The sequence below is a fragment of the Chryseobacterium oranimense genome (assembly GCF_900129755.1).
Classification (GTDB): Bacteria; Bacteroidota; Bacteroidia; order Flavobacteriales; family Weeksellaceae; genus Chryseobacterium; species Chryseobacterium oranimense.
In genome coordinates, this window is the sequence record NZ_FQWT01000001.1 from 115,343 (window position 1) to 230,685 (window position 115,343).

Below are 115,343 nucleotides of genomic sequence, written 5' to 3' on the forward strand. Positions count from 1 at the left end.
CTGAAACTGTTGTAAAAGCATCAGAGCACTTGATCATACTTGCCAATGGATTTATATACCCGTTCCAATCCATGAGTCCCCATTTATAGGAATCAAAAGAAGGCATATACTTCGCCATATTCCAGCTCATCATGCCCTGGTACTCTCCATTGTGGATGGTACCTATTGTTTTTACTCCTTTTAAAAATTGAAATTCAGGACAATTCTGAATCATAAAAGGAACCAGTCCTGTATGATAATCATGACAGTGCAGTACATCGGGACGGATCTCCATGGCACTCAGCCAGTGAAGCACACCATGCTGAAATGCCAGAAACTGGAAGCTTTCATCCTGGTATCCATAAGGATTATCCCTGTCTAAAAGCCCGGGAACTTTAACCATGTAAAGTTCAAATCCCAAAGCGTTTGTTTTCTCCTTCATCACCTGCACCTGAAGCATATTCTCTGCCTGATGAATAAACCCATCAAAAACTATGTCAAACTCATGATCATGAACAAAAGATTTGTTGTACCAGGGCATCACAACCTTTGCATCTATACCTTTTATTTTATTCTGATATTTGGGCAGTGCTCCCACAACATCTGCAAGGCCCCCTACTTTAGCTACCGGATAACATTCTGTACTTAAGTGATATATTACCATAATTTCAGTGTCATTTGTGTTTCATATCCATTTTTAATCTTCTTCATGATAATGATTATTTCTTATGTTGTTTTATTCTCTGTAATTTATACTTTTTATCTTTTTTCTGTCTTAAAATAATTCCCGCGAGCGGAGGAAGTTTTATGGTGATAGATTGCGGGTACCTTCTCCATTCTCCATGCTTTTCATTCAAAATATCAGCATTGGCATCGCTTCCGTTATATTTCTGATCATCCGAATTGAATATGACTTCCCAGTGCGTCCCAGCATTCACTCCAATAGTATATTCCAAAACCTGCGGAATTAAATTCAGAACCACCATTAAAACATCATCCCTTCTTTTGCCTTTTCTAAGATATGCATAGACGGAATTTTCCAGATCGTCGGCTTCTACCCATTCAAATCCATGCTTATCAAACTGATTTTCATAAAAAGCAGATTCATTCCGGTATAAATGGTTCAGGTCTTTTACAAGGGTCTGCATTCCTTTATGAACCGGATATTGAAGTAAGTGCCAGTCGAGACTTCGGGTAAAATTCCATTCACCGGTCTGTGCAAATTCATCACCCATAAAGAGAAGCTTGGCTCCAGGGTGAGTATACATATATACATAGAGGGTTCGGAGATTGGCAAACTTCTGCCATTCGTCACCGGGCATTTTATAGATCAGGCTGGCTTTTCCATGCACTACTTCATCGTGTGACAGCGGCATCATATAATTTTCATTATACATATACACGGATGCAAAAGTAATTTTGTGATGGTGGTATTTCCTGTTGACAGGATCTTCTTTAAAGTAATCCAATGTGTCGTGCATCCATCCCATCATCCATTTCATTCCGAAACCTACTCCACCGTCATGAACAGGTTTTGTAAGCATCGGGAAATCTGAACTTTCTTCCGCTATTGTCATAATACTGTTCCCGAATTCCTTGTAAACCGCTGTATTGAATTCCTGCAGGAAAGCTTTGGCTTCAAGATTCACATTTCCCCCTTCAATATTGGGTTCCCACTCCCCTTCATTCCTTGAATAATCCAGGTGAAGCATTGATGTGACCGCATCTACACGAAGCCCGTCCGCATGGTAACGTTCCAGCCAGAACATGGCATTGGAAATAAGGAAAGATTTCACTTCATTTCTGCCATAATTGAAAATATAGGACTTCCAGTCGGGATGAAATCCTTTTCTGGGATCTTCATGCTCGTAAAGATAGGAGCCGTCAAAGCGGTGAAGTCCGTTGGCATCTCCCGGAAAATGTGACGGTACCCAATCCAGGATAACGCCGATATTATTTTTATGAAGCTCATCAATCAGAAACATAAGATCCTGAGGTGAGCCGAAACGTGAAGTGGCTGCATAAAACCCGGTAATCTGGTACCCCCAGCTTGGATCATAAGGATATTCCATAACCGGCATGAATTCCACATGAGTGAAACCCATCTCCTTTATATAGGGAACGAGTCTTTCAGCAATATCACGGTAATTTAAATATCGATCAGGAGCATTGCCGTCTCTCACCCAGGAGCCCAAATGAAGCTCATAAACGGATAACGGAGCATTCAGGGTATTACTTTTCCAGCGGTTCTCCATCCATTCCTTATCATTCCATTCGTACCAGGTTGTGGAAACCAGTGAAGCAGCCTGCAGGTTTTGTTCCCAACTCAGCGCATAAGGATCGCTTTTTTCCAGAATTTCACCTCTTGCAGTTTCTACAGCATATTTATACAGGGTTCCCCATGTGAGTCCTTCAATAAACCCTTCCCAGATCCCCGACTCATCCCAGCGTGGAAAGAGAATATGGTCTTTATGATTCCAGTTATTGAAATTTCCTATAACGGACACTTTCTTCGCGTTGGGGGCCCACACTGAAAAATAGACGCCTTTTACCCCGTCTTTTTCAGCAGAGTGCGCTCCAAACTTCCCATACAGCTTGTAGTGCCTGCCTTCTTTGAAAAGGTAGACATCATGGTCAGTAAACAGTGTATAGGTTTTAACAGAATTCATCAAGATATCGTTGTACTTTATTTTTCTTTGAAACTACGAAAATTCCCTGCAATAACGATTAATTATTGAACAAATAATTATTATGTTAATTTGGTTCTTTATAGCACATTTATCAAATATATTATTTTTTATATTCACTTTTTTATGATTTTAAAACAATCTTTTTTATAAATTTAGCTTTCAATTTATATTAAACACACATGATGAGGTTTGAACTTTATACTGAAGAAAGCGATGACAGACCGGTATACATCACCGGAAATTTCAATAACTGGAATCCCAGAGACTCCAATTATCAGCTTAAACAGCTGTATCCAAACAATTATTTTATAGAGATTGACGATCAGATTCTTCCCGATACTGTGGAATACAAATTCACAAAAGGAGGCTGGGAAAATGTGGAGCTCGATAAGTACGGAAACATCACTCCAAACCGCAAGGCAGAAAAATCTGCAGGAAAAACTTCTGATATAATAGAGAAATGGAGGCTCAACTGGGGACCTTTCAAAAAGGAGTTTTTTCCAATTGCAGAAGTTATTTCGGATGAGTTCTACATTCCTCAGCTTGACCGTTACCGGAAAGTATGGGCCGTACTTCCCTACGATTATTATGTTTCTGAAAAAAGCTATCCCGTACTTTATCTTCAGGATGCCCAAAATCTTTTCAACGAAGGAAGCGGCTACGGAAACTGGGAAATAGATAAAAAACTGTCCATCCTTGCTGAATACGGCCGTGGAGACATCATTATTATAGCCATAGAACACGGCAGTGAAGAACGGATCAAGGAATATATTTTTGACAATGATAATGTAGCCAACGGCTCCGAGGGAAAAAAATACATCCGCTTTATCACAGACACTCTGAAACCTTTTGTGGATGAGCACTACAGGACCAAAAAAGACCGTGACAACACCGGAATCGGAGGCAGCTCTTTAGGAGCACTCATCAGCATTTACAGCGGATTTCTTTATCCCGAAGTTTATTCCAAACTGCTGATCTTTTCCCCTTCGCTTTGGGTGGAACCTAACAATAATTTTCCGATGATGAATTTCCGGATTCCTTTCAAGACAAAAATATACCTGTACGGAGGAAGCCAGGAAGGATCTAAAATGGTAAAAAGGATCTATGTATTTGAAGAATATCTCAGACGTTGGGAAAAGAAAAACCTTTTTGACTTTGAATTCAAAACAAGCATCAATCCGGAAGGAACCCACAGTGAATTTTACTGGTCGCAGGAATTTCCAAGAGCTATCGAATGGCTGTTCTATGACAACACTGAAAATCCGGTAGAGGTAACACCCCAGCAGCAAAGCATTAAAAATTAAGTTTATGAAATTAATCAATAAAAAAAATAAAAAATATATCCAGGTCTTTCAGCTTTTCACAGAAGAGGAATGGACAAAATCTGCTAAAAATTATAATAAAAATATCTCTTCCTTTTTCTCCGGAAAGAAATATGAAATTTTCATCCATACCAATGAAGAAACTGTTACTTACCTGATTGGTTTGGGGAAATCAACAATGCAGAATTTCGAAATACAGCAGGTTGCCGTTAAATTTTCACAAATCCAGAAAGAAAAAATTCAGGCAGTCCCTACACTTGTGCTGGCAGATTTCCTGAAAGAAAAACAGTTTGAAGAATTTGTAAAAGGCCTGTTATTAGGAACCTACAGCTACCCTTTTGATAAGAAACATGCGATCTGGAATCCTAAATTTGAAATTCACTTTGAAAATTTGAGTCAGAAAAAACTTGATGCAATCGGTACAAAATCTGAAGCACTGGCAAACGGGCAAACTGCCTGCCAGGAATGGCTGAACAAGCCTGCCAACCTTAAGAAACCTGACATTCTCAATTCATATTTAAAAAACCTTGCTAAAAAATATGACTTAAAATATACAGTATTTACCAGAAAAAAATGTGAAGAACTTGGGCTCGGTGCTTATCTGTCCGTTAATCAGGGAAGTGCTTATGATGCTGCTTTTACCATTATAGAATATAAAACCACGGCTAAAAATGCAAAAACATTTGGCCTTGTAGGAAAATGTGTTCTTTTTGATACGGGAGGTATTTCGCTCAAGAATCCGGACAATATGCACTATATGAAATCTGATATGGGAGGCGCCACGGCTGTTATAGGAACCCTGATTTACGCAGCAGAAATGCAGATTCCCGTTAATATTGTAGCCATACTTCCTATCACCGACAATGCTATTTCCGAAAGGGCTTTTCTTCCCAGTGATGTCATTACGGCTTACAATGGCAAAACCATTGAAGTCCTGAATACCGATGCGGAAGGCAGGATGATCCTTGCCGACGGACTTTCCTATCTGGCTAAAAATTATAAAACGGACTTCCTCATTGATCTTGCCACGCTTACAGGAAGTGCTGTCAGAATGTTTGGCGATACCTGTGGAGCTATGTTTTCCAATAATGATGAGCTGAAAAACCTTATGATAAAAACAGGAGACCTAACCAACCAGAGGCTGTGGAATCTTCCTTTATGGGAGGTATGGAAAGACGACATCCAATCTGATGTGGCAGACCTTAAAAATATCTCCATGAAGCCTATCGGAGACTGTATCATAGCAGCTAAATTTCTGGAACAGTTTATAGAGAACCACCCTAAATGGGCCCATCTTGACATTGCAGGAGTAGCTTTCGGAAGCACAGGATATTCAAAAGAAAAAGCAGCAACCGGCTTTGGAGTGCAGTTATTGGCCGATTTAATTGAAAATTATCATTAAAAATTAGTTTTTTTCAAAATTTCTCTGTATACTTGATTAGGTATTTTCAAAAACGCAGTTTATTATAGTTTTTAACATTAATTAATCAATAAAAAATTGCTTTTATTTTTGATAATCTACTAAAAACTAAAAAACATTATATGGAGGAGAAAACTATAGTATGTATTTCGTGCTATTACAAGGGCTATGATTTCATGGATGAAATGAAAAAGCTCGGTAATAAAATTATCTTGGTGACATCAGAGGGCCTTAAAGAAAAAAACTGGCCATGGCATGCTATTGATGAGGTATTTTATATGGCTGAAATAAAGCCGTCCGTCTGGAACCTGGATCATCTTGTTCAGGGATTTTCACATCTCATGAAAACCAGAAAAGTAGATGCTGTGGTTGCATTGGACGATTATGATGTAGAAAAGGCAGCACTGATCAGGGAAACATTCCGTATTCCCGGCATGGGACAGACTACTCACCGCTATTTCAGGGATAAGCTGGCTATGCGCCAGAAAGCAAAAGATTCGGGAATTAGTGTTCCGGAATTTACAGCTGTTTTTAATAATGACGAAGTGAACAGCTTTATAGAGAAAGTTCCGGCTCCTTGGGTATTAAAACCCCGCTCAGAAGCATCCGCATCAGGAATTAAAAAGTTTTCGTCCAAAGATGAGCTCTGGAACGAACTGAATGCCCTCGGTGAAGAGCGGCACCTGTTTCTGCTGGAAAGTTTTAAACCCGGAGATGTTTATCATGTGGACAGTCTGACTTTTAATAAAGAGATTGTGTTTACTTCTGCATCAAAATATCTAGCCCCGCCCATGCAGGTTTCGCATGAAGGCGGTGTATTCAGATCCAAAACCTTGGGAAGATATTCTGATGAATTTAAAGCCCTTGAAGAAGTCAATGCCAAAGTTCTTTCCAGCTTCGGGTTAATGAACGGAGCTACCCATACTGAATTCATCCGTGGAAAAGCAGACGGAAAATGGTATTTCCTTGAGACATCCTCCAGAGTTGGCGGTGCACACATTCCAGATCTTGTTGAAGCTTCCAGTAATATAAATATCTGGAGGGAATGGGCCAAGATTGAAGATGCCCTTCTGCGTGGAAAAAACTATGAGGCTTCAAAACCTACAGGGTATTATTCAGGTCTCATCATTGCCCTGATTAAAGATAAAGAGCCGGATTACAGTGCTTTCAGCAGCCAGGAAGCTGTAAAGTTCCTTCCGATCGATCATCATGTAGGAATTGTTTACAAATCCAGCGACCCCGATATTATACAGCAAAGATTAGACAGTGCCGCCGAGAAGATTCAGGCGGAAATGCTGAATATTCTACCGCCCAAAAGTAAACTGACAAGCTAAACACAAAATATAATAAAAGAAATTGATCAATGCCGCATATCGAACATACAGATTATTATTCAAACATATTGGGAACAAGTCTTAAAGTAGAGGTTACAGGACATTACGGATATCCCATCGTCATGTTTCCCACTTCCCAAGGACAGTACACCCAAAATCATGACTTTCATCTCAACGGAAGCATCAACTGGTTTATAGAACAGGGAAAAGTAAAACTCTACAATATACAGACGATTGACAGCTGGAGCTTTTATGATGAAAAAATTTCGCCCCAGCAAAGAATTAAAAATTATGAACTTTATGTACAGTTCCTGATTCAGGAATTCATCCCATACATTCAGAAGATCCATCAAACCCACCGGGTCGCAGTGGCGGGAGCAAGTTTCGGGGGCTATCATGCTGCTAATTTTGCTTTCAGGTTTCCGGATGTGGTTTCGCATCTGTTCTGCCTTTCGGGAGCATTCAGCATCAGGAATTTTATGGACGGTTATTCGGACGACCTGGTTTATTTTAACTGCCCGAGGGAATTTGTAAAGAATGACGAAGCCTGGAAATACAAACACATGCACATTGTACTGAGTACTTCAGACCAGGATATCTGCAGGGATAAAAACCTTGAAATGGCAGATATCTTAAGCTCCAAAGGAATAGATTTCTGGTATGATGAAAGAAAATGGATTAATCACGACTGGCCGCTATGGAGAATGGTCTTTCCGACATTTATAAGTGCATTTTTTTAACAAAAGCATATTTAAGAAGATTAAAATTATAATACACACCAATTAAAAACAGAAATTATGGCAAAAAAAGTGGGAATTCTATTCGGTATGGAAGATACATTTCCTTGGGCTTTTATCGACAAAGTAAATGAACTGGGCGGCGGTGAGATTATTGCCGAGGCAGTTAATATCGATAAACTTGAGCAGGGTGCTGATTACGGCTATGCAGTCATTATCGACAGAATTTCGCAGGATGTTCCTTTCTACAGGGCTTATTTGAAAAATGCAGCACTGAACGGTACTTATGTAATCAATAACCCATTCTGGTGGAGCGCGGATGAAAAATTCTTCAACAATGCGCTGATGACGAAGCTGGGAATTCCACTTCCTAAAACAGTTCTGCTTCCTTCACACGAAAGACCGACAGACACTTCCGAAACATCATTCAGAAACCTGAAATTTCCTCACGACTGGGAATACATTTTCAATTATGTAGGATTTCCGGCTTATATGAAGCCTCACGACGGAGGCGGATGGAAAAGCGTATACAGAGTAGAAAACCCTGAAGATCTGTGGGATAAATTAAGTGAAACCGAACAGCTGGTAATGATGGTACAGGAAGAAATTGTCTTCGACGATTATTACAGGGTTTACTGCCTGGGTAAAAAATATGTTCACATCATGCCTTACGAGCCGCGTAACCCGCACCATCTAAGGTATGCTACTACCCACCAGACCCAGGGTGAAGATCTTGAAAAATTGTTAAAAACCATCCACGATTATACCATTAAAATGAATGAAGCTCTCGGCTACGATTTCAATACCGTGGAATTTGCCATCAGAGACGGAATTCCATATGCTATCGATTTCTGTAATCCGGCTCCTGATGCCGACAGAAACTCTGTAGGTGAAGAAAACTTTGCGTGGATCGTGGAACATGCTGCCAAACTTGCCATTGAAAAAGCAAAAGAATATGTTCCCGGAAAACCTAATATTTCCTGGGGAACTTTTGTAAAAGACTCCGTAAAATAAAACATTAAGAATAAAAAAACACGAAAAAAAAAATGCATCAATTTACTATAGGAATAGAGGAAGAATATCAGATCATTGATGTTGAGAGCAGAGACTTAATATCTCATGTTTCGAAGATTATTGAAGGAGGAAAAGCTGTTTTAAGTGAGAATTTAAAACACGAGATGCACGAATCCATGATTGAAATGGAAACCGGCATCTGTCAGAATATTAAAGAAGCAAGAACGGAATTAACGAACCTGAGAAGGCATTTAATTAATACTGCTCATGAACAGGGACTTCGGGTTTCCGGAGGAGGAACCCATCCGTTTTCAAACTGGGAACACAATACCATTACCAACGGTGAGCGTTACAACAAAATTGTAGATGATATGGGTGATGTTGCCCGCGGAAATTTAATTTTCGGGCTTCATGTTCATATCGGAATTCCCAATCGTGAAGAAGGCGTAAGAATCCAGAATGTGATGCGTTATTTTCTTCCTCACGTATATGCTCTTTCTACAAATTCTCCTTTCTGGATCGGAAGAAGTACAGGTTTTAAATCCTACAGACAGGAAATTTTTGTGAAATTTCCGAGAACAGGTATTCCAAGCTATTTTAATTCTTTGGCTGAGTTCGACAGCTATGTTGACCTTCTTGTAAAAACAGGAACCATCGACAATGCCAAGAAGATCTGGTGGGATCTGAGGGTGCATCCATTCTACCCTACCATTGAGTTCAGGATTTGTGATATGCCTCTAAGACTTGAAGAAACAGTTTGCCTGGCAGCCATTATGCAGAGTTTAGTGGCAAAAATCTATAAGCTTCACCAACAAAACCTCAGTTTCAGGAGCTATAGAAGATTATTGCTGAACGAAAATAAATGGAGAGCCTCCAAAAGTGGTATTGAAGCCCATCTGATTGATTTCGGAAAAGAAGAATCCGTTCCTTACCCTCATCTTTTGAAAGAACTTCTGGAATTTATTGATGATGTTGTAGATGAACTCGACTGCAGAAAAGAGGTTGAATATGCCTGGACTATTTTAGAAAACGGAACAGGAGCCGACAGACAGCTTAAAGTGTTTAATGAAACAGGTGATCTTACTAAAGTAGTGGATTATATGATCTCGGAAACAGAGTATGGCATAACACATGGCGAAACCGCTTCATAATATTTTTGGTAACTTTGCAAAAAATATGAAGTAGTATGAAAGATATTCGAATTGCATTGATAGATATGAACAACAATCATGTAAATCAAGGCTTTAGAAATATTAAAGAAATTTCAGAAGCATTCCAGCAGAGTTCTGAAGAAAATGTGACCATCCAGACATTTGATGTGAGGTTCAAGAATGAAATGCCGGATATTAATGATTTTGATATCTTTATTTCTTCGGGAGGTCCTGGAAATCCGCATAGAGAAGGCTTTGAGTGGGAAGACAGATATGCTGCTTTCCTTGATGCCGTTCTAGATCATAATCAGTACAATGAAGATAAAAAATATTTGTTCCTGATCTGCCATTCATTCCAACTGGCAAGCATCCACTGGAAACTCGGTAATATCTGCAAAAGAAAATCTTATTCTTTCGGAGTTATGCCGGTTCACAAAACAGAAGAGGGTGAGCAGGAATTTTTGTTTAAAAACCTTCAGGATCCTTTCTATGCTGTGGATTCCAGAGCTTATCAGTTCATTGAGCCGGATATGGACCGTTTTGATGAATTGGGAATGAAAATCATGGCTATCGAAAAGTTCAGACCGCATATTAACCTCGAAAGAGCAGTAATGGCCGTACGTTTTTCAGATGAAATTTTCGGGACTCAATTCCATCCGGAAGCTGATCCGAAAGGCATGATCGAAAACCTGAAAGATGAAAAAAATAAAGAGGCTATGATCGAGAATTTCGGAATGGAAAAATATCTCGAAACGATAGACAGAATAGATGATGAAGACAAGATCATTCTTACCAGAAGCCAGATCCTGCCGAGATTCCTTCAGTCAGCAAAAAAAAACATTTTGAAGGGAAATGAAGCTCTGGTATAACTCATGATGAAAGTTGCTGTCAGATAGAAATTTACAGAATAACATGCTTCGACTCCGCTCAGCATTACAGTGCTTTGAAAAAGCCACAATTTGAACTGTTATGCTGAGCGAAAACGAAGTATTATAAAAAAAGATATTGTATTAACTACATTAAAACGAAAAATCGGGCACACAGCTCGATTTTTTAAATCAAAACCACAAAGAAAAAATATGATCCCAAAATACAGAAAACAGTTCAACCAGGAGTTTTCACAGGAAAAATACGATCAGCTTAAAGAAAAGCTTACTCAAAAAGGAGGCATTGCTCCTGCTTTCAGAATTTCAGAAAGCCCGTTATTTCTTTCCAACGGATTCAGGAATAAGCTTCTTGATGCCAGTGAAAGCATTATTGATCAGATTAAAGAACTTCCTGATGAAATACTCTATAAAGCTGTTCCGGACAATTGCAGGGTTCCCAATGATACACTCCAACCCCACTTTTTCACCATCGATTTCGGGATCTGCCGAAGTGAAAACGGAGAAATAGAACCACAGCTTATAGAACTGCAGGCTTTTCCTTCTTTATATGCCTTTCAAAAAGTATTTGAAGATACATTTTGTGAAGTCTATCCCTTCCTTTCTGAAATTAAAAATAAAATGCCTCATTCAGAATTCAAAAATCATTTAAAGAAACTGATTATTGGCGATGAAAACCCTGAAAACGTCATTCTGCTTGAAATTTTTCCTGAAAAACAGAAAACAGCGATTGATTTTGCTTTAACAGAACAATTATTGGGAATAAAAACAGTCTGCCTGACGAAAGTAAAAAAAGAAGGCAAGAAATTGTTTTATGAAAATAATGGAAAACAGGCTGAAATTAAAAGGATCTACAACCGTGTTATCTTTGATGAGTTAGACAGAATTCCGGATTTGAAAGCCGGCTTTGATTTCCGTGACGACATTGATGTAAAATGGATCACCCATCCGAACTGGTTCTTTAAAATATCTAAATTTCTTCTTCCCATTCTGAAACATCAGTTTGTTCCGAAAAGTTATTTCTTACATGAATTTCCAGAGCATGAAAATCTTGAAAATTTTGTATTGAAACCTTTGTTTTCATTCGCAGGAAGCGGAGTGAATTTAAATCCGACAAAAGAAATCACAGAAGCTATTGAGGATAAAGAAAATTATATTTTACAGAGAAAAGTAACTTATGAACCTATTTTTGAAGACATCAACGGAGAATTCTCAAAAGCAGAAATCCGGTTACTATATGTTTGGCATGAAGATGAAGAACTCCCTATCCTGCTCGAAAACCTGGGAAGAATGACAAAAGCGGCCATGGTAAATGTAGATTTTAACAAGAAAGATGCGATCTGGATCGGAAGTTCAAATGCGTTTTTTGCAGAAGAATAAACTTCAAACCATAAAAAACCTCAGAAATTTCTGAGGTTTTTGTTTTATGATGTCCAGTATTTGCATAAGCTATAAAAACTATTTTCATATTCTATTACAAAACAATCATAATAGAAGGTTTTAATTCTTTGAACAGATGTTATATCCCTTAAGAAGATTGCTTTAATCAATCCCGCTAACATATCGGCATAATAGTTCTGTTTTTCTTGTTCATTTAAAAGTTTTTCTATAAATTCTTTAAGTTCGCTTTCGTAGTAAATTACTGGTAAATTATATGGCTCTTCCGTCTTTTTTTCGAGCAAATAATCTAACGAATTACCTTTAAAAAATTCAAAACCTTCTGAGTAACTAGCTCTTCCGAAATTTACTAAAAGATATCTGTTTGCAAACATTAAAAATCCTTCGATACGATCTAATTTTGCTTGCTCATTTAATATTCTTCGCTCATATTCTTCTGAAATTGGATAACCTTTATTTTCAAAATATTTAAAATTCTTATACGGATTATTTATATGATCATAATAAGGATTATTTATATAATCATAATCGATGAGATCTTTTCGCAAATCATTTATATTCTTCTGAAATTGGATAACCTTTATTTTCAAAATATTTAAAATTCTTATACGGATTATTTATATGATCATAATAAGGATTATTTATATAATCATAATCGATGAGATCTTTTCGCAAATCATTTATGGCATTTTCTAAATAAAACTCTCTTCCTCCATTTAAATTATCACGCCTTATGTAATCTGCAAGGCTATCATCAATAATGCTATCTTCCAAAGCAAACATCCGATGAATATAGAAGTTATCATCAGCAATAAAATAAAATGGCGAATTGTTCTCATCAAAACCAAACCCTATGACCAAATAGTCCTCTAGGTTTTTAAAATTTTGACGATCTTTAAATCTTACTTTCATAAAATATTTTTATAAATTTTCGGCGGCACCTTTGGTGCCGCCGAAAATTTTAGCTTAGTTAAATAAATTATTTAAATCTTATCATCCTCAAGCAATTCCCTTGCCTGATATTCCTGAACGAGGTCTATCGCATTAGAAATCACATCACTTAAAGCGGTGATGAAAGTACCTTCTTCAGCCATTCCCATGGCATGCTTCAACGCTTCGATCTCTTTAGGAATGATCTCATAGCTTACATCTCTTCCGGCTTCGTTGATCCCGTCAATGATAAGCCCGTTGATCTCATCTTCCGTTCTGCCTCTCAGATGCTTTTCATTTCTGATGATAATATAATCAAACATTCTTCCTGCAATTTTTCCGCATTCCCGGATATCATTGTCGCGTCTGTCACCTACCCCTGAAATAATTCCGATTTTCTTGGTAGACTCTACATTTTTAAGATAATCCTCGATTGCTTCATATCCTGAAGGGTTGTGAGCAAAATCAATCAGTACTTTAAAGTTTTTGAATTTAAAAATATTCAGTCTTCCCGGTGTAAGCTGGGCACTTGGGATGAAAGTTCTTAGGGAATTGGAGATATCTTCGATCCCAAAACCATACAGGTAACTGGCCAAACTTGCTGCCAATACATTTTCAATCATAAATCTGGCCTTCCCTTCCATAGTAATCGGGAAATCTTTGGCTTTTCCTATTCTGATTTTCCAGTCGCCTTTCTTAATGGTTACAAAACCTTCTTCGTAAATGCAGGTGATTCTTCCTTCTTTGGCAAATTTTACAATATGAGGATTGTTTTCGTTCATACTGAAAATGGCAACATTGCTGTCAAGATCATTAATAATCTTCATAGAATACTCATTATCAGCATTCAGAACACTCCATCCGTTTTTCTTTACACTGTCCAGAACTACTCTTTTTACCTTAGTAAGATCTTTCAGGTTGTGAATGTCATTCATTCCCAAATGATCTTCTTCAATATTCGTTAAAACACCAATGTCGCACTGGGAAAATCCTAAACCTGAACGCAGAATTCCACCTCTGGCAGTTTCCAGAACAGCGAATTCCACAGTAGGATCTTTTAAAACAAATTCAGCAGAAAGAGGTCCCGTAGTATCTCCCTTTGAAAGCATGGTATTCTGTATATAGATACCGTCGGAGGTCGTAAAACCTACACGGTAACCGTTACTTTTTACGATATGGGAGATCAGTCTTGTTGTTGTTGTTTTTCCATTCGTTCCTGTGACTGCAATAATTGGAATTGTGAATGGTTTTCCAGGAGGATAAAGCATATCAACCACCGGTGCAGCAACGTTTCTTGGAAGGCCTTCGCTTGGAGCCAGGTGCATCCTGAATCCGGGCGCGGCATTCACCTCTATGATAGCTGCTCCGCTTTCTTTAAGTGGTTGGGTCAGGTTTTCCGCCATGATATCAATTCCGCAGACATCCAGACCTATAATTTTAGAAACTCTTTCAGCCATAGTGATATTTTCAGGATGAACCATATCGGTAACATCTATGGAAGTACCCCCGGTAGAAAGATTTGCAGTAGATTTTAAATAAACCACTTCTCCTTTCTGAGGAACGGTTTCAAGGGTATATTGAAGTTTTTCGAGAAGCTCCAGTGTATCCTTATCCACTTCTATTTCAGTCAGTACATTTTCATGACCATAGCCTCTTCTCGGATCTTTGTTTTCTTTGTCTATCAGCTGCTGAATAGTGAGCTCACCATCACCCACAACATGGGCAGGAACTCTCCTTGCAGCAGCAACCATTTTATTATTTATAACCAAAACCCTGAAATCGTATCCGGTAATATATTTTTCTACGATAACTTTCCTTGAATATTTCTGGGCATGTTGCAGCCCTATTTTAGCTGCTTCCCAATCATTCACATTGATGGATGAACCTTTTCCGTGATTTCCGTCGAGAGGTTTCAGCACGATCGGATAACCTATTTTTTTAATGACAGCTCCTAAACCGTCCTCATCCATTACCAAATCCCCTATAGGAACCGGTATAGCAGCATCGTGAAGCATTTTTTTTGTCAGTTCCTTATTACAGGCAATATCTACTGCGATAGAACTTGTATTTCCTGTAATGGTAGCCTGAAACCTCTGCTGGTTCACTCCATAACCAAGCTGTACCAAAGAGTTTGTCCCCAATCTGATCCAGGGAATCTTTCTGGAAACCGCTTCTTCTACAATACTTCCCGTGGAAGGCCCCAGACGGACACGCTCCCTGATCTCCTTCAACTTCTGTATACAGGCATTAATATCGTATTCCGTATTGTCCACCAAGGACCGGGCTATATTAACAGCTTCTTCAGCTGCATAGATTCCGGCATTTTCTTCAATATAATTAAATACAACATTGTATACTCCCGGAGATTTTGTTTCGCGGGTTCTTCCGAAACCTACATCCATACCTGCCAAAGTCTGTATTTCCAATGCTATATGCTCTATGACATGCCCCATCCAGGTCCCTGTTTCTATTCTGTGGAAAAAACCTCCTTCTACTCCTTCCGAGCATCGGTGAGTATACAGAGATGGGAGGAGTTTTTCAATCCTTTCCCGGAAACCGTCGATTTTATTGGTAGGATAGTTTTCCATCTCTTCCAGATCCAATCTCATCTGTATCAGCTTCTTTCGTCTGATACTCCAGATATTTGGGCCGCGTAATGCCTGTATCTTCTCAATTTTCATAATCTATTTGCATTTTTATCAGTTAACAATAACTCCTTCAAAAATCAAAGATAATGTAAAACCCTAAACCAAACTATACCACGTTTAAAGATTTCTCAAAAAAAAATTAAAAAAAATCAACTATTCTAAAACATTCAAAACCATTAAAATGTGGTATGAATTTCGCTAAATGTTAATTATTTTTTAAATTTGCACACTATGATGAAACCCGTTGGAAAATTAATTATAATCGGAGGAGCTGTAAACAAAGGAAGTTTTGCAGAAACCGATTTCGACCAGAACATTGAAAAAAACCTTAATTTTTTTGAAAGAGGAATCCTGAGAAAGATCATCAATGAATCGAAGCTTAAGGAAGATTCCGTAATCGAAATTGTAACCACAGCCTCCCAAATCCCTCAAATTGTAGGCACGGAATACAAAAAAGCCTTTGAATTTCTTGGCGCCAGAAATGTAAATATCCTTGACATTCATAACCGTGAAGAAGCCAATTCTGATGCCATGGCTGCCAGAGCCAATGCAGCAGACGTTGTGATGTTCACAGGCGGGGATCAGCTCAGGCTGACTTCTATTCTTGGCGGTACAAGATTTCATGATACCATATTGCTAAAATATCAGGAACAGGATTTCATCTATTCAGGAACCTCTGCCGGTGCTGCAGCGGCTTCTGAAAATATGATTTATCAGGGAAGCAGTTCCGAATCTCTTTTAAAAGGTGAAATAAAAACAACTCAGGGACTTGGCCTTATAGACAACGTCATCATTGACACACACTTCGTACAGCGTGGCAGAATCGGGCGTCTTTTCCAGGCCGTAGTCAACAATCCGAGAACACTGGGAATAGGACTGGGTGAAGATACAGGACTTTTTATTCACAATGATATCATGACTGCTGTAGGTTCCGGCCTTGTCATCCTGGTGGACGGAAGGTTCATTAAAGATACCAATCTTACCAATATCAACCTGGGTGAGCCTATTTCAATTGATAATCTTACCGTTCATGTAATGTCCATGAATGATCATTATGATCTTACCACGAAAAAGCTTACGATAGAAAATTCACAGTTCAATCCTATACCGCAGGATAAATAAAAGTTAACGGTGAAGAGTCAATGGTGAGCAGTTAATTTCATCAGCTAAAATTTTTATCCTTATCTTTAAAATTGACAATTGACTTTTCACAATTGACCAATATACATTATGAAAATCATCATCCACGGCGGTTTTTTCTCTGAAAGCGATCAGAGCCATGAAGTGAAGACTGCCAAACAAAATTCTCTGAAACAGATAGCTCAGAAAGCTTTTGAATATCTACAAACCCATTCTGCTTTTGATACTGCAGCTTATGCTGTTTCTCTTCTCGAAGACGACCCTTTATACAATGCCGGCATCGGTTCTCAGATACAGAGTGACGGTGTGATCCGTATGAGCGCAGCCATTATGGATGGACAGACACAAAAATTAAGCGGTGTGATTAATATTCAGGATGTAAAAAACCCTATTTTCGTAGCAAAAGAGCTGATAAAAGAAGATGACAGGGTTTTGGGTGGAAATGGCGCCAAAATTTATGCATCCGAACACGGCTTTGAAAATTTCTCCACTGAGATCCCTCAGAGAAGAAGTGAATATGAGGCTAAACTTCAGAACGGAGGTAAAGGAACCGTAGGCTGTGTCGCTCTTGATAAAGATGGAAAGCTGGCTGTCGCCACATCTACAGGAGGAAAAGGTTTTGAAATCCCTGGAAGAATTTCGGATTCTGCCACAGTAGCCGGAAATTATGCCAATTCAGTATGTGCAGTAAGCTGTACGGGTGTAGGAGAAGATATTGTGAGCAATGCTACGGCCGCTAAGATCGTCACAAGAACTACTGATGGGATGAGTCTTGAGCAGGCTTTTAACAAGACATTTGAAGAGCTAAAAGCCATAGACGGCTTTGCAGGAGCGATTGCCATTGACAAAGATGGAAATATCTACCATCAGGATTCTTATCCTACCATGGTCTTTGCCAGTTTCGATGGTGAAAATTTTCAGGTATTTCAATAATTTTAACATTTTTTTATTATCCTATTTAATTTTTTGGCACGTATTTTACATGTTTAACTATAACAAGTTTAATATAAATCATTAAAAATAAAAATCATGGGAAATAAGACAAAAGGGTTATTAGCCTTACTAGGTATCGGTGCTTTAGCATTTTGGAAATATAAAAATTCTACTCCTGAAGAGCAACAAGCTGTAAAGGATAAAATTAATAATGCTAAGGACAATCTGAACAAATGGGGAAATGATATTAAAAGCAAAGCTAATGATGTTGCCTCCCAGGTTCAGAACAAAGTAGATGAAGCTAAAACAAAAGCTGAAGATTCTTTAAGCTAATTAAAATTAGTTTTTTTAACATTCATATATAGAAAGTCATCGTAATCCAGGATTATGATGACTTTTTATTTTTATCAGGTGAGTAGCAAATTACTTTTTAAGTCCTTTTAAAGCATACACCAAAGGTAATTTATTCCCGAACTTTGAAATTCTCCATTTCCCTTTCTCAAATTCTTCCACATGGCTGAAACATGGATATGGTGACCAGTCAAATTCCTCGAAAGTCTCCAGTTCTATCCCATGCTTGATCAGGTTCTGCAATACCTCAGCTAAAGAATGGTTCCACATGACATATTGCTGAACGATATCCGCGGATTTATCGGCATAGGTTCCTTCATAGGTTTCTACGATAGGCTTTTCGTTAAAATAATTGTACGCAACTTTTGTAAAATCATCATCAAACATCCACACAGCGGGATGAAATTCTGCCATTACCAATCGCCCGCCCGGTTTCAGAAAATGACTGATAATCCCAGCCCATTTATCAAGATCAGGAAGCCATCCTACAACGCCATAGCTTGTGTAGACAATATCAAATTTTTCATCCAGAATATCAGGAAGACTGTATACATCGGAACAGATGAATTCTGTATCTGTTCCACACTTTTGAGCAAGTTCCTTCGCTGCTTCAATAGCTTTATCCGACAAGTCTATACCCTTAACATCAGCTCCCATTCTTGATAAGGAAATGGAATCCTGTCCAAAATGGCACTGCAGATGAAGGATATTTTTGTTTTTGATGTTGCCCAAAAGATCAAGCTCTATGGTGTTGAGCGAGCTTCTTCCTTTCAAAAAATCCTCTACAAAATAGAAATCCGATTTCAGGTGCGGATCTACTTTGGCATTCCAGGAGGTTTTATTGATTTCAAGGTAATTTTCCATGGTTATTATTTAAGTTAATTTTACAAATGTCTTTAAAACTTTTTAAATGGGCCATTTGCCTTAATGATTAATTAAATTCCGGGAATAACGATTGATGTATAAGGACTGTAAAGCTCCCATCCTATCGATTCGTAAAGCGCTCTCCCTTCTTTCGTCGCCACTAAAAAATTATTGCTGATGCCATTTGATAATGCAGTTCTCTCAAGCTCATGCATCAGAAAAGTAGCAAGACCTTTTCTCCGGTGCTCTTCCTCTGTGATTATTCTGTCATAAACCGCAAGATCATCCACAAGAACAACACGGCCGGTACAGGCCAGCTCACCATTTTCAGCAATGATCTTCAGCAATACAGTCGAATTATATCTTTCATATTCCAACCGGTAGCCTTCACACAGAACGGAACCTGGATTTTTCATCGGCCGGAAACAGGACATCATATAGCCTGGTGGTTGTATTTTCCATCTTTCAGGTACTGCTTTTTCTACCTTATCAGGAGAAACACAGGCTTTGAGATGGATCCAGGGCTCGTTAATAATTTTTGAAAGGTTAAGAAAATCGTCGTTCAGTTCAGGAAAAACATATCTTATTTTTTGCTTTTCCTCTCCTGCTTCTATTTTAAAACCGGAATTATATTTTACAGGGAGAGGAAGTTTTCTTGATAAGGACCATCCTTGCATCCATTTTTCTATAGTTTCATTAACCATCATACCGATCTTGATATTTTAATTAAAATCAGTTCAGCAATTTCTTTTTCTGTTCTGCAAATTCTTCTTCAGTCAAAATCCCGCTTTCTCTCAGCCTTCCTAATTGTTCCAGCTGATCTAAAACTGTGGGTTCTGATTTATCTTGTTTATCTTGAAAATATTCTTTCGGACGGGCCATAAAGTCTCTTACTTTTTCACAAAATAATTCTGCATAATATTTTCCAACATTATCTATCTCAAGAACATTATTCGCAATGTGAATATCTACAGAAGCCAGCATTAGTGATTTTTCATACTGTATGGAGCTTACTTTATCGTAAGAAAAATCTTCTACTTTCAACCCGTACATGAACTCTTTATCTATAAAAATCAATCTTCTTTCGGTGGCTACTAAAATGATATGATGATTATTAAGCTTATTTCTTCCCTCAATCAGGTAAACAATTTTTTCATCCTCCGAAAGTACATCCGGCAAGGCATGAATTTCTTTTCTGGCAAAAATGGTAGGATTAATATCTAATATTTCCAACTCATCTTTTATTTCGTCAAGTCTTGATTTTTCACTCATTATTTAGTTTTTATAAATGGCAGATATACAAATTTAATTTTTTCTAAAATACAAAAAGCATTATCTGGTGATAATGCTTTTCATTTTATATCTTTTTTAGTTTGTAAATACTATCCTAAAAACTCTTCCAGAGAAACTGTTTTTTGTTCTGCGGCTTCAAGATTTTTATAGGTAACTGTTCCGTTTTTGATCTCTTCTTCTCCCAGGAAAACAAGGTTTTTAATTCCTTTCTTTTCAGCGTATGTGAACTGCTTGTTAAGTTTTGCATTTTCCGGATACAATTCAGCAGAAATTCCTTTTTCTCTCAACTGCATGATCATCTTTAAAGCTTCTATGGTTCCTTCGCCTCCGAAATTGGCAAACAGATATTCTACCTGGGTTGTAGCTTCTTCAGGGAAAAGATTAAGTTCTTCCATAACCAGATAAACCCGATCCAAACCAAATGAAACTCCAATTCCCGGGATATTTTTAACCCCGAAAACCTCTGTGAGGTTATCATACCTTCCGCCTCCGCCGATAGATCCCATGGCTACCTCATCCGCTTTCACTTCAAAAATAGCTCCCGTATAATAATCCAGACCTCTGGCCAGGGTAATATTGAATACCAGATTCTGCATATCTACTCCCAGATTCATAGATTGTGTAAGAACAAACTCCAGTTCCTCCACTCCTTTCAGGCCAATTTCGTTCCCTGCAAATTTCTCTTTCAGCTGAAGAAGGTTTTCCAAAGCATCATCTGACTGATTAAACAAGAATTCCAGTTTATCAATAGATTCCTGAGAAATTTCTCTTTCCAGTAATTCTTTGACAACTCCTTCTTTTCCTATTTTATCAAGCTTATCCAGAGCTACAGTAAATTCAATCAGTTTATCTGTAATACCTGCATACTCAGCCAGACCGGAAAGAATCTTTCTGTTGTTCATATGAATCGTAACTGGAATTTTAAGATCGGAAAATGATTTCAGGTATAGCTGAACCAGATCAACTTCCTGCAATAAGCTTTCGCTCCCCACCACATCTGCATCACACTGATAAAATTCTCTGAATCTTCCTTTCTGCGGACGGTCTGCCCTCCATACAGGCTGAATCTGGTAACGTTTGTAAGGAAATGTAAGCTTTCCATGATTCATAGCTACAAATCTTGCAAAAGGCACAGTAAGGTCGTAACGGAGTGCCTTATCTGAAATCTGAGGGATTAGTTTCTGATGGTTCTTATGATCCCAGTCTTCCTGATTTACTTTAGAAGCATATTCTCCCGAATTTAAAATCTTAAAGATTAAGCGATCGCCTTCTTCTCCATATTTTCCCGTCAGTGTTGAAAGATTTTCAAAACTCGGTGTTTCTAATGGCTGAAAACCGAACAATTCAAAATTATTCTGTAAAACATTGATGATATATTTTCTTCTTGAAACTTCCTGTGCGGTAAAATCTCTCGTTCCTTTTGCTAAACTTGGCTTCATGTACTGTATGTCATTTTGATGATGCAAAAATAAGGAATTGAAAGGACTTTTCCGAAATATAAAAAAGCCGGAGAAATGATATTCTCCAGCCTTGATGCATCATCATTATTAAATCCGGAAAAACTCAGACGCTTTCCAGGATTTCAAGAATCTCTTCACCATAGTTTTCAATCTTATGTTTTCCGAAACCTTTGATCTCCAGGAGCTCTTCTTTTTTAGCAGGTTTATACTTCGCTACAGACATCAGTTCTTTATTGCTCGCGATAAAATAAGTAGGAAGATTCTGTTCTTTAGCCTTCTCAGATCTCCAGTATTTCAGGGCATTTAAAATTTTCTCTTCATCGGAGTTTAAAACGTCATTATCTGCAGAGTACTTTACTGCCTTTGGTTCTTTCACTATACTTTTAGCTGCTTTCGGCTCTTCAAAATACAGGATTACGGACCAATAACATTCATCATTTACAAAAGCGGTTTCCACTTTTATAATTTCGTTCACTTCCAGGAAATCATCAAGCATTTTTTGATCTCTATGGAGGAATTCTTTCGAAAGTCTGATTTTAAGAACTTTTACTTTCATCATTTGTGTTTTTAGAATTATTTACCTCCTAAAAGCAGGATCTCATCGATTCTGATTTCTGTAATATACCGTTTAACACCATCCTTATCGTCATACGATCTGTAGGTAAGTTTCCCTTCAACAGCAATTTCTTTTCCTTTCGGTACAAACTTCTGCAGGATTTCTGCTGTTTTTCCAAAAGCAATCAGATTGTGCCATTGTGTTTCTTCCACCTTTTCACCTTTTGCGTTAGTGTAGTGATCAGTGGTGGCCAAAGATACACTTGCCTTTACATTTCCGCTTTCGAAGTTTACTGTTTCAACTTCTTTACCTGTGTAACCAATTAATGTTACTTTGTTTCTTAGTGACATAACTTTTAAATTTTTAAGATTAATAATTCAGATCAGAGACGTTCACTGTTTTTCTCAAATCTCTGTTGCAAAGATGGCCTCCCTGCATTAGCTTAGTCGGTTATAAACTATTTAAATTCGTTTGTAGTCGTTTGCAAACGAATATTTTGTATCTTTGATAAAATCAACCTATGAAAAAGGATATCAGTATTTTCGAGTTTCCTTTTAATCTCGGACTCACCAAAAAAGACCATGAAACCGAACCGGGAGTAAAAAAACTTCCTGATTGGCTCAGGAAATTTGGTTTTCATAAAGAAATCAATCCTAAAAATATTTTCAGATTGGAAGCTCCGGAATATGCAATGGATTTTGATAAAGAAACAGGAGTTAAAAATCCTTATCAGATTATTGAATATGCCAAAAAGCAATCCGAGATTATTCTCAAGAATTTTAACACAGACACCTTTCATCTGATGTTGGGTGGTGATTGCAGTATCCTGATAGGAAGTGCCCTTGCATTAAAGCAGCTTGGGAATTTCGGCTTATTTTATCTTGACGGTCACACAGATTATATCCCGCCAAAGCTATCTCCCAGCGGAGGTGTTGCGGGAATGGATTTGGCAATTGTTTCAGGATTGGGCCATCAAAAACTGACTAATATTGATGATCTCAAACCCTATTTCCAAGAAGAACATATTTTCTGCGTAGGAAATGCGGAAACAGATGATGATGAATATGTAGGGGAAATCCTAAATTCCAAAATTCATTATTTTGATTTTGAGAATCTAAGGAAGAATGGCTTCAGAAAAACGGCAGAAGATTTTCTTAGAATGGTTGATGAAAAGAACCTTGACGGATTTTTTATCCATTTTGATGTAGATGTCCTGAAAGACGAAATTATGCCCGCTGTAGACAGCAGAATGGAAGACGGAATAGATTATGAAAATTTAAATGAGATTCTGAAGCCATTGATAGCCGATAAAAGATGCTTCGGATTAGAAATCACTATTCTGGACCCTGATTATGATACAGAAGGGCTTTATACCCAACCTTTCATTGAAAATTTAATTCAGATTATAAATCAACCAACCTAAAGAATCTAAATATGAAAAAAATTACCAGAATATGGCACGGCATTGTCCATATTGAAAAAGCAGATGAATACCTCAGATATGTTGAAGAAACGGGGATCTTACAATATAAAAATATTCCGGGAAATCTGTCGACAAAAATACTGAGAAGAAAAGATAAGGAAATCTGTCATTTTTTGACTGTTACCGAGTGGGACTCCTACGAAAGTATTAAGAAATTTGCAGGAGATGATTACGAAAAGGCAAAATATTATCCTGAAGACAAAAATTTTTTACTGGAGTTTGAGGAAAACGTCAGCCATTATGAAACTTTTGAATATTGATTAAATAAAATAAATTTTGAAGAAAACAATTAAAAGGACACTCAGAGTTTCCAAATATGTAATCTATAGAGAAACCCTGGTGGATTATAAAGAACATTTCTGGTCTTTTCTGGGAGCATTTGTCGGAATCGGGATTATTGCATTCATCCAGTCCCATACTTTGGCTGCCACTGAAAACATATTCCTGATCGGTTCTTTTGGAGCCTCAAGTGTTTTGATTTACGGAGCCATTCAAAGTCCCCTCGCCCAACCCAGAAACCTGATAGGCGGCCATGTTCTTTCGGCGTTGGTAGGTGTTACCGTCTATAAAATTGTCCCAGATATCATTTGGATTTCTGCGCCGTTGGCTGTAGCTTTTTCCATTGTGCTGATGCAATATACGAAAACGCTCCATCCTCCCGGCGGTGCAACGGCACTGATTGCTGTGAGTTCCACCGGAAAAATTCCGGAACTGGGATACTGGTATGTTCTTTCTCCTGTTTTGTCCGGATGTATCATTCTTTTACTGGCTGCTCTTTTCTTCAACAATATTACCCCGAACAGAAGCTATCCTTCACACACAAGGTTCAAAAGGTTATTGAAGAAAAAACATCACCATATACACAAACTGAAAAAATAAAACTATGAACTGTCTTGAATGCGGCGAAAAAATTATCGGGAGGGCAGATAAAAAATTCTGCAATGATGCCTGCCGGAATGCCTATAATAATAAGCAGAATAAGGATTCTACCAATTTAATGCGGAATATCAACAATAAACTCCGTAAAAACTACCGTATTCTTTTGGAACTAAATACTGACGGTAAAGCAAAAATTGCCAGATCAAGGATGGATGGCTTGGGTTTTGATTTCGATTATTTTACAAATCTGAAAGTTTATAAAAATGGCTCTGAATATCGTTTTATTTATGACTATGGCTATAAATTTTTAGAAGATGATTTTGTACTGATTGTAAAGAACCAGACATAATCTGAACACCACCCACAAATATTGCATTATGAAAGAAATCGTCCTTATCACCGGTGCCGGCGGAATGATCGCAAAGAAACTCTCGAAAAAGCTGGAAAAAGAATACACGGTAAGATTCCTGACCCGAAAGAAAAAGCATGACAATGATTTTGAATGGGATATTAAAAATGGAATAATAGATGAATCTGCCCTGGACAATGTCTCCCACATCATTCACCTGGCAGGAGCCAACATTTCGGAAAAGCGCTGGACTAAGGAAAGAAAGCGGGAACTTATTTCCAGCCGCGTAGATTCCGCGGGACTTCTTTTAAAAACCGTAAAAAAGAAAAAAGTAAAGCTTAAATCTTTTATTTCTGCATCAGGAATCAATTACTACGGAACGGTAACTACTGAAAAAATTTATTCTGAAAATGATCCTCCGGGTAATGATTTTCTGAGTGAAGTGGTGGTTTTATGGGAAAGAGCTGCAGATGATTTCAAGGAACAGAACCTGGCTGAAAGAGTGGTTAAAATACGGACCGCCGTTGTTCTTTCAAGAGAAGACGGTGCATTAAAAAAGATGGTTCCTACAATACAATACGGGATTGGATCTCCTTTGGGAAGCGGAAAACAATATATGCCATGGATCCATATTGAAGATATCTGTTCGATTTATGAAGCTTCTTTGAAAGACCCTGCAATTGACGGAGCCTATAATGCCGTTTGCCCTCAGCATACCACGAATGAAAATTTAACCAGAAAAATCGCTGAAGTTCTTCATAAACCCCTTTTTATGCCCCATGTTCCTGCATTTGTTTTAAAATTGATATTCGGAGAATTGGCAGATGCTTTACTGGAAGGCTCAAGGGCATCTTCACAAAAGATTCAGGAAACTGGATTCAAATTTAAATTTTCGGATCTGAAAATGGCTTTGGAGGATCTCTTGAAAGAAAAAAATTAGTACCATGAAATTCAACTCAGTTATATCTTGATACTTTCTAATGCTTTATTCAGCAGAAATGTGAGTGTCTGTAATTCAGCAGGATCTAAAGCTTCTGAAACCTGATCAGCAACTGTTTTCCGGAAGTTTTCCGAATTATTGATCAAAAATTTTCCTTTTTCTGTAGCGGAAAGATTAAAAATTCTTCTGTCGGAAATACTTTGCTTTTGCACTATAAGATCATTCTTAATTAAAAACTTAATCTGCTTGGATACTGCCGCCTGACTGACATTGAATGCTTTGGAAATCTGCTTCCCGGTAACTTCTTCTTTCCGGTATATGTATTCTATAATATTGTAATGGGTTGCAGTAACCCCACTGATATTGCCTTTATTCATATTGGCAAGTATAAAACACTGCCAATCTGTAAAGACATTAAAAAAAATCATCATTCTGTTGTTTCATAAAAAATACTTAACTTAGTTAACTATTAACAAAGTTAATGAAATTATTATGAAAGAAATTATTATTACCCACGCCCGACAGAATAATTTGAAAAATATTTCATTACGCATTCCAAAGAATAAAATAACAGTTTTCACAGGAGTTTCCGGATCCGGGAAATCATCTTTGGTATTTGAAACCATTGGAGCCGAAGCCCAGCGGCAGATCAACGAGACCCAGAATAGTTTTATAAGAAACCGTCTGCAGCATTTCGGGGTTCCCAATGTTGATAAAATAGAGAATCTGAACGTTCCTTTCATCATCAACCAGAAAAGATTAGGCGGAAATGCACGTTCCACAGTAGGAACAGCCACAGACATTTATGCTTCCCTCCGGTTGCTTTTTTCCAGGATTGGAGAACCGTTTGTGGGTTATTCCAATGTATTCTCATTTAACAATCCGCAGGGAATGTGCCGCGAATGTGAAGGGCTGGGCTACGTGCAAACCGTAAACACAGAAACCCTTTTTGATAAAAATAAATCGCTGAATGAAGGCGCTATAAAATTTCCGACATTTCAGCCCGGCGGCTGGCGGCTCACCCGGTACATTCATTCAGGATATTTCGATAATGACAAAAAACTTAAAGATTTTACTCAGCAAGAATGGGAATTATTACTGCATGCAGAAGAGCACACTCCGAAAAATCCTGATAAACAATGGGGGAAAACCGTAAAATATAAAGGCGTTATCCCAAGAATTGAAAACTCATTTCTGAAAAAAGATTCGAAAGAGAATATCACCAGAAAAGATACTTTAAAGAAAGTCATTATTACCAAAGAATGTCCTGTCTGCAAAGGACAACGGCTCAATTCAAAGATATTGTCGTGTAAAATAAACGGCAGAAACATTGCAGACTGTACCGCTTTATCCATCGATGATCTGTTACATTTCATCCGGGAAATACCATCTGAAACGTATACTTCCGTTATACTGGAACTTGAAAAAAAGCTTCAGAACCTTCTTGATGTAGGCTTACAGTATCTGAGCCTAGACAGACAAACAGACACCCTTTCAGGAGGAGAATCCCAAAGGATAAAAATGGTAAAGCAGTTAGGGAACAGCCTTTTAGACCTGTTGTATATCTTTGATGAACCTAGTATCGGCCTTCACCCTAAAGATATTGACCATATCGTGGACATTATCAGAAAAATAAGAGATAAAGGAAATACAGTCCTGATTGTGGAGCATGATCCGGACCTGATTAAAATAGCAGACCTGATCATCGATATGGGACCCGGCTCAGGAAAAAACGGAGGCGAAATTATGTACCAAGGAAGCTTTAAGAATTTAAAAAATGCTAACAGCAAAACAGGCAGCTACTTCAAAAAAGAAAGAAGTTATAATATAAATCCAAGATCGGCAAAAGGCTTTCTTGAAATAACAAACGGTAATCTTCACAATTTAAAGAACGTCAATGTCAAAATACCCACCGGAATCATGACTGTGGTAACCGGTGTAGCCGGTTCAGGGAAAAGTACGCTGATCAATAAAGTTTTACCTTTGTTTTATCCTCAGGTCACCGTAGTGGATCAGTCTGTTTTCACAGCGAGCAGCCGCTCAAACCTATTGACTTACCTTAACCTGTCAAACACGGTTAGAAAGCTTTTTTCAACCACCAATAATGTCTCTGAAAAACTTTTTAGCAGAAACGGACAAGGCGCATGTCCCAATTGCAAAGGATTAGGCGTTGAAAAGATAGATCTTGCGTTTATGGATGATATTGAACAGCCTTGCGAAGTATGCAATGGATCAGGATTCAAGCCGCAGGTTCTGAAATACGAATATCAGGAAAAAAACATTGCTGATATTATGAATATGACTGTTCTGGAAGCCCTGCACTTTTTCCCAAAAACCTGCTTTGAGCATGAATTCAGCCTGCTGATCAAATTGGGGCTGGATTATCTCACGCTCGGACAAAGGCTGGACAGCTTCTCAGGCGGTGAAAGGCAGCGCTTAAAGCTAACCAGAGAACTGAATCATACCAATAAAATCATCATCCTGGACGAACCCAGTACAGGGCTCCACCCCATCGATAATGAGAAGCTCCTTTCTTTCTTCCAGGAATTGGTTAATAAAGGAAATACCCTGATTATTATTGAACATAACCTGGATATCATTGCCCAGGCCGACTGGATTATTGATATAGGCCCAGGAGCTGGAAAACTTGGCGGAAAGATCGTTTTCGAAGGAACCGTAGAAAAATTATTATCTTCCAACGATTCCGCAACTTCCATCTATCTAAAGAAACATCTGAAAGGCAAATAAATTATTTTAATTAAGAATCACCTGTTTATTTTATAATGATTCCCTTATTTTAAAGGATTATAAAGGCATGTTGAAAAAGAAATATTAATTTAGCATTTCCATCAGGACACCATTCCAATATAACACAGAAATATCTAATGCAGAATCCTAACATCAACATTCTTAAAACAGAAATTTTATCAGATAACTGGTATACTTTAAAAAAAGTAACCTACACCATTGAAAAAAAGGACGGAAATAAAGAAACCCAAAGCAGGGAAGCCTACGACAGAGGAAACGGGGCGGTTATCCTTCTTTATAATAAGATTTCCGGCACCGTAATTTTAACCCGGCAGTTCAGACTCCCAACCTTCATCAACGGAAATACTACAGGTATGCTTATTGAAGCCTGCGCCGGCCTTCTGGATAATGACAACCCGGAAGAATGCATCAAAAGAGAAACAGAAGAAGAAACCGGTTATAAAATTTCGAAAGTGGAAAAAGTGTTTGAAGCCTATATGTCACCCGGCTCTGTAACGGAAATCCTGCATTTTTTCATAGCTGAATATTCTCATGAAATGAAGATCACAGATGGAGGCGGACTTGAAGAAGAAGGTGAAAATATTGAAGTCTTGGAGCTGCCATTTGAAGATGCTCTTGCTATGATAGACAAGGGCGAGATCATGGATGCCAAGACCATTATGCTGCTGCAGTATCTGTGCATTAAAAACATTGTTTAGAAACCAGATGAGAAAATTAGTTCCGGCCTTGGTTATACTTACTCTTGCCAGCTGTAAAGAAGAGCCACAAAAAGAGAAACAAACACCCGTCAGTCATAAAATTGCTGAAGCTCCCAAACCTGAGATGGTAAGAGATGCCGTATATTCTGAATTCAAACCCGAAAGCATTACCGGCTTAAAAATAAAAGGATTTGATGTTGAAAAAGCTTTTTCTGTCGGGGTAAATACGATTGTAACTGGAAACTATTCATTTATTGATGGGCTTTACCGGATACTGAAAAAGATTGGGGAAACAGGCTTCTAATGCTCAATAACCAAAACGAAATCATGTACACCTCCAAAGGATCCGGGGAAACCTATCTTTATGAACCGCACTTTTATAAGAACAGTCAGAACGGCAATGTCATCATTGTCTGTCAGCAGGCTTTTGAATATTTCTTTGGTGGTGAGGCTTTTTTATTGGAAAAACGAAAAATAAAGTATCTTGGAAATTTAGATATTGAACCTAATGATGAGAGAAAAAAATTAACCGATATCTTAAAAATTCAGGAATCAAACAAAGAGATTACCTTTACTTTTGATGCAGATTCATTAGTCTTAAAACCCGGAAGTGAAGATATTGTGATCAGGAACAATAATGCAAAATATATCTATGATCAGCATTCCCTAACACTCCATCAATAGAATGGCCGTTAAAACCCTCAGAATATGGGCTGTTGCAGCTATTTTGATTTTCAGTATGCTGATGCTGAAAACCATTTCCCAATATACCGGTTTTGATAAAAATGTTGGCTTCCTGCAGTTCAAGCAAAAAGTAGTCAGCAATCCATACTGGATGGCATTCTTTTACATTCATATCTTTTCAATTACCCTTTGTCTTTTAGCAGGACTCACTCAGTTTTCAAACCGTTTTTTAGCGGAAAACAGAGTGCTTCACCGCGTGATAGGAAAAATATATGTTTACAATATCCTGATCATTAATGTTCCGGCCTGTTTTGTCCTCGGATTATTTTCAAACGGCGGGATGATTGGGATTACAGGCTTTCTGCTTCAGGATATTCTCTGGGCCTGTTTTACAGTTGCTGCTTTTTCTTTCATTAAAAAAGGGAATGTTCCTGCCCATAAAAAATACATGATCCTGAGCTATGCAGTGACTACTACAGCTATTACCTTCAGAATTATAAAGAATCTGATCTATCAGGAAAACCTGTACGATTATGAGTTATTTTACGGATTAAATGTATGGGCTTCCCTCATTATTAACCTGTCTGCGGCATACCTGATTATCAGGAAAGCAAAGAGGATTAGCGCTCAAAGCTGACATTGGTAATGAAAATAAAAAATGCAATAAATAGCAACAGGGCAAAAGAGGCAATGAAGATCAGCCCGTTCCATATTGTTTTATATTGGGATTTAGCCGTCCATCGGTTAAAAAAGCGCATGATAACATAAGCCAAACCGCCGAATATTGCTAAAATAAAGATCATAAACATGGATTCCATAGAAATTAATTTTTATCAAAACTAGTATTTTAAAATTAAAAAACAATACCCGCTGGAATACTGTTTTTCTTTCTATAAAAATTCGCTTATTGAGTTTGAAAAAAACGATTGGTTCTTATTTCAGACAGCTGAACGGATGTAGAAGGAATTCCGAACTTTATCAGCCTGTCGATGATATTTTCAAGATGAGTACTGTCCTTCAGTACACATTCGGCAATAAGGCAATATTCGCCTGTGATCCTTTTGCAGCTGATGATCTCGGGAAACTGTTTCAGATGGTCGATAAATACCCTGAACTCGTCATTTTTGAATTTCAGATGAATAATAACTTTCAGGCTGTACCCAAGAAGGCCGTAATCAACATCTGCTGTAAAGCTTTTGATCACTCCGGTATCGGTAAGGTTCTGTACTCTTTCTTTTGTGGCAGACTGAGACAGGGAAATTTTTCGCCCTATTTCGGCATAACTTAATCTGGAATTCTCAATCAGTAAATCTAAAATTTTATGATCAAATTCATCTAAAACTATTTTCATTGCATTTTTAAATTAAATCAGTGGAATTCTTCAAAATTATAAAATTAAACCATTAAATCCACTTTAAAATGCTATGAATTAAATAGAAATTTGACATAAAAAAAATATGACAACAATTGAATTTTCAAACCACGGAAATACACCATTTGAAAAACTGATCGGGCACAACCCGGAGATCCTGGCAAAATGGAATAATCTTGAAGAAGTTTTCTTTAAAAATACAACATTGGATCCCAATCTGCTCGAGCAGGTACGAAGAACCCTAGCCTTTGGGAACGGCTGTGAGTACTGTATGGTAAAAGGCGGAAAAGCCGATTTCAGTCAGACAGAGCTTAAAATATCCGTAGCCGTGAGCTTTGCCGAGCTCTTCTGCAAAGACCATCGTTCCATACTCAAAGATCATTTCAGTATGCTGAGGGAATTCTTTTCTGAAAAAGAAATTTCAGAGCTGTGCACGTTTGTCAGCTTTATCAGTGCTTCCCAGAAATTAGGGAAGATATTTAACCTGACAGAGGATTATCAGCCAAATGCAGTGATAAAAATGGAACATCTGCCTTAAAAATTCAAAAACATGATTTTTTAATCTGAAATAGCATCTGAAAACAGGTACTATTTTTGTTTCTATATACTCACTCCATGAATATTCTTCACCTCAGCCATCACGAAAGTACTGTGTGCACCTCCGATGGAATCCAATGATCCCAGCTTATTGAATACAAAATCCTGATAGTGTTTCATATCCCTTACCTGAACTTTAAGGAGAAAATCGAAATCTCCTGAAATATTGTAGCATTCCGCCACTTCATCAATCTGTAAAATATCCTCTACAAACTGATTTCCTACCGCACGGTCATGCATTTTAAGTTTGATCTGGCAAAAAACAGTAAAGCCCCGGTTCAGTTTTTCAGCTTCCAGAACTGCTGCATAATGTTTGATATATCCATCCTGCTCAAGCCTTTTCATCCGTTCAAAAACAGGCGAAGGTGAAAGATTAACCTCTTTTGCAAGCTCTTTTACTGTTAATTTCGCATTTTTTTGAAGGATTCTGAGCAGCTGAATATCCTTTTCGTCAAGCCTTTCCACAGGATAATATTCTTTTTAGGGATTATATTTTCAAAAATACAGAATAATTCACTTAACAATATGGATCAAACAGAATTATTTTCTTAATTTTTCATAATAAGCCAACCAAATCACTTTAATAGCTAAATTTACTCCAGATTTGTTCTTTAACATCCTTCATCAAACAGAATAGGTTTTACCTAACGTAAATTAATAGGGAATCGTGTGAAAATCACGAGCTGTCGCGCAACTGTAAGTAATACCCCAAAGGTTTTATCCGAGAATATCCACTGCCAAAGCGGGAAGGATGATAAAACCGTTACAAGCCAGGAGACCTGCCTATTCTGAATGGACAATGCTTTCGCGGTCTGAAGCTTCAGGTCATACAGATGATACTTTTTTGAACGTTCTTCGCTTTAACGGGAAGATTACGTCCTTTTTGTATCCGTTTATTCCCTGAAAATTCTTCCCGGCAGCATTGAGAAGCATTGTAAAAGAACTTTTAAAAATCATTATTGTTTAATTTAAAAGTTAGAACATGCAAACGCACATTCTTGGAAGCCCGCGTATTGGCCGCCACAGAGAACTCAAAAAAGCCTGCGAGCAATATTGGTCAGGCAAAGCATCATTAAATGAACTCCTGGAAACCGGAAAAACCATCTGCAGACAAAACTGGAAGATGCAGCAGGAAGCAGGAATTGACCTGATCCCCTGCAATGATTTTTCTTATTACGACCAGGTCTTGGATATGACCTTAACCGTTGGAGCCATTCCTGAGCGTTACAAGGAAATCACAGCGAGAACCTCCAATTCTGAACTTGATCTTTATTTTGCGATGGCCAGAGGCTACCAGCAGGACGGTCTGGATATTACCGCGATGGAAATGACAAAATGGTTCGATACCAATTACCATTATATTGTCCCTGAATTCCAAAAGAATCAGCAGTTCAGGTTATTTTCAAAAAAGATCATCAGTGAATTTATCCATGCAAAACAAGCCGGAATAAATGCCAAACCTGTCATCATAGGACCTCTCACCTATCTTCTTCTGGGAAAAGAGAAAGAAGAAGGTTTTGATAAGCTGGACCTTATAGAAAATCTCCTTCCCGTATACATTGAAATTCTAAAAGAACTGGAAAAGCATGGAGCAAATTGGATTCAGTTTGATGAACCCTTCTTAGGCCTTGATCTGACTGAAAAAGCAAAGGAAATTTACCAATCCGTTTATGCTGAAATCAGAAAACAGTTCCCGGATCTTAAATTCATTCTCACAACTTATTTTGAAGGTTTAAAAGACAACCTTTCCCTGGCTGCATCACTTCCTGCGGATGTCCTTCATATTGATCTGGTACGCTGCCCTGAACAGCTGGAACAAGTATTGCAAACCATTCCTCAGACATTAAGCCTGTCTTTAGGTATTGTGGACGGAAGAAACATCTGGAAAAATGATTTTGAAAAATCTTTAGCGTTTATTCAAACAGCTGTCAGTACCATCGGCTCAGACAGGGTTTTCATTGCCCCTTCATGTTCCCTTCTTCACGCTCCTTTCGATCTTGACCTGGAGACTGACGAAAAAACGCTATCTCCTGAAATCAAGCAATGGATGGCTTTTGCCAAGCAGAAAGTATACGAGATTGTAGCCTTAAAGAAACTGGCATCAGGAAATGCAGATTACCAGGCCTTACAACAATATGCAGAAAATAAAAAAGCCGTTGATACCCGAAAAGTTTCACCACTGATCCATAACCAGGAAGTAAAAGACCGTGTAGAGGTAATTACTGAAGATGATGCAAGGAGAAACAGCCCGTTCAGCGTCAGAAAAGAAGAACAGCAGAAAGTTTTACAGCTTCCTTTATTTCCCACCACAACAATTGGTTCCTTCCCCCAGACCAAAGAAGTAAGAACCTGGAGATCAAAATTCAAAAAAGGAGACCTGACCGCAGAGCAATATGATACCCTACTTAAAAAAGAAACGGAAAGAACCATCCGCTGGCAGGAAGAAACCGGAATTGATGTACTGGTTCACGGAGAATTTGAGCGTAACGATTTGGTGGAATATTTCGGAGAACAGCTTTCAGTTTTTGCCTTTACGCAAAACGGATGGGTCCAGAGTTATGGAAGCCGCTGTGTAAAACCTCCGGTAATCTATGGTGACGTTCACCGTCCACACCCGATGACGGTTTACTGGTCGCAGTACGCTCAGTCTCTGACCCAGAAATGGGTAAAAGGAATGCTTACAGGTCCGGTTACGATTCTGCAATGGTCTTTTGTCCGTGACGATCAGCCCCGTTCTTTAACCTGTAAACAGATTGCACTGGCAATTCGCGATGAGGTAAATGACCTCGAAAAAGCAGGCATCAGAATTATACAGATTGATGAGCCGGCCATCAGGGAGGGACTTCCGCTCAGAAGATCCGGATGGCAGGAGTACCTGAAATGGGCTGTGGAAGCTTTCAGAATTTCGGCAAGCGGTGTGGAAGATGCCACACAGATTCATACTCATATGTGTTATTCCGAGTTCAATGATATTATCCAGAATATAGCAGACATGGATGCCGATGTCATCACCATAGAATGCTCCAGAAGCCAGATGGAACTGCTGCAGGCCTTTGCCGATTTCAAATATCCGAATGATATCGGACCGGGAGTTTACGATATCCACTCCCCGAGAGTTCCTTCAAAAGAAGAAATGCTTGAACTGCTGAAGAAAGCACAAGCTGTAATCCCTGCACAGCAGCTTTGGGTGAATCCTGACTGCGGATTGAAAACCAGGCATTGGGATGAAACGGAGAAGGCGCTGATTGCAATGGTGGAGGCTTCAAAAGAAGCCGCTGCGGCTCATATAATGCAGGAAAATCTGAAGAATTACTGGCTGTAAAATTTAACATTTATAATCCCGACGTAAGTTGGGATTTTTTATCCAAAGTTTAACTTTAACATAAATTTCCACAATATAACTACTCTAATTTTTATTCTAACATTAACCTTAAAATGAAACATAAGAAGTTTATAATATATTTCGTAAATTAGTATCAACAAGTAAAACAGCTACTTACTAAAATGAAGACAATTGTAAAATATTCATCTTTTAAAGAACTGAAATCTGATGAACATAATTCATTGGATAAAAGAACTGTGGACGAAAAGCATAAAAAATTCGAGAAATTCATTAAATCCATACAAAAATCTCCGTCTAAAAGCAATTAACCTAATGGAAGATGATTTTAAATTAAGCCTCCTGTCCGTGTGTAAGATTTTTGAAAACCACTCTATAGAATATATGATTATAGGTGGAACGGCTGTTGCCTATTATGGTTACTATAGAGCGTCTACCAATATGGACGGCACAATTTCCGGAAAACCTGATATTGATGTATGGTATAATCCTACTTATGAGAACTATTTCAAGCTAATTAATGCCATTGAAAATCTTGGAAAAGATGTTACCAAGTATAGAACAGAGAGAAGCCCCAATCCAAAAAAATCTTTTTTTAAATTGGAACTGCCTGATTTTACTTTAGATCTTCTTCCGGAAACCCGTTCCGCAATAACTTACTCAAAAGCAAGTCTCAAAAAAGAAATTATACAATTGGATGGTATAAATATTAACTTTATCAGTCTGGATGACCTTATAGAAGATAAAAAATCAAGCGGAAGAAAAAAAGATATTGAAGATATTAATGAACTTAAAAGCTTAAATGAATCTGATTAAAAGGAATTTGTTTCTAATATCTTTCCATGACATCAAATAAATTAATACTGAATAACTTACGATTTTCTCAATTAAAAACCTTAATTTTGCACCCCGAAATAAGGATTCTACAGTTATGAAAAAATTAGGCGAATACAGAAAGCTTCTTGAAGTTGATAAAACCGTTACTTTAAAGGAATTGAAAACAATTTACAGGAATACGATGAAAGATACGCATCCTGATAAATTTATCAATGACGAAGCCGGAAAGCTGGAAGCAGAGGAAAAAAGCAAGTCCATCATTGAAGCCTATCATTTTCTGGTGAGCATCAATCCTGAAACACAGGAAAAATATAAGGAAGAATATACGGAAACAATTACAAAATCCAACATCCAGGATTTTTACCTTGAGAAGGCAGTTTTAAAAGTTCAGCATCTGAACGGAAACATGTATGAATACCTTGGAGTTCCAAGAAATACATATATTAAAATGGTCAATTCCGATTCTCCAAGCCGTTTTGCAAGAAGACACATTTACGGAAGTTTTATCTACAGAAAGGCTGGCGAAGCTATGGCAGATTAGTTTTTCGAAATAAAATAAGTAAAGGCTTTCAGGTATTCTGAAAGCCTTTTTTGATTAAAATAATTTTCCAGCAAACTAAAAAGTACATCAGAAACCTGACGTACTTATCCGAAACCTTGAAAAGATACTTTTTTATAAGGTGACCACTATTTTACCCACTACTCTTTTTGTTTCCATTTCCAGATGAGCTTTGCCCATTTCCTCAAACGAGAAAACCTTATGGATATGGGGAATTAAAGATTTATTCTCCAACAAGTCTGCAATTGCCCTGATCGTTTCCTTTTTGGAAGCTACCATCATGAACTCAAGATGTATATTCTGTTTGGCTGCTTTATCCTGTACATCCTGAGGAATTTCAGGCGAAGGCAATGTTACAATGATTCCGCCAGGCCGCACTGCATCAATTGATTTCAGCAATGTTTCTCCCTGGATGGTATCTAATACAATATCAATGTCTCTAACCTTATCCAAGCTGTCTTTTTGGGTATAATCAATATGTTCATCCGCACCTATTGAAAGGACAAAATCCTTATTAGTGAGAGAAGAAGTCCCTATGACATAAGCTCCGAAATATTTGGCGATTTGTACAGCAAAATGACCAACTCCTCCTGACGCAGCATGAATCAGAACCCTGTCATTCTTTTTGATTTTAGCGACATCCACCAAGGCCTGATACGCTGTCACCGCTGCCAGAGTAGCCGCTGCAGCCTGCTGGAATGTCTGATTTTCAGGAATCAAAGCCAGATGACTTTCAGGAGCAGCCACATATTCTGAATAGGCTTTTCCATTTCCGAAAAAGTTGATCATTCCGAAAACCCTGTCCCCGGTTTTAAAATCACTTACTCCGTCTCCGGTTTCACTTACCTCTCCTGCAATATCCCATCCTAAGATCACAGGCCTTACATCACCATATATCCAACTGAGGACACCGTCATACGCTCTGGCATTTACATCAACCGGGTTGATCCCTATTGCGTTTACTTTCACTAATACTTCATTACTTTTTATTTGGGGCTTTTCTGTATCAGTCAACTGAAGCTTGTCAACACCTCCGGATTCATTTAAAATAATCGTTTTCATTATATTTTTACTTTAAGGTTGAAACAAAAGTAAAATTAATGGTATATTACAGTCAAGTATGCACTTTTTTGTACTCTACAGACTAAAAGTATACTATTACTGATTATCAAACCATTAATTTTAAGGTAATTATGAAAAAATATTTAACTGACGAACCATCCTGCCCGGTTGACTATGCATTCCGGAGAATTGGAGGTAAGTATAAAGGAAGAATCTTATGGTATCTGCACGTAAAGACGATCATGCGTTACGGTGAGTTACGGAAAACACTCTCCGATATTACCCCGAAAATGCTTACCCAGACCTTACGCGAACTGGAAGACGATAATCTTGTCATCAGAAAAGTATATCATGAAGTTCCGCCAAAGGTAGAATATTCTTTAACAGAAGTAGGCCAGCAGCTTATTCCCTTCATTGACTATTTACGGATATGGGGCAATGAGCAAATAGAAAAACAGAAAGCTAAACAAACAGTTTAACAGTATTAAAAGGTAATTATTCTAAAAATTAAAAAGCGCCACAGAAATCTGAGGCGCTTTTAGGTTAATTAAGGTTGTTATATTAATCTATGTGCTTAGGAGTATATCCGTCGTCACTTAGTTCTTTATGTACATAATCTGCCTTCATTTCAGCTTCATAGTCTACTTTTTCATGTTTACCCATTCTGCGTAGAATAGAATCGAACAGAGAGTACACTACCGGCACGATAATCAAGGTAAGGAATAGAGATGATGTCAAACCACCGATAACTACCCATGCAAGACCTTTGTTCATCTCCGCTCCTGCTCCGGTTGCCAATGCGATCGGTAACATACCGAAGATCATCGCAATAGTGGTCATCAGGATCGGACGAAGACGTGCGTGGTTGGCCTGAACCAAAGCATCATGTGTATTGGCACCTGCCGCTTTTCTGGCATTGGTAAAGTCTACGATCAGGATCGCGTTTTTCGCAACAAGACCAATCAACATGATCATCCCCAGCATCGTAAAGATGTTCAGTGAGTTGGCTGTTAAGGCAAGGATGACCATTACCCCGATCATTGCCAACGGAATCGAGAACAATACCACGAACGGATATACGAAACTGTCATACAGTGAAACCATTACCAGGTAAACCAATACAATAGCCGCCAATAAAGCAATTCCTAATGTACCGAAACCTTCCTGCTGGTTTTCCATATCTCCACTCCAGATGTAATCTACTCCTACAGGTTTGTTTTTGCTGTCCATGAACTGGTTGGCCCATTCATTGGCAACGTCACCCACAGGTCTACCTACTGCCTTAGCTCTTACTTTTACAGAAGGAGATTTATCTCTACGTTCAAGCAAACTCGGTCCTGAACCCATTTTCACTTCAGCAAACTGGCTCAAACGAACCTGCTGTCCCTGAGGATTAGTGAACATCAGGTTTTTAACATCATCAATAGACTGTCTGTTTGCATCACCAAAACGGATATTAATATCATATTCATATTCTCCTGCTCTGAATTTTCCGTCTGTATTTCCGTTAAATGCAGTCTGCATTGTCTGTCCTACACTTGAAAGATTCAATCCTAAAGAAGCCATTTTATCTCTGTCGATATTTACCTGAACTTCCGGATTACCGGTATCTGTTGATAATTCAGCATCTACTGCACCCGGAACTTTTTTCAGCAATTCTAAGATTCTTGTTGCTTCTTTTACTGCTGTCGCGTTATCCGGAGCTGTCACTACCATCTCGATCGGAGCATTTTCCGCACCCATGATACCGATTGGAGCTGTTTTAAACTCAACTCCTGTGAATTTCTCTTCTAACGCCCTTTTTACTTTTGCCGCTTTGATGTTGGTACTTTCAGAACGTTCAGATTTATCCGTTAAATTTACCTGAACCTCAGATTGGTAAGTTGTAGCCTGAGCTCCACCAAAACCGGTAGACTGCTGACCAACCGTTGTGATCAGATCCACCACATCTTTATCGTTTCTTAAAAACTTCTCAACATCTAATGTCAGCTGGTTAGTTTTTTCAACAGTTGCATCTTTTGATAATTCCATCTGAACCAGGAACTGTCCACGGTCAATCGGAGGGAAGAATTCACCACCAATGAAACCGAATGCCACCAGCATGAATGAAGAGATCAAAACAATGAATGTAATCACCACCGTTGATATTCTTCTTAAAGTGGTTTTCAGACACCATTCAAGGATTCCTGTAATCCAGTGAGTAAACTTATCAATCAGCCCTTCAAACCAAAGGATAAATTTCTGGAACCAGTTTTTACCTGTCAAATGCTCAAGCTTACCAAATCTTGATGATAACCACGGAATAATGGTAAATGAGGCCAACAATGATAACATCGTCGCAATAACTACTGTGACGCAGAACTGGGCAAGGATATTGGCCACAAGACCTGAACTCATCGCAATCGGTAAGAATACCACTACAATTACCAAGGTAATCGCTGCAACGGTAAACCCGATCTCCGAAGCTCCGTCATAAGCCGCCCTGATCTTACTTTTACCCATCTCCATGTGACGGTAGATGTTTTCCAGTACAACGATCGCGTCATCCACAAGGATACCTACCACGAGCGACAGACCAAGTAAACTCATCAGGTTTAAGGTATACCCCATTAAATTCATTCCGATGAACGTTGCCACCAATGATGCCGGGATAGAAACCATTACGATGAATGCATTTCTGATACTGTGAAGGAATAATAACATCACAATTGCCACCAGGATAATCGCTAAAAATAAGTCGAAAATAACGTGGTTGGCAGATTCAAGGGTAAAGTCTGTAGTATCATTCACCACTTTTACTTTTACTCCCTGTACTTTATAAGCTGCTTCTACTGTTGCAATAGTCTTCTGAACACTTTCGGATACAGCAACCGCGTTGGCATCCGACTGTTTCTTAACCTGCATCAAAATCGTAGGAAACTGGTTGAATCTTGCTACTTTTTCAGCATCTTTCTGAGAGTCGAAAACTGTTGCAATATCTGATAAACGCACCTGAGCTCCATTTTTATTGGAAACTACAAGATTGTTCATTTCCTGAATAGACTTATATTTTCCTGATAATCTGATGGTAGATTTTGTTGTTCTTGTTTTTAAACTACCAGTAGGGAAATCAAGGTTTGAGGAAAGAATGGCCTGCTGTACGTCTGCAATGGAAAGCCCGTAACCCTGCAGCTTTTTCTCATCCAGATTCACCTGGATTTCTCTTTCCTGCCCCCCTACAAGATCTACCTGTGCCACACCGTTTACACGGGAGAAAATAGGTTCGATCTTTTTATCGAGAAGGTCATAAAGGTCTTTACTGTTCAGCTTATCAGATGAAATACTCATCGTGATAATCGGTAAATCGTCCAAAGAGAATTTGTTCAGGGATGGTGCATCCACATCATCCGGAAGGTCTGCCAGGATTGCATTTACCTTTCTCTGGGCATCGTTCAGAGCATAATCCACATCCGCACCGTCGTTCAGCTGAACCATGATTACGGATAAACTTTCATATGAAGAAGATTCTACTTTTTTTACGTTTTCCAGGGAACCAACGGCATCCTCAATTTTCCGGGTAACGGAGGTTTCCACCTCAGCAGGTGAAGCTCCGGGATACACCGTGGAAATGGTTACCATGTTGGTTTCAAACTTAGGGATCAATTCGTACCCCATCATGGTGTAACTCAAGATCCCGCCCAAAGTAAGTATCGTAAATAATACGATAACCAGCGAGGGTCTTTTAATCGATATTTCTGCTAACTTCATACCCTTTCTACTTTATAATATTCACTTTAGACCCGTTGTCTAAGTTGATCTGTCCGCTCGTTACTACCTGCTCGCCTCCATTCAGTCCGCTTAGTACCTGAACTTTGTCTCCGTAAACTTTTCCAACCGTTACTTTGATTAGCTTGGCAACACCGTTCTGAACAACAAATAACTGACCTGAGCTTACTCCATTTACGAATGCTTCTGCAGGAACAGTCAGCATATTCTGCGTTTCAGCTCCGTTGTTTGTTTTAAAGGTAGCAGTAGCATACATCCCCGCTTTCAGGTTTCCTCTGTTCTGAACTTCAATTTCAACAGGGAAATTCAAAGAAGCGTCACTTTTCGGTGCAATGAATGTAATTCTACCTACGAAAGAATCCTCCGGTAAAACGTTTACTTTAATCGGAACTTCCTGACCTAACTGGATTTTTCCAATCTGGCTTTCGTCTACTAAAACGGAAAGTTTTAAACTGTTGATATTCACGATTTCAAACATTGAACTTCCTACTGAAACAACTGTTCCCGGTTCTACCATTTTTTTGTTGATGGTTCCGCTAATCCCTGCACGGATGCTGGTATCGTTTACTCTTACCCCCTGAGCTCTTACAGCTGCCTGTGCATTTTTCAACTGCAATCTTGAGTTGTCTACCTGCTGCTTTGTAACCCCTCCGGTTTTAAAGGCATTTTCGTAACGCTGATTATCAACAATTGCATTTTGCAGATTATTCTGAGCCTGCGTAATATCAACTTCGATAGCATCTCTTTTAATGGTTGCCAAAGTTTGACCCGCAGAAACTCTTGATCCTTCTTTTACAAGAACATTTACGATACGTCCTGAAATTTCAGAAGATTGGTTCATTTCCTGCTTTGGAATGAAAGTTCCGTTCGCCGAGTAATCGGTATCGATATTTTCTCTTGTAACCGTTACAACGTTCACATTGATCTTATCTACCTGCTTGGCAACTTCTTTTACTTCCTGGGTCTGTTTTTCTTTATTCCCTGCAATCTTGTAGGCTGCCAGACCTATCAGCACAGCTGCTACGATGATATATATTAAAGTTTTTTTCATTTTAGTTTATTATAAGTTTTGTAGTGTGTTCAGTTCTCCTTTAGCTTTAATTAATTTGATCTCAGCCTGCTTGTAATCCAGTAATGCGTTGGAATAGTTCTGTTTTGCCTGTGTTAAAGCATTTTCAGAATCCAATACTTCCGTAAGGGTTGCCAAACCATACTGATAGTTGGCCTGAGTATTTTTCTGCACTCTTTCTGCCAGATCCACATTATCTTTCATACTCTGGATATTAATCAATGCATTTTCCATATTGGTAATGGCATTTTTATAATCCAAGCTTAAGCTTAACTGTGTATTCTGAATATCCACATCTAAATCCTGGATATCAATCTCAGCCTGGTTGATCTTAGCTTTTGTAGCCCCTCCCGTGAAAATCGGGATGTTGATATTTAAACCGATGGCTGAATAATCACTCCAAAGAACACCATTATTAAGGCCGTTGGTTAAAGGGAATTTTTTACCCATACCGGACCAGCCATAATTTGCGGTAAGATTCACTGTCGGATAAAGATAAGCTTCCGTAGCTTTTTTGTTAAACTGCAGAAGTTCTCTGTTTTTATTTAATACTTTAAGCTCTGTACGGTCTTCAAGGTTTACGTTACTCGCAATAAGTTCCGGTCTCGGTTCTATTGTTTTTTCTTCAAGCTCGATATCTGTACTGATAGGAACTCCCATATAAAACTTTAAAGCATTTTTTGAAAGTTCAACGGAATTGATCAGCTGCTGTTTGTTTGAACCGATATTGGTAAGCTGTACATTGGTACGGTCTAAGTCGATAGCTTTCGCCAAACCATTATCTACCAGGCTTTTGATCACGTTTCTTACTTTTTCGGTATTGGCATAGCTTGCCTCTACTGTTTTAAGGTTTTCTTCCTGTACAAAAACCTGATAATAGGCTGTTGCTACATTTTCAATGATCTGTTCATTAGTCAGCTGGGCATTCAGAACGTAAAATTCTCTTGTAGATTTTGCAGCTTTAAGACCTGTGAAAACTCTCTGGTCAAATATAGCCTGCTGAAGCTGAACTACAGCACTTGAACTCCATGGCTGTCCCAGCTGGGCTCTGATTCTCTCACCTCCAAATTCAAGCAAGGATTCCTGGATAACAGGGTTATAAGTTAATCCGGCAGTGGCGCTTATCTGTGGTAAGGCACCGGCTCTGGCCTCATCAATCTTGTATTCAGCTTTTTTGATCTGCAATGCGGCCTTTTTAGCTTCTGCTTTATTCTGCAGTGCCTGCTTGATGGCTTCCTGTAAAGAAACCTGCTGCTGGGCAGAGACCGATGAAAAGCCGAAAATCATAAATGCTGCAGCTATCCCAATTTTTAGCTTTTTAGCAGTTATACGTTTTCTTTTCATAATTGTATACTTCGTTTATTTTTTAATGTAGTTTTTCTTTTCAATGCTTTTACTTCTAATTGACGTATCGTTTTCCAAAATACTTTAACATTTTTTTAATTTTTGAAAAGCATATTGATAATGATGTCTTTTCTTTCAGAAATAATTTTATCATATTCCTCATCACTGATCATCAGATTTTCCATAAATAAAGGTCTTACAGCACTCGGAAAAACCAGTAAAGAAACCATATTCATGATAAACTGAACTGGAGCCATTTTTTCTATATTCCCTAATTCCATTTCTTTTTCGATGTCTTTATAAAGGGTTTCCAGTACATCTTCTTCTATGTCTTTCTGATGACAATTTCCTTTATTGATCTGTGAAACGATGTAAGTTTCGAGATACGGATACTGAAGACTGGTGGAAAGACTGCCCTCTATAAACTTGCTTATCTTCACTTTGAAAGGCAGATCTGCATTCTGGATAATCTTGGATTTTTCCTGTTCCACCCGCTGAGCTTCATCAAAAATGATCTGAATCAGGTTATCTCTTGAGCGGAAATAGTAATTAATCAGTGTTCTGTTTACTCCCGCTTCATCCGCAATCTCCTGGGTAGTAGCATCAAACTTCCCTTTCACAAAGAATAAATTCTTCGCTGTCTCTTTGATCAATTCCTGTGTTTGGTCTTTTTTTGCTTGATTTGACATTATTGTTAAACAATTTTGTGCAAATGTAAATCAAATTTTATTTTTGACAAAATTGTTAAACAAAATAATTAAACGAAATTGTTATGATATGCATCATGTTTTGGAATTTAAATTTTGAACAGAAAATTAGTTAATAAAGACTTCGGCGGCCCTTTTGGGCCGCCGAAGTCTTTATTACTACGCTAAAATCATAAAAAAGGCTATCTTAACGACAGCCTGTATTTTCTTACAATAATCTTATTTTATCTTCTGAAATATCGACGATCTTGTCTTTATAAAGTCCGCCGAGTGCTTTTTTGAAATTCTTTTTACTCATCTGAAGCTCGTCTTTGATTTCCTCAGGAGAAGATTTGTCTGAAAGATAAAGCAGTCCATAGTTCTCTTCCAGCTTATTCAGAATCTTCTGTTTGAATTCATCTATATTTTCAAATCCTTCCGGCTGTAAAGAAACATCAATTTTACCATCTTCACGGATCGCTTTGATGTAACCGCTTTCTTCTGATAAAGGATAGAGTTTTTTGAATACATCCGAAGCATACACAAGTCCGATATACTTTTTATTGATCACTACATTCCAGCCCAGCTCACTTTCATTCATCATAAGCAGGTCTACTTTATCTCCTTTTTGGAAAGGAAGGTCCTGATATTGTGGATTTCTTTTGAATTTTGTGGTTCCGGTAATCAGATCAAGGTCTTCATCTACATAAAGATAAACCAGGTATCTTTTCCCTTCAATAATTTTGGATTTCTGTTGTTTGTAAGGAATAAAAAGGTCTTTAATAATTCCCCAGTCCATAAAGGCTCCGCTTGGAAGACTCTGTACACAGCTCATTACAGCATACTCGCCTACTTCTGCCAATGGAATTTCAGTGGTTGCTTTTAATTTACCGTCATCCTGATAGACAAAGACTTCAATTTCTTCATCAATTTCTTTTTCATCATTGGTGAAAACTTTAGGCAAAAAAGCTTTTTCGCCTGATTCATCCGTCAAGATCCATCCTGAATTGTTTTTATCTGAAATTTTTAAAGTCTGGGTTTTTCCGAGTTGCATTGAATATAAATTAGCTACAAAGGTACGGAAAATTGAAGATTTTAAACTATATATCCTGTTTTACTGTTTCTACAGCTGTCCTATCAGCATTGTTAATGTTTAAAAATAGCTCCAAAAGAGAATACAAGGATGAATTTTTTTGCTCAAATAAAAAAGAGAAGCATTTTGCTTCTCTTTCATTTTTAAATATTTGAATTTTTAAATCTTTCAATAAAAAATTACATATGAATCGGTCTTTTTTCCGTAGCATCCAATGCTGCTTCTTTAATAGCTTCAGCATAGGTTGGGTGAGCGTGAGAACTTCTTGCGATGTCTTCAGCACTTGCACGGAATTCCATAGCGATTACGCCTTCTGCAATAAGGTCGGCTGCTCTTGCTCCAATGATGTGCATTCCTAAAACCTCATCCGTTTTTTCGTCAGCAATAATCTTCACAAGACCGTCAATATCACCACTGGCACGGCTTCTGCCTAATGCTCTCATCGGGAAAGAACCTACTTTGTAAGCTACTCCTTCTTCTTTTAGCTGCTCTTCCGTTTTACCAACTCCGGCAACTTCAGGCCATGTGTACACAACACCAGGAATAAGGTTATAGTTGATGTGAGGTTTCTGTCCTGCCAGTATTTCAGCAACCAAAACTCCTTCTTCTTCAGCTTTGTGAGCAAGCATTGCCCCTTTGATAACGTCACCGATTGCATAGATATTAGCTACGTTAGTTTGCAGGTGGTCGTTTACTTTCACTCTTCCTCTTTCGTCAAGTTCCACTCCTGCTTTTTCAAGAGCAAGACCTTCTGTATAAGGTCTTCTTCCTACTGAAACCAAACAGTAATCTCCTTCTACAACTACTTCTTCTCCTTTTTTATCTTTAGCGGTGATTTTTACAGTATCTCCGTTTCTTTCCACTGCTGAAACAGCTGTAGAAAGCATAAACTTCATTCCCTGCTTCTTAAGAACTTTAGTCAATTCCTTGCTTAAAGCTCCATCCATTCCCGGAATAATCTTATCCATGAATTCAACAACAGTTACCTGAGCTCCCAATCTTAAGTATACAGAACCTAATTCAAGACCGATTACTCCTCCACCGATTACTACCAGGTGCTTAGGAATTTCTTTAAGGTTTAATGCTTCTGTAGAAGTAATCACTCTTTCTTTATCCAGGGTAATGAAAGGTAAAGAAGACGGCTTGGAACCGGTTGCGATAATGGTATATTTGGATTCGATAGTTTCTGAAGAACCATCATTTTTTGTCACTTTGATCTGAGTGGCAGATTCGAAGCTTCCCAATCCTTCAAAAACAGTGATCTTGTTTTTGCTCATCAGGTAGTTAATCCCGTCTGTATTCTGTTTTACCACTTCGTTCTTACGCTCGATCATTCTTGCAATATCAGCCTGCGGCTCATTGATAATGATTCCGTGGCCTGCAAAGTTATGCTTCGCGTTCTCGAAATGCTCAGAGCTGTCTAAAAGCGCTTTTGACGGAATACATCCAACGTTAAGACAAGTTCCGCCTAAAGTTGGATATTTTTCAATAATTGCTGTTTTGAAACCTAATTGTGCCGCACGGATAGCAGCTACATAACCTCCAGGACCGGAACCTATTACGGTAACATCGAATTGACTCATGTTATTGTATGAATTTGTTTATTATTATCTTTCTTAATTCTCACAAATTTACATATAAATTACCAAGCACCAAAGTGAGTTTTATCAATTTTAAGATTGGAAATTCAGATGGCTGATCTGTGAAACTGCTATTTTAATAATTTTATGTTTTCTTCCTTTCCTTCTTTCAGGTAGATCGCTGTAAAAACAAGCGGCTTTTCTGCTGATGCATTATCAAAGTGAAGGATCTTTGCATTTTTGGGTTCATAGAAAGCGTCTCCTTCATGAAGAATTGTTTTTTGCTGCCCCTCTATCTGAAAAACAGCTTCCCCGGATTTTATGACACCCACTACCGGACACGGGTGCAGATGCTTTGGAACTTCCAATCCCGGTGCCAGCGTTACTTCCTGAATTTCGGTAGTCTTCACTTTCTGATTAATGGCAGCTTTCAACAACTCCTTTCTGGAGATCTGATTTTGCTGAGCGATCACTGTGACAGAATTCAGCATCAGAATAACAATTATAAATGGCTTCATTGATTTGGTATTTAATGTTAATGCTTATCTTTTTTAGGTCAGCATGAAAAATATTACACATTCAATTTTCCCTGTCCGAAAGTTCCTGTACTTTCAAAAAAAGAGCCTCCATAAACATACCATTCAAGGCTTTCCAGATATTCCACTGCATTTTCCGGGGTGATCTGCGAACGGTCTTTTTTCGAAACAATTCCTTTGTACCATCTTCCTGATTTAGGAAAATGCTCAAATTCAACAAAATAATGAATCCATATTCTCTGGCACAGCTTACACTGCTGAATCGTTACTTCTCCATATCTGCCGTTCGTATGATCCGTACCTAATTCCGAGCTTCTGTATTCTGTATAATTGAAATCAGGCTTTTCGCAAGCGCATCCTATTTTAGGGATTTTCTTCATTGATTGTTATTGATTTTACCAGGTTCAAATCTAAGAAAATAAAGCTCCATAAGACAAATACTACTTCATTAAATCCAGCAGGACCTTCTCATATTTATCCAAGATAATATCCTTTGAAAACCTTGATCTGATAGAGTTTTTTATCCCGTCACGGTTATAATTTCCCTGTAAGACTTTCATTATTTTCTGGGAGAAATGATCATAATTCTCAATGTCAGCAACCTCGCCGTTCACCTGATGCTGGATGATTTCATTGATACCGCCCGGGCAGTTATTCGCCAGAGAATAGGTTCCGCAGGCGCCTGCTTCCAAAAGAACGTTCGGAAAGCCTTCATACCTGGAAGAAAGGACGAAAAGGTCTGCATACTTTAAAAACTGGTAAGGGTTATCCTGTCTGCCATGGAAGATAACATTTTTAAGCCCCAGAAAATCCTTCATTTGATGCAATACTTCTTTGTCTTTACCGTCGCCTAAAATATGAAGCATAATATTTTCATTTTTAAGCCTTGAAAATACTTTCAACAGGTTGTCAAAACCTTTTCTGGCAGAGAGATTTCCTATAGCCACTACATTTTTATAGTTGTATTTAAAGCTTTCCGGTTTTAGGGAAACGGCCAGTTTTTCATTGATAAAATCAAAATCTACGGGATTGTTTATTTTGACGATTTTTTTCTTCTTTATATTAAAATTATCCACCAGATCGTGCATCATATCATCACTCTGCGCTATAATTTTCTGATAGTTATTGTAAAAATTGTAGAAAAATTTAATTTCTTTCCGGGTTACATGCTGCGTTACCACATTGGTTTCGCGGGCTATGAATTTTGTTCTCGGAAATAATTTGATAAAAAGGGAAAGGTAAGCATTCACCTCACCAAAGCCTGAAAACACAATATCCGGTTTTCTGCGGTAGATTTCTCCCAAAATAGGTTTTAAGGAATGCCTGATCCTTTCTGTGTTGATGTCTATGATTTCAACATCTTTTTTAAGAAAATTAAGATATCCGCCCTGTTTGCGAAGCAGCAGGATTTTTGGTTCAAACCGGTCCCTGGAAAGATGATTGGCTATGGTGGTAACAATTCTTTCTGCACCACCAGTTTCCAGATCCGGCAGAATAAATATGACAGATATTTTTTTCATCAGTTAAAGTTAGTAAAAAGTTTTATTAAGTTTCAAATATTGTCAGCCCCAACATTTTCATGAAATGGTGAGGCTAAAAACATAAGCTTTGAGGGATTATCAGCTCTAAGTTTCAATAAATATTTCACAAATTTACAATAAAAAAGCTCTTCCGGAGAAGAGCTTATTCTATAATAATAAATATCAGATTTTTTAATTCGCTACATCGCTGATGAATTTTATCCTCAGCATTCGCACTTCCTCATCAGAAAGTTCATCACCGAATTCGTCAAGAAGTACTTTCATGCTGTCACTTTCAGATTCGGTCATGAATTCCATGAAGCCGTCTACAATATCTTCATCAAAATTATCTTCAATATAATAATCGATATTGAGTTTTGTTCCCTGATAGACAATACTTTCCATTTCTTTCAGAAGTTCGTTCATGGAAAGATTCTTGGCTCTTGCAATATCTTCAAGATCAATCTTTTTATCGGTACTCTGAATGATAAAAACCTTATGGCTGGACTTGTTGGCCACCTGTTTGAGCACCATATCCTGCATACGCTCGATGTTGTTGTCTTCCACATAGGTTTTGATGAAGTCTGCGAATTCTTTACCATATTTTTTGGCCTTTCCTTCTCCTACTCCATAAATTTTGGCAATTTCTTCCAGTGAAACCGGGTACTGAACCGTCATATCCTCCAAACTAGGATCCATGAATACCGTATAAGGCGGAATTCCATGTTTTTTAGCTACTTTTTTCCTCAGATCTTTTAACTGATTGAAGAGATTCTGGTCCAGGCCGGTACTGGCCTGCATCTGCCCCTGGTCGCTTTCCGCTTTGGCCTGGGTAAGATCAAATTCCCTGTCTTCAGCAATTAAAAATGGTTCTGCAGATTTACCATCCAGGAAATTCCTGGCTTTTTCAGACATTTTTAAAACTCCGTAAGTCTCGATATCCTTCTGCAGGAAACCCTGGACTGTAGCCTGTCTTAAAATAGTTTTCCAATAATTATCTTTTTCGTCTTTTCCAAAACCGAAATGGGAAGTCTGCTCCAGTTTATATGATTTCGTAACTGCATTTTCTTTACCGGCGATTACCGAGATAAGGTCTTTTGATTTGAATTTTTCTCCTGTATCTTTAATGAGTTCCAAAACTTTTTTAAGGTCTGCGGTTGCATCTTTTAGTTTTGGAGGATTGGAGGAATTGTCGCACATATCTGCTCCCTCTCCCTTCACCGGATCAAAATTTTCACCGAAATAATAAAGAATGTACTGTCTTCTGCTCATTGAAGTTTCGGCATAACCCACTACTTCATTCAAAAGCTGCAAGCCAATTTCCCTTTCAGAAACTGGTTTCTGGGCGAGGAATTTTTCAAGTTTCTCGATATCCTTCGGATCGTAAAACGCCAGGCAATGCCCTTCTCCTCCGTCTCTTCCTGCTCTTCCCGTTTCCTGGTAATAACTTTCCAAAGATTTTGGAAAATCATAATGGATCACAAAACGCACATCCGGCTTGTCAATTCCCATTCCGAAAGCAATCGTAGCCACAATAACATCTACTTCCTCCATGAGGAATTTATCCTGATTGGCCACTCTTATTTTCTGATCCAGTCCTGCATGGTACGGAAGCGCATTAATACCGTTTACCTGTAAAAGCTGGGCAAATTCTTCCACTTTTCTCCTGCTCAGACAGTAAACAATTCCCGATTTTCCTTTATGCTGATTGATAAATCTTACGATTTCCTTATCTACATTGACTTTTGGTCGTACTTCATAGTATAGATTCGGACGGTTAAAACTTTCTTTGAAAACCAGCGCATCACTCATTCCTAAAGTTTTCTGGATATCATCCTGAACCTTAGGGGTTGCAGTAGCTGTCAAAGCAATTACCGGAACTTCGGCAATCTTATCAATGATGGATTTCAGGTTTCTGTATTCCGGCCTGAAATCGTGCCCCCATTCTGATATACAGTGGGCCTCGTCAATGGCTACGAAAGAAATCTTAACTTCTTTAAGGAAATCCAGATAATCATCTTTGATCAATGATTCCGGTGCTACATACAAAAGCTTGGTTTTACCGCCTTTAATATCGTCAAAAACCTGCTTTGTCTGTGTCTTATTTAATGATGAATTTAAAACGTGCGCTACCCCGTCATCAGATGAAAGACCGTTTACCGCATCTACCTGATTCTTCATTAACGCTATTAAGGGCGAAACTACTATTGCCGTACCTTCTGAAATAAGTGCCGGAAGCTGATAACATAAAGATTTACCACCTCCTGTAGGCATTAAAACAAATATATCCTTCCCACCGAGTAGGTTTTCTATAATTTGTTCCTGCTGGCCTTTAAATGTAGAAAACCCGAAATACTTTTTCAACTCGCCTGATAAATTGGCTTTTTTTGCGTTCATCTAATTTTCTATTGCTAAATTTGCATCCAACCCAAAGTTATAAAAATTCTGCTTAAAATAAAAGCGAACGAATTTATAAAAAATAAAACTTATATTAAATATTCTTTTTTAAATATAACGTTTTTTAATGGATTTTTTGTATGCTTTAAAATTATAAAATGGAAAGAACCGACCTTATTTCAATTGCCAAAAGCACTTTAGAAATAGAAATTTCAGAACTTGAAAAATTAAAGAACAGGATCAATGAGGATTTTGCCCGGGCAGTGGAGATTATCCATTCGGCAAAAGGGAAATTAATAGTTGTGGGAATCGGTAAATCTGCCCACGTAGGCAATAAAATTGTTGCCACATTAAACTCTACAGGAACCCCGTCTCAGTTTCTGCATGCTTCTGAGGCCATCCACGGAGATCTTGGCGTAATCCAGAAGCAGGATGTGGTTCTGTGTATCTCGAATTCCGGGAACTCACCGGAAATCGCTAATCTGGTTCCTTATTTAAAAGATTATTCTTCTGCCCTGATCGGGATGACAGGAAATAAAAACAGCAAGCTTGCCGAATTCTCCGAAATTATCCTGGATACTCATGTAGATGTTGAGGCCTGCCCGAACAAGCTGGCCCCGACAAGTTCCACCACAATTCAGATGGCCCTTGGAGATGCGATGGCTGTAGCTTTAATGGAACTTAATAACTTCAGAGAAAATGATTTTGCCAAATTTCATCCGGGAGGAAGTCTTGGAAAAAACCTTGTTTCAAAAGTAGACCAGTTTTTATCTCCTCAGAAACCACAGGTTGAAGAAAATGCACCGGTAAGAGACGTTATTATTTCAATCAGTGCCTCCAGCCACGGAATCACGGTGGTGACCAATGGTGAAAAAATTATTGGGGTAATCACCGACGGGGATTTGAGAAGAATGCTGATGAAAGGCGATGATATCAGCAAAATCCTGGCAAAAGACATCATGTCGGCCAACCCTAAAACCATCGAAAGCAATACTCTTGCAAAAGAAGCCATGAAACTTCTGAAGGAAAACAATATAGGCCAGCTGATTGTTACCCAGAATGGAAATTATCACGGAATTATTGATATTCATACATTGCTTGATGAAGGAATCAATTAATTCCATCTAAAAGCACTTGTTTAGGTGATCAGCCAACATACCGTGCTTTTAAATTTTTATGAAAACCAAACAGGAAGGTATTTCATTGATGAGCTTAAACAAAATCACGTTTAATAATTCTAAATACTGATTATAATTTCATAATTTCGCAGACTTAAACGGCTTACCTTTGACGGTTTTGCTATTTTAGAGAGACTTTAGTATATGGACGAAAAAAAAGAAATGTCCTTTCTTGGGCATATTGGAGAATTAAGAGGCCACCTCGTACGCTCGATTATTGCTATTATAATTGTTGCCATCGCTGTGGGATTCAATATCAACTGGATCATGGACCATATCTTTTTTGGCCCTACCAGAAATGATTTTCCTACTTTCAGGGTGGTTAACCATTTTTCGAGAATGCTTTTAGGGGAAGACAGTATTCACCTTCCGAAAGATTTTCCGGTCCGTGTACAACGGCTTTACCAGCAGTTCAACGTCATGATGGCTGTTTCTGTTTTCGGAGGTTTGGTAGGAGCTTTTCCTTATATTGTATGGGAGTTATGGAGATTTATAGGTCCGGCTCTTCATCCTAACGAAAGAAAGAATTCTATTTTTATCATCAATGCAGTGTGGATCCTTTTTATGACAGGAGTTTTATGCGGTTATTTCTTAATCCTTCCGTTCGCTGTGAATTTCGGGGTTATTTTTAAGATCTCGGACATTATTATTCCGCTCTATGATCTTAGCGATTACACTACTTTGTTTTTACAGGTCATCTTAGGGATGGGAGTTATATTCCTGTTTCCTATTCTTATCTATTTCCTTACCAGCATAGGGATTTTGACGCCTATGTTTATGAAGACTTACCGTCGTCATGCTATTGTTCTGATCATGGTTGTGGCTGCTATCATCACCCCTGCCGATGTTTTAAGTATGCTTATGGCTGCTTTCCCGTTGCTGATCCTGTATGAATTCAGTATCATCATGTGTAATATTACTTACAAAAAAGTACAGAAAAATGCAGCAAACCTTCCGGTAGTACAGAAGTAATACAAATCCAAATATTTTTAAATATCACAGCCTGGCTAAAGCCGGGCTTTTTATTCATAATGCCTATATTTTTTCAGCCGTATCCTTCATTGTGCCATTAATTTTTCTATTTTTGATAGAATTTAATTTAGTTTTAAATGAAAAAGCTGACCTATACACTTTTATTTGCTTCGGGACTTGTTTTCGGGCAGTTCTTTGAAAAAGATAAAGTTTTCACCAAGGAAGATACTCTGAAAGGTTCTGATACCCGATTCAGGAATTTCTGGGACGTCAAAAAATATGACCTTTCCGTAGAACCGGACTTTGCACAGAAAAGCATTAAAGGATACAATAAGATCAGCTTTGAGATCACTAAAGATGTAACTGATCCTGTATTCCAGATCGATCTGCAGAAACCCATGAAGGCAGATAAAGTAGTAGCTGATTTTCCGGTTGCCAATTATAAGCAGGATGGTGATTTTATTTTCGTTACTGCAAAAAAGAAATTCAAAAAAGGAGAAAAATATACTATTGATGTTACCTATTCCGGTAATCCTCTGATTGCCAAAAGAGCTCCCTGGGACGGAGGCTGGGTATTCGCCGAAGACAAAAAAGGAAATCCGTGGATGAGTGTTGCCGATGAAGGAATCGGTGCATCCATATGGCTGCCTACAAAGGATATATGGAGCGATGAACCTGATAACGGGATCATCATGAAGATCATTACCCCGAATGACCTTGTGGGAGTAGGAAACGGAAGACTGATCGATAAGAAAACAGAAGGTGGAAAAACAGCTTATACGTGGGAAGTAAAAAACCCGATCAATGCGTACTCTATCATCCCTAATATTGGTAAATATGTCAATTTTAAAGATACCTTTACCGGTGAGAAAGGAAAACTGGATCTGGATTACTGGGTACTGGACTACAATCTTGAGAAGGCGAAAAAGCAGTTTCAGCAGGTAAAACCTATGCTTTCCGCATTTGAATACTGGTTCGGACCATACCCTTTCTATGAAGACTCATATAAACTGGTTGATACTCCTTATCTTGGAATGGAGCACCAGAGTAACGTTGCCTATGGAAATAACTACCAGAACGGTTATCTGGGTAAAGATCTTTCGGGGACGGGTGTAGGCCTTAACTGGGACTACATCATTATCCACGAAAGCGGCCACGAATGGTTTGCCAATAATGTGACTGCAAAGGACCAGGCGGATATGTGGATACATGAGAGTTTCACCATGTATTCCGAAGTTCTTTTCGTTGAAAAATATATGGATAAAAAGTCAGCGGACATCTATGCCATAGGCGTGCGGAATATGATCGATAATGATGTTCCTATCATTGGAAAATACGGGGTAAGAAATGAAGGAAGCGGTGATATGTATCCGAAAGGAGCCAATATGCTTCACACCATACGCCAGGTCATCAATAATGATGAAAAATTCAGGCAGATCCTGAGAGGTTTGGGCAAAGATTTTTACCATCAGACCGTAACCACGCAGCAAGTTGAGGATTATATGTCTTCGAAATCAGGAATTGATCTGTCAAGCATTTTCAATCAATATTTAAGAACAGTAAAAATTCCTAATCTGGAGTATTCGCAAAACGGAGACTCTCTGAAATTCAGGTATACAGATGTGGTAAAAGGGTTTAAACTTCCTCTGATCATCAATGGAGATCAGACCATCAATCCTACTGAAAACTGGCAGACCGTGAAGCTTAAAAAGAATACCCCGGTAGAATTTAACAAGAATTATTACATCAATTATAATCAGGTGCAATAAAAGAGCGAAAATGCAGAAGGCAAATTCGCGGAAAGGCAAAATCGTTATGCGGGTTTGCCTTTTTTATTTTTAACCAAATCATTAGGAAGACTTAGGAAGCGGGAATAGTTAAGGTAATATCTAATTCCTTTTAATGATTTAAAAATTTTAAGAAAAGTTTAATATTGTATTACGTAACAAAATGGTCAAAAAAACTACTATTTAACTATAAAAATCTAAACTTAATGAGAAAAACAGCAGTCAGTCTGGGTCTTTTCGCCGCTTTCCTGGCCAATGCCCAATCTATAAAAACCACAATTGATCTTGTGAATGTAAAAGACGACAAGGTGGCCGTTACAATGGAATTTCCGAAAATGAAATCCGGTGATATCAAGTTTCACTTTCCCAAGACCGTTCCGGGTACATATTCTGTGGATGATTACGGCCGATTTGTGGAAGGTATTAAATTTTATGATAACAAAGGAAGGGAATTAACCTATACAAAAGTTAATGACAATACTTATTCACTAAAAAATGCCCAGGCATTAAGCAAAGTAACCTACCTGGTTAATGACAGCTTTGATGATGAAATGGATAATTCAAAACATAAGGCTGTATTTTCCCCATCAGGAACTGATATTGAGGAAGGAAAAGTTTACATGATCAATACCCACGGTTTTATCGGGTATATTGACAATATGCAGGATGTTCCTTACCAACTGATCGTTCAGAAACCGGCAGGCTTTTATGGAACAACGGCTCTGGTAGATCAGGATAAATCTGATGATACCGATACGTTCACACTGGCCAATTATGCAAAGGTGACCGATTCTCCGCTGATGTACACCAAACCGGATTATATTACCTTCAATGCGGGAGGAATGGACCTGGTATTGGGTGTTTATTCCCCTACCGGAAAGTATAAGGCAGCAGACTTTAAAGATAATCTTGAAAAAATGGTCATGGCTCAGAAGAAATTCCTGGGTGACATGAATACCAATAAAAAATATGCGATCATGCTGTACCTTTCAGGAGGCGACGGACCGCAGATCAAAGGTTTCGGAGCACTGGAACATCACGAGTCAACAAGTGTAGTACTTCCTGAAATGATGCCTAAAGATGCAATCGACAAAACCATTACAGATGTGGTTTCGCATGAGTTTTTCCATACCGTGAATCCTTTGAAGACCCATTCTGAAGAGATCCATTATTTTGATTATGCAGATCCTAAAATGTCCCAGCATTTATGGATGTACGAAGGCGGAACAGAGTATTTTGCCAATCTTTTCCAGATCCAGGAAGGCCTGATCGATAAAAATGAATTCCTTCACAGAATCAATGAAAAGATTACCAATTCCAAGAATTATGATGACACCATGCCATTTACGGTGATGAGTAAAAATGTTCTTAAGGATGAATATAAAGATCAGTACAGAAACGTATATGAAAAAGGGGCATTGCTGGCGATGTGCCTGGATATTGAACTGAGAAAACTGTCTAACGGGGAAATGGGATACCGCGACATGATCAGAAAGCTATCCCAGAGATTTGGTGAGAACAAACCTTTCAAGGATGATAAACTGATTGATGAATTGGTAACGGTAACCGGCTATCCGCAGGTAAAGGATTTCTATAATAAATACATTGCAGGAAACCAGCCTACTCCCTACGTTGAATACCTGAATATGGTAGGTGTAGAAGCGAAAAAGCAGGACACTCCTCCTCTTTTCTGGTTCATCAAAGATCCGAACCAGACAGGTTATAATGAAAAGAATAAAACATTTGTATTTGATGAAAGTTCAGCATTATCTCCTTTTTCAAAAAGTATAGGATTTAAAATCACTGACGAAATTCTCGCTCTGGATGGAAAAACCGTTGACATTCAGCATGTACAGGATTTCATCGGCTATGCAAAATCGATCAAGGAAGGTCAGAATGTTACAGTAACTATCCTTAGAAAAAATGGGGATAAAATGGATAAAATGAACCTTAAAGGGAAAGCTATCCTGGATAAAATGACAGTAGAAACCTTAAATTACAAGGCCAACCCAACTCCGGAAGAACAGAAACTGCAAAACCAGTGGTTAACCGGAAAGAAATAATGATTTAAAATGAACAGTTAATAGAAAAGCGGGAAATAAATTTCCCGCTTTTTGTATTCTATTTTTATTATTTTTTTTGTTGATCCAAAAGCTCCAATGTATGTTTCACATGATCATTGCCTTTCCATTCATCATGTCCCGGAATTACCTTTGCTGTGGAAGGATATTTAGCCTGCAGTTTTTTCATGGTTGCCGGCCATTGCTCTACATTAGCTTCTCCTGTATAGCCAAGATCCACTGCTGTACTGCTTTTCACTAAACAGCCGCCGTCCAGAACATTATACTTTGGAAACCAAACCACTACGTTATCTGCTGTGTGGCCTTCACCCAAAAAATCTACTACAAATTCTTCACCGCCTATTTTATATTTCTTCCCTACCTTCGTTAATTTGCTGGAAGTTGCTTTTCCTTCTTTCTTCAGAAATTCATTGGTTTTGGCAGTAGCATAGGTCGGAATTCCTTTTTTATTGTAAAAACTCAGGTCTCCGGCCCTGTCACCATGTGAATGAGTTGCAAATACAGCGATCACCGGTAAATTATGACGTTTCTTTATAGTATCCATAAGGCTTTGATATTGGGTTTTCTGCCATGGAACATCAAACAGGACCACCCCTTTTTTAGTAACCAGATAAACCGCATTGGCTGAATATTCTTTGCCTTCAAAAACCCCGAAGGATTTATACAGGTAAAGCTGTTTGCCAAAAGGCTGCTCGATTTCAAAGTCACGGACCTGCGCATTAAAAAAATGAATTAAGCACAGAAACAACACAGTAAAAACCCTAACATTTTTCTTCATATTTTTTATCGTATTTAATTGATAGATTTGAATGCTTACGAAGTTAGTTGCATTCGAATAGATACAAATTTATTTATTATTTAGTGCAAACCAATTCACATGAAATAGATTTAACTTTTTTTAATACTTTATAAATAAGTCTGTATTATATTATGTTAAGCATTCTAGTAATGAAATTGCTAATAATAAGTTTATGCTTTTTTAATGGTAATTCTGAATGTACTTCCCTTTCCTACTTCGGTCTGGGAAATTTTAATGTCCCCTTTATGGTATTCATGAATAACTCTTCTCGCCAGTGAAAGCCCGAGTCCCCAGCCTCTTTTCTTGGTTGAATATCCAGGTTTAAAGGCATTTCTTGCCTGCTGTTTGGTCATCCCGCTTCCGGAATCTTTTACCTCGATGAGGATATTCTTATTCCTTTCAAAAACAGACATGTCTAATATTCCTTCTCCCTTCATGGCATCTACGGCATTTTTCACAAGATTTTCAATGACCCAGCTCATAAGAATCTTATTGTGAGGAACCAGAATGGTATACGTCGGAAGATGCAGGCTGAAATTGATCTTTTTTGAAATCCTTGTTTTAAGATAATTATAATTTTCTACAATCGTTTCATTGAAATTCATATCATTCAGCTCCGGAACGGATCCGATTTTAGAAAAACGTTCGGAGATGGTTCTCAGTCTTTCAATATCCTTTTCCATTTCATATACGCCTTCAGAGTCAGGATTATCCAGCTTCATGATCTCCATCCAGCCTATCATCGAGGATAAAGGTGTTCCGATCTGATGCGCCGTTTCTTTCGCCAGCCCGGCCCAGAGATAGCCTTCATCCGTTTTTTTAATGGTCCTTAAAAACCAGAATGAAAACAGGAAGTAACAAAGAATAAAAAAGCCAAGTAAAAAAGGCGAATATCTTAAATCATTCAGTAACCGGGAGTTATCATAATAAACAAACTGATTATTTCCGTCGGGAATTTTAATTTCGATGGGAGGATAGCTTTTGGCCATTTTTTTGGCCAGCAGGGTGATCTGGACAGGATCATTTTCTATTTCCTTGGGAATGTTTTTATGAACCATAGGCCTGTCGTCCCTATCCAGCACAATCATTGGGATTGTATTGTTGGAACTGTATATTTTAAGGATCAGCTCCTGGACTTCCAGACTTGGGGTTACTTCCTGCTGAAACTTCAGGGCACTTACCAGGATATCTACCCGTTTGATCTCCTCTTTTCGGAGAAAATTGATAAGAATCGTTGAAGCAACCACAATAGTGACGACTACCAAAGTCATCAGTAAAAATATGATCCAGTTATTCAGCCTGGTAAGTATGGATTTCCTCAAAGTTCTTTTATTTTAAGACATTCAGAATTTTCTGCAGTTCAGCTCCTCCGCTGCCCTGATAATTATTAATAATGATTGAAAATACATATTTTTTGCCGTCTTTTGCGGTATGATACCCTGCAAAGGATTTGATGTCTCTCATGGTTCCGCTTTTCATCTTCATTCCGTTATCCTGTGTCGGAAACCCATCATAATAGGCATCAAACCAAGGCTGTTTTCTGGCGTACAATAAAGCCTGGACTTCAGCTTTGGCGGCGACGTAATTCTGTGGAGAGAGTCCGCTTCCATCAGCAAAATTAATCATATTCGGGTTGATCCCTTTGGATTTCCAGAATTCCTTCAAATAAGCAACTCCACTTTTAAAACTGGAATTCCCTTTCTTTTCTTTTCCTAAAGTTTTAATTAAAGTCTCCCCGTACATGTTGACACTTTTCCTTAAAAACCAATATACAATTTTATCTAAAGTTGGAGACTGATAGGTGAGAATAATATTTTTGGCAGCTCCCGGAACCTGCTTTCCTTCCAATTCCAGCTGCGAAGCTGTAATTACTTGTCCCGAAATTTCAATTCCTGATTCCTTAAGCCATTGCTTCACCTCTGTGCCCAGCTGTACAGGCGGATTAGGAACAGATCCGGAAACTGTAACTGTTTTTCCTGCCGGCAGTGTTCCGTTAATTAATGCAACATCGGAATGCGGTGCAGTAAAAATAAGGCTTTGATCTGAACTGCCTCCAGCTTTCAGGTCATTCAGCCATTTCACATTTTCGAGAGGATATGAAAACCCTTTAAACTCTGTTCCGTTAATGTTGATATCAAACTGGTTTTCCCTCCAGTTGATTCCCCAGACTCCTGCCCCATAATAGTTTCCGAGATCATCCCACGGCCATCCGCCGGGAATCGTCTGATGGTCAAAATATGAATCATCAATGACCAGATTGCCGGAAATTTTTGCAATTCCTGACTTCTTAAGAGCTTCAATCAATTTATTTTTAAAGTTTTCAGGTTTGTAGGCTTCATATCGCCAGCTTCCCAACGTGGGATCACCATTTGAGCTGATGACGAAATCCCCGTTCAGAGTTCCTGCAGATAAAGTACCTGAGTATCCTGCCGTTGTTTTATAGGTATAGTTCTTACCTAAAGTTTCAAGAGCTGCACCGGCAGTGAAGATCTTCTGTGTGGAAGCTGTTGACAGGCCTTTATTACCCCCATATTCATAAATAAACGTTCCGTTATCATCAGTAACGTAAAATGATAAGCCGGATGAAACCGCTCCTGAAGAATCCATAAGGTCTTTAGTGGCTTTATCCAGCTTCTGGGCAATATTCTGGGCAGATATTACCTGAACCGACAGTACAAGAACTGTAAGTGTTTTTTTCATGACAAGGTTGTTATAAATCTAAATTTCAATTCTAATACTTCGACTTCGCTCAGTATGACATTCTAATAGTATTAATTAATCAATTGTCATATTGAACATTGAAGTGAAAACTTTTCGAATAGGCTTAACAAAAAAATATATTCAATTCCTGATCAAATATAATAAAAATAAGAGCTTGTTTTTGTGATTTAAAGCTGGGTTCCTGCTTCTATTTCATAAGGTTCCTTACCTTTCTCGAAGATTCTTGTGAGTTCAGTTCCTTCTACTGTGATCTTTTCTCCTGCTCTTCTGATCCAGTTTCCTTCCCGGAGACCGATTACTTTCAGATCATTTTGGGTCAGGAATTCTTTGATTCTTGTTTCCCTGGTTTCTCCATTGTGTTTCAGTTCAGGATTCGGATCAAGATAATGGGGATTGAGGTTGAAAGGAACAAGTCCCATACAGTCAAAACTTGGTGGATAAACAATAGGCATATCATTCGTGGTTTTCATGTTCTGTCCCCCGATATTACTTCCGGCACTGCAGCCAAGATAAGCTTTACCGGATTCTACATTTTCCTTCAGAACAGACATCAGCCCCTCTTCATGCAACGTTTTTACCAGTAAGAATGTGTTTCCCCCTCCTGTAAAATATCCCTGAGCGTTATTGAGAGCTTCTGTTTTATTTTCAAACTCATGAAGGCCTCTTACCTTAATATGAATAGTTTCAAAGAAAGATCGTGCCTTCGCCGTATAATCATCATGGGACATTCCGCCCGGTCTGGCAAAAGGAACGAAGATAATCTCGTCAATTCCTTTGTACAGCTGTATTATTTCTTCTCTTAAGTATTCCAGATATTCTCCACCGAAAATAGTAGACGTTGACGCTAATATGATATTCATACGGTAAATTATGTTGATTATTAAAAAAGTTGGGTTACAAAGATAAACTCAATCCCCAACGAATCAAAAATTAAGCTAAAAAAAATAGTGTACCCGTTAATATCTTCTAAAAAAACTTAAAGCTTCTAAAATTTCAGGTTTTATGGAATTATTATTGGATTTCAAAATATAGAATTTTAAAATGTAAGATTATGAAAATGACTAAAATTAACATCAAAAATTTATTCTTAGGGTTACTATTTGCAGGAACAGCAAGTTTGGTAAATGCGCAAACAACCAAAGTTGATACTGCCAACACTGCTACAACTAATACTACTACAACCGCTACTGCTCAGGCAGGAAGCAATCCAACCATTGAAGGTCTAAAAAAGCAGATTGAGGCCAATCCAAAAGATACGGATGCACTGGCAAAACTGGCTACAGCTTATCAGGATGCATCTGACTGGACCAATGCAGTGGATACATGGAAAAAAATATCTGTTTTATTACCGGACTGGGCTCCATCTTATTACAGCCAGGCTTATGCTTATCAGTCAGCTAAAGATGATGCCAATGCAAAACTTGCCTATGAAAAGTATATTGCGACTGTAAAGCCCGAAGAAGTAGAACAAAATAAGAAAAATCTGGCCTACGCCTATTTTTATCTTGCCTTTACAGAACAAAAAAGCGACCCTGCCAAAGCAAAAACACATATTGCTAAATCTTTAGAATATGATCCTACCAATCAGGATGCTTTAAAGCTTAGCAAAACTTTAAACTCATAATTAAAATGAAAAATCCGGAAAAAATTTCCGGATTTTTTATGTGCTTAAATATTTTTAATGCTGTTTTTGAACCATTAAGATTTAGTAAGTGATTAAGATTATTAAGAAAGCCCTCAATCATCTTACAACTTAATTATCCTTAATTTTTTAATTTTACTTAATGGTTTAAAACAAAAGAACTTTTTTAAAGAGTTCTAATCAATTCTTTTTCCGAAAAAATCGGTTTCCCCGTGAAGATGCCTGATGATCTTTTCAATATTTCTTTCGATACTGGCATCTGTTTTCAGGTTGTTGATATAGCGGATCAGCTCATGTCTTCTGGACGGCGTCAGGTTTTCAAAATTGCGGACGGCTACGGGACTTTTCTTAATGGCTGCATCCAGTTTTGGATGAATGGAAATACTTCTGTCCGAATCATCATATTCTATTGAAATTTCCAGAACTTCTCCAATTCGTTTAGGGGAATTTTCCAACATTAAAAGGTTGACATAAAGCCTCCACTCCCCCAAATATTTCATCAGGTTCTGCTTAAATTCTTTTCCGTTTACGGTTCCTTTTACGGGAACAGGACTTTTATCCTTTCCCGCAGCCCTGAAAATTTCAGTTAAGATATCTTCGGGAACGAAAACAAAAGGATTAATCCCGATAATTTCCAGTGTGGCTGTAAAACTGTTGCTTTTCATGTTTAACAAATATAGTATTTTATTAGTTGCGGGGTTCGGGTTCCGGGTTCGGAAAATGTAAGTTAAGGGCCGATTGAGGGTGTATGAGAATAAATTTACATTCTAATATTTTTTTCTTTGTTTTTCGATATCTGGACCAGAACTTAAAAACGCAACCCGGGATCATGAACCCCGTATTCCGTCCTATTCAAAATTAAAATTTTTCACTCACAAAGGGAATCCTTATCTTTGCAGGAATAAATCTATCGAACGAAATGAAATTTTTTATTGACACAGCCAATTTAGAGCAAATCAAAGAAGCAAGAGACCTTGGAATTCTGGATGGAGTAACCACCAACCCTTCCTTAATGGCAAAAGAAGGAATCCAGGGAAACGAGGCGATCAAAAATCATTATAAAACGATCTGTGAGCTTGTAGACGGAGATATTTCCGCTGAAGTACTTTCCACAACTTATGAGGAAATGATCAAAGAAGGGGATGAACTGGCAGCAATCCACCCGAATATCGTAGTAAAGATCCCAATGATCAAAGACGGAATCAAAGCATTAAAATATTTTTCCGATAAAGGGATCAAAACAAACTGTACCCTTATTTTCTCTCCGGGACAGGCTCTTTTAGCCGCTAAAGCAGGTGCTACCTATGTTTCTCCTTTCCTTGGAAGACTGGATGATATTTCTACAGACGGATTAGGTCTTATCCAGGAGATCAGATTAATTTTTGATAACTATATGTATGAGACTGAGATCTTAGCAGCATCTATCCGTCATTCTATGCACATCATCGACTGTGCTAAGATTGGTGCAGATGTTATTACTTCTCCGCTTCCTCCGATCCTGAGCTTACTGAAGCACCCGCTAACAGACAGCGGATTGGCTCAGTTTGTTGCAGATTCTCAGAAATTAGCTTAATAACTGACCACAATTAACATATAAAATCCCGGAACTTTCGTTCCGGGATTTTTCTTTATTAAAAATCCGATCTGAATTATTTTTCATCTATATTTTTAATCACCCGACATGGATTCCCTACAGCAACAACGTTGTCCGGAATATTTTTAGTGACCACGCTTCCGGCTCCAATTACCGTATTATTTCCGATAGTAACCCCAGGCAGAACCACTACATTGCCTCCCAGCCATACGTTATCCCCAACTGTAATCGGATGGGCATATTCAAGGCCTTCGTTTCGCTGTTTGACATCCAAAGGGTGTCCTGCAGTATAAAAACTGCAGTTGGGGCCAATAAAAACATTGTCTCCAAACTTTACTTTTGCACAGTCTAAAATAGTCAGGTTATGATTGGCATAGAAATTCTCACCGGTTTCAATATTGTATCCGTAATCGCACCAGAAAGAAGGTTCTATACAAATATTCTCTTTTGTATTTCCAAGAATTTTTTTGATCAATTGGGTTCTGTTTTGGGTGTCAGAATTTTTCAGGGCATTATATTCCAGGCACAGATCTTTGCACGCTACCCGTTCGCTGATCAGCTGCTGGTCATAATTTGCATTGTATAAAAGTCCGGCCTCGCATTTTTCCTTTTCTGTCATGGGATTCTGGGTTTAAGGTTTAAGGTTTAAGGTTTAAGGTTTAAGGTTTAAGGTTTAAAATTACAATAATCGGCAAAAAGAAAGGATGGTCATTAATAACCATCCTGCTGTATCTTAAAATCATAGAATTTACTTCGTCAAATCCGGTTCGATCGGGTTGTTATTCTTTTGAAGTGATTCTTTGGTTCTTTTTTCCATTTCTTTGAATACCTGATTGGGATCTGATAATTCCTTTCCGTCCTGAGTTTTCATCTTAAATACCATTTTTGTATTGGAATCGCCACCACTTTTCATCATCATTTCTCTCATGTTTTTGGTTGGGTCATTCACATAGGCTTTCCAAACTTTTTTGTACTGATCTTTGGTAATTTCCAGTTCTTTGGTTCCCATTCCCAGGATTCTTACATTATCCGGAAGCTGAGCTTCATTTTCTTCTGCAGGAGTTGATATGGTCTTATTACCTACCAAAGTCATAATGTGCGAACCTGTAGAATCTTCTAATTTTACGATCAGTCCCGGAAGGCCATAAAATTTATAGGGTCCGTCCTGAAAAGGGATATCTGACGAAAACCATGCTGTCCATTCTCTTCCGCCATAGCTTGTTACGGCTTTCTGGGCATTATACTCCCCTATTTTTTGTTTATCCGGAAGAATTTTCCACTCCGGTTTTTTATCTTCCAGGATTTTGTATTTATCTGTGCTGATATTGGTAAAAAGGTAAGTTTTGAATTCAGGATAGCTTTTGGTTACTTTGTAGGAAACCTGGCCGGGTCTTTCTCTTTTGTTGATGCTGATGTTTCCGCTCCCTGAATTTATTTGCTTCTGCAAATCTGCTCTTGAAGTGGAATCTGCAACGAATTTGTCATGACTGTAATAAGCTGATCCGGATTTATTGATGTCAAGAAGCATCATTTCCTTTTTCACATCTTCTTTATTGTTGGAATCGGGAATGAACTTATATTCATAAAAGAATCGGTTGGTCTGGGCTCCGGTGAAAATACCCAGAAGTAAAAAAAATAAAATTTTTGTTTTCATAATTTGAATTTGTTAATAAAAAAGCTTTGCTAATATACAATTAACAAAGCTTTGTGGTACTTATTTCTTTGTCTGAACTCTTATTTCTCCTTTTTTAACACCGTCCGTATTTTCTTTATTAACTGTGATACTGGCAATTCTATCAGGTTTTATTTCTTCAAATTCAGTTTTACTGACTTGTTTTCCATCAACAAAAACTTTGATATTGTCCCAACCATTTGCCGTAAATGATTTCATCCCGTTCATGGCGATATTTCCTTCAGCATCCTTCTTCATATAATCTGTCTGAAGCTTAATAATTCTGTTTGGCTTATCAGAATCTGAACTTTTGAACAAGTATACATTTCCCTTGCCACCTTCTGAAATCCTTTTTAATGCTTCCTGCCTTGCTTCTTCACCTATTTTTCTGGCTTTTTCTCCATTAATTCTTGCCTTTTCTCCCTCAATTCTGGCTTTTTCTCCAGCTATTCTTGCTTTTTCCCCGGCTATTCTTCCTATTTCTCCAGCTTTCATACCTTCAATACGGGCTTTTTCTCCTTCCACCCTGGCCTTTACTGCTACTTTCATAGCTTTGCTGGCTTCTGCCATCGCCTTACGTACTTCTTCTTTCTCTTTAGCGCTCAGGTCTTTATAGTAGACCGCATTATTATTTTTAAAATAAACTACTTTCGGTTCTTTTGGCGGTGTAGGAGGAACCGGCAGTTTGCTTATTTTTGCCGCCTTTCTTGCTGCTCTTTTTGCTTCTTTTTCTATTTTACGAAGCTCTTTTTTATCAAGAGGCTCCATATTTTCAAGCTCCTTCATCTGGTTCTTCCATTCAGCAGAATTAAAATATTCATTCACTTCCATATTGGCAGTTATCTCTCCTATTTCTGATGCCAGATCGCCTATTTCATCAATTTTCTTATCGAAGGCATCGCTTTCAGGCTCCAAACCTTCCAGTTCTTTCTCCTTTTGTTTTATCTTTTTTTCAATCTCGGCCAGTTTTGTATGGTCAGCCGGAGATACATTTTTTAATCCCGAAATTTTTTCATGTTCCGATTTTTCAGGTCTTATCGTATCTTTTTTGATTTCTGAAACTACTTTTTTTATAGAAAGGTTGGTTTCTTTGATTTCTTTGTTCTTGGCATTTACCATATAGGCAAAGGCTACTGAAAATAAAACCGGTAAGGCAAAAATTCTCCGCGCATATCCGAATTTGGTTTTTGGTTTTTGTAACATTTTAAGTCGTTTTTTTAGATTTGAATTTAGAAACGGACTGGCAGCAGGCAACTGTGTTCCGGAAAAGTGGCTTGCTAAAAGCATCTGCGCAAATACTTTGGTATCCGATTGTTTTACGGCTTTTTTATCAGCCAGGTATTCGTGGATCAGACTGATCTCTTTTTTTATAATATGAAAAAACGGGTTGAACCAGAACACAGAGGTAATAATTTCAATAAAGATTTTATCGAAAGAGTGTTTCTGCTCAATATGAACCATTTCATGTTTTAAAATCTGCTCTCCCACATCGGAATTCAACATAATGGTGTTTTTCCAGAAGAGGTTTTTAAAGTATGAAAACGGAGCTTCGTTCAGGTCTGTACGGTAAAAATTGATTCCGTCAAAACTTTCTTTCTGAAACTGTTGTTTAAGTCTCCGGATCTTAAGGATCCCGAAAATTAACTTCCCTAAAAAATAGAGAGAAACCAGTCCCAGAGCTGAAAAAATAATTCTAAAATAAATGTGGCCATTGTCTAGTTTTTTTTCTGTGTTAAAATTCTGTATCTTGTCAAGAAGCATATACATATCACTGTTCACTTCTATTGTAAAATCGTCTACCCTGATCAGGGGCAGCAGCAATGATATTATCATGGCAAACAGAAGATAAAATCTATTATAATGATGGAATGTCTTGTCTTTTAAAGACAACTGATAGTACAAGAACATTACACCGGAGCACACAATTACTTTTCCCAAGTATAAAAATACAGTTTCCATGATCAGTTAGTTTTTCTTTTTGAGTTCGTTCAGGAGCATTTCCAGGTCTTCTACGGTCATTTCATTTTTTTCCACCAGGAAAGAAACGGCACTTTTGTAAGAACCTTTGAAATAATTTTTCACAAGGCTTTTCATGGTTTTCCCAGAATACTGTTCTTTGGTAACCAGCGGGAAATACTCATGCTGCCTGCCATATACATGATAATCTACAAATTCTTTGTCTTTCAGGACTTTTAAAATTGTAGAAACGGTATTGGTATGAGGCTTCGGTTCCGGAAAGAGGTCCAGAATATCTTTCAGGAAACCTTTTTCGAGTTTCCATAAATACTGCATCACCTGTTCTTCTGCTTTTGTTAAATTCTGAATTTTCATATCCTGCTTATTTTTATTATTAATGTGATATAATTGATATCACTAATAAATTAGTTATACAAATGTAGAAATAAAATGGATCGAAACAACTATTTTTTTAGTGATAAAGAATGAATTAATATAAGTAACTGAAAATCAGAACAATAAATTTTATTAAAATATGTTAAATTTTTAATATACCCTATTTATTGCCTGTTTAATATTCAGGAAAACTTCATAAAAGGCTATAAATTCTTAAAACTTGTTAAATTTTATTAAATAAAATTAAAATGAATTTGTTTAAAGTGAGAAAATATATTTATTTTAGTGCTTTAAAAATTTCTCATGAAAAGATATAACTTATTGATTGTACTATTACTGCTTATTTTTAACGTTACTACAGCTCAGAAAAAGAAGAATTCCCCGGCTGCAGATCTTAGTGTTTTAAAGGAAACCAAAACCAAAATTGAAAACACTGTTCCATTGGTTATCAAGCATCTTCAGGCCATTGCAGATAAAGAAGGTGACAACAATATCCTTAACAACGGAAAAACAGCTTTAGGAAAAGAATATGGGATCCTGGAGTCTGAATGGTTCCTGTACAGAAATAATATGAAGAACTGTATTCTGAACAATTCTTCGAAAAAAGCTAAAAAATGTATGGAATATCATACACAGTACTTAAGAAATACATTCATCAACTATAACAATTATATCTCAAACCTTACCAGAAAGAACGGATACCTTGGTGTGGAAGGTGATACGAAATTTGACTTCAAACCGGCGGATATCGCCACAAAACTTAGTGAAGCTTATTCCAACGCCAATGATGCCGCAGGAAGAATGAAGGGAGACCAGAAAAAAGAATTCCTGGGACAGACCATGTCTGATGATAACAAACTTACTCCTTACAGTCAGTTAGCTCAATAAAATTAACCTGAACAATAATGAATCCTGCTTTTAGAAAGCAGGATTTTTTTATTTTACAAATTTCAAATAAAAAAGAGAACCGCAGATGCCGTTCTCTTTGTAGTTAGAATATATACAAACATTAATCATTATTATATCCTAATGAAAAATTTAAGTCCTGAGAAAAAGATCTCGCCGGAAGGCTGTTATGCATTAATCATAAAAACATTCGGGAAAAAGTAGAAAATGAGGCGGAGATCTTAAAAACATAAATAGGCTCTGAAACCGGTTTCCCGGTTATTAAGAGCTTTACAAAAGTAAGATTTTGGAGCTGTACCGCTAAAAAAACGATGTAGAATTAAATAACATGCTTTGTAGAAGTAATACTACTTTTGAGACAATAAAAAATACAACATTGAGTGCTTTTTAAATAGTGAATTTCATTTATACAGTTTATGAAATACAGCATGTTTCGGATTTTATAACCGCTGCTAACTTTGGATCTTTGTATCACTCTATACAAAAATTATGAACGATATAATCCAAAGAATTGAAAACATAGACTGGGCAACAGTCACAGAAAGTTTACATCAAAATGGCTATGCCGTTGTTCCTGAACTGTTATCAGATGGTGAATGTGAAACATTAAAATCAGAATACCATACATCAGATCTATACCGCAAAACAGTGGTCATGGCCCGCCATCGTTTCGGGTTGGGCGAATATAAATATTTCAACTATCCCCTTCCCGATCTGATTCATACTATGAGAACACAGATCTACCCGCATCTCGTTCCTGTTGCCAATGCATGGTTTAAGTCCCTGAAGATCGATGCGGATTTTCCACCGGAACATTCAGCACTGCTTCAGCAGTGTCATAGCAAAGGTCAGCATAAGGCAACAGTGTTAATTTTAAAATACGGAAAAGGAGGTTTCAATACCTTGCACCAGGACCTCTACGGAGATATTTACTTTCCCATTCAGATGATTTTAATGCTGAGCAATCCCGGAAAAGATTTTACAGGCGGTGAATTTGTACTTACCCAACAGATTCCCAGAGCACAGTCCAAAGCAATAGTTTTAAATCCCGGGAAAGGAGACGCTGTTATTTTCACAACTCATTTCAAACCTGAAAAGGGAGCCAAAGGCTATTACAGGGTCAACATGAAACATGGCGTAAGTGAGATAAAAGAAGGCAACCGCTGTACATTGGGAATTATTTTTCATGATGCTGTCAGCTGATCTATGAAACGGCATACTGAAATTTCACAAACCCTTTTAAGAAGTAAAATAAAAAGTGGAGAAATTAATTTCGGAGGGAACTTAAAATTAAAAATCTACGGTTTGCTAAGCTGTTCTTCTGGCAAAAGAATGAAAATGGAAAACAGGGTCTTTTTTAAATCTGAAGAAGAAGCGCTGGAAAATAATTACCGCCCATGCGGACACTGCATGAAAGAAAAGTACAAACAATGGAAAAATAATCTTTATCCATAAAAAATATAGAAATTCTGTCATGTTACATCGCTTTTTTTTAATACCATTGTATTAGAATGTACAGTCATGAAAATTAAAATATTTGGATTTCTTATTTCCGGTATTATATCAGCGTATGGCCAAACAGCAGTGATTGAAGTGAATTATGAGACTAAAATCATTCAGGACAGCATCAACAAAAGCCAGATTAATATATATTCCTCCACTTTATGGTGCAATAACCTGGAATCGTCCTATTACAGCCGGGAAGCTAAAGCTTACTATAATGGAAATTCCAATCAAACTAAAATGGCAGGCACAATCAATACCAGTTACGGAGCTATTCCCAAATATCCTAAGTCGGTAAGCAGTGTTTATAAAAACAAAGAAAGTTTATTGGTATCCATGCCTGTAGGAAGACATATTTTCACTTATGAGGAACCTCAGCTGAAATGGGAAATACTGAACGAGAAAAAAGAAATAAAAGGCTTTAAAAGCCAGCTGGCCAAAACCACAACCGATACCGGCGATACTTTTTTTGCCTGGTTTACTGAGGAAATAGCAATTCCCGACGGACCTTTCAGGTTCAAAGGCTTATCCGGTCTGATACTTGAAGTATACAATAAAAACAAAACCATTGAAATTTATGCTACGGATATTAAGAAATCTGAAGAAATAATAGAGCCCTTAAATTATGTGACCAATGTCAAGACCAAATCTAAAAATCAGTTTTTAGAAGCAAGAAAGACTTATCAGGAAAATCCATCTGTTTACAATGGAAATATGAGAATATTTGATGAAAATGGTAATGAAACCACTAAAAAGATGACCGATCGTATAAAAAATCAAACCACTTTTCTGGATTAAAAGCTGAATTTTAAATCAGATGCCATTTATATAAATAGTATAAAAAACAAAAGAAGCAATAAAGTATTGCTTCTTTTGTCTTAGTAGCGGGAACCGGACTCGAACCGATGACCTTCGGGTTATGAGCCCGACGAGCTACCTACTGCTCCATCCCGCGGTGTATCTTTAGAGTGCTTACCGAAAGCACTTAGCTTAGTAGCGGGAACCGGACTCGAACCGATGACCTTCGGGTTATGAGCCCGACGAGCTACCTACTGCTCCATCCCGCGGTGTATCTTTAGAGTGCTTACCGAAAGCACTTAGCTTAGTAGCGGGAACCGGACTCGAACCGATGACCTTCGGGTTATGAGCCCGACGAGCTACCTACTGCTCCATCCCGCGGTGTATCTTTAGAGTGCTTACCGAAAGCACTTGCTTAGTAGCGGGAACCGGACTCGAACCGATGACCTTCGGGTTATGAGCCCGACGAGCTACCTACTGCTCCATCCCGCGATATTGTGAGTGCAAAGATACGGCTATTTTTTGAAAATCCTAATTTTTCTTTTAAATAAAGGACTTTTATGAAAACTATTTTATTATTTGTATCTTTGTTTTATGGCAAAAATACTGAAAATTTATCCGGACAACCCTCAGGAAAATCTTGTGAATGAGGTGATTAAAACCTTACAAAACGGCGGGCTTATTATCTACCCTTCAGATACGATCTATGCCCTGGGATGTAATATTTTTGATATAAAAGCCATGGAGAAACTGGCTCAGCTCAAAAAAGTAAAGCTTGAGAAGTCTCAGTTTTCGATTATCTGTAATGATTTAAGCCATCTTTCAGATTTTACCAGGCCTATTGATACCTCCGTATTCAGGTTTCTGAAAAGCCATCTTCCGGGACCTTTTACTTTTATTCTGGATGCCAATAAGAGTCTTCCGCTGGCTTATAAAAATCATAAAACCATCGGTATCCGTGTTCCTGACCATCCGATTCCGCAGCTTATTGTAGAAAAGCTGGGACATCCTATTGCATCAACCTCTATCAAGGATGATGACGAAATCATTGAATACTCTACCGACCCTGAACTGATCGCTGAAAAATATGACCACCTCGTGGATATTGTCATCGATTCCGGATATGGGGATAATGTGGCTTCCACCATTGTGGACCTTACCTCCGGAGAACCGGAAATCATCCGTCAGGGAAAAGGAATTATTTAGTGAAGGTTAATGGCTGAGAGTGATCGTTAGGGATATAAGTTTGAACGGAAAATACGCGACAGGAATTCTTTTAACTTTTGTGCTTCTTGCTGCGGCAATGCTTTATTCTTTTCCGGTCATATATTCTGTTACAGGGGTAAAAGCATTTACAGCAGTTAATTTTTTTTACACAAGGATTGCCCTGTGGATAGTTCTTCTTTTTATTATTCTGTACAATTTTTTCATAGAAAAAGATTCCTTTCTACTATGGAAAGAGAAAAAATATCCGGTATTGTTTTACATTAAAGCTGTAGTAACCCTATATCTGATCTGCGCTTTCGGCGGAGCTTTTCTGAATTTTATCGTCCAGATTTTTATCCATGAGAATCTAAGCAGAAAGATCGTTCAGATAGCCTCGCTCTTCAGAAATAATTTCCCGTTGATTATCTCCATCTGCCTTACAGCAGGGATTGTGGAAGAGCTTCTCATGCGTGGATATATCCAGCCGAGAATTGAAAAAATATACCATAACCAATACCTGGGGATTTTTGTTTCAGCTATGCTATTTGGTATTCTACACAGTACTTACGGAACGATCGGACAGGTCATAATCCCTTTCTTTATCGGAACTGTTTTTGCTGTATTTTATAAAAAATATTCAAACATAAAAATCCTTATCATCTGCCATTTCATGTATGATTTTGTCTCGATGATGATAATGAATTTTATTGACATTAAACATTTATCTGCACTCTAAACATTATGAAAATTATAACTTCTCCAGCGAAATTGATGAACGTTGAGAATTCAACAGACTTTTTAAAATCAACCACTCCGAAATTCATCGAAGAAGCCGCTTTTATCCAGTCTTATTTAAAGCATAAATCCCCGAAATATCTTTCCGAACTTATGGAAATATCTTCCAAGCTTGCTGATGAAAACTGGGAAAGAAACCAGAAATGGAAAGCCAAACCGACTGCCAAAGAATCTGCCCCTGCCCTATTTGCATTTACAGGAGAGGTTTACAGAGGTTTGGATGCCAAAACACTCAATAAAGAGGCCGTTGATTATTTGCAGAAAAATCACAGGATGCTTTCCGGATTGTACGGACTACTCAAACCATCCGATAAAGTCATGCTTTACAGGCTGGAAATGGGACGCCATTTTGAATTCGATCAATATAAAAATCTTTATGAATTCTGGAGGGAAAAAATTACTGACCAGCTTAATTCCGAAATGAAAAAAGGTGAAATTCTCCTTCATCTGGCCAGCAACGAATACGGAAAGGTTATAGACAGAAAAAAGCTGAACCATAAGGTGATTGATTTTGATTTCTATGAACTGAAAGACGGAAAACTGAAAACCATCGTAGTTTACACCAAGCATGCAAGAGGTCTCGTGGTAAGGTTCTGTGCAGAAACCAATGCCAAAACGCTGGATGATGTAAAAGCATTCAACTATGAGGGCTACCTGATCAATGAGGAAAAATCTACAGACACAAAACTGGTTTTCACAAGATAAATGACAGTATCAGAATTCAAAAAATATTTTAAATCGGAACTTTCCCCATTGTATAATGATTCGGAAAGTACTTTTTTATGCTCCGTTTTTATACAGAAAATTGTGGGGCTTAACTCATTTCACCAGAGAAAATTAGCTGATCAGCCGCTTCTCATTGATGATGAACAAAAGCTTATTGCAGCGGTTTCGGAGTTAAAAACCGGCAGACCCTACCAGCAGATCCTTGGCGAAACGGAGTTTTATGGAATGCTGTTCTTCGTAGATGAACATGTACTGATTCCCCGTCCGGAAACGGAGGAACTGCTTGAAATGGCAATCCGTACCATCCGGAATTCAGGATTTCAGACTCAAAATCTTAAGATCCTGGATATAGGAACCGGAAGCGGCGTCATTCCTCTGGTCTTAAAAAAGCATTTTCCGGAAGCGGAAATTTCATCCGTTGATTTTTCTGAAAAAGCTTTGGAAACAGCAAAAAGAAATGCTGAATATCATCAACTTGAAATTAATTTCATTCATACAGATTATCTGAATTCAGAATTAACTGAGGTCTATGATGTCATTATTTCCAACCCTCCTTACATCGGAATGGAAGAGGAAACTGAGATTGCAGATTCCGTAAAAGAGTTTGAGCCTAAAATAGCGCTGTTCTCTCCTGTTCAGGACGCCCTCATTTTTTACCGAAAAATTGCTGCAGATTCAAAGCAACATCTCAAAGATAACGGTCTTCTGTTTTTGGAAATCAATCAAAAACTGGGCCCGGAAACACTGGATTTATACATTGATTCTTTTGCTGAAGCTCAACTTATCAAAGATTTATCTGAAAATGACCGTTTTATCTTTGGACGGAAATAACAACCGAATTATGGAAATCATCACACATCTTGCCAACAACATAAAAATTGCCGAAATTATTTCTGATCAGATAGTTATCCGGTCTGTTCAGGACGGACTGGACCTTCTTGGAGACCTATATTACCAGGGTTTCGATAAATTAATTATTTATGAGAAAAACCTCACTCCTGAATTCTTCGATCTGAAAACAAAAATAGCCGGGGATATCCTGCAGAAGTTCTCCAATTACCGGGTAAGCCTTGCCATCGTGGGAGATTTTGGAAAATACGAAAGCAAAAGCATCCGGGATTTTATATTTGAAAGCAATAAAACTAAACATATCAACTTCACAGAAACATTGGAAGATGCTTTGAACAGAATTGTAAACTGATTTTTTTTGATAAACCACTAATTACACAGATTTACACAAATATATCCACAAATAAAATCTGCGTAATCTGCTTAATTTGTGAGAGAAATAAAAACTACTAAAGAATTTTTCTAACGCAAAGTTTTACTTTTATTACTGCTTATTTAAAGATGGCAAAGGTAGGATCAACAAGTTGATCTGATGAAGCGCATGGATAAGTAAAAGCTCTTAAAATTGCTATTAAGCTTAGAATTGCTTCCTTTCAAAAAAGCGGATGGCATCTTTTATTGCCTTATCAATGGACTGATACCTGATTCCAAGCTCCTCCACTGATTTCTTATTTGAATAAAAATTATCAATCCTCAATGCTTTCATATTGGCAGAGCTTAAACCGGTCTTTATTTTAAGCTTCCGCAGACCATCACCAATCACTCCCAGCATGACCAGAACCGAATCAGGTATCGGAATCATGACAGGGTTCTGGCCGGTTATAGTGTTTATTTTTCTGAAAAACTCTTTATAGGTAAGGTTTTCGCTGGCTAACAGGTATTTCTCGCCTCCTTTTCCCTGTTCAACAGCTTTTATAATTCCTTCTGCAGCATCTTCCGCATGCACGAAATTTTTTGCCCCTTTAGGATAAAAGACTACCTTCTTTTTCCAGGCCCATAAAATGATTTTCCCCGAACTCGGTTTGTGATCATAGGCTCCTATCATAAAAGTAGGGTTTACAATAATCACATTGGTCTTCCTGCCTTGTTGAAGGAGATAATTCTCTGCTTCCAGCTTGCTTTTCGCGTAGTAAGAACGGGTGAAAGGATAAAGCTGTGGAGCCTGTTCATTTCCCCGGTCTGCAGAAATTCCATACCCCAAAGTATTGGCGGTGCTTACGAACAGGAACTTTTTCACTTCCGCTTTCGTAGCTTGTGCAAAAAGGTGTGCTGTTGCATCATAATTCGTTTTTTTGTAATCCTTGTAATTCAGTAGATCCTGACCGGTTTCTGCAGCAATATGGATAACGGCATCCATATCCTGCAGATATTCTGAAATATCTGAGAACAGACCACCTTCTATAAGTCGGAGATGTTCGCTTTTTTCGCCCAACCAGCTGCTTTTTTTGCGCACCAGAGCAGTAACAGAATAATCATATTGTAATAATTTAATGACAGTATTAGTCCCCAGGAGCCCTGTGGCTCCGGTCACGAAAACTTTTTTCATGCTTCTATTTCTTTTTTTATGGCACTGGTCATCAGAGGCAGTTTGATCCATATCGGCAGGATTTTCATCACCAGCCAACTGACAGGATTTACCATAATAACGGAATCTCTTCTGAAAAGTTGCCTGATACAATAAGCAGCTACTTTATCCGGATCCAGGAGGGTGAGTTTTCCTAAAATACCTTGCTTTTCGATTCTTTTGCAGACATCTTTATTGGTTTTCATGGCACCGGGATTCACAACGCTTACAAAAACGTTTGTATCTTTCAGCTCTTCATGAAGCCCTCTTGAAAATGAATGAATAAAGGTTTTGGAAGCCGGATACACCGTTTTGAAACCTATGGGTGAAAAAGCAGCCATACTTGATACATTCAGAATATAAGCTTCAGGCTGTTTTAAAAGATTGGGTAAGAGCTGATGCGTGATCAGGGATGTTGCCGTGACATTGACCTGAAGAATAGTATTGATGTAAGCCGGGGATGCCTCCACGAATTTTTGGGTTCCTCCAAGACCTGCGTTATTGATCAGTATATGAATTCTAAAGGATTTATTCAGCCATTCCGTTAATTTCAATACGTTTTCATTCACCGAAAGATCTGTTTCATAATAGGGCGCCCTGATCCGGTAAGTCTCTTCAAGCTGCCGGGACAGTTCTTTAAGCTGCTGACCCGGAAGACTTATCAAAATAACATTAATATTCTTTCCTGCCAGATTTTCGGCGAATGCTTTTCCTAGTCCCTGGCTCGCTCCGGTTACTACAGCATATGATTCTTTGGTATCCATAACACAATTTTATGGTACAAAGCTATCCTGTAAAGAAGTGTTGAATGTTCAGGATTATCTGAGTGAACACATTTCCTGTCAAAAAATCAAAGACATTTAAATAATTGAAAAACAACAATTTAAATAAACAGGAACGTTAAAACTTATAAATCCGAACCATTTTTATATTCAGATGGAGTCTGGCCGGTCAGTTTTTTAAAGGTGGTATTGAAAGAAGTTTTGGAATTGAATCCGGATTCGTAGGCAATTCCTAAAATTGATAATTTACTTTGAGAATCTTTAAGAAGTTTTTTCGCATATCCGATTCTGTATTCATTAACGTACTGGAAAAAGTTCTTTTTAAAACCGGTATTGATCACATACGAAAGATGATGTGTAGAAACGGAAAGCATTTCGGAAAGCCTGATAAGATTAAGCTCACTGTCCAGGTATGGTTTCTGCCTGTTCATGATGTCTTCCAGCTGGGTTTTGATTCTTATGAGTTCTTCATCGGAAATCAGTTTTTTCTTTACCTCTTCTGTTTCCTGATCTTCATCAATAGAGATCAGCTCTTCACGCTGCTTTTCTTCCAAAGGATAGATTTCTTTCTGTTTTAAAGAATAATAACCTACAGAATAGATAACCAGCAGAAAAGCTCCGTTAATGAAAAAATTCAGCGCCTTTGAATCATAGGATAAATTATAAACAACGTAGACAATATTGATGATAAAAATAATTATAGTGATATACTCCAGCCAGTTCAGATTGATCCCTTCCGTATTGGCAGAAAACTGCTGGATCCTTTTTTTATGCTTCTGAATGGTAAAGTATGAAAGGGCGGTATAGAATATGGCCTGGAAAAGAATGAGACCTATGAAGACATAATTAAAAAACGTCTGATCTTCAAATCCTCCAAAACGCTGCAATAAGATATTGATCCAGAAGATAACCGGAAGAATAAAGTACTTCAGATCTGAAATTTTAAATTTAAAGGAAGGATTGGTATAAAATAATACACTGAAATAAAACATAACCGGAGTCAGAAACTGAATGATCTGAACCGGAATTATAGACTGAACATCCACCTGAGTTCCTTTTACAAGTGTAAGAATCTCATCCAACCAGAAACTCGACCACAAAAACAGAAATATCCCGAACCAGAAATTGGCTTTCCGGTTTACTTTTAACGGATTGGACAGTTTCAGTAAAGAAAGCAGAACCAATGAACCATAGATTAATACAACGATGAAACGGTTTAATTCTGATGTGTTCATTGGTTCTGATATTTTAGTTAAAGATAATCTTTATCCTATTCTTTTCCTGACAAAAATTTCGTAGCCCAGATAAATCAGCGGAAGTGACATGATTCCCAGGTACAGGGCATTATGCATTGCCGTATCCGGAGCCACCACTATTGCATACACCAACCCGAAAAAGGCGCCTCCAAGGTGGGCAGCATGTCCTATATTATCATGTTGTCTCGGATTCATCATCATATAGACCGAATATCCGAAATATAAAAGTCCGAAAAGATATCCTTTAACCGGAATCGGAATAAAGAAGATGTAAATACCAATATCCGGGATCATGGCTATGGACGCAAACAATATCCCTGAAACACCTCCACTCGCTCCTACAGCAGAATACCATGGCTGTTTCTGATAAATATAGAGCGAAAGAAAATTCCCCAGCAATATAGAACCCAAATATATGATGGTAAAACCTATGTTCCCAAAAGTCTGGATCACAATAGGGCCAAAGAAATACAGGGTCATCATATTAAATACAAGGTGCATGATGTCGGCATGCAGGAATCCTGATGAAAGCAAACGGATGTATTCTTTTCTGTGCAGGATAGCTCCTACACTGAACTTATATTTTTCAGTAATACCGGGATTGTTAAAGGCAACAAAACTGATAATAGCTGTGATGATAATAAATAGGATGAGAATATTCATAAGTTTAATTCTTAGTTTTCGGGTTCTCCTGATTCGAACAAGTCTCCAATGACAGTACGGTCGTCATCTACAATACCGTCTCCTGTTTCTGGTTCTTCATATACTTCCGGTTCTTCTTCAACAGGTTCAGGAACGGTGATATTGATTGCTTTGACTTTAAATTTCGTAAACTGATTTCCGATCGCCTTGATTCCTTTTACTGCAATGAATTCATCAATCTGTATGGTTTCAGGATCGCGTTCCTTACCTTTATCTTTAGCAAAAACGATCTCGGCCGTGGCTCCATCTGCTACAATTACATTTTCAATAAATGATTTCGGATGTTCCGAAGGCATGAAAGTCTGTATATTCACCGTATTTTCCAGCAGGAATCTTTTGATAAAATACATTTCCTTTTCTCCGTCATAGTAAATGCAGGTTACCGGCTGTTGCGGTTTCCACTTTTCCAGGACCAGATATTCATCATCGAAGCGGTTGCCCAGATCGAAAGAGACCAGCTTTACTTCACCGTTTGTATTAATCGTCAGGATTCTGTCGTCTCCTTTAAAGCTTCCCAGAAGAGTCCCCCTGCCATCGGCATTCAGTCTTCTTACCGTATCGTCAAACCAGATTTTTCTAGGAGCGAGTGTAGAAACTCCTTCCTCTTTCATATCTACTTTTTTCACGGAATATTTGGTCACGAGATTCCCTTTTGAATCCCTTCCTTTGATGGCCAGGTCGGAAAAGTCAATTTCCATTTTGTTTTTCCTGATTCTCGGATTCGGTTTTAAAAGGACAGTTACCGTTTCTGCTTCTCCATTAGGATTAGCAGAGAAATAAAGGGTTTCCGAACCTTTCTTATCGGAAGCCAGCGGATAATCCGTATTCCGGGTTACTGCCGTTACGGAAAAACGTTTCATATAGTAAGGTCCGTCCCTTCCTTCACGATAAATCATGTTGTAAACGGTTCTCTTATCGTTTTTCTTCCAGATAGCTACATGAAGAATATCTTTTCCGACGAATGTCTTAGCCTCTACCTTTACCACCTTCATGGTTCCGTCTTTTCTGAATATAATAATGTCGTCAATATCTGAGCAGTCGAACAGATACTGGTCTTTTTTCAGTGACGTTCCAATAAATCCTTCCTCGAAATTGGCATAGAACTTTTCATTAGCCACTGCTACTTTTGTGGCATCAATCGTATCGAAAATTCTCAACTCAGTTCTCCTCTGCCTGTCTTTTCCGTATTTCTTCTGGATATTCAGATAATAGTCAATGGCATAGGCGATCAGGTTGGCAAGATGATGTTTTACCTGCTCTATTTTGCCTTCAAGGGCAGCAATATTTTCTTTAAATTTATCTAAATCGAATCTTGATATTCTTTTGATCCTGATCTCGGTCAGCTTTAAAATATCCTCCTCCGTCACTGCTCTTAAAAGATGTTTGGTGTGAGGTTTTAATCCCGCATCAATGGTTTTAATCACCTCTTCCCAGGTCTTTACTTCTTCAATATCATGATAGATCCTGTTTTCTATAAATATTCTTTCCAGTGAAGAAAAATGCCAGCTTTCCTGAAGCTCGTGAAGCTCGATTTCCAGTTCTTTTTTAAGCAGGGAAACGGTATGATCCGTATTCATTTTCAGAATATCGGAAACATTCATGAACATCGGTTTATCACCAACAATCACACATGCATTGGGCGAAATGGTTACCTGGCAGTCTGTAAATGCATACAATGCATCAATGGTTTTGTCCGGCGACACATCGTTATGAAGATGAACAAGGATCTCTACGGTATCCGAGGTATTGTCTTCGATCTTTTTGATTTTGATCTTTCCTTTTTCATTGGCCTTCAGGATAGAATCGATCAGGTCGCTTGTCGTTTTAGAGAAAGGCAGCTCAGAAATTACCAGCGTATGTTTATCTGTCTGGGTGATTCTGGCTCTGGCTCTTACTTTTCCTCCTCTCTGCCCGTCATTGTATTCGGAGACATCAAGGTAACCTGCTGTCATAAAATCCGGGAACAGCTCGAATTTCTTTCCTTTCAAATAAGCAACAGAGGCATTGATCAGTTCATTGAAATTATGGGGAAGAATTTTCGTGGAAAGCCCCACACCAATTCCTTCCACTCCCTGTGCAAGCAGCAATGGAAATTTTACGGGAAGATCAATAGGTTCGTTATTTCTGCCGTCGTAGGATTTTGCCCACTCCGTCGTTTTTGGGTTAAAGACCACTTCCAGTGCGAAAGGCGTCAGTCTGGCTTCAATATATCTTGCCGCCGCCGCAGAGTCTCCGGTGTAGATATTCCCCCAGTTTCCCTGGGTGTCTATCAGGAGCTCTTTCTGGCCAATCTGTACCATAGCATCCGTAATGGAAGCGTCCCCATGGGGATGATACTTCATGGTATTTCCTACGATATTGGCTACTTTGTTGTAACGGCCGTCTTCCAGCTCCCGCATAGAGTGCATGATCCTTCTCTGAACAGGCTTAAGCCCATCATAGACGGAAGGAATCGCTCTATCCAGAATTACATAGGAAGCATAGTCCAGAAACCAGTCTTTATAAAGTCCAGAGACTTTCTTCAAGCTCTCACCTTCGTGCGAGTTTTCTTCTGTCGTCATCTATTTTAATCGTTATTCTCTTTATTAGTTTTTACTACTTTATTCAGAGAGAGTTTTAAATTGTTTATTTCTTTTTGGCTCAGATAAGATATTTCATATTTGAGTATGGTAGAGCCTGTGTTTTTACTTGAAATGGTAACGTATAATCTTTTAATAAAAAAAATACGGACAATTTCATATTTTATCAGCTTATATTTAGGAAACTCATCATGAAGCGACCTGTCTAAAAAAGGAATGATATTCCTGTTCTTAAAATTCAGTGCTTCTCCATCACTGTCGTACTCAAATATCTGTCTGCCATTGAGGTGAAAAATCACCAGCAGCAAGATGGGGACAATAAGGAATATATAACTTTCATCTCCTACAGCGTGGAATCTGTATTCATTTAACAAAAATGCTGCAATCCCAAATAAGGCCATCATCACTAGTAATGTATGAACAAAATTGTAAGCTGAAGCTTTGTTTCGGTTGCTGAGTCTCATTTTTTGCTGTGGTATTTTTTAGTTTTTGGGTTAACCTGCTACCTCATCCAACATTTCCTTTTTATCAATATCAGGATCTTCTATGACAAGGTTTTCAAGAATAAACACCTGTCTGTCAGGTGTATTCTTCCCCATATAGAATTCCAGCAACTGATCTATAGTCTGATCTTTTCCTATTACTACGGGCTCTAAACGGATATCTTTGCCAATGAAATGCTTGAACTCATCGGGTGATATCTCTCCTAAACCTTTAAATCGGGTAATCTCCGGGTTTTTACCAAGTTCGTTCAGGGCCTTTATCCTTTCCGCTTCGGTGTAGCAGTATCTTGTTTCTTTTTTGTTTCTTACTCTGAATAACGGTGTCTGAAGAATATAAAGATGTCCATTCTTGATCAGATCAGGGAAAAACTGAAGGAAGAATGTAATCATCAGCAGACGGATGTGCATACCATCCACATCGGCATCGGTAGAGATAATCACCTGGTTGTACCGTAAGTCTTCAAGGCTTTCTTCAATATTCAAGGCGGCCTGAAGAAGGTTAAATTCTTCATTTTCGTATACCACTTTTTTGGTCAGTCCATAGCAGTTCAGTGGTTTTCCTTTTAATGAGAATACCGCCTGGGTTTCCACATCCCTGGATTTGGTAATAGATCCGGATGCTGAATCTCCCTCGGTAATAAAGATCTGGGTCTCCCCTTTTCTTTCATTTTTCTGGTCGTTATAATGCTGCCTGCAATCGCGGAGCTTTTTATTGTGAAGAGACACTTTTTTAGCCCTTTCTCTTGCCAGTTTCTGTATTCCTGAAAGTTCTTTCCTTTCTCTTTCTGAGATAAGGATCTTTCTTTGGATCGCTTCGGCAATTTCAGGATTTTTATGAAGGAAATTATCCAGTTTGCTTTTCAGAAAATCAATGATGAATGTCCTTACAGTAGGGCCATTCGGTCCCATGTCATTGGATCCCAGTTTTGTTTTGGTCTGCGATTCGAAAACAGGCTCCTCTACGTTAATAGAGATGGCTGCAATAATAGATTTCCTGATGTCCGAAGCATCAAAATTTTTATTGAAAAATTCGCGGATCGTTTTTACATAGGCTTCACGGAAGGCATTAAGGTGCGTTCCTCCCTGTGTCGTGTTCTGTCCGTTTACGAAAGAAAAATAAGTTTCTGTCTGCGATTTGTCGGAATGGGTGATCGCCACTTCTATATCGGTATCTTTCAGATGAACAATAGAGTATAGAATTTCGTTTTCCATTTCCTCTTCCAAAAGGTCTTTAAGACCGTTTTCAGAATAATAGGTTTCCCCATTGAAAAGTATTTTCAGTCCGGGATTCAGGTACGCATAGTTGCGGAGCATTTTCTCAATGTACTCCTTTCGGTATTTGAAATGAAGAAAGATATCTCCGTCCGGAATAAAGGAAATTTCAGTCCCATTACGGTCTGAGGTATCTTTTTCGTCGTAATTTTCGGTTATTATTCCTCTGGAAAACTCCGCCATCTTCATTTTCCCTTCCCGGAAAGATCTTACACGGAAATATTCCGAAAGGGCATTAACCGCTTTCGTACCTACCCCGTTCAGTCCAACCGATTTTTTGAAGGCCTTGCTGTCATACTTACCCCCCGTATTCATTTTGGAAACGGCATCTACAACTTTTCCCAAGGGAATCCCACGGCCAAAGTCACGGATGGTAACTTTACCGTCATCCAGTTTTATTTCAATTCTTTTTCCTGCCTTCATCCTGAACTCATCGATAGAGTTGTCGAGAATTTCTTTCAGCAGAATATAAATACCATCGTCCGCAGAGGAGCCGTCCCCGAGCTTCCCGATGTACATTCCGGGGCGCAAACGGATGTGTTCCTGCCAGTCGAGGGTTCTGATATTATCTTCGGAGTAGATTGGATTTATTTCTTGTGACATATGTAATTTCAGCAAACATACAAAAGTACGAAATTGTACAAAATTATCCGAATTTTTTCGATCTGTTTTTCAGTTTTAAACCTGAAATATTGTATTATTTTTAATCAAACTCTATATTTACATAATTATTCAATTAAAAGTGAAAAATATTTACCATTTTCTCATTTTTTTCATTCCATTATTCTTAGGAGCAAATTGTATTTTTTTTAGAATCCGCCATAAGCATCGGGTTATTTTTCAAGTGAAAATATTTATTGGTTCTGCTTAGGCAATTTTAACAGAAAGCATTGGTAATCGAAATTGGCACAATGATTTTCTACAGTCTTTTTATATCCTTCTGTTTCATGATTGCAAAAAATAAATTAAATTCGATCCATAAACCCATGTTCATGATACAACTTCCATTATCCAAACTCTCAGATGTAGGAACTACTATTTTCAGCCAGATGACACAGCTTGCCAATGAAAATGAAGCCATCAACCTTTCCCAGGGATTTCCGGATTTCATGCCGGATCCTGAATTGCTGGATCTGGTCAACAGTTTTATTCAAAAAGGATTCAACCAATATGCTCCGATGGGTGGAATGATGCCGCTTAAGGAGGAAATTGCCAGGAAAATAGAGAACAGCCACAGCGCTGTTTACCATCCCGATTCTGAGATTACTGTCACTGCCGGAGGAACACAGGCTATTTTCACAGCCATTGCTACTTTTGTAAAGAAAGATGATGAAGTTATTATTTTTGAGCCGGCTTATGACTGTTACGAACCTACGGTAGAACTTTTTGGAGGAATTGTAAAGCGTTTTGAAATGAAAGCTCCGGACTATGAGATCGACTGGAATACGGTAAAAGGCCTCGTGAGTGATAAAACCAAAATGATCATCCTGAATAATCCGAATAATCCTTCCGGAAAAATTTTAAAAGAGAATGACCTGCAGGAACTGATCAAACTGGTAAAAGATACTTCAATCCTTATTCTGAGTGACGAGGTGTACGAGAATATTGTGTTTGACGGAAAACAACATCTGAGCATCTGCCGATATCCTGAACTTAAGGAAAGAAGTCTTCTGGTTGCTTCTTTCGGAAAGCTTTTCCATGTTACAGGCTGGAAAACCGGTTATTGTGCCGCTCCTAAAAATCTCACTGATGAATTCAGAAAAGTACACCAGTTCAATGTTTTCTGTGTAAATACCCCAATTCAGCTTGCTTTGGCAGAATACATGAAAAATGAGGAACATTACAGCCAACTGAACAGTTTTTTTCAGGAAAAAAGAGATTTCCTGAGAAAAGGTCTCGCAGGAACTTCTTTCGGACTTCTGGATTGTGAAGGAACCTATTTTCAGGCTCTTACCTATGATGAAATATCCGATAAAAACGATTTCGATTTTGCTTCCGAGCTTACGATCCGTCATAAAGTGGCAAGTGTTCCCTTTTCATCCTTCTATAAAAACAAAAGGAATGATCATGTAATCCGGCTGTGCTTTGCAAAAAAACAGGAAACACTGGAAAAAGCCATAGAAAATCTTTCCAGGCTCTAAGTTTTAGATCAGCGGGGAAAGAAGCCTGGCCATGTGCTCGAAGAAGACCTTGTATTTTGGTCTTTTCTTCCATGAATCGTAATGAATTTCTTCACAGTCGTTCATATCTCCATGAAACAGACTCTGAAGTTTTTCATTGATCTCTTTATTAAAAATCAGTGCATTGACCTCAAAATTCAGTTCCTGGCTTCTGACATCCATATTGGCTGTGCCTACACATGAAAAATCGTCGTCTATGATCATCGTTTTTGCATGAATAAAGCCTTTTTTGTAAAAGAAAACCCTCACCTTATTCTCAAGCAGCTCTTCGTAGTAAGAATATGCCGCTGCATTTACCACTCTTGAATCACCGGATTTAGGAACCATAAGCCTTACATCGACTCCGGAAAGAGCAGCCTGCTTAATTGCATTCAGCACTGTCTCTACCGGAATAAAATAAGGAGTGACAATGTATACCCGTTTTTTAGCGGAAAGCACTGCCGATGCGGTACTCAGCATAATGGAAGGCTTGGTATCCGGGCCGCTGGCCGCCGTCTGAATAAGTGAGTTTCCTTTTTCCTTGCTTTTATGATCAAAGTAAAGCTGGGAAATTTCAGGAATTTTCTCTGTGGCAAAAATCCAGTTGCTGAAAAATAAAAACTGAAAATAAAAAGCCGCCTCGCCTTTAATATAAAGATGGGTATCTCTCCAGTACTGCCGGGGATTAGGATTAATATACTTATCAGAAACATTGATTCCGCCAGTAAAAACTTCTGCTCCATCCACAATGATGATCTTTCTGTGATCTCTGTAATTCACCCTGTTGGCCAATAGCCTGAAAGTAATCTTGTTTACCGGAGATACCTGGACGCCTCCTTCCTTCAGCCTTTTCAAAAGTTTACGGCCGATTTTCCCACTGCCCATATCGTCATAGAGAAAACGGATGATCACCCCTTCTCCTGCCTTTTTTATAAGCAGATCAGCAAGTCTGTTGCCTATCCTGTCGTTATCATAAATATAATATTCCAGATGGATATGGTGAACTGCTCCTTCAATGACTTTAAAAACTTTTTCAAATTTTCCTTCCCCGTTGATCAGTATTTCCGCATGGTTTCCCTGTGACAGTGGAGAATGCCCTGCATTATAGAGAAAATTAACCGTAGTTAGAAACGGCTCTATCTCATCTTTATACTTTTCTAATGTTTTGTAATGGGTTTCCCGGATATAAGTGCTCACAGCCTGATAAACCTGCTTGTTGCGTTCTATTTTGAAAGTATAAAATTTATTTTTCCGGTAATTGACGCCAAATACAAAGTAGATAATAATCCCAACAACCGGCAGAAAGATGATCAGCAAGAGATAAGCCAGAGTTTTACTGGTATTTTTAGTATCCATGATGATTTTACCGGCGAGAAAGATAATTCCTGCAAGATAAAGAATCTCTAACCCTACAAGGATATAGGGAAACTGGTCGAAAAACTCTTTTATCATAGGAATGGCTTTGTGATTACTAAAGATAGTTAATTTTGTTAAAAGAACTGTGACTTTGTAACTTTATTATATTCAAAAAACCAGTCCGTTTTCAGAACTGGTTTATTTTTGTCTTATTTTAAAGATTAGCTGTAACTCCAGAAAACAATTGTTTCTACAGGAACATTCCTCCCGAAGCTTCTATTCTCTGTCCATTGATCCATCCTGCATCGTCGGTACACAGAAAAGCCACAACTCCCCCAATATCATCCGGGAGCCCGGCTCTTCCCAATGCAGTAACGCCGGAAATCATTGAATTCACATTCTGATCATCTCTTGTTCTTCCACCTCCAAAATCCGTTTCAATAGCGCCCGGTGCAATAACATTTGCTTTTATTTTACGGGAACCAAGCTCTTTTGCCATATATTTGGTCAGCATTTCCACGCCGGCTTTGATAGAGCCGTAAACAGACGATCCAGGAAGGGCAAATCTTGCAAGTCCTGATGAAATATTGATAATTCCCCCACCGTCATTAATGAAAGGAAGCATTTTCTGAGTCAGAAAGAAAACACCTTTAAAATGAACGTTGATAATGTCGTCCAACTGCTCTTCCGTAGTTTCTGTAATAGGAGAATATAAAGCTGTTCCTGCATTGTTGACCAGAAAATCTATGTTTGGGCTTCCCGTTTCAGTCTTCAGGTGATCTGTAATATTTTTCACAAAGGCATCAAAGCTTTTTACATCTCTGGTATCCAGCTGGTAAGCAGCGGCTTTCTGTCCCAATGCTTTTATTTCATTGACCACCGCATCAGCTTCTTCACGGCTGTTTTTATAGGTGATAATAACATCCAATCCTTTCTGGGCAATCTTAAGGGCTGCATTTTTTCCAAGTCCGCGGCTTCCTCCGGTGATTAACGCAATTTTCGTTTTTGTATTCATCTTTTATTTTATTTGGTAAATTTTACTGGTACAAAGTTGAAGAATTCTAAAGAGGGAATGTTTGCCCGAATCAATCTGAAATTTGCAAAATTCAAATCATGAACGGAATTCCATAGGAGTAAAAGAAGTTTTTCTTTTGAAAAAGTTGGAAAAATGGGCAATCTCTTCAAAACCCAGCGCATAGGATATTTCGGAAACGTTCCATTTTGTCTGCTTTAAAAGAATCTTAGCTTCCTGGATCAGACGGTCTGCAATAAATTCAGTGGTTGTTTTTCCGGTACTTTCTTTTAGTTTTTTATTCAGATAATTTACATGAACGGCGAGCCGGTCCGCATAATCTTTTGCGGTTTTCAGTTCCAGTCTCTGATCTGAAGATTCGATTGGAAACTGTCTTTCCAGAAGCTCTATAAATAACGAAACTACTCGTAATGAAGCATCATTTGAAGCGGAAAGCTTGGCTGCAGGCTGCAGTTTCTGTCCATAATGAATCAGTTCCAGAACATAGTTACGGATCAAGTCATACTTAAAAATATAGTCGGACGCTATTTCATTTTTTATTTTTGTAAACAGAATTTCTATTTCGTCCGCCAGCTCATCATCAATTTCAAACACAGGGATATTGCCCGGCTGAAAAATCGGAAGGTCTTCCAGCGAAAACCTGGATTGTGCCTTAATGAAGAAATCTTCTGTAAATACACAGAAGCTTCCCGACTGATCAGGATCTTCAGGAACCCAATGATAAGGAACCTTTGGTGTAGCAAATAATAAAGCATTTTTCCTGATCGCAATGACTTTATCTGCATATTCTGCCCTGTTCTTTCCCCTGATAAGGCTTATTTTATAGTATTTCCTCCTGTTATACGGCATTTCTGCAGTATTCTTCACTCTTTCAATGGTCTGCCGGATATCAAATACGTTAAAATGCCCGATATCTTTATGAAGTCCTTTCGGAAAAATACTTTCAAGATCTTTTCCCAGTTTGGCCGTCATCTCTTTATAAAAATCTTCAAGAGACGTATGAGTGATTTTTTCCATAACTGACGATTTGTAAAATTCAAATATACAAAGTTAGCGGATTTGAACCCGGAAAAATATTTTTACATTTTTCCACATCATGTGACATACCTATAGATATTTTTCTTACCTTAGTTTTTAACTAACTCATTAAAAATTAAAACTTATGAAAAATCAAAATTTAGCCAAAGGAAAAAAACTGAACAAAAAGCAATTAAGAAGCATTACAGGTGGATTAATGGACTGCATTGATCCTATGACCGGCGCCTGCAGCAAAATATCAATAGGCTGTGCACAGCTGCAATGCAGACCAGGAATAGAGCCTTAATAAAATCAAAAAGAGCCATTCTCCATAAGGATGGCTTTTTTAACGATAAAAAGAAAATGCTTCAGAGATTATCCCTGAAGCATTTTCTATTACAAACTAACTTTAATATTTTCTTATACGTTGAATCTGAAGTGCATGATGTCGCCATCCTGAACAATATATTCTTTACCTTCTACAGAAAGCTTTCCAGCTTCTTTAACCTTCACTTCGGAACCGTAAGTGATATAATCGTTATACTTGATTACTTCTGCACGGATAAATCCTTTTTCAAAATCGGTGTGAATTACCCCTGCAGCCTGCGGAGCGGTCCATCCCTGTCCGATTGTCCATGCTCTTACTTCTTTTACACCTGCTGTAAAATAGGTCTGAAGTTTCAATAAGTCGTAAGCTTTTCTGATCAGACGGTTTACTCCCGGCTCTTCAAGTCCCAATTCTTCAAGGAATATCTCTCTTTCTTCAAAAGTTTCCAACTCATTGATATCTGCTTCTATCTGTGCTGCCAGAACAACAATCTCTGCACCTTCATTTTTAGCCATTGCTTCGATCTTTTCTACCCATTCGTTACCGTTTTTAATAGAATTCTCGTCTACATTACAAACATATAATACAGGCTTTTTTGTTAAAAGCTGGATATCATCAATGATGGCCTGAGTCATATCGTTTACAGGAAATTCTCTTGCATTTTTACCGTCTTCAATAAATTTTTCCAGGCTTTGAAGGGTTTCGTAAACAAGAATATCGTCTTTTTTACCTGATTTAATAAATTTTTTAGCTTTTTCAACAGCTTTTCCAACCGTTTCAAGGTCTTTAAGCTGCAATTCGATGTCAATAATTTCCTTATCTCTCATCGGATCTACAGAACCTTCAACGTGGATGATATTTCCATTGTCAAAGCATCTTAAAACGTGGATAATGGCTTCACATTCACGGATATTGGCAAGGAACTGATTTCCCAACCCTTCTCCTTTGCTGGCACCTTTCACAAGGCCAGCAATATCAACGATTTCCACTACAGCAGGCAATACTCTCTCCGGGTTCACTATTTTTTCAAGCTCAAATAATCTCTGATCCGGTACAGATACCGTTCCCAAGTTCGGTTCTATCGTACAGAAAGGATAGTTTGCGGACTGTGCTTTAGCATTGCTTAAGCAGTTAAAAAGAGTTGATTTACCTACATTCGGAAGGCCTACAATTCCACATTTCATATTGTAAAATTCAAAGTTTAATATTCAATGATGCTATTCAGGTGACAGGTTCAAAGTCTGATGTTTAAAGTTTTTTCTTTATCAGCTTTGGACCCCTGAACTTTCAGCCTGCAAAGATAGTGATTTTAAAAGGAGTTTCATAATAAAAAAATCTGCCGGTAATTGGCAGATTTTGAATAATTTTTTGTTCACCCATTTGGTTTTTATGGGTTATCTCCGGTAGCTTCCTGTGCTAAAGGCACATCGTTGGGAGTTTCCTGTAGTGTTTTATCTAGAGTGAATAAAGATTCATCCGTAGCACGGTCACCACCTGCAATTTTCAGTTTATCGATCAGGTTGCTGGCCAGTGTTTCTTCTTCGATCTGTTCCTGTACGAACCACTGCATAAAGTTCCAGGTAGCCCAGTCTTTTTCTTCCAGCGCCAGGTCTACAATTCTGTAAATGGCTGTAGTATTGTCAACTTCGTGTTTAAATACACCGTCAAAACATGCTGTTAAAGATTCAGGGTCTGCAGGAGGAGCCGGTATGGCATCTACTTTTGGTTTTCCTCCCCTGTTGAGCACGTATTCCATAAATTTAATAGAATGATTTCTTTCTTCCTGAGCATGTCTGTAAAGGAAATTGGCAATTCCCTGATATCCTTTATCATCTGCCCAGATCCCGTACGATAAAAAAACATGAGATGCATGAATTTCTTTGTTCATCTGATCGCTCAATGCTTTTTCAATGGTCGGGGAAAGTCTGTTGGTATTCATAATGATATATTTTTTGGTGATTATGGAAATATTAATGCAAAAATGGTTCCGTCCGGAGTTTATTTTTAACCATTTACTTTAAATTCCATTTATATACAACTGATTTTCATTCGTTTGAGCTAATAATTTATAGTTATTCTAAAATAAAAACCAGTCCTTCTGAACTGGTTTTCTTTATTTTCTTAAATTGTTTTTATTTAATTTTCCTTGCCATATAGTCGCTTTCATTTCCAAGTCTGTCTACTGCTTTTATGGCAACTGCATTCAGCTTTCTGCTGCCTTTAGATTTCGGGATATCTCTTGAAAGATTGTCTAATGTAAGAATTTCCGTTTCCCAGACTCCGTCGTATTGGGTAAAAAGAATCCATTGGAAAACATTTCCTATATTTTTGGTACTCCAGCTGGCCTGTACAAAACTGCCATTATCCGCTGTAAATAATGTTGGGGTTTGTAATGGAACAGCTTTTATCCAAGGTGTTTTGGGAACTAATGCTTTCTCGCTGTAAGGGCCGTTTTTCAGGGTTGGCAGCATGTTTGCGTTTTTCGTTAACCCTGCAATACTCCAGTGAATTTCTCCGGCATCATTCTTTAAAACCTGTCTGGAAATTTGAATCTGGTTTTTAATTTCTGTTGGCCGGTCTGATACTTTAATCTCAACGGTATTGAGTCCCGGCCAGAGGTGGCGGTTCATTGTATTTTCAGATTTCCACCAGTTCAGCAATGCTTCAAAACCCTGACCCTGGGCATCTATCGGCCAGTAAAGCTGTGGAGAAAAATAATCCACCCAACCCTTATTCAGCCATAATTTTGCATCTGCATATAATTCGTCGTATTGCGAGGATCCTACAATTCCTGCCGGGTATCCGGGTTTCCAGATCCCAAAAGGACTGATCCCAAATTTTACATAATCTTTCTCAGCATGGATTTCTTTGTAAATTCTTTCTACAAATTTATTAACGTTATCTCTTCTCCAGTCTGCTCTGGATAATGTTCCTCCATTTTTCAGGTATTCGTTCCAGGTTGCATTATCGGGAAAATCCGCTCCCCTGTTGTAAGTGGCATAAGGGTAAAAATAATCATCAAAATGAATGGCATCGATATCATATCTCTTCACAATATCTTTTACAACATTGGAAACGTGGCCCTGCGTTTTAGGGTTAGCAGGATCGAACCAATACATTCCGTTCTTTAGCCTTACAACAATATCAGAAAGTTTATTAACCATAGAAAGGCTGTTTACCGCTCCCCCATTGGTATGATGGGCACGGTAAGGGTTTAGCCATACATGAAGCTCCAGACCTCTTTTATGGGCTTCTTCAATCCAGAACTGAAGAGGATCATAGTTCGGGTATGGGGCGGTACCTGTCTGACCGGTCAGAAAATATGACCACGGTTCTATATTACTTGTGTAAAGGGCATCGGCAGAAGGTCTGATCTGGAAGATCGCCGCATTGAAGTTATTATCTTTCAGCATATCGAGCATGCTGATGGCTTCTGCTTTCTGCTGATCAACCGTTAAATTATTTCTTGAAGGCCAGTTGATATTGGCTACACTTGCGATCCAGGCTCCGCGGAATTCTCTTTTAACTTCCGGAAGAACCGTTCTGAAGTTTTCATCCGCAGGTGGTACTGGTGTTACAGGTTTTACTGTGGTAACCGGATCTTTTGGTTTTACAGGATTATTGGGTTTGGAAGTATTTTTAGCCGGAGTTGTTTTTATAGTATTGTTCTGTACGGAGCAACTGGTATATGATGCAAAAACGCCGGCCAGAACGGTAAGCTTTATAATATTCATTTTCATCGTCTGCAAACTGCTTTAAATTTATTTTTTCTAAGAGATTATTATGCCAAAATAAACATTTTAAGACATAGTCTAATAAAAAAGCCCCGAAAAATTCGAGGCTTTTCTATTATATATAAGAATTTCTTATGCTTTCGCTGATCTTTCCACTCTTTTTCTTTCTTCTTCGGAAAGGAGTTTCTTTCTCATTCTGATGAAGTTTGGAGTTACTTCAATGGCTTCATCACCCTGGATATATTCCATACATTCTTCCAGTGAGAATAAGATTTTAGGTGCAACACCTGTATCTTTGTCTTTTCCTGAAGCTCTCATGTTGTTCAGCTGTTTTGCTTCTACGATGTTTACCACCAGGTCTCCAGGTTTGTTTTGTTCACCAATGATCATCCCTGCATAGATTTCCTCACCCGGATCAACAAAGAATTTACCTCTGTCCTGTAGTTTGGCAATAGAATATTCTGTAGCAGGACCTTGAGTTTTGCTGATCAATACCCCGTTGTTTCTTCCAGGAATTGCTCCTTTGAAAGGCTTATATTCTGTGAAACGGTGAGCCATAATAGCTTCACCTGCAGTAGCAGTTAACATCTGAGAACGTAGTCCGATCAAACCTCTTGAAGGAATTTCGAATTCCATATGCTGCATTTCACCTTTAGTTTCCATGATGTGAAGATCACCTTTTCTCTGAGTAGCCAAATCGATAACTCTTGAAGCATATTCTTCAGGAACGTCAACAACCAAAGATTCATAAGGCTCACATTTTTCACCGTCAATTTCTCTCAGGATAACCTGTGGCTGACCGATAGTCATTTCGTAACCTTCTCTTCTCATTGTTTCGATCAAAACTGACAAGTGAAGAATACCTCTACCAAAAACAAGGAACGTGTTGGCATCATCAGTCTGCTGAACTCTTAACGCAAGGTTTTTCTCAAGTTCTTTTGTCAATCTTTCTTTAAGGTGGTTAGACGTTACATATTTACCGTCTTTTCCGAAGAAAGGTGAATTGTTGATGGAGAACGTCATGTTCAATGTAGGCTCATCAATAGCAGTTCTTTCCAATGGCTCAGGATTTTCAAGATCTACAAATGAATCCCCGATCTGGAAGGAATCGAAACCAACAACAGCACAGATATCTCCTGCCTGTACTTCAGTTACTTTTTTCTTTCCTAAACCTTCGAAAACATAAAGTTCCTTTACTTTTCCTTTTACCACTTTTCCGTCTGCCTGTGCAAGACCGATCCATTGAGATTCTTTAAGTTCACCTCTTGTTACTTTCCCGATTGCAATTCTTCCTAAGAATGAAGAATAATCAAGGGAAGTGATCTGCATCTGAAGGTTACCTTCCGTTACTTTCGGTGCAGGAACATATTGTAAAATGCCATCTAATAATGGTAAAATATCTTCAGTTTGCTCTAATGAAGTGTTGAACCAACCTTGTTTTGAAGATCCGTAGAATGTTGGGAAATCCAACTGCTCTTCAGTAGCTTCAAGGTTGAAGAATAAGTCGAATACCTGATCGTGAACTTCGTCCGGACGACAGTTAGGTTTATCTACTTTGTTGATCACCACTAAAGGTCTAAGTCCTAATTCCAATGCTTTCTGAAGTACGAATCTTGTCTGAGGCATAGGTCCTTCAAAGGCATCAACCAATAGAATTACCCCATCCGCCATTTTCAAAACTCTTTCTACCTCACCACCGAAATCGGCGTGACCAGGAGTATCGATTACATTAATCTTAGTATCTTTATAGGTAACAGAAATATTTTTGGATAAGATCGTAATCCCTCTTTCTCTTTCAAGGTCATTGTTATCCATTATTAATTCTCCACTTTCCTGATTTTCTCTGAAAATGTTTGTAGCATGAATAATCTTGTCAACCAAAGTCGTCTTCCCGTGGTCAACGTGTGCGATAATCGCAATATTTCTAATGTTTTGCATGAATGATTTTTACGGGTGCAAAAATAGTGTTTTTTAATGAATAATGAGCAAGAATATGGATTAATTAACAAATTCATAATGAGAAATTTATGCAAAATCTTTTAAAAACTCGGATAAAATAATATACGTCAAGTTCTGGCGCTGACCGCATTTATCTTTGCTCCAGTAGTTTTCCTGCAGGAAACAAATATAATAACATAAAAAACGAAAAAAAATGGCAACAATTGAATTAAATGATCCATTTACAGGTGAATGGACCTGTTTTTTAGAAACAGAACATGCCTATGATGAAACAACAGATATTGATGATAATATGTGTGATGATATCATCTATAAGAAAATCAACAATAAATATTACAGAAGAATACTAGTTGATGACACGGTAAATGTAAAGTGGTTTGGAGCTAAGGGCGATGGTGAAACAGATGACACGCAAGCGATAAAAAACGCTATCCGTTCTTCCCATTCGGTAAGATTAGACCCTGGTCAATATATCATCAATTCTACTATTGAAATTCCGATGGAATTTTCAGGACTTAGCATTTCAGGCAGCGGCAGTGATATATGGGATAAAAACAGTACTATTCTTACAACAAAAAACTCAAATACGCTTTTTAGAGGTGCAGAAGGACTAAATACTTTCAAAATTTCAAATCTTATTTTTAACGGAAAACATGATGATCATGCTATCACATCAGGAACTATTGCCATGGATTTTACAGAAGGCGGCGGATTGATTCTGGACAGAGTAGCGGTAAAAAACTTCTCTGAATATGGTTTATATTCCAAAAGAGGTCTGTTAAGAATAGAAAACTGTTATTTTCGGGATAATAAAGTTGGTGCTCAAATCTATTCGGACAGCAGTATCTCAAATTCTGAATTCGCTGCAGGAGATATTCCTTTAAGACTGGTTGCCGGAGGAAACAGATTAGTCAATGTTTGGTGTAATTCAGGAAAGATCTCATGTCTGGATATCGAGCCTCTGGATACTAATACAGGTCATCAAAACACGTCTATCACTAATTTATATATTGGTGAAGTGGATAGTCCAACCGAAGCGTATGCTATTCGGATCAGAGGTAATGATATTAAAAGAGTACAGCAGGTTCAGATCAGCAATTCATTCTTCGTTCATGCTGCCGGTAACTCAATAAACGGACTCGTGTATGCAGACAAAGCTGACGAAATTATTCTGAATGGTATTAATGTTTTAGGTAGGGGGCTGTATTCAACGGCAAGTGATTATACCAGTCATTTTATTAAAGGAATTAATTCCAATAGAATTACAATTTCCTCAAGTGTCATTAATGGTATCAATAAAAATGCTATATATCAAGGAAGTAATTGCTATGATTGGGAAATATTTAATAACGTCTTCAATAACTGTGGTGATCATATTGCCGTTAATGATGAGGGAGCAAATATTTACGTAGCTGAAACACTGGGTAGAACCTCCGTGATCGGCAACAAGTTTTTAGTAGCAAGCGGAAGTTCCGTTCCATATGCTGCCTATGTTTCCAGTATTGACAGTTTGAACTGGGACAGCAATTTCATTTCTTATCCTAACGCTATCATTGTAAAAGACCCAACTTATACCGGTTCGTCTGAAAACAATTTTTCCGGTTCTTTTTACAGAAATGGAAATGACTTTAAAACAATAAACAAAGCAGCTCTGACAGCCAGTTATTTCGATCATGGATTTGTACGTCCGAACAAAAACTTAAAACATGCACAATTCTTTTACGATAATAATCTCAAAAAACCAATTTGGTATGACGGTCTGGATTCGACGTGGAAAGATAGCACAGGAACAGTAGTATAAATAAAAATATCCCGGAGTTTATAATCTCATTATATAAAAGAGCTGCTTTTCTGGAAAGCAGTTCTTTATTTTCTTATTTAACATTTTTTAGCCTTACATCAACAGGAATTTTAGTGTTTTTGCTTTAAAGATTGATCTTGATAATATTTTTCAAAAAATAAATACATATAGCCTGAATCAAAACGATAAGCGCAAATTTCAATAAAAAAGATGTTTTTGAAATTTTATGCCTGAAAATAAGCATTCCTAAAACGGCTCCCAAAGTTCCTCCTATAAAAGTTATTCCTAAAAGCGTATTTTCCGGAATTCTTCTTTTATGTTTGACTGAAAGCCTTTTGTCCCATCCAAAAACGATGAACGTAAACAGGTTTAATGTAAGCAGGATATATAAAATGATCATAGTGCAAAAATAATTAAATAAACGCTGGATTGATTTTCCCGGATTACATAAAAAAAGCTGCTTTTTATAAAAAAGCAGCCTTCGCATTATTTGTATCTAACAAATTATTTTTTAGCCTTTACATCAACACCAATTTCGATGTCTTTGCTGATCATCCATTCAGCAGGATCTGCTTCTGAAGTACCGAATTTAAGTCCCCAGTCTGCTCTGTTTACTGTAAATTTAGCCTGAACAGAAGCTGAATTATCTGTTACCTCTACTTTAGCAGGGAACGTTACATTCACTGTTTTTCCTGATAATGTAAGGTTTCCGCTTACTGTTTTATTAGCTCCTGCAATTGCATCTTTAGGCGCATCTTTCAGATCTGTAACACTTGTAATTTTGAAATCTGAAGTAGGGTTTTTCGCTACATCAAAGAAGTCAGGGTTTTTCAGGTGAGCTTCAAGATCTCCAGGTTTTTTATCTTTTTCAGTTACTGAAGCAGGATCTACTTTGATAGTGTTCATATCGATTACAAAGTTTCCAGCAGTTAACTGACCTCCTTCAACGCTAAGATCTCCTGATTTTACGTTAAGTGTTCCCCAACGAGGAGCCATTCCTCCTTTGTGGAAAGCTTTCCAGTTAACTACTGAAGTAGCAACATCCACTGCCAGTACCTCTCCTTTACTTTCTGCCACTTTCTGTTCTGTAGCTGTAGCAGCAGTATCTGCTGATTTTTCTTTATTACAAGATGCTGCAAGCAATCCTACTCCTACCAATGCAATTACACTAAGTTTTTTCATATTATTTATTGTTTTAAAAAAATTTAATTAAAATTTAAATTTCAGGATTCAAAAATAGAAAAACCATACCACATATTATCTTAACATACATCAAGAAATGAAAAATTTTATTCTTACTTAAGATATGGCAGCCTGAAATGACCATCCGAAATTATTTCACTCCATAGCAAAATTGCCTATTTTAGCTGTTTAAAATTTAAAATGAACACAACAAGCTATATAAAACAAATTCTTGATATCCCTGAAAAAAGCATCAGCAACACCCTTCAATTATTGGCAGAAGACTGCACCATTCCTTTTATTTCCCGTTACAGGAAAGATAAGACCGGAAATCTTGATGAAGTCCAGATCGAACAGATCTCAAAAATAAGCAAACAGTTTGAAGAAATTATAAAGCGAAAGGAAAGTATTTTAAAATCAATTGAAGAACAGAACGCTTTAACCTCAGAATTAAAACAGAGAATAGAAGAAAGCTTCGACATCGTAGAGCTTGAAGATTTATATCTGCCATTCAAAAAACGTAGAAAAACAAAGGCGGATACTGCAAAAGAAAAAGGATTAGAGCCCTTAGCAAAGATCATTATGAGCCAGAAAAATAACGACTTCGCGTTTCTGGCATCAAAATACCTCAATAATGATGTTCCTTCTGAAGAAGAAGCACTTCAGGGAGCAAGGGACATCATGGCGGAATGGATTAACGAAAATATGTATGTGCGTAAAAACCTGCGCCGTCTGTTTCAGCGTAAGGCTATAATCACTTCCAAAGCCGTTAAAGCCAAAAAAGATGAAGAAGAAGCTCAGAAATTCTCCCAATATTTTGAATGGGAAGAGAATCTTAACAGAACTCCTTCTCACAGGCTTCTGGCCATGCTCAGAGCCGAAACAGAAGGTTTTGTAAAACTGAATATCGGGATTGACAAGGAAGAAGCCGTTGATTTTATCGAAAAAGCCATCATCAAATCTAATAATGAAAGTTCAGAACAGATTGCTCTGGCTATAAGAGACAGCTACAAAAGACTTCTGGAACCTGCTATTTCCAATGAAGCTTTGCAGGAAGCTAAAGAAAAAGCCGATAAAAAAGCAATTGAGATATTTTCTGAAAACCTGAGCCAGCTGCTTCTGGCCCCACCTTTAGGCGAAAAAAGAATTCTGGCAATTGATCCGGGATACAAAAGCGGCTGTAAAGTAGTCTGTCTTGATGAAAAGGGAGACCTTCTGCATAATGAAACCCTCTACCCTCACGCTCCGCAGAATGAAAGCGGAATGGCCATGAAAAAGATCCGTTCTATGGTCAATGCCTACAATATTGAAGCAATTTCTATAGGCAACGGAACCGCAAGCCGTGAAACAGAGTTCTTCATTAAAAAAATTGCTTTTGACAGGCCGTTGCAGGTTTTCGTGGTTTCGGAGGCCGGCGCATCGGTGTATTCTGCAAGTAAAATTGCAAGGGATGAATTTCCGTCTTATGATGTGACGGTACGCGGTGCTGTTTCAATCGGGAGAAGACTGGCCGACCCTCTGGCAGAACTGGTGAAAATTGATGCAAAATCCATTGGAGTGGGACAATACCAGCATGATGTAGACCAGACACAATTGAAAAACGAACTCGATTCTACCGTTATGAAGTGTGTAAATTCTGTAGGAATCAACTTGAATACTGCAAGTAAATCACTTTTGAGCTACGTTTCAGGAATTGGAGAGAAAATGGCGGAAAATATCATCAGTTACCGGACAGAAAACGGAGCCTTTGAAGACAGAAAGCAACTAAAGAAAGTACCGAGACTTGGCGAAAAAGCCTATCAGCAGGCAGCTGCCTTTGTAAGAATTGCCAATGCCAAAAACCCGCTCGACAATTCTGCCGTACACCCTGAAGCTTATGGAATTGTAGAAAAAATGGCCAAAGATTTGGGAATTAAAACCAATGAACTGATTGCCAGCAAAGAAAAAACAGCTTTGGTAAAACCTGAAAATTATGTGACGGAGGAAATAGGGATTTTAGGCATTAAAGATATTTTAAAAGAGCTTGAAAAACCGGGATTAGACCCAAGAAAAGCGGCTAAAGTATTTGAATTTGATCCCAATGTAAAGAGCATAAAAGATTTAAAACCCGGAATGATCCTTCCCGGAATTGTCAATAACATTACAGCTTTCGGATGTTTTGTAGATATGGGAATTAAGGAAAGCGGACTGGTTCATATTTCCCAGCTGAAAGACGGCTTTGTTTCCGATGTGAACGAGGTGGTAAAGCTTCATCAGCATGTCCGTGTAAAAGTAACGGAAGTAGATGAAGCCAGAAAAAGAGTACAGCTAAGCATGATTTTATAGTTATCTGTAAGATCTCAATAATATAATCAACAAAGTAATCATACCTTGAAATATAAAAATTTAATTTTCGACCTTGACGGAACTCTTTGGGATTCCAGAGCCACAATTATCAAAATATGGAATGATGTTTTAAATAAACATGGGCTGATCAAAAAAGATTTAAAACCTGAAGATATGAATCAATATATGGGCTTGCTCGCCGATCATATTTTAAAAGATATGGTTCCCGGAATTTCCGATCAGCTGGTTTTTGAGGTCCTTTCTGAAATTGTACAGGAAGAAAATAATATCCTTCACAAATATGGTGGTATTCTTTATGAAGGTGTAGAAAAAACACTGAAAAACCTGGCAAAAAGCCACAGCCTTTTTATTGTCAGCAATTGCCAGGACGGCTATATAGAATCGTTTTTAGCCTTTAACAACTTCGGTGATCTGTTCACCGACTTTGAATCTTATGGCCGGACCAGGAAGCCAAAAGCTGAAAACATCAAGCTGATTATGGAAAGAAATAATTTAAGCCCTGAAAGCACAGTTTATATTGGTGATACGCAAACCGATTACAATTCTGCAAAAATGAATCATCTACCGTTTATTTTCTGTGGATATGGCTTTGGAAAACTGGATACCCCTGAATATCAACCTTCAGTTTCAAAATTTCCGGATATAGAACTTTATATTTAAACCAAAAAACTCAAAAAAAAAGCTGCACAATAATCTGTGCAGCCTTTATTTTTGAGCCTAGAAACTCATATCAATCTAATCTGTTGTCTGACATCAGATATCTTTATTTGAAATCTTTAGAATCTCTTCTTGGTACCTTTACTTCCGGCCATTTTACTGTTTCTCCTTTATCATCCTGAGGCAGTATTCTTTTTTCTCTGCTGGTGAATTCAGGGTCTTCAGATGCCATGTAAGCCAATGCTGCCGTTAAAACCACATTGTTTTTTACCTCGTCAAAAACAATTTTATCATATGTATCTTTCGTTGTGTGCCAGGTGTACCCGAAATATCCCCAGTTCAGGGAACTTAAAGAAAATCCCGGCACTCCTGCCGCTACGAATGATGCATGGTCGGAACCCCCGCCGCCCGGCGTTCCCGGGAAATCTGTTTTAATCTGGTCTCTTACCGTTTTCGGAACTCCGTTCAGCCATTTCCCGATATAGTTGTAAGAATCTACGAATCCCTGGCCACTGATATTAACCACCCGTCCCGTTCCGTTATCCTGATTGAATACTGCCTGTACTCCTTTTATAATCTGCGGATTATCTGCAACAAATCCCCGCGAACCGTTTAATCCCTGCTCTTCACTACCCCACAGCCCTATCACTATAGTCCTTTTATTGTTCGGGTAATATTTTTTCAATATTCTCATGGTTTCCAGCATCGTCAGGGTTCCTGTTCCGTTGTCTGTTGCTCCCTGAGCTCCGTCCCAGGAGTCCAGATGCGCAGAAAGAATCACATATTCTTCAGGCTTTTCTTTTCCTTTGATGATTCCGATCGTGTTAAAACTTTTCGCTTCAGGAAGAACCTTAGACTGTGTTTCGATTTTAATTTTGGGCTTTGCCCCTTTTTCTGCCATTCTGTAAAGCATTCCGTAATCTTCCACATCAATGTCGATCATTGGGATCTTTGATGTTTTAGCTCCGAAAATCCTGTTGGCTCCCATGATTCCGGTCCAGTTGGAAATGGCAATTCCTGCTGCTCCTGCTTTTTCCAAAGCTTCGGGAAGAGTATTGTTGTCATACCCGATATTTTTCACATAGTCACGAAAGTCTTTTCCTGCCTGCTCCTTTTCTGCTTTCAGTTTTTCGTACAGCTCCGGGGTTGCAAATTCCTTGATCTGCTCATCGGAACGCCCGATCTTCTGATATTGTGCTATCAGAACAATTTTCCCTTTCGCTGAGGGAATCCATGCATCAAATTCAGCTTTGGAAGAAACTTTCGGAAGGATAATCACTTCGGCTTCCACTGCTTTTTTCGTTGCCGGGCTCCATGCAAGCTGTGTTGCTGTTAATGATTTTACGCGCGGGTACACCATATCTACGTGGGTAATTCCACGCTGCCATCCTTTCCAGGTTCCAAACTGCTGAAGGCTGGATTCTATCCCCCAGGAACGGAGTTTAGCGGCAGACCATTCGTTGGCGGCTAACATTTCCGGCGTTCCCACCAGTCGGGGACCAATACCGTCCAGAAGTTCATAAGCCATATTTTCCAGCTGAGAACTGTTGTTGATTTCATCTACAAAGCTTTTTACGACAGGATCCAGCTTTTCTTTAGGATCAACCTTCACCTGAGCCCATGAGAACTGGGCGGCCAGCACAATGGCAGGCACAGCAAAAAATCTATTTATCTTCATAACATATATTGAATGCTTAAAGATAACAGAATTTGCCTGAATAAAGAAGAAAATTCACGGATAAGAGGAATATTTTACAGGTTTTCCGGTTTGATTTCCACAAAAAAATATCTCAAAGTGATCGTCTTAAAGTTTAATTCAATATTTATTATTTTTCATTGATAAAGGCCTGTTCATCTGCGGAAAGAAGTATTGCATCTTCTTTTTCTTCTTTCACGGGAACATTCTCCCAGATGTTCTTACCGAAATCTACTTTCTGGGAAAGACCTTCCTTATTTGATTTTTCAAAAGTGTTATAGATAATTTCCCGGCTGAATTTTCTTTCATGTTTCTTGCCGAGATAGAAAGCAGAATATTTATCCCCTTCGAATCTGGTAAGCGCCGGTAAATACATTCCGTCTTTCTTATAAAAATCAAAGATGAGCGAGGCATCTCCAAGCTGGTAATCGTATTCTACCCCATCAGCTGTTTTTCTTCTTACCGGAGGATAGCCCGTCTGAACATAATGTACTTCGAAGTAAGTAATCACCTTATCGGTTTTATTATATTTAAACTCTCCTTCCAATTCGATCCTTACACCGGATTTGATTTTAAACTTAATCAGCTGTTCATCGCCCTCTTCAAAGATCATCTTTCCTGAATATTTTGCCCCGTCACTTTTTATGTGATTAAGCGTACGGTTCAGTTCAAAATTGAAGAAATAATTCCCCATATACTCATGGGAAAATTCATTGGTCCCGGTTGTAAAAATACTGTCTCCTTTTACGTTCTTCAGGTACTTTACATTATTCAGCTGCATCTGGAGGATCTCATCATAATTTTTCCTGATACCATCCTTGTAATTGTAATGATTGCTTTTGCTCCACAATTTTGTTTCAGCAATGACGAGGAAATAGAGTTTATTGTTATCCAGCTTTTTTTCTTTATAAACCACATCATACAGGGAAGGCTCGTTATAATATCTTTTATGGTAATTCTTGCTTACATCTCCGAGAAGCTTCCTGATATCTACGCTGACTATTTTTACTTCTCCAACATTTTTGTAAGCAGGAGTCAGCTTAATCCGGGAATTAAAAACTGTAATTATTTTCTTCTGATACCCTGAAGCCGAAATTTCAAAATTCCGGGCATCCTGGCTTACGGGTGCAAATCCGTCCTCATTGGTATAAACAACCTGATTGGAAAGAATGACTCTTGCATGCGGTATAGCTTTATCATTTTCAGAATCGATTACTTTTAACCTCTGAGCAGAACAAAGCCCAGCGAAAAGAATCATTAAAAGATAAGAGTATTTCATGGTTGGAAATTACTTTTAAATCAACTTCCACAAATATATGCCCGGACAGGGAACTAAGATAATGGTCTAATGAAATTTAATAGTATTTTAACTATAAAGCCCACCTAAATTGTAAGGCGGGAAAGACATAAAAAAGCCGGCTCTGTGAGCCGGCCGGGGAACGAATTATTTTTTAGCTTCTTCTACAGAAACTTTTCTGAATTCTTTGAACAGTTTGCTAAGTTCCAATGCTGATTTACGAGCTCTTGTCCCTGCCGCTTTGTTTCCTTTTTCTGCTTGTTGGTTAGCCTCAGTTGCGAACGCTTCGAATTCAGCGTTAATTTTTTCAATTAGTTCTTTCATTATTTTTAAAATTTAGGCTGCAAATATAGGTTTTATGGTAATTCCAGCCTAACCGTGAAAGAAAAAGTTTGAGTTAAAATGCTATTTTTTTCTGCTATTTCACGATCCTTTTGGTTTTCTTTACATTAAAATTAAAAATTCAGGGCTTTCTTTAAATTTTACAAGGCCTGGAAACCATAATTCAACTATTTTTCATTGATTAATCTGATCTATTTATTCTTATTCCAAAGTTGCAGAATTTTGAACCATATCTGTCAATACCTGTAACTAATAACATATATATATTATCCATTACTAAATGAAGATTTTTATAAAAACTGTAATGATTAAATTAATGAAACTGTATCCTTTTTTGAATACAATAATCTTCTAAATTTGAATAAAAAAGATTCATGAATATAATTTCAAAATTTACTGTGGGTTCTGAAGAAGGCATTTCTGATCTTATAACCATTATCGATTCATCAGTTTATACCCTTCACAAAGAACGGGTTCCTGAAGAAAATATTAAAAAATACATAGCCAACGAGATTGATCCCAGAAAAATGATCAATGACCTGAATGATCTCTCCAATCAGCTTATAATTACTTATGCAGATGAAAAACCTGCCGGATACAGCATTCTGAAGAGCGGTTCCACTCATGCTGCACTGCCTGAAGGAAAAAGAGCAACCGAAATCAGCTTTTTTATACTTTCCGAGTTTGATTCACCGGAAATCCGACAGTCGCTTTGGAAAAAATGCCGTTCTGCAGCCAGCTTTACGGATATTATATGGATAAATATAATGGTTCATGATCCTCTTTTGGAGTTTTTTAAAGAATCGGGGTTCATTATTGTTGCTGATGCCACTGCCGGACCTTTCCATCTGCCATCTCACATCTTGAGTCTGGAAATCAATAAGAATTAATTTTTCAGGAAATTATCAAATCAATCTACATAATATGGCAAGATAAAGGGTTTTGAAGAAAATTGACAAAAACTATCGTATTCATTATGATTACGTTAATCAGATAACTTTAAATTCATACAGGTTTACTTATCTTTGATTTTTATAATTTTGATATCATGAGCGATCAGCTGGAAACTATTGGGGATTATTACAAACGTGTGCGGAACGAGCAGATTAAAATGTTTGATTCCGATGATTTTGAAACGGGAAAATCCCATTTCAATGTTTCAATGCGGAGATACTGTAGTTTTAAAAGCCCTTACAACCGCCGTGATTATTATAAAGTAAGCTTTATTATCGGGAAAGGTACATTCCAGTATGGTCATCATAAGCTGTATGTTGATCGTCCTGCCCTCTTTTTTCCGTCACCTAATATTCCATACTCCTGGGAATGTGAGGGGAATTTTCAGGAAGGATATTTCTGCCTCTTCAATCAGGAATTTTTCAGCGGAAATACGGAATTCAATCTATTTAAAAAGACTTCACTTTTCAAGGAATGGAGCAAACCCATTGTATTTTTAACAGATGAGCAGACACAGCTGGCAACCCTCTATTTTGAGCAGATGTACAAGTTGAATAACTCAACCTATCCATTCCGGTGCAGCAGTATCAAAAGTCATCTCGCCTCTGTGATGCATCTTGCCTTGGAGAACCGTGTAGATGACATTCATCCTAATGAGCTTCCGGCCAACATCCGTTTATACCGCTTATTTGATGAGCTTCTCAACAAGCAGTTTCCTCTGGATTCCCCAGCCTATCCACTGGCTTTGAAAACAGCTTCTGATTTTGCCGATCATCTTAACGTACATGTCAATCATCTGAATTCTTCAGTAAAATCGGTAACACAGCTTACCACTACGCAGATCATCAAGGAAAGGGTATTTGAAGAGTCCAAAAATCTGCTGAAATACACTAACTGGGACATCGCCGAAATAGGATATACTCTTGGGTTTGAGCAGCCATCTCATTTCAACAATTTCTTTAAAAAGCATGCCGAAGTTTCACCATTGAAATTTAAAAACGCATTTTAAATCTTTGATTTTTGTAATTTTTACTTTGTCTTTTAAAATTGGTTTCAGGTATTCCTGATTTATTTTTGCATAGTAAAATAACGAATGATTATGTTATTGAAAGAAGCATCTGAAAAAAGAATCAGATTAATAACCATTATGGCCTTTGTGTCGATCCCGCTTTCCGGGTTTGTCACAGATATTTATTTGCCTTCCTTCCCATCGATGGCAAAGGAGATGCATGTCTCTGAAAAAGATATCCAGATCACATTAACGTCTTATTTACTCAGCTATGGAATTTCACAGCTTTTTGTCGGAGGAATTCTGGATAGTATCGGGCGCTACCGTCCAAAGCTTGTTGCCTTGTTCCTTCTGATCATCAGCAGTATTCTGATTACGATGACGGACAGTATTCTGCTGATCTGCCTGCTGCGTATTCTCCAGGGAGCCGCAGTTTCTGTACTGGTTGTAGCTACACGGGCTATTTTTGTAGATCTCTATGATTCTGAAAAAGTAAAACATTATTTGAGCTATTTCACGATCGTCTGGTCGTGTGGTCCTATCCTTGCTCCATTTTTAGGAGGATATCTTGAAAAGCTGTTTAACTGGCATGCCAACTTTTATTTTCTTGCTTTTTATGCGGGAATGCTGTTCCTTTTTGAATGGTTTTTCAGTGGTGAAAGTCTGCCTGAAAGAAAGAAACTTAATCTTTCCGAGAACATCAGTCTTTATAAAATGATGCTGAAAAACAGGATTTTTATGCTGGGGATTTTCATTTTAGGACTTAGTTACTCTATTGTGATGCTTTTCAATATCACAGGTCCTTTTATCATTGAAAATACGTTTCATTTTACGCCGGTTATTATCGGATACTGTACCCTGATATTAGGATTTTCATGGATGATTGGCGGTTTTATCGGAAAAAGAAGGCTAAAACTTGATTTTAAGGAAAGGATTTTACAGCCTATTATTTTACAGCTGATCCTGATTACAGGACTGATTGCAACCAGCTTTTATGCAGAGAGTCTGTTCATCATGGTTCCTTTTGCCTTTTTTATTCATATCTGTTCGGGAATCCTGTTTACTTCATTTTTTACGACAAGTATGTTGTATTTCCCTAAAAATGCGGGTACAGCCGGCGGATTGATGGGTGGGCTGGTGTATGTGATCACGTCTATCACAAGTTTTATAATTTCGGTAAGCGGAAACGTTACGGAACAGCAAGGCCTCGCCTGGCGCTATCTGGCAATTGCTATTATACTTTTAGGAATTATCCTGGTCATGCACCAGGCTGTTAAAAAAGAACAGGCAGAGAGTTAGTCTCTGCTTTTTTATTTATCCATATCTACTCTTCGGCAATCAGGTTACTTTTTAAGATAATATTTTTAATTAAAGCTTCTTCATAGCTCCAGTAATGACTATTTTTTGACACTGATTTCCGAATGATCACAAATAGCAAAGATATTAGCATCGTTCATTAAGTCAGTCGTATTTTTTATTTCATTAAAATAAGAATATTCCTGTGATTTTTCAGGAAAGGTAAAAAAATTGAATGGTTTGTTTTTATAGGAAATTTCAATTTATTTATTCATCTTTTTTTAAAATAGCTTTAGCAAATTCTAAATAAATCCCAATAAAGAGTATTATACATTTAAAAAACATTTTATTTACAAGACATATTAATTTGTATTATAGATATTTATAAAAAATTTAATATTAAATTTTGTTTTAAATATTTTTTTTATTTCCTTTGCTAGGGATATAAAAAATCCAAAACTAAAAAAAACTTATAACCAATAACATGAGCTTTAAATTTCTTTGGCTTGCATTTTTTTGCTGCTTACCGGAATTTATATTTTCTCAAAACTATTCCATAAGCGGAAGAAGTGTTGAGGAAAATAAAGCGATTGCTTATGCTTCATTAGTTCTAAAAAAAGATTCAGTAACAATCTCAGAAATCATATCAGATAGTATCGGGAATTATAAGTTCAGTGACCTTACTTCGGGACATTATACTCTTTATGGAAGTTACTTGGGAATTAATATCCAAAAAGAAATTAACCTTACACAAAATCTGATACAAAACATAAACTTTCCTTCCGGAACTAACCAGATAGAAGAAGTAAGGATGACAGGAAAAAAGGCTTTGATTGAGCGAAAAGTTGACCGCCTGATCTTCAATGTGGAAAATTCCACTGCTGCTGCGGGAGGTGATGTAATGGATGTTCTTAGGGTCGCTCCACGAGTGAAGGTTCAGAATGACCAGATCTCAATGGTTGGCAAGAGTGGCTTATCCGTTATGGTGGATGAAAGAATCATCCAGCTTACCGGTGATGATCTCATCAATTATCTAAAAACCATAAAGTCCGAAAATATAAAAAGTATTGAAATCATTACCCTGCCGCCTTCCAAATATAATGCGGAAGGAAACAGCGGAATTGTCAATATAAAAACAAAAAAGGCAAAATCCAATTCATGGAACGGAAATATCAGCACTACTTACAAACAAGCAACATATGCTACGGGTTCAGGTTCTGCGTCCTATAACATGAAAAAAGATAAAATAACATTAAGCAGCTCGGCTTCATACATATATGGTTCGCTAGGTCCTACAGAAAGCAATAAAATTTACTACCCGGACCTGATATGGCAGGAAACAAATAACAGAAGAGACCGGACTAATTCTGCTTCATTCAATGTAGGACTGGATTATGAAATTTCCAAAAAATGGTCTATGGGGTTAGTATTTAACCATGCTAACAACAAGCCTGTTGTATTTGACAATAATATCAGTCAGCTGACTGATACAGCAGGCAATAACATAGATTCACTTTTTATAACAAAGGGCAGAAATGAAAGAAAAAGAATTTCCAACCAGTTAAATTATCACGTTGTCTATCTGATAGACTCTGTAGGACGAAAGCTTTCTCTGGACTACGACTTTTTCAATTATGTCAATGATTCCTATCGACCGTTTAACACAATAAAAACATTCTCGGGAAATTCGGTTCCTTTAACTTCTGCCATTAATAAAGGAGAACAGAATATCCGCAACAATTCCATTAATATCGATATGGAGCATCCGCTGGAGTGGATCAAGCTAAATTATGGTGCCAGAGCATCTTTTATCACAACTGAAAATGATTTTAAATACTTTAAGGTTAACGATAATACCACAGAGCTAGATATTAATCAAAGTAATCTTTTCAACTATACAGAAAACACACAATCGTTGTATTTTTCAGGGTATAAAAAGATAGCTGATGAATGGGAAATTAAATTGGGGATGAGAATGGAAAACACTCAAACCGAAGGTATTTCCGCAACGTTACAGGAAAGAAACAAAATGAAATTCACTAAATTTTTCCCAACTCTGTATGTTGTATACACCCCTAATAAAGACAATTCCCTTTCCATTAATTATGGAAGACGGATCCAAAGACCTTCTTATAATTTTCTAAATCCTTTCCGATGGATAACCTCACCATATATGTACTCGGAAGGAAATCCTTTTTTACAGCCTTCGTTTACCGATAATATTGAATTGGGATACAGCTATAAAAACAATTATAACACAAATCTGTATTTTACTTATATAGATAAGGGCTTCGGACAGGTTACATTTTTAGATTCAAGTACAAATATTCAGCGTATATATCCGATTAATTATTTAGTGAACAAAACGATAGGTCTTAACCAGACCTTTTCTATAAATCCAGTTTCCTGGTTAAGCGCTAATTTAATTGTTGATATTTATTACAGTTATGCAAAATCTGAGATTGAAGCATTACTCCCGTCACTAAAAGGCTGGAATGGTGAATTTACTTTCAATACAGATATTATTTTTAATAAAAACAAAACTTTTTTTGCAAATATTAATTTTTTATATGTCACAGCAGGAACACTAGGTCTTGATAAAAATACAGCTTATAATCAACTTGATATTTCACTAAAAATGCTCTTGCTAAACAAAAAGCTTGTTTTGTCTCTACATTTAAATGATATGCTCAGCTCTAACCGTCCTACATATACAACATATACCAACTCGATTAAAAATTCAATTACCAATTATTACGATGACAGATTTGTAAGGTTCTCAATGTCTTACAATTTTGGAAAATCTTTTAGTAATAAGATGAGAAAAGAAAAAAATACTGAAGAATTTAATCGGGTCAGATAAAGATATTTCTTGCAAGAAAAGACCCATAAGAGCTCCATGTCTATAAACTATAGCTCATAATTTTAAATTTTAAATTTTATAACAATGAAAAACAAATCATTCAACGCAAAGAGTTTTCTAAATGCAAAAACTTTGTCACCACTAGACGAAAGCAAAATCAGAGGCGGATTATCTGCTGACGGAGTAAAAGTAAGTGTTAAAGAAACTGTTAAAGAAACAGTTACTGAGACTAACTAATCAGCTTTATATTCAGGGCAATAGAATCTTGTATTCTATTGCCTTTTTATATTTATACTCAAATCAAAAAAACAAAATAAAACTATGAACCTGGATAAACAATGGTGGGAAAATTTCACCCAGACCAATCAAAATTTTAGGAAAACATGTGTTATTAATGATGTTCTTTCTGCAGAAGAGATTGAAAATCTGACTAATGCAATAAATGAAGCATTGCTTGAAAAGCTGAAATCCGGAGAAAAGGGAGGGTTTCGTTTATATTTCCCTGAGGAAAATGCTGCCAAAGTAAACAATAAATATAAGGACAAGATGTTTACGGATCACCCTCAGCCTGGTGAAACATTGCAGGAGTATTTTAAAAGATCCTTTGGTCAGAAATTCGGTATCATATTTAATGCAGCAGAAAGATATTCCCCATATATTGCTGAAAAATTAATGATGTTTACCAAACCGCTTATTGATACCATCGGTTTACCAGCTGCCGGAATGCATGCTACAGTATTTATTGGAGATTACGGATGGACTCCCCTTGGCATACACCAGGATCACAAAGGAGCCAATGTTATCCATTTTCATCTGGGACCGGGGGAAAAAACAATGTATACCTGGGAAGAAAATAAGTATAAAGAGCTTACAGGAGGAAAGCAAAATAACCACGACATCACCCCACTTTTAGAAGAAGCAGAGGTATATACTTTTGGGACCGGAGATTTATATTATATGCCATGGGATCAGTTCCATATCGGCAAGAATGATGAATATTCGATTGGTATTACTTTCTGGTTCAACAACCCAACCAAAGCCACTTATTTTGATAATGTGATGAATACTTTTTATACTCAATATATTGATGATAATAATGAAGAAGTAATTAATCCGCAGAAAGAGTATGCTAAAAACCCAACCACATTTGATGATGTTATGACACTTTTTAAGTCTGATGAGATCATGAGCATGTCTGTAAAAGATTTTTTTCAGCGTATCCACTCAGATTATAAGTACAGTCTTATCAGCAACCATGGCTGGGAAAATACCCCGCAAACCCGTAAGCAACTTGATCAATATGAAATTGATGATTACGATCACCTAAAATCGAAAACAATAAAAGCTCCTCAGCCATTTAAAATTATTTACGATAATTCAAACGAAGATTCATTTGTATTTTATGTAAGAGGGTACAAAATGGAAATCAGAAAAAACAATTTCCTTCCCGAAATCATTGATAAAATAAATTCTTTTGAACACGTAAACACCGAGGATTTGCTTGCCAATATAAATTCCGAATGGCCTGAAGAGGCAGGACTCTATTTCTTATCCATGATTTACGACAAAAGAGGATTCGATGTAGTACATTAAGCAGCATTATACTGTGAAGAGATTTTAACACCCGACATTAACTATGCATTTTATTCCACAAAAAGATCAGATGGATTGTGGACCAGCATGTCTTGCCATGATAGCAAGACATTATGGTAAATCTTATTCTTTAAACTATTTACGGGATCATTCTTTCATTTCCCGCGAAGGAGTCTCTTTATCGGGTATAAGTGAAGCTGCAAAATCTATTGGTATTGAAGCTGCTTCTTACTCCATCTCATTGGATGAGCTGAATCAGCATCAGAGTTTCCCCAGTATTATTCACTGGAATCAAAATCACTTTGTAGTACTTTACGCTATCAGAAAATCCCTGTTTACGGGGAAGAAAATATATAAAATTGCCGACCCCTCCCATGGATTGCTCTCATTATCTGAGGACAGATTCAAAAAATCCTGGATATCAAAAGATAATAAAGAGGGTATTGCTATGTATCTATCCCCTACAGATAATTTTTTTTCTGCAAAAGTTCATAATGAAAAAGAATTATCCATATCATTTTTATATAAATACCTCGTTCCTCACCGTAGTAAAATAGCATTATTATTTCTCTTACTGTTTGTTGGCACACTTATAACATTGATATTTCCGATTCTAACACAAAAATTGATCGACGACGGGGTTGAGCCAAAAAATCTCAAAATCATTACCTATATTTTACTTGGCCAACTTTCTTTTTTCCTTGGAAATATAATTCTCAGTATCCTGAGAAACTGGATTCTTTTAGCAGTGGGAACTCAAATTAATATCCAGATTATTTCAGACTTTTTCAAAAAACTGTTGTTGCTTCCGGTTAAATTTTTTGATACGAGAATGATGGGAGACTTTAATCAGCGGATTCAGGATCATGAGCGGATTGAACAGTTTTTAACGTCACAAGGTATCACTACTCTATTTTCGATACTTGTCTTCTCTGTATTTTTCGGAGTGCTCTGGTTTTATGATTTCCGGATTCTTATTGTTTATGTAGCCCTTACCTTTTTATCTGTAATATGGTCTTTAATCTGGATGAAAAAGCGTAAATCTCTTGATTATTTTCGCTTTCAGCAGCAAAGTCAGAACCAACAGTCCAATTTTGAAATATTAAACGGGGTTACCGAGCTTAAAATAAATCAATACGAGACTTTAAAACTCCGCCAATGGGAAGAAATCCAGCACAAATTATATGATATCAATATGCGGATCCTTAAAAATGATCAGATACAGGTAGCAGGATTTGACTTTCTAAATCAGTTAAAAAATATTCTGGTCACTTTTCTTGCCGCATCATTTGTTGTGAGCGGAAAAATGACTTTAGGTGGACTTTTGAGCGTTTCTTACATCATAGGACAGATGAATTCACCGGTCGCTCAGCTGATAGGCTTCTTCCGTTCTTTACAGGAAGCCAAATTAAGCTTATCCCGTCTAAATGAAGTTCAGAATCATCCTGATGAGGAACAAGCCAATTTAAAGCCATTGGATTTAAATACATTAAATTATAATGGAACTCAAGCAAAAAAGGGAATCCGCCTGAACAATATTTCATTTCAGTACGAAGGCCCGAAATCTCCTTTCGTATTAAAAGACATTGATATTTTTATTCCTGAAGGAAAAATCACAGCTATCGTAGGATCCAGCGGCAGCGGAAAGACAACGCTTATGAAACTGCTTTTAAGATTTTATGATCCTACAGCCGGCGAAATCTTATATAACGATGATAATATACTTTCGCTATCTCCCAAAAGTATCCGGGAAAACTGCGGAGTAGTGATGCAGGACGGCTATATTTTTTCAGATACTATAAAAAGAAATATTGCAACGGGTGATGAACATATTGATACGCAGAAGCTTCATAATTCAGCCCGGATTGCGAATATTGAATCTTTTATTCTAAGTAATCCGTTGGAATATGAAACCAAAATCGGGGCCTCAGGAAATGGGATATCGGGCGGGCAAAAGCAGCGGATTTTAATTGCAAGAGCGGTATATAAAAATCCTCATTATATTTTTTTTGATGAGGCAACGAGCGCGCTGGATGCGGATAATGAAAAAATCATACACAATAATCTTCAGTCCTTTTTCAAGGATAAAACAGTAGTTATTATTGCGCACCGTCTGTCTACGGTAAAAAATGCGGATCAGATTATTGTTTTAAAAGACGGACAGGTTTCTGAACTCGGACACCATAATTATTTGGTGGAAAAGAAAGGAGAATATTTCAGCCTAGTTAAAAACCAACTGGAACTGGGAGCATAAATGGTATGAAACTTATTTTCCCTCCCCGTTAGTTTATAGTAATAAAAATATTTTTACAGATTCTCATAGGTCTGATCAACTAAAAATGATACTGCCTTTTTAATTTTTTCACGGCCTTCGGACGTATTCAGATCTATGCCGCAAAAAATACTGCCATTTACGGAAGCATACATATTAAGATAATAAAGTCCTGAAACCAGAATAGCCGATATTGCACGAAAATCCCACGAACGCTCTCCAAAATAGGGATCAGCAATCAGTTTAAAAAGGCTTTCCCCACTCTCTTCCTGCATATTGGTAAGCTTGGTTAAAGATTTCCGGGATTCGGATAAACGCCACAGTAATAATTTTTGTAGCTCCTTGTTGCTGTGTACGTAATCATATTGTTGTAGCAACATTTGTTCTACGGCAAATCTTCCACCGTCTCCTCTGTCAGGTAATACCTGATCGGTAGTCACATTGCTCCAGTAATCCTGTGAACGGATATACTCATCCATAAGGCCATCCATTCCGCCAAAATAGGTATAGATCATCTTTTTATCTACCCCGGCAACGGCTGCGATAT

The 115,343-nt window shown here is 37.8% G+C and carries 109 protein-coding genes, 4 tRNA genes and 1 riboswitch (2 of these 114 running past the window's edge); of the genes, 54 read left to right on the plus strand and 59 right to left on the minus strand.

The genetic code is table 11. From position 1 onward, the window contains the following. Both BUB03_RS00585 and glgB read right to left on the minus strand, forming a co-directional pair. Positions 1 to 643: the 5' portion of a glycogen synthase gene (locus BUB03_RS00585; RefSeq protein WP_040994768.1), read on the minus strand. 764 nt of this gene lie to the left of the window's left edge; 643 of the gene's 1,407 nt are visible here — the first part of the coding sequence; the start codon lies at positions 641 to 643; its stop codon lies beyond the left edge, outside the window. Positions 644 to 698: 55 nt separating this feature from the next. Beyond that, the gene (gene glgB / locus BUB03_RS00590) at positions 699 to 2,648 is read right to left on the minus strand and encodes a 1,4-alpha-glucan branching protein GlgB (protein WP_073061208.1); all 1,950 of its coding nucleotides are present in this window, start codon (positions 2,646 to 2,648) and stop codon (positions 699 to 701) included. A gap of 203 nt (positions 2,649 to 2,851) precedes the next feature. Here glgB and BUB03_RS00595 point away from each other — a divergent pair, with 203 nt between their 5' ends. The 8 genes from BUB03_RS00595 to BUB03_RS00630 all read left to right on the plus strand — a co-directional run bounded on the left by BUB03_RS00595 (position 2,852) and on the right by BUB03_RS00630 (position 11,911). Continuing rightward, positions 2,852 to 3,973, plus strand: coding sequence for an alpha/beta hydrolase-fold protein (locus BUB03_RS00595; protein ID WP_073059516.1), 1,122 nt, complete (start codon positions 2,852 to 2,854; stop codon positions 3,971 to 3,973). 4 nt (positions 3,974 to 3,977) lie between these two features. Beyond that, positions 3,978 to 5,393 carry a M17 family metallopeptidase gene (locus BUB03_RS00600; RefSeq protein ID WP_073059518.1) on the plus strand — a complete coding sequence of 472 codons (1,416 nt, stop codon included), beginning with the start codon at positions 3,978 to 3,980 and terminating at the stop codon, positions 5,391 to 5,393. A gap of 140 nt (positions 5,394 to 5,533) precedes the next feature. Beyond that, positions 5,534 to 6,745 carry an ATP-grasp domain-containing protein gene (locus BUB03_RS00605; RefSeq protein WP_073059519.1) on the plus strand — a complete coding sequence of 404 codons (1,212 nt, stop codon included), beginning with the start codon at positions 5,534 to 5,536 and terminating at the stop codon, positions 6,743 to 6,745. Between the two features lie 29 nt (positions 6,746 to 6,774). Then, positions 6,775 to 7,485, plus strand: a complete 711-nt coding sequence (locus tag BUB03_RS00610) for an alpha/beta hydrolase-fold protein (protein ID WP_073059521.1) — start codon at positions 6,775 to 6,777, stop codon at positions 7,483 to 7,485. A gap of 57 nt (positions 7,486 to 7,542) precedes the next feature. Continuing rightward, positions 7,543 to 8,496: an ATP-grasp domain-containing protein gene (locus BUB03_RS00615; RefSeq protein WP_040995411.1), complete on the plus strand. Its 954-nt coding sequence runs from the start codon at positions 7,543 to 7,545 to the stop codon at positions 8,494 to 8,496. A gap of 32 nt (positions 8,497 to 8,528) precedes the next feature. Further along, a complete protein-coding gene (locus BUB03_RS00620; protein WP_040994761.1) occupies positions 8,529 to 9,647 on the plus strand; it encodes a carboxylate-amine ligase in 1,119 nt (372 codons plus the stop codon). Between the two features lie 35 nt (positions 9,648 to 9,682). Beyond that, the gene (locus tag BUB03_RS00625) at positions 9,683 to 10,516 is read left to right on the plus strand and encodes a type 1 glutamine amidotransferase (RefSeq protein WP_073059523.1); all 834 of its coding nucleotides are present in this window, start codon (positions 9,683 to 9,685) and stop codon (positions 10,514 to 10,516) included. Positions 10,517 to 10,726: 210 nt separating this feature from the next. Continuing rightward, complete coding sequence (locus BUB03_RS00630) at positions 10,727 to 11,911, plus strand: hypothetical protein (protein WP_073059524.1); 1,185 nt, start codon at positions 10,727 to 10,729, stop codon at positions 11,909 to 11,911. A 44-nt stretch (positions 11,912 to 11,955) separates the two neighbouring features. On the opposite strand, the gene BUB03_RS00635 is transcribed toward BUB03_RS00630, so the two are convergent. The 3 genes from BUB03_RS00635 to cphA form a co-directional block, all read right to left on the minus strand. Continuing rightward, on the minus strand, positions 11,956 to 12,519 hold the full coding sequence (locus BUB03_RS00635) for a hypothetical protein (RefSeq protein WP_073059526.1): 564 nt from the start codon (positions 12,517 to 12,519) through the stop codon (positions 11,956 to 11,958). Then, positions 12,479 to 12,841: a hypothetical protein gene (locus BUB03_RS00640; protein WP_073059528.1), complete on the minus strand. Its 363-nt coding sequence runs from the start codon at positions 12,839 to 12,841 to the stop codon at positions 12,479 to 12,481. The genes BUB03_RS00635 and BUB03_RS00640 overlap by 41 nt, the downstream gene beginning before the upstream one ends. A 71-nt stretch (positions 12,842 to 12,912) precedes the next feature. Beyond that, complete coding sequence (gene cphA / locus BUB03_RS00645; protein ID WP_073059530.1) at positions 12,913 to 15,540, minus strand: cyanophycin synthetase; 2,628 nt, start codon at positions 15,538 to 15,540, stop codon at positions 12,913 to 12,915. A 201-nt stretch (positions 15,541 to 15,741) separates the two neighbouring features. Between cphA and BUB03_RS00650 the strand changes: the two genes are divergently transcribed. The 3 genes from BUB03_RS00650 (at position 15,742) to BUB03_RS00660 (ending at position 17,913) form a co-directional block, all read left to right on the plus strand. Next, entirely contained in the window at positions 15,742 to 16,629 is an 888-nt protein-coding gene (locus tag BUB03_RS00650) for a cyanophycinase (RefSeq protein ID WP_040995409.1), read from the plus strand. Positions 16,630 to 16,737: 108 nt separating this feature from the next. Next, the gene (locus tag BUB03_RS00655) at positions 16,738 to 17,580 is read left to right on the plus strand and encodes an isoaspartyl peptidase/L-asparaginase (protein WP_073059531.1); all 843 of its coding nucleotides are present in this window, start codon (positions 16,738 to 16,740) and stop codon (positions 17,578 to 17,580) included. A gap of 96 nt (positions 17,581 to 17,676) precedes the next feature. Continuing rightward, a complete protein-coding gene (locus tag BUB03_RS00660; protein WP_040994750.1) occupies positions 17,677 to 17,913 on the plus strand; it encodes a YtxH domain-containing protein in 237 nt (78 codons plus the stop codon). A 90-nt stretch (positions 17,914 to 18,003) separates the two neighbouring features. Here BUB03_RS00660 and BUB03_RS00665 read toward each other — a convergent pair whose 3' ends face one another. From BUB03_RS00665 to BUB03_RS00690, 6 genes are all read right to left on the minus strand, one after another. Continuing rightward, positions 18,004 to 18,795, minus strand: a complete 792-nt coding sequence (locus tag BUB03_RS00665; protein WP_073059533.1) for a class I SAM-dependent methyltransferase — start codon at positions 18,793 to 18,795, stop codon at positions 18,004 to 18,006. A 71-nt stretch (positions 18,796 to 18,866) separates the two neighbouring features. Further along, positions 18,867 to 19,502, minus strand: a complete 636-nt coding sequence (locus BUB03_RS00670; RefSeq protein WP_139258730.1) for a GNAT family N-acetyltransferase — start codon at positions 19,500 to 19,502, stop codon at positions 18,867 to 18,869. Between the two features lie 25 nt (positions 19,503 to 19,527). After that, a complete protein-coding gene (locus BUB03_RS00675) occupies positions 19,528 to 20,067 on the minus strand; it encodes a PH domain-containing protein (RefSeq protein ID WP_073059535.1) in 540 nt (179 codons plus the stop codon). 110 nt (positions 20,068 to 20,177) lie between these two features. Further along, entirely contained in the window at positions 20,178 to 21,527 is a 1,350-nt protein-coding gene (gene hisS / locus BUB03_RS00680; protein ID WP_073059536.1) for a histidine--tRNA ligase, read from the minus strand. Positions 21,528 to 21,651: 124 nt separating this feature from the next. After that, positions 21,652 to 22,107: an HRDC domain-containing protein gene (locus BUB03_RS00685; RefSeq protein ID WP_228374805.1), complete on the minus strand. Its 456-nt coding sequence runs from the start codon at positions 22,105 to 22,107 to the stop codon at positions 21,652 to 21,654. 14 nt (positions 22,108 to 22,121) lie between these two features. Then, positions 22,122 to 22,454: a single-stranded DNA-binding protein gene (locus BUB03_RS00690; protein WP_073059538.1), complete on the minus strand. Its 333-nt coding sequence runs from the start codon at positions 22,452 to 22,454 to the stop codon at positions 22,122 to 22,124. Positions 22,455 to 22,624: 170 nt separating this feature from the next. Between BUB03_RS00690 and BUB03_RS00695 the strand changes: the two genes are divergently transcribed. The 5 genes from BUB03_RS00695 to BUB03_RS00715 are packed head-to-tail and all read left to right on the plus strand — an operon-like array spanning position 22,625 to position 25,755. Continuing rightward, positions 22,625 to 23,527 carry an arginase family protein gene (locus tag BUB03_RS00695; RefSeq protein ID WP_073059540.1) on the plus strand — a complete coding sequence of 301 codons (903 nt, stop codon included), beginning with the start codon at positions 22,625 to 22,627 and terminating at the stop codon, positions 23,525 to 23,527. A gap of 11 nt (positions 23,528 to 23,538) precedes the next feature. Then, positions 23,539 to 23,847, plus strand: a complete 309-nt coding sequence (locus BUB03_RS00700) for an antibiotic biosynthesis monooxygenase (protein WP_073059541.1) — start codon at positions 23,539 to 23,541, stop codon at positions 23,845 to 23,847. Between the two features lie 16 nt (positions 23,848 to 23,863). After that, on the plus strand, positions 23,864 to 24,466 hold the full coding sequence (locus BUB03_RS00705) for an HPP family protein (protein WP_040994730.1): 603 nt from the start codon (positions 23,864 to 23,866) through the stop codon (positions 24,464 to 24,466). Positions 24,467 to 24,470: 4 nt separating this feature from the next. Further along, positions 24,471 to 24,815, plus strand: a complete 345-nt coding sequence (locus BUB03_RS00710) for a hypothetical protein (protein ID WP_073059543.1) — start codon at positions 24,471 to 24,473, stop codon at positions 24,813 to 24,815. 28 nt (positions 24,816 to 24,843) lie between these two features. Further along, positions 24,844 to 25,755, plus strand: coding sequence for a TIGR01777 family oxidoreductase (locus tag BUB03_RS00715; RefSeq protein WP_073059545.1), 912 nt, complete (start codon positions 24,844 to 24,846; stop codon positions 25,753 to 25,755). 20 nt (positions 25,756 to 25,775) lie between these two features. On the opposite strand, the gene BUB03_RS00720 is transcribed toward BUB03_RS00715, so the two are convergent. Further along, the gene (locus tag BUB03_RS00720; RefSeq protein WP_073059547.1) at positions 25,776 to 26,186 is read right to left on the minus strand and encodes a MarR family winged helix-turn-helix transcriptional regulator; all 411 of its coding nucleotides are present in this window, start codon (positions 26,184 to 26,186) and stop codon (positions 25,776 to 25,778) included. Between the two features lie 61 nt (positions 26,187 to 26,247). Here BUB03_RS00720 and BUB03_RS00725 point away from each other — a divergent pair, with 61 nt between their 5' ends. The 5 genes from BUB03_RS00725 (at position 26,248) to BUB03_RS00745 (ending at position 30,543) form a co-directional block, all read left to right on the plus strand. Further along, a complete protein-coding gene (locus BUB03_RS00725) occupies positions 26,248 to 28,503 on the plus strand; it encodes an ATP-binding cassette domain-containing protein (RefSeq protein WP_073059548.1) in 2,256 nt (751 codons plus the stop codon). 137 nt (positions 28,504 to 28,640) lie between these two features. Then, entirely contained in the window at positions 28,641 to 29,222 is a 582-nt protein-coding gene (nudK, locus tag BUB03_RS00730; RefSeq protein WP_073059550.1) for a GDP-mannose pyrophosphatase NudK, read from the plus strand. A 7-nt stretch (positions 29,223 to 29,229) separates the two neighbouring features. Beyond that, a complete protein-coding gene (locus BUB03_RS00735; protein WP_073059552.1) occupies positions 29,230 to 29,526 on the plus strand; it encodes a hypothetical protein in 297 nt (98 codons plus the stop codon). Further along, positions 29,526 to 29,906 (plus strand): hypothetical protein, encoded by a 381-nt coding sequence (locus BUB03_RS00740; protein ID WP_073059553.1) that lies wholly within the window; start codon positions 29,526 to 29,528, stop codon positions 29,904 to 29,906. Before BUB03_RS00735 ends, BUB03_RS00740 begins: the two co-directional genes overlap by 1 nt. Position 29,907: 1 nt before the next feature. Next, positions 29,908 to 30,543, plus strand: a complete 636-nt coding sequence (locus BUB03_RS00745) for a DUF2306 domain-containing protein (RefSeq protein ID WP_073059555.1) — start codon at positions 29,908 to 29,910, stop codon at positions 30,541 to 30,543. On the opposite strand, the gene BUB03_RS00750 is transcribed toward BUB03_RS00745, so the two are convergent. Together BUB03_RS00750 and BUB03_RS00755 are read right to left on the minus strand one after the other, a co-directional pair. Continuing rightward, positions 30,527 to 30,724, minus strand: coding sequence for a hypothetical protein (locus tag BUB03_RS00750; RefSeq protein ID WP_073059556.1), 198 nt, complete (start codon positions 30,722 to 30,724; stop codon positions 30,527 to 30,529). The two genes, BUB03_RS00745 and BUB03_RS00750, sit on opposite strands and share 17 nt — an antisense overlap. Positions 30,725 to 30,810: 86 nt before the next feature. Continuing rightward, positions 30,811 to 31,257, minus strand: coding sequence for an Lrp/AsnC family transcriptional regulator (locus BUB03_RS00755; protein WP_040994717.1), 447 nt, complete (start codon positions 31,255 to 31,257; stop codon positions 30,811 to 30,813). 106 nt (positions 31,258 to 31,363) lie between these two features. On the opposite strand from BUB03_RS00755, the gene BUB03_RS00760 reads away from it, so the two are divergent. Beyond that, entirely contained in the window at positions 31,364 to 31,816 is a 453-nt protein-coding gene (locus BUB03_RS00760; RefSeq protein WP_073059558.1) for a carboxymuconolactone decarboxylase family protein, read from the plus strand. A 62-nt stretch (positions 31,817 to 31,878) separates the two neighbouring features. Here BUB03_RS00760 and BUB03_RS00765 read toward each other — a convergent pair whose 3' ends face one another. Next, positions 31,879 to 32,340, minus strand: coding sequence for an Lrp/AsnC family transcriptional regulator (locus BUB03_RS00765; protein ID WP_073059560.1), 462 nt, complete (start codon positions 32,338 to 32,340; stop codon positions 31,879 to 31,881). A 153-nt stretch (positions 32,341 to 32,493) separates the two neighbouring features. Beyond that, positions 32,494 to 32,676: riboswitch (cobalamin riboswitch) on the plus strand. A gap of 181 nt (positions 32,677 to 32,857) precedes the next feature. On the opposite strand from BUB03_RS00765, the gene metE reads away from it, so the two are divergent. The 4 genes from metE to BUB03_RS00780 all read left to right on the plus strand — a co-directional run bounded on the left by metE (position 32,858) and on the right by BUB03_RS00780 (position 36,593). Beyond that, positions 32,858 to 35,197, plus strand: coding sequence for a 5-methyltetrahydropteroyltriglutamate--homocysteine S-methyltransferase (metE, locus tag BUB03_RS00770; protein ID WP_073059562.1), 2,340 nt, complete (start codon positions 32,858 to 32,860; stop codon positions 35,195 to 35,197). 182 nt (positions 35,198 to 35,379) lie between these two features. Further along, entirely contained in the window at positions 35,380 to 35,526 is a 147-nt protein-coding gene (locus BUB03_RS21730; RefSeq protein WP_175547470.1) for a hypothetical protein, read from the plus strand. Positions 35,527 to 35,530: 4 nt separating this feature from the next. Then, positions 35,531 to 36,031 (plus strand): hypothetical protein, encoded by a 501-nt coding sequence (locus BUB03_RS00775; protein WP_073059563.1) that lies wholly within the window; start codon positions 35,531 to 35,533, stop codon positions 36,029 to 36,031. Positions 36,032 to 36,146: 115 nt separating this feature from the next. After that, positions 36,147 to 36,593, plus strand: a complete 447-nt coding sequence (locus BUB03_RS00780; protein ID WP_073059565.1) for a KTSC domain-containing protein — start codon at positions 36,147 to 36,149, stop codon at positions 36,591 to 36,593. A 132-nt stretch (positions 36,594 to 36,725) separates the two neighbouring features. On the opposite strand, the gene BUB03_RS00785 is transcribed toward BUB03_RS00780, so the two are convergent. Next, positions 36,726 to 37,673, minus strand: a complete 948-nt coding sequence (locus BUB03_RS00785; RefSeq protein ID WP_073059566.1) for an NADP-dependent oxidoreductase — start codon at positions 37,671 to 37,673, stop codon at positions 36,726 to 36,728. Between the two features lie 131 nt (positions 37,674 to 37,804). On the opposite strand from BUB03_RS00785, the gene BUB03_RS00790 reads away from it, so the two are divergent. Beyond that, entirely contained in the window at positions 37,805 to 38,152 is a 348-nt protein-coding gene (locus tag BUB03_RS00790) for a winged helix-turn-helix transcriptional regulator (RefSeq protein WP_040994701.1), read from the plus strand. A gap of 82 nt (positions 38,153 to 38,234) precedes the next feature. Here BUB03_RS00790 and BUB03_RS00795 read toward each other — a convergent pair whose 3' ends face one another. From BUB03_RS00795 to recQ, 10 genes are all read right to left on the minus strand, one after another. Then, positions 38,235 to 41,420, minus strand: a complete 3,186-nt coding sequence (locus BUB03_RS00795) for an efflux RND transporter permease subunit (protein ID WP_073059568.1) — start codon at positions 41,418 to 41,420, stop codon at positions 38,235 to 38,237. 7 nt (positions 41,421 to 41,427) lie between these two features. After that, positions 41,428 to 42,489: an efflux RND transporter periplasmic adaptor subunit gene (locus tag BUB03_RS00800; protein ID WP_040994697.1), complete on the minus strand. Its 1,062-nt coding sequence runs from the start codon at positions 42,487 to 42,489 to the stop codon at positions 41,428 to 41,430. Positions 42,490 to 42,498: 9 nt separating this feature from the next. Beyond that, positions 42,499 to 43,851: a TolC family protein gene (locus BUB03_RS00805; RefSeq protein WP_073059570.1), complete on the minus strand. Its 1,353-nt coding sequence runs from the start codon at positions 43,849 to 43,851 to the stop codon at positions 42,499 to 42,501. A gap of 95 nt (positions 43,852 to 43,946) precedes the next feature. After that, positions 43,947 to 44,540 carry a TetR/AcrR family transcriptional regulator gene (locus BUB03_RS00810; protein WP_040994696.1) on the minus strand — a complete coding sequence of 198 codons (594 nt, stop codon included), beginning with the start codon at positions 44,538 to 44,540 and terminating at the stop codon, positions 43,947 to 43,949. A 226-nt stretch (positions 44,541 to 44,766) separates the two neighbouring features. Then, complete coding sequence (locus BUB03_RS00815; protein ID WP_073059572.1) at positions 44,767 to 45,591, minus strand: CvfB family protein; 825 nt, start codon at positions 45,589 to 45,591, stop codon at positions 44,767 to 44,769. Positions 45,592 to 45,809: 218 nt separating this feature from the next. After that, positions 45,810 to 47,213 (minus strand): dihydrolipoyl dehydrogenase, encoded by a 1,404-nt coding sequence (gene lpdA, locus BUB03_RS00820; protein WP_073059574.1) that lies wholly within the window; start codon positions 47,211 to 47,213, stop codon positions 45,810 to 45,812. A 128-nt stretch (positions 47,214 to 47,341) separates the two neighbouring features. Next, positions 47,342 to 47,728, minus strand: coding sequence for a cupin domain-containing protein (locus BUB03_RS00825; protein WP_073059576.1), 387 nt, complete (start codon positions 47,726 to 47,728; stop codon positions 47,342 to 47,344). 53 nt (positions 47,729 to 47,781) lie between these two features. Beyond that, complete coding sequence (locus BUB03_RS00830) at positions 47,782 to 48,126, minus strand: hypothetical protein (RefSeq protein WP_073059577.1); 345 nt, start codon at positions 48,124 to 48,126, stop codon at positions 47,782 to 47,784. Positions 48,127 to 48,186: 60 nt separating this feature from the next. Next, on the minus strand, positions 48,187 to 49,266 hold the full coding sequence (locus BUB03_RS00835) for a glycosyltransferase (protein WP_073059579.1): 1,080 nt from the start codon (positions 49,264 to 49,266) through the stop codon (positions 48,187 to 48,189). Between the two features lie 192 nt (positions 49,267 to 49,458). Beyond that, a complete protein-coding gene (recQ, locus tag BUB03_RS00840; RefSeq protein WP_040994684.1) occupies positions 49,459 to 51,663 on the minus strand; it encodes a DNA helicase RecQ in 2,205 nt (734 codons plus the stop codon). Positions 51,664 to 51,821: 158 nt separating this feature from the next. Between recQ and BUB03_RS00845 the strand changes: the two genes are divergently transcribed. The 4 genes from BUB03_RS00845 (at position 51,822) to BUB03_RS00860 (ending at position 57,663) form a co-directional block, all read left to right on the plus strand. After that, positions 51,822 to 52,781, plus strand: a complete 960-nt coding sequence (locus BUB03_RS00845; RefSeq protein WP_073059581.1) for a KpsF/GutQ family sugar-phosphate isomerase — start codon at positions 51,822 to 51,824, stop codon at positions 52,779 to 52,781. 204 nt (positions 52,782 to 52,985) lie between these two features. Continuing rightward, positions 52,986 to 53,813 (plus strand): twin-arginine translocase subunit TatC, encoded by an 828-nt coding sequence (tatC, locus tag BUB03_RS00850; protein WP_040994682.1) that lies wholly within the window; start codon positions 52,986 to 52,988, stop codon positions 53,811 to 53,813. A gap of 137 nt (positions 53,814 to 53,950) precedes the next feature. Next, the gene (locus tag BUB03_RS00855) at positions 53,951 to 55,582 is read left to right on the plus strand and encodes a M1 family metallopeptidase (protein WP_073059582.1); all 1,632 of its coding nucleotides are present in this window, start codon (positions 53,951 to 53,953) and stop codon (positions 55,580 to 55,582) included. A 224-nt stretch (positions 55,583 to 55,806) separates the two neighbouring features. Further along, a complete protein-coding gene (locus BUB03_RS00860) occupies positions 55,807 to 57,663 on the plus strand; it encodes a M61 family metallopeptidase (RefSeq protein WP_073059584.1) in 1,857 nt (618 codons plus the stop codon). A 67-nt stretch (positions 57,664 to 57,730) separates the two neighbouring features. Here BUB03_RS00860 and blaIND read toward each other — a convergent pair whose 3' ends face one another. From blaIND to pepE, 4 genes are all read right to left on the minus strand, one after another. After that, positions 57,731 to 58,459, minus strand: coding sequence for an IND family subclass B1 metallo-beta-lactamase (gene blaIND, locus BUB03_RS00865; RefSeq protein ID WP_073059586.1), 729 nt, complete (start codon positions 58,457 to 58,459; stop codon positions 57,731 to 57,733). Positions 58,460 to 58,650: 191 nt separating this feature from the next. Next, a complete protein-coding gene (locus tag BUB03_RS00870; protein ID WP_073059588.1) occupies positions 58,651 to 59,802 on the minus strand; it encodes a sensor histidine kinase in 1,152 nt (383 codons plus the stop codon). A 7-nt stretch (positions 59,803 to 59,809) separates the two neighbouring features. Beyond that, entirely contained in the window at positions 59,810 to 61,180 is a 1,371-nt protein-coding gene (gene dacB / locus BUB03_RS00875) for a D-alanyl-D-alanine carboxypeptidase/D-alanyl-D-alanine endopeptidase (protein ID WP_073059590.1), read from the minus strand. A gap of 188 nt (positions 61,181 to 61,368) precedes the next feature. Continuing rightward, positions 61,369 to 62,061 carry a dipeptidase PepE gene (pepE, locus tag BUB03_RS00880; RefSeq protein ID WP_073059592.1) on the minus strand — a complete coding sequence of 231 codons (693 nt, stop codon included), beginning with the start codon at positions 62,059 to 62,061 and terminating at the stop codon, positions 61,369 to 61,371. A 191-nt stretch (positions 62,062 to 62,252) separates the two neighbouring features. On the opposite strand from pepE, the gene BUB03_RS00885 reads away from it, so the two are divergent. Then, positions 62,253 to 62,825: a tetratricopeptide repeat protein gene (locus tag BUB03_RS00885; protein ID WP_073059594.1), complete on the plus strand. Its 573-nt coding sequence runs from the start codon at positions 62,253 to 62,255 to the stop codon at positions 62,823 to 62,825. 194 nt (positions 62,826 to 63,019) lie between these two features. On the opposite strand, the gene BUB03_RS00890 is transcribed toward BUB03_RS00885, so the two are convergent. Beyond that, entirely contained in the window at positions 63,020 to 63,508 is a 489-nt protein-coding gene (locus BUB03_RS00890) for a YdeI/OmpD-associated family protein (protein ID WP_073059596.1), read from the minus strand. A 254-nt stretch (positions 63,509 to 63,762) separates the two neighbouring features. Between BUB03_RS00890 and fsa the strand changes: the two genes are divergently transcribed. Continuing rightward, positions 63,763 to 64,416, plus strand: a complete 654-nt coding sequence (gene fsa / locus BUB03_RS00895; protein WP_040994666.1) for a fructose-6-phosphate aldolase — start codon at positions 63,763 to 63,765, stop codon at positions 64,414 to 64,416. A gap of 76 nt (positions 64,417 to 64,492) precedes the next feature. Here the strand turns inward: fsa and BUB03_RS00900 are convergent, their stop codons facing one another. The 4 genes from BUB03_RS00900 to BUB03_RS00915 form a co-directional block, all read right to left on the minus strand. After that, positions 64,493 to 65,056 (minus strand): sugar O-acetyltransferase, encoded by a 564-nt coding sequence (locus tag BUB03_RS00900; protein ID WP_073059598.1) that lies wholly within the window; start codon positions 65,054 to 65,056, stop codon positions 64,493 to 64,495. Positions 65,057 to 65,185: 129 nt separating this feature from the next. After that, the gene (locus BUB03_RS00905; RefSeq protein ID WP_073059599.1) at positions 65,186 to 66,091 is read right to left on the minus strand and encodes a GLPGLI family protein; all 906 of its coding nucleotides are present in this window, start codon (positions 66,089 to 66,091) and stop codon (positions 65,186 to 65,188) included. Positions 66,092 to 66,151: 60 nt separating this feature from the next. Beyond that, the gene (locus BUB03_RS00910) at positions 66,152 to 68,068 is read right to left on the minus strand and encodes a M56 family metallopeptidase (RefSeq protein WP_073059601.1); all 1,917 of its coding nucleotides are present in this window, start codon (positions 68,066 to 68,068) and stop codon (positions 66,152 to 66,154) included. A gap of 6 nt (positions 68,069 to 68,074) precedes the next feature. Then, the gene (locus BUB03_RS00915; RefSeq protein ID WP_040994660.1) at positions 68,075 to 68,440 is read right to left on the minus strand and encodes a BlaI/MecI/CopY family transcriptional regulator; all 366 of its coding nucleotides are present in this window, start codon (positions 68,438 to 68,440) and stop codon (positions 68,075 to 68,077) included. 324 nt (positions 68,441 to 68,764) lie between these two features. Between BUB03_RS00915 and BUB03_RS00920 the strand changes: the two genes are divergently transcribed. From BUB03_RS00920 to BUB03_RS00935, 4 genes are all read left to right on the plus strand, one after another. Beyond that, the gene (locus BUB03_RS00920; protein ID WP_040994658.1) at positions 68,765 to 69,349 is read left to right on the plus strand and encodes a hypothetical protein; all 585 of its coding nucleotides are present in this window, start codon (positions 68,765 to 68,767) and stop codon (positions 69,347 to 69,349) included. A 507-nt stretch (positions 69,350 to 69,856) separates the two neighbouring features. Continuing rightward, positions 69,857 to 70,570, plus strand: a complete 714-nt coding sequence (locus tag BUB03_RS00925; RefSeq protein ID WP_073059603.1) for a 2OG-Fe(II) oxygenase — start codon at positions 69,857 to 69,859, stop codon at positions 70,568 to 70,570. 3 nt (positions 70,571 to 70,573) lie between these two features. Further along, the gene (locus BUB03_RS00930) at positions 70,574 to 70,822 is read left to right on the plus strand and encodes an Ada metal-binding domain-containing protein (protein ID WP_040994652.1); all 249 of its coding nucleotides are present in this window, start codon (positions 70,574 to 70,576) and stop codon (positions 70,820 to 70,822) included. Positions 70,823 to 70,888: 66 nt separating this feature from the next. Then, positions 70,889 to 71,668: a GLPGLI family protein gene (locus BUB03_RS00935; protein ID WP_073059605.1), complete on the plus strand. Its 780-nt coding sequence runs from the start codon at positions 70,889 to 70,891 to the stop codon at positions 71,666 to 71,668. A gap of 84 nt (positions 71,669 to 71,752) precedes the next feature. Here the strand turns inward: BUB03_RS00935 and BUB03_RS00940 are convergent. The 4 genes from BUB03_RS00940 to BUB03_RS00955 all read right to left on the minus strand — a co-directional run bounded on the left by BUB03_RS00940 (position 71,753) and on the right by BUB03_RS00955 (position 72,160). Beyond that, a tRNA-Met gene (locus BUB03_RS00940) sits at positions 71,753 to 71,825 on the minus strand. Between the two features lie 39 nt (positions 71,826 to 71,864). Beyond that, a tRNA-Met gene (locus tag BUB03_RS00945) sits at positions 71,865 to 71,937 on the minus strand. Positions 71,938 to 71,976: 39 nt separating this feature from the next. Continuing rightward, positions 71,977 to 72,049, minus strand: a tRNA-Met gene (locus BUB03_RS00950). Between the two features lie 38 nt (positions 72,050 to 72,087). Continuing rightward, positions 72,088 to 72,160 (minus strand) — tRNA-Met (locus tag BUB03_RS00955). A 102-nt stretch (positions 72,161 to 72,262) separates the two neighbouring features. Here BUB03_RS00955 and BUB03_RS00960 point away from each other — a divergent pair. Genes BUB03_RS00960 through BUB03_RS00980 form a run of 5 tightly spaced genes read left to right on the plus strand, consistent with a single transcriptional unit; the run spans position 72,263 to position 75,596 of the window. Beyond that, entirely contained in the window at positions 72,263 to 72,874 is a 612-nt protein-coding gene (locus BUB03_RS00960; RefSeq protein ID WP_040994645.1) for an L-threonylcarbamoyladenylate synthase, read from the plus strand. A gap of 40 nt (positions 72,875 to 72,914) precedes the next feature. Beyond that, entirely contained in the window at positions 72,915 to 73,610 is a 696-nt protein-coding gene (locus BUB03_RS00965) for a CPBP family intramembrane glutamic endopeptidase (protein WP_139258732.1), read from the plus strand. 5 nt (positions 73,611 to 73,615) lie between these two features. Then, a complete protein-coding gene (gene yaaA, locus BUB03_RS00970) occupies positions 73,616 to 74,374 on the plus strand; it encodes a peroxide stress protein YaaA (protein WP_073059608.1) in 759 nt (252 codons plus the stop codon). Next, the gene (prmC, locus tag BUB03_RS00975; RefSeq protein WP_073059610.1) at positions 74,375 to 75,226 is read left to right on the plus strand and encodes a peptide chain release factor N(5)-glutamine methyltransferase; all 852 of its coding nucleotides are present in this window, start codon (positions 74,375 to 74,377) and stop codon (positions 75,224 to 75,226) included. Positions 75,227 to 75,236: 10 nt separating this feature from the next. Beyond that, positions 75,237 to 75,596 (plus strand): DUF4180 domain-containing protein, encoded by a 360-nt coding sequence (locus BUB03_RS00980; protein ID WP_073061217.1) that lies wholly within the window; start codon positions 75,237 to 75,239, stop codon positions 75,594 to 75,596. 225 nt (positions 75,597 to 75,821) lie between these two features. On the opposite strand, the gene BUB03_RS00985 is transcribed toward BUB03_RS00980, so the two are convergent. The 7 genes from BUB03_RS00985 to BUB03_RS01015 all read right to left on the minus strand — a co-directional run bounded on the left by BUB03_RS00985 (position 75,822) and on the right by BUB03_RS01015 (position 84,505). Next, entirely contained in the window at positions 75,822 to 76,790 is a 969-nt protein-coding gene (locus tag BUB03_RS00985; protein ID WP_073059612.1) for an NAD-dependent epimerase/dehydratase family protein, read from the minus strand. Beyond that, positions 76,787 to 77,572 (minus strand): SDR family NAD(P)-dependent oxidoreductase, encoded by a 786-nt coding sequence (locus BUB03_RS00990; RefSeq protein WP_073059614.1) that lies wholly within the window; start codon positions 77,570 to 77,572, stop codon positions 76,787 to 76,789. Before BUB03_RS00990 ends, BUB03_RS00985 begins: the two co-directional genes overlap by 4 nt. 143 nt (positions 77,573 to 77,715) lie before the next feature. Continuing rightward, entirely contained in the window at positions 77,716 to 78,825 is a 1,110-nt protein-coding gene (locus BUB03_RS00995; RefSeq protein ID WP_073059616.1) for a helix-turn-helix domain-containing protein, read from the minus strand. Between the two features lie 30 nt (positions 78,826 to 78,855). Next, positions 78,856 to 79,509, minus strand: coding sequence for a rhomboid family intramembrane serine protease (locus tag BUB03_RS01000; RefSeq protein ID WP_073059617.1), 654 nt, complete (start codon positions 79,507 to 79,509; stop codon positions 78,856 to 78,858). 11 nt (positions 79,510 to 79,520) lie between these two features. Then, entirely contained in the window at positions 79,521 to 82,109 is a 2,589-nt protein-coding gene (locus BUB03_RS01005; protein ID WP_073059619.1) for a DNA gyrase/topoisomerase IV subunit A, read from the minus strand. Positions 82,110 to 82,114: 5 nt separating this feature from the next. After that, positions 82,115 to 82,591 carry a hypothetical protein gene (locus BUB03_RS01010; RefSeq protein WP_073059621.1) on the minus strand — a complete coding sequence of 159 codons (477 nt, stop codon included), beginning with the start codon at positions 82,589 to 82,591 and terminating at the stop codon, positions 82,115 to 82,117. A gap of 30 nt (positions 82,592 to 82,621) precedes the next feature. After that, positions 82,622 to 84,505, minus strand: a complete 1,884-nt coding sequence (locus BUB03_RS01015) for a DNA topoisomerase IV subunit B (RefSeq protein WP_040994626.1) — start codon at positions 84,503 to 84,505, stop codon at positions 82,622 to 82,624. 389 nt (positions 84,506 to 84,894) lie between these two features. On the opposite strand from BUB03_RS01015, the gene BUB03_RS01020 reads away from it, so the two are divergent. Continuing rightward, positions 84,895 to 86,043, plus strand: a complete 1,149-nt coding sequence (locus BUB03_RS01020; protein WP_073061220.1) for a methionine aminotransferase — start codon at positions 84,895 to 84,897, stop codon at positions 86,041 to 86,043. Positions 86,044 to 86,046: 3 nt separating this feature from the next. Here BUB03_RS01020 and cls read toward each other — a convergent pair whose 3' ends face one another. From cls to BUB03_RS01035, 3 genes are all read right to left on the minus strand, one after another. Next, positions 86,047 to 87,513 (minus strand): cardiolipin synthase, encoded by a 1,467-nt coding sequence (gene cls, locus BUB03_RS01025; RefSeq protein WP_073059623.1) that lies wholly within the window; start codon positions 87,511 to 87,513, stop codon positions 86,047 to 86,049. Positions 87,514 to 87,667: 154 nt separating this feature from the next. Beyond that, on the minus strand, positions 87,668 to 88,432 hold the full coding sequence (locus BUB03_RS01030) for an SDR family NAD(P)-dependent oxidoreductase (RefSeq protein ID WP_040994622.1): 765 nt from the start codon (positions 88,430 to 88,432) through the stop codon (positions 87,668 to 87,670). A gap of 96 nt (positions 88,433 to 88,528) precedes the next feature. After that, positions 88,529 to 89,467 carry a helix-turn-helix domain-containing protein gene (locus BUB03_RS01035; protein ID WP_073059624.1) on the minus strand — a complete coding sequence of 313 codons (939 nt, stop codon included), beginning with the start codon at positions 89,465 to 89,467 and terminating at the stop codon, positions 88,529 to 88,531. A 145-nt stretch (positions 89,468 to 89,612) separates the two neighbouring features. Here BUB03_RS01035 and BUB03_RS21620 point away from each other — a divergent pair, with 145 nt between their 5' ends. Next, positions 89,613 to 89,774, plus strand: a complete 162-nt coding sequence (locus BUB03_RS21620; protein WP_117614893.1) for a bacteriocin — start codon at positions 89,613 to 89,615, stop codon at positions 89,772 to 89,774. A 113-nt stretch (positions 89,775 to 89,887) separates the two neighbouring features. Here the strand turns inward: BUB03_RS21620 and ychF are convergent, their stop codons facing one another. The 4 genes from ychF to typA all read right to left on the minus strand — a co-directional run bounded on the left by ychF (position 89,888) and on the right by typA (position 95,467). Next, entirely contained in the window at positions 89,888 to 90,979 is a 1,092-nt protein-coding gene (ychF, locus tag BUB03_RS01040) for a redox-regulated ATPase YchF (protein ID WP_073059626.1), read from the minus strand. Between the two features lie 203 nt (positions 90,980 to 91,182). Continuing rightward, on the minus strand, positions 91,183 to 91,734 hold the full coding sequence (locus tag BUB03_RS01045) for a ferritin (protein ID WP_073059628.1): 552 nt from the start codon (positions 91,732 to 91,734) through the stop codon (positions 91,183 to 91,185). Positions 91,735 to 91,927: 193 nt separating this feature from the next. After that, entirely contained in the window at positions 91,928 to 93,535 is a 1,608-nt protein-coding gene (locus BUB03_RS01050) for a glycoside hydrolase family 10-like protein (protein WP_073059630.1), read from the minus strand. Positions 93,536 to 93,661: 126 nt separating this feature from the next. Next, positions 93,662 to 95,467, minus strand: coding sequence for a translational GTPase TypA (gene typA, locus BUB03_RS01055; protein ID WP_040994613.1), 1,806 nt, complete (start codon positions 95,465 to 95,467; stop codon positions 93,662 to 93,664). A gap of 214 nt (positions 95,468 to 95,681) precedes the next feature. Between typA and BUB03_RS01060 the strand changes: the two genes are divergently transcribed. Continuing rightward, entirely contained in the window at positions 95,682 to 97,289 is a 1,608-nt protein-coding gene (locus tag BUB03_RS01060; RefSeq protein WP_073059632.1) for a glycosyl hydrolase family 28-related protein, read from the plus strand. Between the two features lie 124 nt (positions 97,290 to 97,413). Here the strand turns inward: BUB03_RS01060 and BUB03_RS01065 are convergent, their stop codons facing one another. Both BUB03_RS01065 and BUB03_RS01070 read right to left on the minus strand, forming a co-directional pair. Then, positions 97,414 to 97,689 (minus strand): DUF1294 domain-containing protein, encoded by a 276-nt coding sequence (locus tag BUB03_RS01065; protein WP_073061223.1) that lies wholly within the window; start codon positions 97,687 to 97,689, stop codon positions 97,414 to 97,416. Between the two features lie 104 nt (positions 97,690 to 97,793). Beyond that, entirely contained in the window at positions 97,794 to 98,471 is a 678-nt protein-coding gene (locus BUB03_RS01070) for a YceI family protein (protein ID WP_073059634.1), read from the minus strand. A gap of 201 nt (positions 98,472 to 98,672) precedes the next feature. Here BUB03_RS01070 and BUB03_RS01075 point away from each other — a divergent pair, with 201 nt between their 5' ends. After that, complete coding sequence (locus tag BUB03_RS01075) at positions 98,673 to 100,796, plus strand: Tex family protein (RefSeq protein WP_073059636.1); 2,124 nt, start codon at positions 98,673 to 98,675, stop codon at positions 100,794 to 100,796. Between the two features lie 45 nt (positions 100,797 to 100,841). Further along, positions 100,842 to 101,477: an HAD family hydrolase gene (locus tag BUB03_RS01080; RefSeq protein WP_073059638.1), complete on the plus strand. Its 636-nt coding sequence runs from the start codon at positions 100,842 to 100,844 to the stop codon at positions 101,475 to 101,477. Between the two features lie 103 nt (positions 101,478 to 101,580). On the opposite strand, the gene BUB03_RS01085 is transcribed toward BUB03_RS01080, so the two are convergent. The 3 genes from BUB03_RS01085 to BUB03_RS01095 all read right to left on the minus strand — a co-directional run bounded on the left by BUB03_RS01085 (position 101,581) and on the right by BUB03_RS01095 (position 104,791). Then, positions 101,581 to 103,152 carry a M20/M25/M40 family metallo-hydrolase gene (locus BUB03_RS01085; RefSeq protein ID WP_073059640.1) on the minus strand — a complete coding sequence of 524 codons (1,572 nt, stop codon included), beginning with the start codon at positions 103,150 to 103,152 and terminating at the stop codon, positions 101,581 to 101,583. 148 nt (positions 103,153 to 103,300) lie between these two features. Beyond that, positions 103,301 to 104,449 carry a hypothetical protein gene (locus BUB03_RS01090; protein ID WP_073059641.1) on the minus strand — a complete coding sequence of 383 codons (1,149 nt, stop codon included), beginning with the start codon at positions 104,447 to 104,449 and terminating at the stop codon, positions 103,301 to 103,303. A 165-nt stretch (positions 104,450 to 104,614) separates the two neighbouring features. After that, positions 104,615 to 104,791 carry a histone H1 gene (locus BUB03_RS01095; protein ID WP_040994607.1) on the minus strand — a complete coding sequence of 59 codons (177 nt, stop codon included), beginning with the start codon at positions 104,789 to 104,791 and terminating at the stop codon, positions 104,615 to 104,617. 392 nt (positions 104,792 to 105,183) lie between these two features. Between BUB03_RS01095 and BUB03_RS01100 the strand changes: the two genes are divergently transcribed. From BUB03_RS01100 to BUB03_RS01125, 7 genes are all read left to right on the plus strand, one after another. Beyond that, positions 105,184 to 105,699, plus strand: coding sequence for a hypothetical protein (locus tag BUB03_RS01100; RefSeq protein WP_073059643.1), 516 nt, complete (start codon positions 105,184 to 105,186; stop codon positions 105,697 to 105,699). Between the two features lie 158 nt (positions 105,700 to 105,857). Beyond that, the gene (locus tag BUB03_RS01105; RefSeq protein WP_040994605.1) at positions 105,858 to 106,772 is read left to right on the plus strand and encodes a helix-turn-helix domain-containing protein; all 915 of its coding nucleotides are present in this window, start codon (positions 105,858 to 105,860) and stop codon (positions 106,770 to 106,772) included. A 90-nt stretch (positions 106,773 to 106,862) separates the two neighbouring features. Beyond that, positions 106,863 to 108,071, plus strand: a complete 1,209-nt coding sequence (locus BUB03_RS01110; protein WP_073059644.1) for an MFS transporter — start codon at positions 106,863 to 106,865, stop codon at positions 108,069 to 108,071. Positions 108,072 to 108,552: 481 nt separating this feature from the next. Continuing rightward, positions 108,553 to 110,931 carry a TonB-dependent receptor domain-containing protein gene (locus tag BUB03_RS01115; protein WP_073059646.1) on the plus strand — a complete coding sequence of 793 codons (2,379 nt, stop codon included), beginning with the start codon at positions 108,553 to 108,555 and terminating at the stop codon, positions 110,929 to 110,931. 84 nt (positions 110,932 to 111,015) lie between these two features. Beyond that, the gene (locus BUB03_RS21735) at positions 111,016 to 111,168 is read left to right on the plus strand and encodes a hypothetical protein (RefSeq protein ID WP_155859094.1); all 153 of its coding nucleotides are present in this window, start codon (positions 111,016 to 111,018) and stop codon (positions 111,166 to 111,168) included. Positions 111,169 to 111,252: 84 nt separating this feature from the next. Then, entirely contained in the window at positions 111,253 to 112,524 is a 1,272-nt protein-coding gene (locus tag BUB03_RS01120) for a hypothetical protein (RefSeq protein WP_040994602.1), read from the plus strand. Between the two features lie 43 nt (positions 112,525 to 112,567). Beyond that, on the plus strand, positions 112,568 to 114,778 hold the full coding sequence (locus BUB03_RS01125) for a peptidase domain-containing ABC transporter (protein ID WP_073059648.1): 2,211 nt from the start codon (positions 112,568 to 112,570) through the stop codon (positions 114,776 to 114,778). Between the two features lie 53 nt (positions 114,779 to 114,831). On the opposite strand, the gene BUB03_RS01130 is transcribed toward BUB03_RS01125, so the two are convergent. Then, positions 114,832 to 115,343, minus strand: partial view of a TetR/AcrR family transcriptional regulator gene (locus BUB03_RS01130; protein ID WP_073059650.1) — the 3' portion only. Its footprint extends 118 nt past the window's final position; 512 of the gene's 630 nt are visible here — the last part of the coding sequence; its start codon lies off the right edge, out of view; its stop codon occupies positions 114,832 to 114,834.

Excerpts from the sequence above, each read along its gene's own strand:
- glgB (WP_073061208.1), bottom strand. The coding sequence starts at position 2,648 with ATGAATTCTGTTAAAACCTATACACTGTTTACTGACCATGATGTCTAC.
- BUB03_RS00595 (WP_073059516.1), top strand. The coding sequence starts at position 2,852 with ATGAGGTTTGAACTTTATACTGAAGAAAGCGATGACAGACCGGTATAC.
- BUB03_RS00600 (WP_073059518.1), top strand. The coding sequence starts at position 3,978 with ATGAAATTAATCAATAAAAAAAATAAAAAATATATCCAGGTCTTTCAG.
- BUB03_RS00605 (WP_073059519.1), top strand. The coding sequence starts at position 5,534 with ATGGAGGAGAAAACTATAGTATGTATTTCGTGCTATTACAAGGGCTAT.
- BUB03_RS00610 (WP_073059521.1), top strand. The coding sequence starts at position 6,775 with ATGCCGCATATCGAACATACAGATTATTATTCAAACATATTGGGAACA.
- BUB03_RS00615 (WP_040995411.1), top strand. The coding sequence starts at position 7,543 with ATGGCAAAAAAAGTGGGAATTCTATTCGGTATGGAAGATACATTTCCT.
- BUB03_RS00620 (WP_040994761.1), top strand. The coding sequence starts at position 8,529 with ATGCATCAATTTACTATAGGAATAGAGGAAGAATATCAGATCATTGAT.
- BUB03_RS00625 (WP_073059523.1), top strand. The coding sequence starts at position 9,683 with ATGAAAGATATTCGAATTGCATTGATAGATATGAACAACAATCATGTA.
- BUB03_RS00630 (WP_073059524.1), top strand. The coding sequence starts at position 10,727 with ATGATCCCAAAATACAGAAAACAGTTCAACCAGGAGTTTTCACAGGAA.
- BUB03_RS00640 (WP_073059528.1), bottom strand. The coding sequence starts at position 12,841 with ATGAAAGTAAGATTTAAAGATCGTCAAAATTTTAAAAACCTAGAGGAC.
- cphA (WP_073059530.1), bottom strand. The coding sequence starts at position 15,540 with ATGAAAATTGAGAAGATACAGGCATTACGCGGCCCAAATATCTGGAGT.
- BUB03_RS00650 (WP_040995409.1), top strand. The coding sequence starts at position 15,742 with ATGAAACCCGTTGGAAAATTAATTATAATCGGAGGAGCTGTAAACAAA.
- BUB03_RS00655 (WP_073059531.1), top strand. The coding sequence starts at position 16,738 with ATGAAAATCATCATCCACGGCGGTTTTTTCTCTGAAAGCGATCAGAGC.
- BUB03_RS00660 (WP_040994750.1), top strand. The coding sequence starts at position 17,677 with ATGGGAAATAAGACAAAAGGGTTATTAGCCTTACTAGGTATCGGTGCT.
- BUB03_RS00665 (WP_073059533.1), bottom strand. The coding sequence starts at position 18,795 with ATGGAAAATTACCTTGAAATCAATAAAACCTCCTGGAATGCCAAAGTA.
- BUB03_RS00670 (WP_139258730.1), bottom strand. The coding sequence starts at position 19,502 with ATGATGGTTAATGAAACTATAGAAAAATGGATGCAAGGATGGTCCTTA.
- BUB03_RS00675 (WP_073059535.1), bottom strand. The coding sequence starts at position 20,067 with ATGAGTGAAAAATCAAGACTTGACGAAATAAAAGATGAGTTGGAAATA.
- hisS (WP_073059536.1), bottom strand. The coding sequence starts at position 21,527 with ATGAAGCCAAGTTTAGCAAAAGGAACGAGAGATTTTACCGCACAGGAA.
- BUB03_RS00685 (WP_228374805.1), bottom strand. The coding sequence starts at position 22,107 with ATGATGAAAGTAAAAGTTCTTAAAATCAGACTTTCGAAAGAATTCCTC.
- BUB03_RS00690 (WP_073059538.1), bottom strand. The coding sequence starts at position 22,454 with ATGTCACTAAGAAACAAAGTAACATTAATTGGTTACACAGGTAAAGAA.
- BUB03_RS00695 (WP_073059540.1), top strand. The coding sequence starts at position 22,625 with ATGAAAAAGGATATCAGTATTTTCGAGTTTCCTTTTAATCTCGGACTC.
- BUB03_RS00700 (WP_073059541.1), top strand. The coding sequence starts at position 23,539 with ATGAAAAAAATTACCAGAATATGGCACGGCATTGTCCATATTGAAAAA.
- BUB03_RS00710 (WP_073059543.1), top strand. The coding sequence starts at position 24,471 with ATGAACTGTCTTGAATGCGGCGAAAAAATTATCGGGAGGGCAGATAAA.
- BUB03_RS00715 (WP_073059545.1), top strand. The coding sequence starts at position 24,844 with ATGAAAGAAATCGTCCTTATCACCGGTGCCGGCGGAATGATCGCAAAG.
- BUB03_RS00720 (WP_073059547.1), bottom strand. The coding sequence starts at position 26,186 with ATGATGATTTTTTTTAATGTCTTTACAGATTGGCAGTGTTTTATACTT.
- BUB03_RS00725 (WP_073059548.1), top strand. The coding sequence starts at position 26,248 with ATGAAAGAAATTATTATTACCCACGCCCGACAGAATAATTTGAAAAAT.
- nudK (WP_073059550.1), top strand. The coding sequence starts at position 28,641 with ATGCAGAATCCTAACATCAACATTCTTAAAACAGAAATTTTATCAGAT.
- BUB03_RS00735 (WP_073059552.1), top strand. The coding sequence starts at position 29,230 with ATGAGAAAATTAGTTCCGGCCTTGGTTATACTTACTCTTGCCAGCTGT.
- BUB03_RS00740 (WP_073059553.1), top strand. The coding sequence starts at position 29,526 with ATGCTCAATAACCAAAACGAAATCATGTACACCTCCAAAGGATCCGGG.
- BUB03_RS00745 (WP_073059555.1), top strand. The coding sequence starts at position 29,908 with ATGGCCGTTAAAACCCTCAGAATATGGGCTGTTGCAGCTATTTTGATT.
- BUB03_RS00750 (WP_073059556.1), bottom strand. The coding sequence starts at position 30,724 with ATGGAATCCATGTTTATGATCTTTATTTTAGCAATATTCGGCGGTTTG.
- BUB03_RS00755 (WP_040994717.1), bottom strand. The coding sequence starts at position 31,257 with ATGAAAATAGTTTTAGATGAATTTGATCATAAAATTTTAGATTTACTG.
- BUB03_RS00760 (WP_073059558.1), top strand. The coding sequence starts at position 31,364 with ATGACAACAATTGAATTTTCAAACCACGGAAATACACCATTTGAAAAA.
- metE (WP_073059562.1), top strand. The coding sequence starts at position 32,858 with ATGCAAACGCACATTCTTGGAAGCCCGCGTATTGGCCGCCACAGAGAA.
- BUB03_RS21730 (WP_175547470.1), top strand. The coding sequence starts at position 35,380 with ATGAAGACAATTGTAAAATATTCATCTTTTAAAGAACTGAAATCTGAT.
- BUB03_RS00775 (WP_073059563.1), top strand. The coding sequence starts at position 35,531 with ATGGAAGATGATTTTAAATTAAGCCTCCTGTCCGTGTGTAAGATTTTT.
- BUB03_RS00780 (WP_073059565.1), top strand. The coding sequence starts at position 36,147 with ATGAAAAAATTAGGCGAATACAGAAAGCTTCTTGAAGTTGATAAAACC.
- BUB03_RS00785 (WP_073059566.1), bottom strand. The coding sequence starts at position 37,673 with ATGAAAACGATTATTTTAAATGAATCCGGAGGTGTTGACAAGCTTCAG.
- BUB03_RS00790 (WP_040994701.1), top strand. The coding sequence starts at position 37,805 with ATGAAAAAATATTTAACTGACGAACCATCCTGCCCGGTTGACTATGCA.
- BUB03_RS00795 (WP_073059568.1), bottom strand. The coding sequence starts at position 41,420 with ATGAAGTTAGCAGAAATATCGATTAAAAGACCCTCGCTGGTTATCGTA.
- BUB03_RS00800 (WP_040994697.1), bottom strand. The coding sequence starts at position 42,489 with ATGAAAAAAACTTTAATATATATCATCGTAGCAGCTGTGCTGATAGGT.
- BUB03_RS00805 (WP_073059570.1), bottom strand. The coding sequence starts at position 43,851 with ATGAAAAGAAAACGTATAACTGCTAAAAAGCTAAAAATTGGGATAGCT.
- BUB03_RS00810 (WP_040994696.1), bottom strand. The coding sequence starts at position 44,540 with ATGTCAAATCAAGCAAAAAAAGACCAAACACAGGAATTGATCAAAGAG.
- BUB03_RS00815 (WP_073059572.1), bottom strand. The coding sequence starts at position 45,591 with ATGCAACTCGGAAAAACCCAGACTTTAAAAATTTCAGATAAAAACAAT.
- lpdA (WP_073059574.1), bottom strand. The coding sequence starts at position 47,213 with ATGAGTCAATTCGATGTTACCGTAATAGGTTCCGGTCCTGGAGGTTAT.
- BUB03_RS00825 (WP_073059576.1), bottom strand. The coding sequence starts at position 47,728 with ATGAAGCCATTTATAATTGTTATTCTGATGCTGAATTCTGTCACAGTG.
- BUB03_RS00830 (WP_073059577.1), bottom strand. The coding sequence starts at position 48,126 with ATGAAGAAAATCCCTAAAATAGGATGCGCTTGCGAAAAGCCTGATTTC.
- BUB03_RS00835 (WP_073059579.1), bottom strand. The coding sequence starts at position 49,266 with ATGAAAAAAATATCTGTCATATTTATTCTGCCGGATCTGGAAACTGGT.
- recQ (WP_040994684.1), bottom strand. The coding sequence starts at position 51,663 with ATGAACGCAAAAAAAGCCAATTTATCAGGCGAGTTGAAAAAGTATTTC.
- BUB03_RS00845 (WP_073059581.1), top strand. The coding sequence starts at position 51,822 with ATGGAAAGAACCGACCTTATTTCAATTGCCAAAAGCACTTTAGAAATA.
- tatC (WP_040994682.1), top strand. The coding sequence starts at position 52,986 with ATGGACGAAAAAAAAGAAATGTCCTTTCTTGGGCATATTGGAGAATTA.
- BUB03_RS00855 (WP_073059582.1), top strand. The coding sequence starts at position 53,951 with ATGAAAAAGCTGACCTATACACTTTTATTTGCTTCGGGACTTGTTTTC.
- BUB03_RS00860 (WP_073059584.1), top strand. The coding sequence starts at position 55,807 with ATGAGAAAAACAGCAGTCAGTCTGGGTCTTTTCGCCGCTTTCCTGGCC.
- blaIND (WP_073059586.1), bottom strand. The coding sequence starts at position 58,459 with ATGAAGAAAAATGTTAGGGTTTTTACTGTGTTGTTTCTGTGCTTAATT.
- dacB (WP_073059590.1), bottom strand. The coding sequence starts at position 61,180 with ATGAAAAAAACACTTACAGTTCTTGTACTGTCGGTTCAGGTAATATCT.
- pepE (WP_073059592.1), bottom strand. The coding sequence starts at position 62,061 with ATGAATATCATATTAGCGTCAACGTCTACTATTTTCGGTGGAGAATAT.
- BUB03_RS00885 (WP_073059594.1), top strand. The coding sequence starts at position 62,253 with ATGAAAATGACTAAAATTAACATCAAAAATTTATTCTTAGGGTTACTA.
- BUB03_RS00890 (WP_073059596.1), bottom strand. The coding sequence starts at position 63,508 with ATGAAAAGCAACAGTTTTACAGCCACACTGGAAATTATCGGGATTAAT.
- fsa (WP_040994666.1), top strand. The coding sequence starts at position 63,763 with ATGAAATTTTTTATTGACACAGCCAATTTAGAGCAAATCAAAGAAGCA.
- BUB03_RS00900 (WP_073059598.1), bottom strand. The coding sequence starts at position 65,056 with ATGACAGAAAAGGAAAAATGCGAGGCCGGACTTTTATACAATGCAAAT.
- BUB03_RS00905 (WP_073059599.1), bottom strand. The coding sequence starts at position 66,091 with ATGAAAACAAAAATTTTATTTTTTTTACTTCTGGGTATTTTCACCGGA.
- BUB03_RS00910 (WP_073059601.1), bottom strand. The coding sequence starts at position 68,068 with ATGGAAACTGTATTTTTATACTTGGGAAAAGTAATTGTGTGCTCCGGT.
- BUB03_RS00915 (WP_040994660.1), bottom strand. The coding sequence starts at position 68,440 with ATGAAAATTCAGAATTTAACAAAAGCAGAAGAACAGGTGATGCAGTAT.
- BUB03_RS00920 (WP_040994658.1), top strand. The coding sequence starts at position 68,765 with ATGAAAAGATATAACTTATTGATTGTACTATTACTGCTTATTTTTAAC.
- BUB03_RS00925 (WP_073059603.1), top strand. The coding sequence starts at position 69,857 with ATGAACGATATAATCCAAAGAATTGAAAACATAGACTGGGCAACAGTC.
- BUB03_RS00930 (WP_040994652.1), top strand. The coding sequence starts at position 70,574 with ATGAAACGGCATACTGAAATTTCACAAACCCTTTTAAGAAGTAAAATA.
- BUB03_RS00935 (WP_073059605.1), top strand. The coding sequence starts at position 70,889 with ATGAAAATTAAAATATTTGGATTTCTTATTTCCGGTATTATATCAGCG.
- BUB03_RS00960 (WP_040994645.1), top strand. The coding sequence starts at position 72,263 with ATGGCAAAAATACTGAAAATTTATCCGGACAACCCTCAGGAAAATCTT.
- yaaA (WP_073059608.1), top strand. The coding sequence starts at position 73,616 with ATGAAAATTATAACTTCTCCAGCGAAATTGATGAACGTTGAGAATTCA.
- prmC (WP_073059610.1), top strand. The coding sequence starts at position 74,375 with ATGACAGTATCAGAATTCAAAAAATATTTTAAATCGGAACTTTCCCCA.
- BUB03_RS00980 (WP_073061217.1), top strand. The coding sequence starts at position 75,237 with ATGGAAATCATCACACATCTTGCCAACAACATAAAAATTGCCGAAATT.
- BUB03_RS00985 (WP_073059612.1), bottom strand. The coding sequence starts at position 76,790 with ATGAAAAAAGTTTTCGTGACCGGAGCCACAGGGCTCCTGGGGACTAAT.
- BUB03_RS00990 (WP_073059614.1), bottom strand. The coding sequence starts at position 77,572 with ATGGATACCAAAGAATCATATGCTGTAGTAACCGGAGCGAGCCAGGGA.
- BUB03_RS00995 (WP_073059616.1), bottom strand. The coding sequence starts at position 78,825 with ATGAACACATCAGAATTAAACCGTTTCATCGTTGTATTAATCTATGGT.
- BUB03_RS01000 (WP_073059617.1), bottom strand. The coding sequence starts at position 79,509 with ATGAATATTCTCATCCTATTTATTATCATCACAGCTATTATCAGTTTT.
- BUB03_RS01005 (WP_073059619.1), bottom strand. The coding sequence starts at position 82,109 with ATGACGACAGAAGAAAACTCGCACGAAGGTGAGAGCTTGAAGAAAGTC.
- BUB03_RS01010 (WP_073059621.1), bottom strand. The coding sequence starts at position 82,591 with ATGAGACTCAGCAACCGAAACAAAGCTTCAGCTTACAATTTTGTTCAT.
- BUB03_RS01015 (WP_040994626.1), bottom strand. The coding sequence starts at position 84,505 with ATGTCACAAGAAATAAATCCAATCTACTCCGAAGATAATATCAGAACC.
- BUB03_RS01020 (WP_073061220.1), top strand. The coding sequence starts at position 84,895 with ATGATACAACTTCCATTATCCAAACTCTCAGATGTAGGAACTACTATT.
- cls (WP_073059623.1), bottom strand. The coding sequence starts at position 87,513 with ATGATAAAAGAGTTTTTCGACCAGTTTCCCTATATCCTTGTAGGGTTA.
- BUB03_RS01030 (WP_040994622.1), bottom strand. The coding sequence starts at position 88,432 with ATGAATACAAAAACGAAAATTGCGTTAATCACCGGAGGAAGCCGCGGA.
- BUB03_RS01035 (WP_073059624.1), bottom strand. The coding sequence starts at position 89,467 with ATGGAAAAAATCACTCATACGTCTCTTGAAGATTTTTATAAAGAGATG.
- BUB03_RS21620 (WP_117614893.1), top strand. The coding sequence starts at position 89,613 with ATGAAAAATCAAAATTTAGCCAAAGGAAAAAAACTGAACAAAAAGCAA.
- ychF (WP_073059626.1), bottom strand. The coding sequence starts at position 90,979 with ATGAAATGTGGAATTGTAGGCCTTCCGAATGTAGGTAAATCAACTCTT.
- BUB03_RS01045 (WP_073059628.1), bottom strand. The coding sequence starts at position 91,734 with ATGAATACCAACAGACTTTCCCCGACCATTGAAAAAGCATTGAGCGAT.
- BUB03_RS01050 (WP_073059630.1), bottom strand. The coding sequence starts at position 93,535 with ATGAAAATGAATATTATAAAGCTTACCGTTCTGGCCGGCGTTTTTGCA.
- typA (WP_040994613.1), bottom strand. The coding sequence starts at position 95,467 with ATGCAAAACATTAGAAATATTGCGATTATCGCACACGTTGACCACGGG.
- BUB03_RS01060 (WP_073059632.1), top strand. The coding sequence starts at position 95,682 with ATGGCAACAATTGAATTAAATGATCCATTTACAGGTGAATGGACCTGT.
- BUB03_RS01065 (WP_073061223.1), bottom strand. The coding sequence starts at position 97,689 with ATGATCATTTTATATATCCTGCTTACATTAAACCTGTTTACGTTCATC.
- BUB03_RS01070 (WP_073059634.1), bottom strand. The coding sequence starts at position 98,471 with ATGAAAAAACTTAGTGTAATTGCATTGGTAGGAGTAGGATTGCTTGCA.
- BUB03_RS01075 (WP_073059636.1), top strand. The coding sequence starts at position 98,673 with ATGAACACAACAAGCTATATAAAACAAATTCTTGATATCCCTGAAAAA.
- BUB03_RS01085 (WP_073059640.1), bottom strand. The coding sequence starts at position 103,152 with ATGAAGATAAATAGATTTTTTGCTGTGCCTGCCATTGTGCTGGCCGCC.
- BUB03_RS01090 (WP_073059641.1), bottom strand. The coding sequence starts at position 104,449 with ATGAAATACTCTTATCTTTTAATGATTCTTTTCGCTGGGCTTTGTTCT.
- BUB03_RS01095 (WP_040994607.1), bottom strand. The coding sequence starts at position 104,791 with ATGAAAGAACTAATTGAAAAAATTAACGCTGAATTCGAAGCGTTCGCA.
- BUB03_RS01100 (WP_073059643.1), top strand. The coding sequence starts at position 105,184 with ATGAATATAATTTCAAAATTTACTGTGGGTTCTGAAGAAGGCATTTCT.
- BUB03_RS01105 (WP_040994605.1), top strand. The coding sequence starts at position 105,858 with ATGAGCGATCAGCTGGAAACTATTGGGGATTATTACAAACGTGTGCGG.
- BUB03_RS01110 (WP_073059644.1), top strand. The coding sequence starts at position 106,863 with ATGTTATTGAAAGAAGCATCTGAAAAAAGAATCAGATTAATAACCATT.
- BUB03_RS01115 (WP_073059646.1), top strand. The coding sequence starts at position 108,553 with ATGAGCTTTAAATTTCTTTGGCTTGCATTTTTTTGCTGCTTACCGGAA.
- BUB03_RS21735 (WP_155859094.1), top strand. The coding sequence starts at position 111,016 with ATGAAAAACAAATCATTCAACGCAAAGAGTTTTCTAAATGCAAAAACT.
- BUB03_RS01120 (WP_040994602.1), top strand. The coding sequence starts at position 111,253 with ATGAACCTGGATAAACAATGGTGGGAAAATTTCACCCAGACCAATCAA.
- BUB03_RS01125 (WP_073059648.1), top strand. The coding sequence starts at position 112,568 with ATGCATTTTATTCCACAAAAAGATCAGATGGATTGTGGACCAGCATGT.